The organism is Streptomyces sp. NPDC002206, assembly GCF_053593595.1.
This window is the reverse complement of the sequence record NZ_JBSFCW010000007.1, coordinates 112,765-227,223: the sequence shown is the minus strand read 5'-3', so window position 1 is coordinate 227,223 and position 114,459 is coordinate 112,765. Positions and strand designations below refer to the sequence as shown.

At 70.3% G+C, this 114,459-nt stretch carries 94 protein-coding genes, 1 other RNA gene and 2 pseudogenes; 44 read left to right on the top strand and 53 right to left on the bottom strand.

The window, feature by feature from the left end:
- Positions 1–114 precede the first annotated feature (114 nt).
- Both eda and yaaA read right to left on the bottom strand, forming a co-directional pair.
- A complete protein-coding gene (eda, locus tag ACWCP8_RS16590) occupies positions 115–738 on the bottom strand; it encodes a bifunctional 4-hydroxy-2-oxoglutarate aldolase/2-dehydro-3-deoxy-phosphogluconate aldolase (RefSeq protein WP_352266927.1) in 624 nt (207 codons plus the stop codon).
- Between the two features lie 67 nt (positions 739–805).
- Positions 806–1,606 carry a peroxide stress protein YaaA gene (yaaA, locus tag ACWCP8_RS16585; RefSeq protein ID WP_352266926.1) on the bottom strand — a complete coding sequence of 267 codons (801 nt, stop codon included), beginning with the start codon at positions 1,604–1,606 and terminating at the stop codon, positions 806–808.
- A 162-nt stretch (positions 1,607–1,768) separates the two neighbouring features.
- On the opposite strand from yaaA, the gene ACWCP8_RS16580 reads away from it, so the two are divergent.
- The 4 genes from ACWCP8_RS16580 to ACWCP8_RS16565 all read left to right on the top strand — a co-directional run bounded on the left by ACWCP8_RS16580 (position 1,769) and on the right by ACWCP8_RS16565 (position 7,573).
- Positions 1,769–3,211, top strand: a complete 1,443-nt coding sequence (locus ACWCP8_RS16580; RefSeq protein WP_451116533.1) for an RNB domain-containing ribonuclease — start codon at positions 1,769–1,771, stop codon at positions 3,209–3,211.
- A 331-nt stretch (positions 3,212–3,542) separates the two neighbouring features.
- A complete protein-coding gene (locus tag ACWCP8_RS16575; protein ID WP_352267013.1) occupies positions 3,543–4,061 on the top strand; it encodes a TetR/AcrR family transcriptional regulator in 519 nt (172 codons plus the stop codon).
- 67 nt (positions 4,062–4,128) lie between these two features.
- Positions 4,129–4,530: RNase P RNA component class A (rnpB, locus tag ACWCP8_RS16570), an RNA gene on the top strand.
- 1,009 nt (positions 4,531–5,539) lie between these two features.
- Entirely contained in the window at positions 5,540–7,573 is a 2,034-nt protein-coding gene (locus tag ACWCP8_RS16565; RefSeq protein WP_451116531.1) for a glycoside hydrolase domain-containing protein, read from the top strand.
- A 128-nt stretch (positions 7,574–7,701) separates the two neighbouring features.
- Here ACWCP8_RS16565 and ACWCP8_RS16560 read toward each other — a convergent pair whose 3' ends face one another.
- Genes ACWCP8_RS16560 through ACWCP8_RS16550 form a run of 3 tightly spaced genes read right to left on the bottom strand, consistent with a single transcriptional unit; the run spans position 7,702 to position 9,462 of the window.
- Entirely contained in the window at positions 7,702–8,601 is a 900-nt protein-coding gene (locus ACWCP8_RS16560; RefSeq protein WP_451116529.1) for a MauE/DoxX family redox-associated membrane protein, read from the bottom strand.
- Between the two features lie 31 nt (positions 8,602–8,632).
- On the bottom strand, positions 8,633–9,247 hold the full coding sequence (locus tag ACWCP8_RS16555; protein WP_352266921.1) for a cell wall protein: 615 nt from the start codon (positions 9,245–9,247) through the stop codon (positions 8,633–8,635).
- A gap of 11 nt (positions 9,248–9,258) precedes the next feature.
- A complete protein-coding gene (locus ACWCP8_RS16550; RefSeq protein ID WP_326603381.1) occupies positions 9,259–9,462 on the bottom strand; it encodes an RlpA-like double-psi beta-barrel domain-containing protein in 204 nt (67 codons plus the stop codon).
- Between ACWCP8_RS16550 and ACWCP8_RS16545 the strand changes: the two genes are divergently transcribed.
- Positions 9,452–9,751 carry a hypothetical protein gene (locus ACWCP8_RS16545; protein ID WP_352266920.1) on the top strand — a complete coding sequence of 100 codons (300 nt, stop codon included), beginning with the start codon at positions 9,452–9,454 and terminating at the stop codon, positions 9,749–9,751. The genes ACWCP8_RS16550 and ACWCP8_RS16545 overlap by 11 nt on opposite strands.
- A 137-nt stretch (positions 9,752–9,888) precedes the next feature.
- Here ACWCP8_RS16545 and ACWCP8_RS16540 read toward each other — a convergent pair.
- The 4 genes and pseudogenes from ACWCP8_RS16540 to ACWCP8_RS16525 all read right to left on the bottom strand — a co-directional run.
- Positions 9,889–10,581: pseudogene (locus ACWCP8_RS16540) on the bottom strand (dienelactone hydrolase family protein); the annotation flags it as partial.
- A gap of 246 nt (positions 10,582–10,827) precedes the next feature.
- Entirely contained in the window at positions 10,828–12,255 is a 1,428-nt protein-coding gene (locus ACWCP8_RS16535) for an RtcB family protein (protein WP_352266919.1), read from the bottom strand.
- A gap of 5 nt (positions 12,256–12,260) precedes the next feature.
- On the bottom strand, positions 12,261–13,244 hold the full coding sequence (locus ACWCP8_RS16530) for a CapA family protein (protein ID WP_451116526.1): 984 nt from the start codon (positions 13,242–13,244) through the stop codon (positions 12,261–12,263).
- A gap of 25 nt (positions 13,245–13,269) precedes the next feature.
- On the bottom strand, positions 13,270–13,677 hold the full coding sequence (locus tag ACWCP8_RS16525) for an archease (protein WP_451116524.1): 408 nt from the start codon (positions 13,675–13,677) through the stop codon (positions 13,270–13,272).
- A gap of 362 nt (positions 13,678–14,039) precedes the next feature.
- On the opposite strand from ACWCP8_RS16525, the gene ACWCP8_RS16520 reads away from it, so the two are divergent.
- Positions 14,040–14,969: an LLM class F420-dependent oxidoreductase gene (locus tag ACWCP8_RS16520; RefSeq protein WP_451116522.1), complete on the top strand. Its 930-nt coding sequence runs from the start codon at positions 14,040–14,042 to the stop codon at positions 14,967–14,969.
- Positions 14,970–15,164: 195 nt separating this feature from the next.
- Here ACWCP8_RS16520 and ACWCP8_RS16515 read toward each other — a convergent pair whose 3' ends face one another.
- Positions 15,165–16,265, bottom strand: a complete 1,101-nt coding sequence (locus tag ACWCP8_RS16515; RefSeq protein WP_451116520.1) for a winged helix DNA-binding domain-containing protein — start codon at positions 16,263–16,265, stop codon at positions 15,165–15,167.
- Between the two features lie 667 nt (positions 16,266–16,932).
- On the opposite strand from ACWCP8_RS16515, the pseudogene ACWCP8_RS16510 reads away from it, so the two are divergent.
- Together ACWCP8_RS16510 and ACWCP8_RS16505 are read left to right on the top strand one after the other, a co-directional pair.
- Positions 16,933–17,526 (top strand): annotated as a pseudogene (locus ACWCP8_RS16510) (cellulose binding domain-containing protein); the annotation flags it as partial.
- A gap of 610 nt (positions 17,527–18,136) precedes the next feature.
- On the top strand, positions 18,137–18,946 hold the full coding sequence (locus ACWCP8_RS16505) for a hypothetical protein (protein ID WP_352266914.1): 810 nt from the start codon (positions 18,137–18,139) through the stop codon (positions 18,944–18,946).
- Between the two features lie 132 nt (positions 18,947–19,078).
- Here ACWCP8_RS16505 and ACWCP8_RS16500 read toward each other — a convergent pair whose 3' ends face one another.
- From ACWCP8_RS16500 to ACWCP8_RS16490, 3 genes are all read right to left on the bottom strand, one after another.
- Positions 19,079–19,981: a glycosyltransferase family 2 protein gene (locus ACWCP8_RS16500; RefSeq protein ID WP_352266913.1), complete on the bottom strand. Its 903-nt coding sequence runs from the start codon at positions 19,979–19,981 to the stop codon at positions 19,079–19,081.
- A 194-nt stretch (positions 19,982–20,175) separates the two neighbouring features.
- The gene (locus tag ACWCP8_RS16495) at positions 20,176–21,324 is read right to left on the bottom strand and encodes a serine hydrolase domain-containing protein (RefSeq protein WP_352266912.1); all 1,149 of its coding nucleotides are present in this window, start codon (positions 21,322–21,324) and stop codon (positions 20,176–20,178) included.
- A gap of 196 nt (positions 21,325–21,520) precedes the next feature.
- Entirely contained in the window at positions 21,521–22,183 is a 663-nt protein-coding gene (locus tag ACWCP8_RS16490; protein ID WP_352266911.1) for a ScbR family autoregulator-binding transcription factor, read from the bottom strand.
- A gap of 130 nt (positions 22,184–22,313) precedes the next feature.
- Between ACWCP8_RS16490 and ACWCP8_RS16485 the strand changes: the two genes are divergently transcribed.
- Entirely contained in the window at positions 22,314–23,297 is a 984-nt protein-coding gene (locus tag ACWCP8_RS16485; RefSeq protein WP_451116516.1) for a ScbA/BarX family gamma-butyrolactone biosynthesis protein, read from the top strand.
- Entirely contained in the window at positions 23,294–24,244 is a 951-nt protein-coding gene (locus ACWCP8_RS16480; RefSeq protein ID WP_451116514.1) for an NAD-dependent epimerase/dehydratase family protein, read from the top strand. The genes ACWCP8_RS16485 and ACWCP8_RS16480 overlap by 4 nt, the downstream gene beginning before the upstream one ends.
- 12 nt (positions 24,245–24,256) lie before the next feature.
- On the opposite strand, the gene ACWCP8_RS16475 is transcribed toward ACWCP8_RS16480, so the two are convergent.
- Both ACWCP8_RS16475 and ACWCP8_RS16470 read right to left on the bottom strand, forming a co-directional pair.
- Positions 24,257–25,135, bottom strand: coding sequence for a PhzF family phenazine biosynthesis protein (locus ACWCP8_RS16475; RefSeq protein WP_352266908.1), 879 nt, complete (start codon positions 25,133–25,135; stop codon positions 24,257–24,259).
- Between the two features lie 221 nt (positions 25,136–25,356).
- Entirely contained in the window at positions 25,357–26,130 is a 774-nt protein-coding gene (locus tag ACWCP8_RS16470) for an SDR family oxidoreductase (protein ID WP_451116512.1), read from the bottom strand.
- A gap of 334 nt (positions 26,131–26,464) precedes the next feature.
- Between ACWCP8_RS16470 and ACWCP8_RS16465 the strand changes: the two genes are divergently transcribed.
- Positions 26,465–28,093 (top strand): alkaline phosphatase D family protein, encoded by a 1,629-nt coding sequence (locus tag ACWCP8_RS16465; protein WP_451116510.1) that lies wholly within the window; start codon positions 26,465–26,467, stop codon positions 28,091–28,093.
- Between the two features lie 19 nt (positions 28,094–28,112).
- Here ACWCP8_RS16465 and ACWCP8_RS16460 read toward each other — a convergent pair whose 3' ends face one another.
- On the bottom strand, positions 28,113–29,114 hold the full coding sequence (locus ACWCP8_RS16460) for a Gfo/Idh/MocA family protein (protein WP_451116508.1): 1,002 nt from the start codon (positions 29,112–29,114) through the stop codon (positions 28,113–28,115).
- Between the two features lie 78 nt (positions 29,115–29,192).
- On the opposite strand from ACWCP8_RS16460, the gene ACWCP8_RS16455 reads away from it, so the two are divergent.
- The gene (locus ACWCP8_RS16455; protein ID WP_352267012.1) at positions 29,193–30,497 is read left to right on the top strand and encodes a multidrug effflux MFS transporter; all 1,305 of its coding nucleotides are present in this window, start codon (positions 29,193–29,195) and stop codon (positions 30,495–30,497) included.
- 59 nt (positions 30,498–30,556) lie between these two features.
- Here the strand turns inward: ACWCP8_RS16455 and ACWCP8_RS16450 are convergent, their stop codons facing one another.
- A complete protein-coding gene (locus ACWCP8_RS16450) occupies positions 30,557–31,882 on the bottom strand; it encodes a hypothetical protein (RefSeq protein WP_451116506.1) in 1,326 nt (441 codons plus the stop codon).
- Positions 31,883–32,077: 195 nt separating this feature from the next.
- On the opposite strand from ACWCP8_RS16450, the gene ACWCP8_RS16445 reads away from it, so the two are divergent.
- Entirely contained in the window at positions 32,078–33,076 is a 999-nt protein-coding gene (locus tag ACWCP8_RS16445) for a small ribosomal subunit Rsm22 family protein (protein WP_352266903.1), read from the top strand.
- A 34-nt stretch (positions 33,077–33,110) separates the two neighbouring features.
- Here ACWCP8_RS16445 and ddaH read toward each other — a convergent pair whose 3' ends face one another.
- Complete coding sequence (gene ddaH / locus ACWCP8_RS16440; RefSeq protein ID WP_352266902.1) at positions 33,111–33,950, bottom strand: dimethylargininase; 840 nt, start codon at positions 33,948–33,950, stop codon at positions 33,111–33,113.
- A 341-nt stretch (positions 33,951–34,291) separates the two neighbouring features.
- Here ddaH and ACWCP8_RS16435 point away from each other — a divergent pair, with 341 nt between their 5' ends.
- Entirely contained in the window at positions 34,292–35,038 is a 747-nt protein-coding gene (locus ACWCP8_RS16435; RefSeq protein ID WP_352266901.1) for a bifunctional DNA primase/polymerase, read from the top strand.
- Positions 35,039–35,183: 145 nt separating this feature from the next.
- Here ACWCP8_RS16435 and ACWCP8_RS16430 read toward each other — a convergent pair whose 3' ends face one another.
- From ACWCP8_RS16430 to efeO, 4 genes are read right to left on the bottom strand one after another with little or no spacing between them, the layout of a single operon-like run.
- Complete coding sequence (locus ACWCP8_RS16430) at positions 35,184–36,119, bottom strand: hypothetical protein (RefSeq protein WP_451116503.1); 936 nt, start codon at positions 36,117–36,119, stop codon at positions 35,184–35,186.
- Positions 36,052–37,023, bottom strand: coding sequence for an iron uptake transporter permease EfeU (efeU, locus tag ACWCP8_RS16425; protein ID WP_356001511.1), 972 nt, complete (start codon positions 37,021–37,023; stop codon positions 36,052–36,054). Before efeU ends, ACWCP8_RS16430 begins: the two co-directional genes overlap by 68 nt.
- A gap of 33 nt (positions 37,024–37,056) precedes the next feature.
- Entirely contained in the window at positions 37,057–38,361 is a 1,305-nt protein-coding gene (efeB, locus tag ACWCP8_RS16420; protein ID WP_352266898.1) for an iron uptake transporter deferrochelatase/peroxidase subunit, read from the bottom strand.
- Positions 38,362–38,381: 20 nt separating this feature from the next.
- Positions 38,382–39,518 carry an iron uptake system protein EfeO gene (efeO, locus tag ACWCP8_RS16415; protein ID WP_451116500.1) on the bottom strand — a complete coding sequence of 379 codons (1,137 nt, stop codon included), beginning with the start codon at positions 39,516–39,518 and terminating at the stop codon, positions 38,382–38,384.
- Between the two features lie 312 nt (positions 39,519–39,830).
- Here efeO and ACWCP8_RS16410 point away from each other — a divergent pair, with 312 nt between their 5' ends.
- Complete coding sequence (locus tag ACWCP8_RS16410) at positions 39,831–40,541, top strand: PhzF family phenazine biosynthesis protein (protein WP_451116498.1); 711 nt, start codon at positions 39,831–39,833, stop codon at positions 40,539–40,541.
- Between the two features lie 148 nt (positions 40,542–40,689).
- Here ACWCP8_RS16410 and ACWCP8_RS16405 read toward each other — a convergent pair whose 3' ends face one another.
- Positions 40,690–41,355 carry a biliverdin-producing heme oxygenase gene (locus ACWCP8_RS16405; RefSeq protein ID WP_451116496.1) on the bottom strand — a complete coding sequence of 222 codons (666 nt, stop codon included), beginning with the start codon at positions 41,353–41,355 and terminating at the stop codon, positions 40,690–40,692.
- A 203-nt stretch (positions 41,356–41,558) separates the two neighbouring features.
- The gene (map, locus tag ACWCP8_RS16400) at positions 41,559–42,416 is read right to left on the bottom strand and encodes a type I methionyl aminopeptidase (RefSeq protein WP_313937012.1); all 858 of its coding nucleotides are present in this window, start codon (positions 42,414–42,416) and stop codon (positions 41,559–41,561) included.
- A gap of 58 nt (positions 42,417–42,474) precedes the next feature.
- On the opposite strand from map, the gene ACWCP8_RS16395 reads away from it, so the two are divergent.
- Positions 42,475–42,705, top strand: a complete 231-nt coding sequence (locus tag ACWCP8_RS16395) for a hypothetical protein (protein WP_267005462.1) — start codon at positions 42,475–42,477, stop codon at positions 42,703–42,705.
- Positions 42,706–42,758: 53 nt separating this feature from the next.
- On the opposite strand, the gene ACWCP8_RS16390 is transcribed toward ACWCP8_RS16395, so the two are convergent.
- Together ACWCP8_RS16390 and ACWCP8_RS16385 are read right to left on the bottom strand one after the other, a co-directional pair.
- Positions 42,759–44,051, bottom strand: a complete 1,293-nt coding sequence (locus ACWCP8_RS16390; protein ID WP_326630812.1) for an MFS transporter — start codon at positions 44,049–44,051, stop codon at positions 42,759–42,761.
- Between the two features lie 74 nt (positions 44,052–44,125).
- Entirely contained in the window at positions 44,126–44,728 is a 603-nt protein-coding gene (locus ACWCP8_RS16385; RefSeq protein WP_352266894.1) for a hypothetical protein, read from the bottom strand.
- A gap of 139 nt (positions 44,729–44,867) precedes the next feature.
- Between ACWCP8_RS16385 and npdG the strand changes: the two genes are divergently transcribed.
- Positions 44,868–45,578: an NADPH-dependent F420 reductase gene (gene npdG / locus ACWCP8_RS16380; protein WP_451116493.1), complete on the top strand. Its 711-nt coding sequence runs from the start codon at positions 44,868–44,870 to the stop codon at positions 45,576–45,578.
- A 98-nt stretch (positions 45,579–45,676) separates the two neighbouring features.
- Positions 45,677–45,853 carry a hypothetical protein gene (locus tag ACWCP8_RS16375; protein ID WP_352266892.1) on the top strand — a complete coding sequence of 59 codons (177 nt, stop codon included), beginning with the start codon at positions 45,677–45,679 and terminating at the stop codon, positions 45,851–45,853.
- A 16-nt stretch (positions 45,854–45,869) separates the two neighbouring features.
- Here the strand turns inward: ACWCP8_RS16375 and ACWCP8_RS16370 are convergent, their stop codons facing one another.
- Entirely contained in the window at positions 45,870–46,664 is a 795-nt protein-coding gene (locus ACWCP8_RS16370) for a site-2 protease family protein (RefSeq protein ID WP_352266891.1), read from the bottom strand.
- Positions 46,665–46,896: 232 nt separating this feature from the next.
- On the opposite strand from ACWCP8_RS16370, the gene ACWCP8_RS16365 reads away from it, so the two are divergent.
- The gene (locus ACWCP8_RS16365) at positions 46,897–50,430 is read left to right on the top strand and encodes an AfsR/SARP family transcriptional regulator (RefSeq protein ID WP_451116491.1); all 3,534 of its coding nucleotides are present in this window, start codon (positions 46,897–46,899) and stop codon (positions 50,428–50,430) included.
- A gap of 17 nt (positions 50,431–50,447) precedes the next feature.
- Here the strand turns inward: ACWCP8_RS16365 and ACWCP8_RS16360 are convergent, their stop codons facing one another.
- The 3 genes from ACWCP8_RS16360 to panB all read right to left on the bottom strand — a co-directional run bounded on the left by ACWCP8_RS16360 (position 50,448) and on the right by panB (position 53,366).
- Positions 50,448–51,299 carry an ABC transporter permease gene (locus tag ACWCP8_RS16360; protein WP_267005469.1) on the bottom strand — a complete coding sequence of 284 codons (852 nt, stop codon included), beginning with the start codon at positions 51,297–51,299 and terminating at the stop codon, positions 50,448–50,450.
- Entirely contained in the window at positions 51,296–52,312 is a 1,017-nt protein-coding gene (locus tag ACWCP8_RS16355; protein WP_352266889.1) for an ATP-binding cassette domain-containing protein, read from the bottom strand. Before ACWCP8_RS16355 ends, ACWCP8_RS16360 begins: the two co-directional genes overlap by 4 nt.
- 169 nt (positions 52,313–52,481) lie before the next feature.
- Positions 52,482–53,366: a 3-methyl-2-oxobutanoate hydroxymethyltransferase gene (panB, locus tag ACWCP8_RS16350; RefSeq protein WP_352266888.1), complete on the bottom strand. Its 885-nt coding sequence runs from the start codon at positions 53,364–53,366 to the stop codon at positions 52,482–52,484.
- Positions 53,367–53,522: 156 nt separating this feature from the next.
- Between panB and ACWCP8_RS16345 the strand changes: the two genes are divergently transcribed.
- The 4 genes from ACWCP8_RS16345 (at position 53,523) to ACWCP8_RS16330 (ending at position 58,495) form a co-directional block, all read left to right on the top strand.
- Positions 53,523–55,154 carry a DHA2 family efflux MFS transporter permease subunit gene (locus ACWCP8_RS16345; RefSeq protein ID WP_451116488.1) on the top strand — a complete coding sequence of 544 codons (1,632 nt, stop codon included), beginning with the start codon at positions 53,523–53,525 and terminating at the stop codon, positions 55,152–55,154.
- Positions 55,155–55,281: 127 nt separating this feature from the next.
- Complete coding sequence (locus ACWCP8_RS16340) at positions 55,282–55,944, top strand: TetR/AcrR family transcriptional regulator (protein WP_451116626.1); 663 nt, start codon at positions 55,282–55,284, stop codon at positions 55,942–55,944.
- Positions 55,945–56,239: 295 nt separating this feature from the next.
- Positions 56,240–57,157: an endonuclease/exonuclease/phosphatase family protein gene (locus ACWCP8_RS16335; protein WP_382830387.1), complete on the top strand. Its 918-nt coding sequence runs from the start codon at positions 56,240–56,242 to the stop codon at positions 57,155–57,157.
- A 120-nt stretch (positions 57,158–57,277) separates the two neighbouring features.
- Complete coding sequence (locus tag ACWCP8_RS16330; RefSeq protein ID WP_451116486.1) at positions 57,278–58,495, top strand: MFS transporter; 1,218 nt, start codon at positions 57,278–57,280, stop codon at positions 58,493–58,495.
- Positions 58,496–58,620: 125 nt separating this feature from the next.
- Here the strand turns inward: ACWCP8_RS16330 and ACWCP8_RS16325 are convergent, their stop codons facing one another.
- From ACWCP8_RS16325 to ACWCP8_RS16300, 6 genes are all read right to left on the bottom strand, one after another.
- A complete protein-coding gene (locus ACWCP8_RS16325) occupies positions 58,621–60,375 on the bottom strand; it encodes an NAD+ synthase (protein ID WP_451116484.1) in 1,755 nt (584 codons plus the stop codon).
- Positions 60,376–60,453: 78 nt separating this feature from the next.
- Positions 60,454–62,091 (bottom strand): multicopper oxidase family protein, encoded by a 1,638-nt coding sequence (locus ACWCP8_RS16320; protein ID WP_352266883.1) that lies wholly within the window; start codon positions 62,089–62,091, stop codon positions 60,454–60,456.
- Between the two features lie 62 nt (positions 62,092–62,153).
- The gene (locus ACWCP8_RS16315) at positions 62,154–62,558 is read right to left on the bottom strand and encodes a hypothetical protein (RefSeq protein WP_352266882.1); all 405 of its coding nucleotides are present in this window, start codon (positions 62,556–62,558) and stop codon (positions 62,154–62,156) included.
- Positions 62,559–62,640: 82 nt separating this feature from the next.
- Positions 62,641–63,066 (bottom strand): CBS domain-containing protein, encoded by a 426-nt coding sequence (locus ACWCP8_RS16310; RefSeq protein ID WP_352266881.1) that lies wholly within the window; start codon positions 63,064–63,066, stop codon positions 62,641–62,643.
- A 137-nt stretch (positions 63,067–63,203) separates the two neighbouring features.
- Positions 63,204–63,974 (bottom strand): DUF305 domain-containing protein, encoded by a 771-nt coding sequence (locus ACWCP8_RS16305; protein ID WP_451116481.1) that lies wholly within the window; start codon positions 63,972–63,974, stop codon positions 63,204–63,206.
- On the bottom strand, positions 63,971–64,648 hold the full coding sequence (locus tag ACWCP8_RS16300; protein WP_352266879.1) for a DUF3105 domain-containing protein: 678 nt from the start codon (positions 64,646–64,648) through the stop codon (positions 63,971–63,973). Before ACWCP8_RS16300 ends, ACWCP8_RS16305 begins: the two co-directional genes overlap by 4 nt.
- Before the next feature lie 240 nt (positions 64,649–64,888).
- On the opposite strand from ACWCP8_RS16300, the gene glnA reads away from it, so the two are divergent.
- The 3 genes from glnA (at position 64,889) to ACWCP8_RS16285 (ending at position 67,742) form a co-directional block, all read left to right on the top strand.
- A complete protein-coding gene (glnA, locus tag ACWCP8_RS16295; protein ID WP_352266878.1) occupies positions 64,889–66,250 on the top strand; it encodes a type I glutamate--ammonia ligase in 1,362 nt (453 codons plus the stop codon).
- A 262-nt stretch (positions 66,251–66,512) separates the two neighbouring features.
- Positions 66,513–66,728 carry a hypothetical protein gene (locus ACWCP8_RS16290; RefSeq protein ID WP_352266877.1) on the top strand — a complete coding sequence of 72 codons (216 nt, stop codon included), beginning with the start codon at positions 66,513–66,515 and terminating at the stop codon, positions 66,726–66,728.
- A gap of 201 nt (positions 66,729–66,929) precedes the next feature.
- Entirely contained in the window at positions 66,930–67,742 is an 813-nt protein-coding gene (locus ACWCP8_RS16285) for a putative protein N(5)-glutamine methyltransferase (protein WP_352266876.1), read from the top strand.
- Positions 67,743–67,856: 114 nt separating this feature from the next.
- Here ACWCP8_RS16285 and ACWCP8_RS16280 read toward each other — a convergent pair whose 3' ends face one another.
- Positions 67,857–68,372 carry a pyridoxamine 5'-phosphate oxidase family protein gene (locus ACWCP8_RS16280; protein WP_451116478.1) on the bottom strand — a complete coding sequence of 172 codons (516 nt, stop codon included), beginning with the start codon at positions 68,370–68,372 and terminating at the stop codon, positions 67,857–67,859.
- A 137-nt stretch (positions 68,373–68,509) separates the two neighbouring features.
- On the opposite strand from ACWCP8_RS16280, the gene ACWCP8_RS16275 reads away from it, so the two are divergent.
- On the top strand, positions 68,510–71,500 hold the full coding sequence (locus ACWCP8_RS16275; protein WP_352266874.1) for a bifunctional [glutamine synthetase] adenylyltransferase/[glutamine synthetase]-adenylyl-L-tyrosine phosphorylase: 2,991 nt from the start codon (positions 68,510–68,512) through the stop codon (positions 71,498–71,500).
- Positions 71,501–71,584: 84 nt separating this feature from the next.
- Here the strand turns inward: ACWCP8_RS16275 and ACWCP8_RS16270 are convergent, their stop codons facing one another.
- The gene (locus ACWCP8_RS16270; RefSeq protein WP_352266873.1) at positions 71,585–72,517 is read right to left on the bottom strand and encodes a phosphatase PAP2 family protein; all 933 of its coding nucleotides are present in this window, start codon (positions 72,515–72,517) and stop codon (positions 71,585–71,587) included.
- Between the two features lie 74 nt (positions 72,518–72,591).
- On the bottom strand, positions 72,592–73,659 hold the full coding sequence (locus tag ACWCP8_RS16265) for a LacI family DNA-binding transcriptional regulator (RefSeq protein WP_352266872.1): 1,068 nt from the start codon (positions 73,657–73,659) through the stop codon (positions 72,592–72,594).
- Between the two features lie 405 nt (positions 73,660–74,064).
- Here ACWCP8_RS16265 and ACWCP8_RS16260 point away from each other — a divergent pair, with 405 nt between their 5' ends.
- The 9 genes from ACWCP8_RS16260 (at position 74,065) to ACWCP8_RS16220 (ending at position 90,771) form a co-directional block, all read left to right on the top strand.
- Positions 74,065–75,339, top strand: a complete 1,275-nt coding sequence (locus ACWCP8_RS16260; RefSeq protein WP_352266871.1) for an extracellular solute-binding protein — start codon at positions 74,065–74,067, stop codon at positions 75,337–75,339.
- A gap of 22 nt (positions 75,340–75,361) precedes the next feature.
- Positions 75,362–76,375 carry a carbohydrate ABC transporter permease gene (locus ACWCP8_RS16255; protein ID WP_326603308.1) on the top strand — a complete coding sequence of 338 codons (1,014 nt, stop codon included), beginning with the start codon at positions 75,362–75,364 and terminating at the stop codon, positions 76,373–76,375.
- Positions 76,372–77,271 (top strand): sugar ABC transporter permease, encoded by a 900-nt coding sequence (locus ACWCP8_RS16250; protein ID WP_352266869.1) that lies wholly within the window; start codon positions 76,372–76,374, stop codon positions 77,269–77,271. Before ACWCP8_RS16255 ends, ACWCP8_RS16250 begins: the two co-directional genes overlap by 4 nt.
- Before the next feature lie 98 nt (positions 77,272–77,369).
- A complete protein-coding gene (locus tag ACWCP8_RS16245; RefSeq protein ID WP_352266868.1) occupies positions 77,370–79,046 on the top strand; it encodes a glycoside hydrolase family 13 protein in 1,677 nt (558 codons plus the stop codon).
- Entirely contained in the window at positions 79,031–80,089 is a 1,059-nt protein-coding gene (locus tag ACWCP8_RS16240) for a LacI family DNA-binding transcriptional regulator (protein WP_267005490.1), read from the top strand. Before ACWCP8_RS16245 ends, ACWCP8_RS16240 begins: the two co-directional genes overlap by 16 nt.
- Positions 80,090–80,520: 431 nt before the next feature.
- Positions 80,521–82,227, top strand: a complete 1,707-nt coding sequence (locus ACWCP8_RS16235) for a carbohydrate-binding module family 20 domain-containing protein (RefSeq protein WP_451116473.1) — start codon at positions 80,521–80,523, stop codon at positions 82,225–82,227.
- A 467-nt stretch (positions 82,228–82,694) separates the two neighbouring features.
- Positions 82,695–88,007 carry a pullulanase-type alpha-1,6-glucosidase gene (pulA, locus tag ACWCP8_RS16230; protein ID WP_451116471.1) on the top strand — a complete coding sequence of 1,771 codons (5,313 nt, stop codon included), beginning with the start codon at positions 82,695–82,697 and terminating at the stop codon, positions 88,005–88,007.
- 258 nt (positions 88,008–88,265) lie between these two features.
- Positions 88,266–90,305 carry an ATP-binding protein gene (locus tag ACWCP8_RS16225; RefSeq protein WP_451116469.1) on the top strand — a complete coding sequence of 680 codons (2,040 nt, stop codon included), beginning with the start codon at positions 88,266–88,268 and terminating at the stop codon, positions 90,303–90,305.
- Positions 90,306–90,420: 115 nt separating this feature from the next.
- A complete protein-coding gene (locus tag ACWCP8_RS16220; RefSeq protein WP_352267010.1) occupies positions 90,421–90,771 on the top strand; it encodes a 5-carboxymethyl-2-hydroxymuconate Delta-isomerase in 351 nt (116 codons plus the stop codon).
- A gap of 12 nt (positions 90,772–90,783) precedes the next feature.
- On the opposite strand, the gene ACWCP8_RS16215 is transcribed toward ACWCP8_RS16220, so the two are convergent.
- From ACWCP8_RS16215 to ACWCP8_RS16195, 5 genes are all read right to left on the bottom strand, one after another.
- Positions 90,784–91,506 (bottom strand): TetR/AcrR family transcriptional regulator, encoded by a 723-nt coding sequence (locus ACWCP8_RS16215; protein ID WP_352266864.1) that lies wholly within the window; start codon positions 91,504–91,506, stop codon positions 90,784–90,786.
- 68 nt (positions 91,507–91,574) lie between these two features.
- On the bottom strand, positions 91,575–92,654 hold the full coding sequence (locus tag ACWCP8_RS16210) for a PDR/VanB family oxidoreductase (protein ID WP_451116467.1): 1,080 nt from the start codon (positions 92,652–92,654) through the stop codon (positions 91,575–91,577).
- Positions 92,655–92,657: 3 nt separating this feature from the next.
- Positions 92,658–93,563, bottom strand: coding sequence for a metal-dependent hydrolase (locus ACWCP8_RS16205; RefSeq protein WP_382830268.1), 906 nt, complete (start codon positions 93,561–93,563; stop codon positions 92,658–92,660).
- 255 nt (positions 93,564–93,818) lie between these two features.
- Complete coding sequence (locus ACWCP8_RS16200; protein WP_352266861.1) at positions 93,819–94,136, bottom strand: hypothetical protein; 318 nt, start codon at positions 94,134–94,136, stop codon at positions 93,819–93,821.
- A gap of 378 nt (positions 94,137–94,514) precedes the next feature.
- Positions 94,515–96,485: a hypothetical protein gene (locus tag ACWCP8_RS16195; protein ID WP_451116464.1), complete on the bottom strand. Its 1,971-nt coding sequence runs from the start codon at positions 96,483–96,485 to the stop codon at positions 94,515–94,517.
- Between the two features lie 126 nt (positions 96,486–96,611).
- Here ACWCP8_RS16195 and ACWCP8_RS16190 point away from each other — a divergent pair, with 126 nt between their 5' ends.
- A complete protein-coding gene (locus ACWCP8_RS16190) occupies positions 96,612–97,106 on the top strand; it encodes a hypothetical protein (protein ID WP_451116624.1) in 495 nt (164 codons plus the stop codon).
- A 37-nt stretch (positions 97,107–97,143) separates the two neighbouring features.
- Here ACWCP8_RS16190 and ACWCP8_RS16185 read toward each other — a convergent pair whose 3' ends face one another.
- Positions 97,144–98,646: a DUF1996 domain-containing protein gene (locus ACWCP8_RS16185; RefSeq protein ID WP_451116462.1), complete on the bottom strand. Its 1,503-nt coding sequence runs from the start codon at positions 98,644–98,646 to the stop codon at positions 97,144–97,146.
- Positions 98,647–98,753: 107 nt separating this feature from the next.
- Positions 98,754–99,311, bottom strand: a complete 558-nt coding sequence (locus ACWCP8_RS16180; RefSeq protein ID WP_451116460.1) for a carboxymuconolactone decarboxylase family protein — start codon at positions 99,309–99,311, stop codon at positions 98,754–98,756.
- A gap of 70 nt (positions 99,312–99,381) precedes the next feature.
- On the opposite strand from ACWCP8_RS16180, the gene ACWCP8_RS16175 reads away from it, so the two are divergent.
- Positions 99,382–99,885, top strand: a complete 504-nt coding sequence (locus ACWCP8_RS16175; RefSeq protein WP_451116458.1) for a MarR family winged helix-turn-helix transcriptional regulator — start codon at positions 99,382–99,384, stop codon at positions 99,883–99,885.
- A gap of 135 nt (positions 99,886–100,020) precedes the next feature.
- Complete coding sequence (locus ACWCP8_RS16170) at positions 100,021–101,709, top strand: alpha-L-fucosidase (RefSeq protein ID WP_451116456.1); 1,689 nt, start codon at positions 100,021–100,023, stop codon at positions 101,707–101,709.
- A gap of 22 nt (positions 101,710–101,731) precedes the next feature.
- Here the strand turns inward: ACWCP8_RS16170 and ACWCP8_RS16165 are convergent, their stop codons facing one another.
- A complete protein-coding gene (locus tag ACWCP8_RS16165; RefSeq protein WP_326603290.1) occupies positions 101,732–102,379 on the bottom strand; it encodes a response regulator transcription factor in 648 nt (215 codons plus the stop codon).
- Positions 102,364–103,632 carry a sensor histidine kinase gene (locus tag ACWCP8_RS16160; protein WP_352266856.1) on the bottom strand — a complete coding sequence of 423 codons (1,269 nt, stop codon included), beginning with the start codon at positions 103,630–103,632 and terminating at the stop codon, positions 102,364–102,366. The genes ACWCP8_RS16165 and ACWCP8_RS16160 overlap by 16 nt, the downstream gene beginning before the upstream one ends.
- A gap of 238 nt (positions 103,633–103,870) precedes the next feature.
- Here ACWCP8_RS16160 and ACWCP8_RS16155 point away from each other — a divergent pair, with 238 nt between their 5' ends.
- The gene (locus ACWCP8_RS16155) at positions 103,871–106,018 is read left to right on the top strand and encodes an MMPL family transporter (protein WP_451116622.1); all 2,148 of its coding nucleotides are present in this window, start codon (positions 103,871–103,873) and stop codon (positions 106,016–106,018) included.
- A gap of 69 nt (positions 106,019–106,087) precedes the next feature.
- On the opposite strand, the gene ACWCP8_RS16150 is transcribed toward ACWCP8_RS16155, so the two are convergent.
- On the bottom strand, positions 106,088–106,711 hold the full coding sequence (locus ACWCP8_RS16150) for a winged helix-turn-helix domain-containing protein (protein ID WP_451116454.1): 624 nt from the start codon (positions 106,709–106,711) through the stop codon (positions 106,088–106,090).
- Positions 106,712–107,128: 417 nt separating this feature from the next.
- Complete coding sequence (glnII, locus tag ACWCP8_RS16145; protein ID WP_352266854.1) at positions 107,129–108,163, bottom strand: glutamine synthetase; 1,035 nt, start codon at positions 108,161–108,163, stop codon at positions 107,129–107,131.
- Between the two features lie 413 nt (positions 108,164–108,576).
- Between glnII and ACWCP8_RS16140 the strand changes: the two genes are divergently transcribed.
- Positions 108,577–109,488, top strand: a complete 912-nt coding sequence (locus ACWCP8_RS16140) for a Gfo/Idh/MocA family protein (RefSeq protein WP_451116451.1) — start codon at positions 108,577–108,579, stop codon at positions 109,486–109,488.
- Between the two features lie 180 nt (positions 109,489–109,668).
- Positions 109,669–111,336 carry an IS200/IS605 family accessory protein TnpB-related protein gene (locus ACWCP8_RS16135; protein WP_451116449.1) on the top strand — a complete coding sequence of 556 codons (1,668 nt, stop codon included), beginning with the start codon at positions 109,669–109,671 and terminating at the stop codon, positions 111,334–111,336.
- Between the two features lie 60 nt (positions 111,337–111,396).
- Here the strand turns inward: ACWCP8_RS16135 and ACWCP8_RS16130 are convergent, their stop codons facing one another.
- Together ACWCP8_RS16130 and ACWCP8_RS16125 are read right to left on the bottom strand one after the other, a co-directional pair.
- A complete protein-coding gene (locus tag ACWCP8_RS16130) occupies positions 111,397–112,065 on the bottom strand; it encodes a hypothetical protein (protein ID WP_451116447.1) in 669 nt (222 codons plus the stop codon).
- Between the two features lie 134 nt (positions 112,066–112,199).
- The gene (locus ACWCP8_RS16125) at positions 112,200–112,649 is read right to left on the bottom strand and encodes a MarR family transcriptional regulator (RefSeq protein ID WP_352266851.1); all 450 of its coding nucleotides are present in this window, start codon (positions 112,647–112,649) and stop codon (positions 112,200–112,202) included.
- A 69-nt stretch (positions 112,650–112,718) separates the two neighbouring features.
- On the opposite strand from ACWCP8_RS16125, the gene ACWCP8_RS16120 reads away from it, so the two are divergent.
- On the top strand, positions 112,719–113,606 hold the full coding sequence (locus ACWCP8_RS16120; RefSeq protein WP_352266850.1) for an alpha/beta fold hydrolase: 888 nt from the start codon (positions 112,719–112,721) through the stop codon (positions 113,604–113,606).
- Positions 113,607–113,621: 15 nt separating this feature from the next.
- On the opposite strand, the gene ACWCP8_RS16115 is transcribed toward ACWCP8_RS16120, so the two are convergent.
- Positions 113,622–113,981 carry an ArsC/Spx/MgsR family protein gene (locus ACWCP8_RS16115; protein WP_352266849.1) on the bottom strand — a complete coding sequence of 120 codons (360 nt, stop codon included), beginning with the start codon at positions 113,979–113,981 and terminating at the stop codon, positions 113,622–113,624.
- Positions 113,982–114,101: 120 nt separating this feature from the next.
- On the opposite strand from ACWCP8_RS16115, the gene ACWCP8_RS16110 reads away from it, so the two are divergent.
- Positions 114,102–114,371 (top strand): hypothetical protein, encoded by a 270-nt coding sequence (locus ACWCP8_RS16110; RefSeq protein WP_030926244.1) that lies wholly within the window; start codon positions 114,102–114,104, stop codon positions 114,369–114,371.
- The last annotated feature ends 88 nt before the right edge of the window (positions 114,372–114,459 follow it).

Sequence of the window (114,459 nt, the reverse complement as noted above, 5' to 3'; positions counted from 1 at the left end):
GGCAGCGGAGCGACTCCCCGGCGGCGTGCAGCTGCCGCTCCCCGGGGTGCGGGGGTACCCCCGCACCCCGGTCGGCACCCAGCGGGGTCCGGGGAAGGCCCGGGCAGGGGGAGATCAGCCGCGAAGCGCCGCAGCCTCGCTCGCCAACCTCTCCACCCGCGCCCAGTCCTTCGCCGCCACCGCATCTCCCGGCACCATCCAACTGCCGCCCACGCAGCCGACGTTCGGCAGCGCCAGGTACGACGGCGCCGACGCGAGCGAGATGCCGCCCGTCGGGCAGAACCGGGCCTGGGGGAGCGGTGCGGACAGCGCCTTGAGGTACGCCGTACCGCCCGCCGCCTCCGCCGGGAAGAACTTCATCTCGCTGACCCCGCGCTCCAGCAGCGCCACGACCTCGGATGTCGTCGAGACCCCCGGCAGGAACGGCACCTCCGACGCCTTCATCGCGTCCAGCAACGGATCCGTCCAGCCCGGGCTGACCAGGAACCGCGCCCCGGCCGCCACCGTGTCGGAGACGTTCCGCGCGGAGATCACCGTGCCCGCCCCCACCACCGCACCCGGCACCTCCGCCGCGATCGCCTCGATCGCATCCAGTGCGGCAGCCGTCCTCAGCGTCACCTCGATGGCCGGGAGCCCGCCCGCGACGAGGGCCCGGGCGAGCGGCACCGCGTCAGCGGCGTCCTCCAGGACGACAACGGGGACAACGGGGGCAAGGTCCAGCACGGAGGAGGAGGTCATGGCCTCATCTTGCCGCGCCCACCGCACCGTACGCAACGAGCGTTGCACATGTTGCAATCATCCTGCGTCAGTGGATCTCCGTCACGACCACATCGAGCGCCCACGGCCGTCCCGCCCGCCCCGGAGCCTCCGCCTCCACCACGTACCCCAGCCCCCGCAACGCGTCCACCAGCTCCGCGGGCCCGTTCGGCCGGGCCCCCGACTGCAGCAGGTCGCGGACCATCCGCCCCTTCGTCGCCTTGTTGAAGTGGCTGACCACTGACCGCTTCTCCACCCCGTCCACCATCCGGGAGTGCAGTACCCGCACACTCGCCGTGCGCTCCGCCACCGCACCCTTCGGCTTCCACGCCGCCGTGTACGCGGACGACCGCAGATCCAGTACCAGCCCGTCCCCGGCCGCCTCCGGCATGACCTCGGCCATCGGCGCACGCCAGTACGCGCCCAGCGCACCGAGACCCGGCAGCTTCACCCCCATCGAGCAGCGGTACGACGGAATCCGGTCGCCCACCCGCACCGCGCCCCACAGCCCGGAGAAGACCAGCAGCGACTTCCCGGCCCGCCGCCGGGCCGCCGTGTCCAGCGACGCCAGGTCCAGCGCGTCGTACAGCACCCCGGTGTAGATCTCCCCGGCGGGCCGCGTCCCCGCCGTCCGCAGCTCGACGTTCTTCGCGATCTCGCCGCGGAGCCCCTCGCTCAGACCGAGCGCCTCCCGGGCCTTCTCCTCGTCCGCCATGCACAGCTCGACCAGCTCGTCGAGGACCGCGGCCCGGGCCTCGGCAAGCCCCGGCAGCGACAGCGACTCCGGCTTCAGAGGTGCTCCGCGCCCCGAGGCGGCCTTTCCTTCGGAGGGCGGCAACAGCACGAGCACGGCGGTTCTCCTTCGTACGAACAGGGAAGCGGCCCCCACAACTGCCCAAGGCCCCGCCTGCCAGCGTACGGGGACGCCCGGACCGCCCAGGCCCGGCACCCGGTCCGCAGGGCCGCCCGCACCCGGGATGCCGGTCGCCCCGCCCCGCCATACGCTCGGTCCATGCCCCGCCGCCATCTCCACATGACCGGCGCAGCCGACACCCCGCTGCGGGCGGCCCTGCGCGATCTGCGCACCTCGCTCGGACTGCCCGCCCACTTCCCGCCCGAGGTCCTCGCGGAGGCGGCACAGGTGGCGAAGGCCCTCGTCCTGAGCGGACACCAGGACGCCACGGACCTCCCCTTCTTCACCATCGACCCGCCCACGTCCACCGACCTCGACCAGGCGATGCACCTCGAACGCCGCCCGCACGGCTTCCGAGTGCACTACGCCGTCGCCGACGTCGCCGCCTTCGTCCGCCCCGGCGGCGCACTCGACACCGAGGCCCACCGCCGGGTGACGACCCTCTACTTCCCCGACGGCAAGGTGCCGCTGCACCCCACCGTGCTCTCCGAAGACGCAGCGAGCCTCCTCCCCGGGCAGACCCGCCCCGCCCTGCTCTGGCGGATCGACCTCGACACGGAAGGCCGCACGGTCGCCACCGACGTACGCCGGGCCCTGGTCCGCAGCCGGGCCAAGCTGGACTACGCGGGCGTGCAGCGGCAGATCGACGCGGGCACCGCCGAGGAGCCCCTCGCCCTGCTGAGGGACATCGGCCGGCTCCGCGAGGAGCAGGAGGTCGCCCGCGGCGGGATCTCGCTCGACGTGCCCGAGCAGGAGATCGTCCGGCGTGACGGCGCATACGGCCTGGAGTACCGCGCCCCGCTGCCCGCCGACGGCTGGAACGCCCAGATCTCCCTCCTCACCGGCATGGCCGCGGCCCATCTGATGACCGAGGGGGGCACCGGCATCCTGCGTACGCTCCCGGTCGCCCCGGACGGCGCCGTCGCCCGTCTGCGCCGCTCGGCCGAGGCTCTGCACATCGACTGGCCGCACCATGTCCCGTACGCCCAGGTCGTCAGGTCGCTCGACCCGAAGAGGACGAGCGACGCCGCGTTCCTCCAGGAGTGCACCACCCTGCTGCGCGGCGCCGGCTACACGGTCTTCGACCACGGCGAACTTCCCACCCCCGCCGTCCACGCCGCCGTCGCCGACCTCTACACGCACTGCACCGCGCCGCTGCGCCGTCTCGTCGACCGGTACGCGGCGGAGCTGTGCCTCGCGACGGTCGCGGACCGGGAACCGCCCGAGTGGGTGATGGCCGCGATCCCCGGTCTCCCGAAGGAAATGGCCGAAGGAACCCGACGGGCCAACACGGTGGAGCGCGAGTGCGTCGACCTGGTCGAGGCGGCACTCCTCAGCGACCAGGTGGGCGAGGTCTTCGACGCGTACGTGGTCGACGTACAGGACCAGGAACCCACCATCGGCACGGTCCACATCGAGCACCCGGCCGTCGTCGCCCGCATCGACGGCGGCACGACGAAGCTCCCGCTGGGCCAACGGCTCCGGGTCCGCCTCACCCAGGCGGACCCGGGTGCGGCGAAGGTACTGTTCGCCCCCGCGTGAGCCCGACGGCGGCGGCGCGCGGGCCGCCGACCCGCGGCGCACAGCCGCCGCAGGACGACGGCCTCCAGAACGGGCGCGGCCGGAACCAGGGCCTCGGCGTTCCCCGGAACCGCGCCCGGCACCGTGGAAACCGTGACGCGGCGGCACGGCGAACACGCCCGGACCGGTTGCCGCGCCGGACCTCCCCATCTCGTAGGATCACGCCTTCGGCCACGGGCTCCGACGGGCCCCACGGACTTCCGGCGCACCCCGGCGGACTCCGTACGAAGGAAGGCTTTCCAGCGTGACTGAACGTGTCACCGCTCCCACGACGGACCGCGTCACGGGCCGTGTGACGGACCGGGCCCGGCAGATCATCGCCGCCGCCCGCGCCCTCCTGGAGACGGAAGGCCCGGAAGCCCTCACCATGCGCCGGCTCGCCGACAGCATCGGGATCACGGCACCGTCCCTCTACAAGCACTTTCCGGACAAGTCCTCCGTGCTGACGGCCCTGGCCGGCGAGGTGCTGCGGGAGACGGCCGAGACGCTGGAAGCGGCGGAGTCCGTGGCCCCCGGGTCGTTCCCGGCCCTCGCCACCGCGTACCGCGCCTACGCCCTGGCCCACCCCCATCTGTACCGCCTCACCACCGAGCACCCCGTGGACCGGACTTCCCTCCCGCCGGGCCTGGAGCAACGCGCCGCGGCCCCGCTCTTCCGGGCCGTCGCCGGGGACCAGGAGCGGGCCCGGGCCGCCTGGGCCTTTGCGCACGGGATGGTGGTCCTGGAACTCAACGGCCGCTTCCCTCCGGGCGCCGACCTGTCGGCTGCCTGGTCGGCCGGCATCGCCGCCTTCGGCACAGTCCGCCTCTGACCTGCCCGCCGGTCGGGCCTCGTCCGACCGGCCCCGTCCCGCCGGGTAGCATGGTCGACACGGCAGACGAGCCGGCCGGACGGCCGCGTGAGGATCTTCGGATCCTCCCGAGGAACGTCCGGGCTCCACAGGGCAGGGTGGTGGCTAACGGCCACCCGGGGTGACCCGCGGGACAGTGCCACAGAAAACAGACCGCCAGGGACTTCGGTCCTCGGTAAGGGTGAAACGGTGGTGTAAGAGACCACCAGCGCCTGAGGTGACTCAGGCGGCTAGGTAAACCCCACCCGGAGCAAGGTCAAGAGGGGCCGTCGCAAGACGGTCCTGCGCGAACGTTCGAGGGCTGCCCGCCCGAGTTCGCGGGTAGACCGCATGAGGCCGACAGCAATGCCGGTCCTAGATGGATGGCCGTCTCCCCGGCCGCCGCGAGGCGACCGGGTGACAGAACCCGGCGTACAGGCCGACTCGTCTGCCGTCTCTGTCTGCCGCAAGTCAGGACGTGTTTCTTCCGGGCATTGAGGGGCCGTCAGGCCAGGCCGAGTTGTGCGGCCTGGCCGGCCTCCAAGCGGCTGCCTGCGATGAGTCGTTCCCTGAGCGGGGGACATCCGGCGTCGGACGGTGCGCAGCGAGACTCCCGTCGGCGCTGTCGAGAGCCAGGACGGTGTCAGCCCCGCGGCCACGTACGGACGGCGCGCGTTCTGCCCCCTGGGCTGCTCGCCTTCGACCGCCGACGGCCGTTGACAACCCCCGCGCACAGGTGAAGGGCGCCGATCGGCGCGGACACCGACCTGACAGAGAGTCAGGACAGTTCTGTCGCGGGGCATGGCTTCCTCGTCGAGGGGGCTCGATCAGTCCTTCGGCGAGGATCTCCGGACGGGACTGAACGGTGTCGAGCCCGAGCAGCTGCCGCGTCGTTGTCGTGACCCTGGCGCCGGGCGCCATTCCGCAGGCGCGGTGATCGCGCCGGCGGCGGCCGGATTCACGGCTGCCAGGTCGTCCTGACGGCGGATCAGGTCCTTCTCCCTGGTCGGCGCATCATCACCTCGATACGCCTTCCTCACACCTTCGTCGTCGACTTCACGGGTGACGGTGGGGATCACCTCGGCGGTGTCGAGGCGTCGATCGGGATGCTTTACCTGTACAAGGGTCATGGCGGCGGCGCCATCGATGGCGGTTCCCCCGTGGGGAGATCGGTTCCGGTGGCTGGAACGGGATCTCGGACTGCGCCGGCGGTGACTTCACCGGTGACGGTACGGGTGACCGGCAGCTGTCGAGTCCCAGCCGGGCGCCACCGGAAAACCCCTACCTCTACAAGGTCGACGGCACAGGCGGCTTCAGCGTCCGCATCGAAATCGGCATCGGCGGCTGGTGGCGCCCCACCAGGCGGGTCCGAGTTCACTGCGGCCCTGCCCTGCCTCTGTGCGCTCCCGTGCCCCGACCGCGCCGGCCGTGCCACATCGGCCCAACTCCGAGAAGAGAGAATGAAGATCCGACATCTGCGCCGTTCAGCCTCTGCCTTCATTGCCGCCATCGGACTGACCGCCACGTTCCAGTCCTCCGCCACCGCTTCGGCGGCGGAATCGCTCACCCACGTCGAGTACGGGGGACTCTCCATCGACGTTCCGGCCGGGTGGGGGCTGGTGGATCTGGAGAAGGACCCGAACACCTGTGTACGACTCGATCAGCACACCGTGTACCTGGGGCATCCGGGAGCCCGGCAGTCCTGCCCCACCCACCTGATCGCGGCGAAGACCGAAGCGATTGTGCTGGAGCCGTTCACCGGAGCTGCGCCCCGAGAGGATGTGCCCACCGTGAACGTCCCGACGGGCTCCCCCGCTCCCAGAGTCCTCCCGGCCGGCGACTCCCGCGAAGTACGGCTGGCCTTCGAAGGCGCCGGCGTCTATGCAACTGTCAGTTACGGCTCGTCGACGGCAGCGATCGAGGAGATCCTGGGCTCCGCCACCACCAGCAGCACGGCCGAGCCGCAGACGGTTCCGGCGCCCCGGGCGCCGGCTTTCTCGGCCGCCGCTTCCGCGATCCCGAGCACCGGCTACACCGGCAAAGCCTTCGACGCCTGCTCGGCACCCTCCTCGGGCACCATGGCGGACTGGGCGTCCTCGCCCTACCGAGGGGTGGGCATTTACATGGGCGGACCGAGCCGGGCCTGCTCCCAGCCGAATCTCACCGCTTCATGGGTGGCCGAGCAGAGCAACCGTGGCTGGCATCTGCTCCCCATCTACGCGGGCCTCCAAGCGGGGAGCATCTCCTCCTCGAGCGCGACCAGCCAGGGCCGGTCGGCCGCCGATGCGGCTGTCGATCTGGCACAAGCGCTCGGATTCGTCCCCGGCACGGTGCTCTACATCGACATGGAGGCGTACTCCTCGGGCTACCGCACCAACGTCCTCAACTATCTCTCCGGCTGGTCCGCCCGTTTGCACGAATTGCGCTATCGGTCAGGCGTGTACAGCTCCTCCTCCAGTGGCATCAAGGACCTGGCCTCCGTCTATTCGTCCACGACGCTGGTACGTCCGGACGTGGTCTGGTCCGGCAACTGGAACGGTGTGGCCAACACCGCCGACGTGAACATCCCCGCCGGATACTGGTCCAACCATCAGCGTGTTCACCAGTACGCGGGCAATGTCACCGAGTCGTACAGCGGGGCGACGATCAACATCGACCGGAACTACGTCGACGTCGGCGCGGCTGCGACCACGGGCGACCCGGGTATGACAAATCTGACGGCCGGTGACTTCAACGGGGACGGCAAGAAGGACCTGGTGGCCGTCCAGGTGGCGACGGGCAACCTCTGGTTGTACCCCGGTACGGGCAAGGGAAGCCTGACTTCGCCGCTGCTGATCGGCACGGGTGGCTGGAACGGCATGGCGAATCTGGCCGTCGGTGACTTCAACTCGGACGGCAGGGACGATCTCGTCGGCACCGCGGTCGCGAGCGGAAAGCTTTACCTCTACCGCGGTACCGGCAGCGGGCTGAGCAGTCGTAAGGAGATCGGTTCCGGCGGCTGGAACGGGATCAGCAACATCTTCGTCGGTGACTTCACGGGTGACGGCAGGGATGACCTCGGTGGTGTCGAGAAGTCGACCGGGAAGCTCTACCTCTACCGGGGCCACGGCAACGGCACCATCGACTCCGGTCCCTCCCGGACGGAGATCGGCTCCCATGGCTGGAACGGCATGGACAAGATCGTCAGTCCCGGTGACATGAACAAGGACGGCAGGGACGACATCGTCGCCACCGAGAAGTCCACCGGGAAGCTCTACCTCTACAAGGGCCACGGCAACGGCACCATCGACTCCGGTCCCGCCCGCACGGAGATCGGCTCCCGTGGCTGGAACGGCATCTCGGACTACGCCGGCGCCGACTTCACCGGTGACGGTACGGGTGACCTGGTAGCCGTCAAGTCCGAGTCGGGTGCCACCGGAAAGCTCTACTTCTACAAGGGCACCGGCAAGGGCGGCCTCAACGCCCGCGTCGAGATCAGCTCCGGCGGCTGGTGAGGGACTAGCTTCTCGACGACGGCAACCGGGGGGCGAGCCCCCGGGCAGCGCCGGACCCGGCTTTCGGTCCGGCGCTGCTGCTGCGTTGTGTTCCGGAGGCCTGCGCGGGCGGCGATTCATCCGTGGCGTCAGCCCGCCATCGGCAGGATCCGTCGCGACGGCGCCGCGCGCAGTTCGTCCACGGCCACCGCCTCCCCGCTGTCCGCGTCGACATAGCTGACACGGACGATCGGGTCGTCACCGGTGTCGCGGCCGGCCGTGGCGTCGAGTGCGAACACCACCGCGACCGGGCGCGCGTTCTCCCGGTCCCCGTACACACCCGAGTACTGGAGAATGCGCCAGCCGTCATCCTCCCAGTGGTCCAGCAAGGCGGACCGGACCACTGGTGCGGCGGCCTGCCAGGCAAGGGAGTTCTCCAGGAGTTCGACGCTCGCCGCGACCGGCACCTGGCCGGTGGCGGTGCCGAGGAGCGGGTGTCCGAAGACACGCAGCCTCGTCCGGCGCAGTGGCAGCAGCCACCACCGGTCGAGGTCGGCCGAGAGGGCGACCAGAAGCGCCGCCGCCCCGGCCAGGAGGACAAAGGCACCGGCAGGCCGCTCGGAGACCGCCGGCCACCAGGTGTCCTGTGCCACCGCCACCGTGGCCCCGCCGATGAGCACGACCGCCGCCCGCGCGAACGCCCGCCATGTGATGGGGGTGCCCTCACTTGCCGAGCAGCCGCAGGAGGACTCCGGTGCCACGGCCCGGCCGTAGCCGAGGTAGCCGAGGAAGCCCGCCCCGAGGACCGCGGCGGCGGCCCCCGGCACCGGGTTCGCCGGGACCACCAGCAGACCTGCGGCGATCAGGAGTTCACCTGCGCCGGTCGCGCGCAGCACCGTGGTGGCCCGCTCACTGCTGCGCAGCATGCGGGCCAGCGCCGTCTTCGGCGCCTGCTGTGCGGTGCCCCGGCTGAACACCTTGACCGCTCCGGTCCACCCGAGCAGGCCCGCGAGGACCAGCGGGGCGAGGCCCGTTGTCAGTGACAGCATCTCTTCCTCTCTCTGTGTCCTTGGGCCTGTATCAGTGCCCGACGGAGATGCGGACGACGTCCACGGAGTTGTCGGACGGCCGCCAGGCACCGAGTACCTGGGCGCTCTGCCCGATGCGCAGCCGGGACAGGTCGGACGTCAGTGCGCGGCCCGCGTAGGAGGCGCTGGCATCCGGGGCGACGTAGCCGACCAGCTCATGCTGCCCGTGGGCGAGGTGCAGCCGGTTCTTCGCGATGCCGCGGATCTGCGTGTCCAGATTCACGATGTTCACCCACACCGCGTCGGCGGCCACGGTGCCATCGGGCATCTTGACGCCACGTGCGTAGAGCCCGTCGCCGACCTCGATCACTTCTGCTGTGGTGGCGCGCACCTTCCACACGCTGGTGACGTTGGTCATCTGCACCCGGGAGCGGCCGCCATTGGATCCGGCCACCTCCAGGATGCTGCCGGTGATGCCCGTGATGCGGCCCTCCACGAAGGTGGACTTGGCTATCGCGGGGTCGAGCGAGGGTTCCGCGGCGAAGGCGGCCTCGGCGTCGAGGCCGCCGAGCGCGGTGGCGCCGATGATGGTCGCGCCGCCGAGGGCGGCATTGGTGAGGAAGCGCCGGCGGCGCATCCCGTCGGCCCGGTCGTGTCGTACGGTCATCTCGGTCCCCCTCACTCGTAGATGTAGACCGGCAGCTTGCCCGAGCTCAGGTTGCCGATCGCCGAGAATGCGGCCGGCGTCAGGTCGAGGACGCGGTTGGTGCGACAGGTGCCGTTGCAGCAAGTCGCCTCGCCGCACCAGTCCTTGGTGCGCGGGCCGCAGTCGGTGATCGTGATGCACACCGTCGCGCCCGAGCACTGGTGCTTGACGTTCATCACCGCACCGCAGCCGCGTCTGGGGATGTTCTCGCCGCAGAGGTCGGGCCGGGTGATGTTCCAGCACGCCTGTGAGGCGTTGGGCCACGCGCCGTGGTGTGCGCTGGACTGGCAGTTCCCGCAGGCGCCGCCGCCGGCACTGGAGCATGGCCCCCAGGCGTTGCCGCAGCAGAACCAGCTGGTTTCACCGGCCCACAGGCTGGTTGATCCGCAAGCCATCGTGTTGCCCTTCCCAGGAAGTGACAAGTGCATGACAAATACTGGACCGGCCGTCGACAAGCACATGTGAAGCGGGGATGCCCGTGGTGCGACCGGGGGTGGTTGTGCGAGCGAAGCAACCCAATGATGCGCGTAGACAAGCGGGTTGCATAGATGGCCTCGTTCCGCATCGACGAGGGGCTCGTCGGCCGGGTGGCGAGCCGGTGGTCAGCCTTCCGGTCCTGCCCGACGACCCAGGTGTCCGGCGAACCACTCTCTGGCCAGCTCCGCCACCTTCCCGAGAGCACCGGGCTCCTCGAACAGGTGAGTGGCGCCAGGGACCACGGCGAGACGGTTCTCGCAGCGCAGCAGCGCCTGGGCCTGGCGGTTGAGGTCCAGCACCACCTCGTCATCACCTCCGACGATGAGCAGCGTGGGCGCGGTCACCGCCGGCAGGCGGGGCCCGGCCAGATCGGGCCTGCCGCCGCGCGAGACGACCGCCACGGCCGGGGAGTCCGGCTCCGCCGCCGCCCACAGCGCGGCGGCCGCACCGGTGCTGGCGCCGAAGTAGCCGACCGCGAGGGCCTGGGTCTCGGGCCGGTCGAGCAGCCAGCGGGTGGCGTCGGTCAGGCGGCCGGCCAGCAGGGCGGTGTCGAAGGTGTTGGCCCGGTCCAGCTCCTCCTCCGCCGTGAGGAGGTCGAACAGCAGCGTGGCCAGCCCGACCTTGTTCAGTGAGGTCGAGACGGAGCGGTTGCGCGGGCTGTGCCGGCTGCTGCCGCTGCCGTGGGCGAACACCACGATGCCCGTGGCCCCTTCGGGGACCGTCAGCTCTCCGCCGAGCCGGACCGGTCCAGCCTGCACGACGACACCCGCGGCCGCCATCCCCGCTCCTCCCGCAGCTCCCAAGGTTGCTGCGTTTTCGTGCCGCTGCTCGATTCCCCCGAGAAGGTGGGCTCTTCCGCCCGACGTTGTCCGTAGGCCAGGACATCCGTCTGTCGTCACTGCTTCCGGCTCACGACCGGACTCCTGGCCACCTTGCACCTGCACTCCACGCTACTCGCGTTCCGCCGAGGTGCGAGCGCCGGACGACTTCACCGCCGGATCCCACCGCGGCCGCCGTCCCGGCCTCCGGAGAAGCCGTGCCCCGCTCTCCCGCTCCGTACCGGCTCATCCCTTGACGACGCCCAGCGGCACCAGGCGGGCGACCAGCCGGGCGAGTCCGGCGCCCTCGGTGACCGCGGTGACCGCGTCGACGTCCTTGTACGCCTCCGGCGCCTCCTCGGCGAGACCACGCCACGAGGAGGGGCGTACGGCGATGCCCCGGGCCTCCAGCTCGCCGCGAAGCTGCTCCCCGCGGACCATGCGCAGCGCGTGATGACGGCTCCAGACCCGGCCGGCGCCGTGGCAGGCGGAGTGGAAGGCTTCGTTGCCGGGCAGGCCGACCATCACGTACGAGGCGGTGCCCATCGTCCCGGGGACCAGTACCGGCTGGCCCGCCCGGACGAGGTCCTCGGGCAGGCTCGGGTCGCCGGGTGGCAGCGCCCGCGTCGCGCCTTTGCGATGGACGCACAGTGGACGTGCCTCACCGTCCACTTCATGGGTCTCGAGTTTGGCCGTGTTGTGCGAGATGTCGTAGACCAGATCCAGACCGACTCCCGCAGCCGTCGCGAAGGCGCGGCGGGTGGCTTCGGACAGCAGCTGGCGGTTGGCCCGGCCGTAGTTGGCGGCTGCCGCCATCGCCCCCAGGTAGGCGTGGCCCCGCGGAGACTCGACGGGCGTGCAGGCCAGCTGCCGGTCCGGGACCTGGATGTGGTGCCGGTGCAGTTCCTGGTCCATCAGGCGGACGTGGTCGGTGCACACCTGGTGCCCCAGGCCGCGCGAGCCGCAATGGATCATGACGCACACCTGGCCCACCCGCAGCCCGAAGGCCGCCGCGGTGGCCGTGTCGAAGATCTGGTCGACCGCCTGGACCTCCAGGAAGTGGTTGCCCGAGCCGAGGCTTCCCACCTGGTGGAGGCCGCGTTCGACGGCGCGCCTGCTCACCTGCCCCGGGGCCGCGCCGTCCAGGACGCCGTAGTCCTCGCAGCGCGCGAGGTCGCGCGGCACACCGTGCCCGTGCTCGACCGCGTACCGAGCGCCGCCGACCAGCAGCTCGTCGATCTCCCCGGCGCCCGACAGCTTCCACAGGCCGCCGCGCCCCATGCCGCGCGGGATGGTGCCGTCGAGGATGTCCATCAGCCGCCGCAGCCGGTCGTGGCCGAGCGCCTCATGGTCGATGTCGGCGGCCAGCAGCCGTACGCCGCAGGAGATGTCGAACCCGACGCCGCCGGGCGAGATGACCCCGCCGTGGGAGATGTCGGTGGCGGCCACCCCGCCGATCGGGAAACCGTAGCCCCAGTGGACGTCGGGCATGGCGAAGGAGGCGCGGACGATGCCGGGCAGCGTCGCCACGTTCGCCACCTGCTCCAGCGCCTTGTCCCCGGCCGCCTGCGGCAGCAGCGCCCGCGAGGCGAACACAATCCCGGGTACGCGCATCGGCTCCTGCTGCTCGATACGGAAGCGGTACGGGCCCTTCTCCACCAGTGCGATGTCCACGTCCCTCACCTCCAGTCGACCGTCAGCCGACCGGTCCGATCGGCGACGGTGGTGCCGAACTCGGCGCAGGCGGTGGTGAGCCGCTCGCGGATCCACTCCCGGTCCTCGCCACGCGCCAGGCGGGTGTGGCAGTAGTCCAGGGCCAGCGGCACCGCCTCCACCCGGGCGGGAACCAGGTGCGCGGCATCCTGGCCGTCCAGGGTCACCAGGAAGAGGAGCCCCAGGTCGTTGCGGAGGACCGGGTCGACGGCGTAGTCGTCGACGAAGTCGCCCAGGTCGTACAGGATCCGGTCGGCGATCCCGTGGAACACATGGGCGGAGTGCCCGGCGACCAGCGTCGCTCCCGCCGCCAGCAGCTCCGGGGCCGCGGCCGAGACGTGACGCGGCGGCCGCGAGGTCATGTTGGGGCCCCAGTGCGGAGTGACCAGCACGACATCCGCCGCCGCGGCGGCCCGGCCCACCGACTCCGTCAGCCAGTCGGGCACCCACGCGTAGAGATCGGCCCAGGCCACACCGGGACTGTCCGCCCCGGCCGCGTAATCCTGCGGGTGGTCCGTGACGCCCACCACCGCAAGCCGCACACCGCCCGCCTCCAGCACCGTGAACTCCCGGGCCCCGCGCACGGTCGCCCCGGCGCCGACCGCGTGCACGCCCGCCCCGGCCAGCAGGGTGCGGGTGTCTGCCATGGCGTCGAACCCGTAGTCGAGAGCGTGGTTGTTGGCGAGCGTCACACAGTTCACGCCCAGTTCGGCCAGCACCTTCGCGGCGGCGGAGGGAGCGCGGAAGAAGAAGGCCTTTTGCGGGTCGGGCCAGCGGTGCCCGCGGTCGGAGACACAGCACTCCAGGTTGAGCACGAACAGGTCCGCCTCCGCGATCGCCTCCCTGACCCCTGCGGAGACCAGCGTCCCCGGCGTCGGCGAGCGGCGCAGCTCCTCGGCGACGCTGCGCCCGAGCATGGTGTCGCCGGCCAGTGCCACCGTGAGCGCCATGATCCGTCCCTTCCCCGTCCTGCACTCAGACGTCGAGGGTCACCCGGCAGGTCCAGCCGCCGGGGCCGCCGCGCAGGTGCAGGTCGTGCAGCGAAACGGCCTTCGGTACCGCACCGACCGGCACGGCGGTGCCCGCGTCGACCATCCGGAAGCGGACCGACAGGCCCCGGCCGGCTCCGGCCGGCCGGATGGACCCCACCTCCACATCGAGCGGGATCTCACCGTCGGCATCCATCCGGTAGACGACCTCCTCCAGGACGGACACCAGCAGATCCTCGTCGGACGCCGCCGTGACCACGTATGCGCGTTCACCGACAACCGCGGCCCCGGACGTGTCGGCGAAGCCCTCCACCATGGCGCGCACCGCCTCGCCGATGCACCCCTCGGCGGTCGGCGACCACGCCTCCACCCGCATGTCCGCGGTGTGTGGCACAGCCCCGTGTCCACTCGCGCCCGGCTGCTTCCCCACGGGTTCCCGACCGTCCACGGTCGGCGCCTCTCCGTCGTCTCCGGATGCACAGCCTGATGCCGGGTTTCCCGAGCCGCAGGCGATGCCTCCTCCAGAGTCGTCCCGTACACCGCTCCGGGGCAACCTGCACGAGGCGGTGCACGCTGTCACGGGTCGCGGGCCATCGGCGACGGTGTCCGTGTTCCGGCCGTCAAGCCTCGGGGCCACGCGTCGACCACGTGTCGGTGGCGCACACATTCACCTGCCGATGCCCGCCTCGTTGACCGCAGGCAATCGGAGGGTGACATACGGTAGTTGTCCTGTCGTCCTCGTGAAGGAGTGCACGCATGCCGGTCTCGCTCGGTCTCGGTCTTCCGCAGATGAAGCAGTACGACATCGGCCGCGACGTGGCCACGGTGGCACGCGCGGCGGAGGATGCCGGGTACGAGAGTCTGTGGGTCTTCGAGCGCGTGCTCTTTCCCGAGCCGGCCACCCAGGGGCTGTACGACGTACCGGGGCTGCCGTGGCCCGACGGGTACCGCAGCGTCGCCGACCCGCTGGTCACCCTCACACTGGCCGCCGCGGCCACCGGCCGGGCCCGGCTCGGCACCAGCGTCCTGATCGCCCCGCTCCACGTACCGTTCCAGCTGGCCCGTTCGCTCGCCTCGCTCGACGCCGCGAGCGGTGGCCGGGTGATCGCGGGCCTCGGAACCGGCTGGTCACTCGACGAGTACGCGGCCGCCTCGGTCGCACCCTTCGAGAAGCGCGGCGCGGTCCTGGACGAACTGCTCGACGTCTGCGCGGCCGTCTGGGGCCCGGACCCGGTCTCGTACCGGGGCGAGCTGACCACCATCGCGCCGGCTGAGGTCGGCCCCAAGCCCGTTCGCCCCATCCCGGTCTATCTGCCGGCCACCAGCCCGCGCGCCACCCGCCGGCTGGTGGACCGGGCGGACGGCTGGATGCCCGTCGCCATGGGCGCCACGACACTGGCCGAACAGTGGCGGAAGGTGCAGGACCTGGCTGCCGAGCGCGGCAGGGACCGGCCGATCGGCGTGTGCGCCCGCGCCAACGCGAGGTACAGCGCCAAGCCGTTCGAGGGCGCGGACCGACAGCCCTTCCGGGGCAGCGTGGCCCAGATCGTCGAGGACCTGGCGGCACATGCCGCAACGGGCGTACCCGAGATCCTGCTGGACCTCCAGGCAACGACGCGTGACGCCGTCGAACTCGTCGACGTGGCGGCCGAGGTGTATCAGGCAGCCCGAGCGGCGGGCGTCTGACGGTCGCACCGGGGGAGTACCGGTCCACCGTCCGGAGGGACGGATTGCGGCGGCCGACAGCACGCCACTGCATCCCCCTCATCGGGTGCTGGTCACCTTCGCCCGGTCGTCCCTGTCCGCCGCGGACCGTGGGGGCACCGGTGTGGACCGATGGTCCCGCGCCGGGTGAGCCCGGTGCATGTCCGGGGCACCGTCTCAGTCCCCGGGGAGCAGTCGGGCCTCGGTGCTCGGCAGCTTGCTCCACCAGTGGTCGTAACGGTGATAGACCTCCGGTTCGCGGTCGGCGAGGAAGGCTGTCAGTGACCGTGCCTCGGCGGCGAGCTGCTCCCAGACGTCGTCCGGCAGGCGGTGGAAGGTGGTCGCCTCGATCCCTCCCTCGGCCGGACGCCATATGCCGGCGACGTACCCGTCGACCAGCAGGGTCGGCAGCACGTCGCCGTTCCTGCGGGTGACGAGCGTGCGGTAGTCCGGTGGGATGACACGGCTGCGGTCGGAGTAGGCCAGCAGGATGCTGTCCCACATGGCCATCAGCCGGGGCGGTGCAGGCGTGTCCTCGTCCGGACGCGACGCGTCCGGGGTGTCGAACAGCTCCACGCCGTTCGGCCCTTCGAGCCGCTCGATGTCACCGTCACCGGCGAGAGCCTGCAGTGCCGCCCTGGCCCTGGCTCGCTGGACCAGCGAGAACTGGGCGACGTCCGCCACCGATGCCGGCCCGAACCCCTCGAGATAGCGCAGGACCAGCGTCTGCAGGGACGCGGCGGACATCTCCGGGTCTGCCGGCGCAGGCCGGGTCGGGGGTGCGACGTACGACGGACGGTGGCCGAACGACCACGGTGGTGTGGTGGGTGCGTGCAGCAGTGGCGTGTACTGCCGCAGCCCCCACCACGCGCCGGGCTTCGGCGGTGCGCCCAGCCGCTGTGTGAGCCAAGCCTCGCACTCCGCAGCCGTGCGGGGCCGGTCGGCGAACGCCAGCAGCTCCGGAACCAGTGTGTCGGCATCCTCGGCGGTCAGCCCGGACACCGTGAAGCGGTCGCCCAGCCTGGCGGCACGCAGTGACGGCTGCACGGCCTCATGGAAGGCCCGGAAATCGTCGATGTGGACCGCGTGCAACGTGATCCGCATGAGAGTCGACTTGACGACCTCATGGCCGGCGAAGGCAGTATCGAGGTCGGCGGCGTCGAAGTCGGTGAGCCGGTTCCACAGCGCGAGGTAGGGCGACGCCGCCTGCTGCGCCTGCAGTGCGACCACGCGCCGTACCGCATCCGCGACGCCGAGCGTCTCCCGCTCCAACAGCAACTACCGGGCGAGCGTGGAGCGGTTGAGCTCTCGCGCTGTGATTCTCATGCCGTGACCGTCTCATTCCCCATGTCGTGAACCCGGCACCGAGGATGCCCGCGGAGTACCCGGCTGTGCACCCTGACCTGTACGCCGACGCCTGATCGAGAGCTGCCCGTCATCGGGATTCTTCCACGCGAACCTCCGTGCGGAGGCGGGTCGTTGCTGGCCCGTCCGCAGCAGTCCGGCGTCGATCGGGCTCGACCGCGTCCGGCCCGGTGGCGCATTCCGGTCGGTGTGCGGATGTCGTGCGCGGTGGTCTTCGGCGGGCGATTTTCGGCCGGCGGGTTGCCACGGTCCCGGGCCGGGTGACGACCTCCGGAGGGAGGTGTTCCGGTAGTGGCGTTCCGGGGCGGGCGCATGGGTCCGGGCGGGTGGTCACCGGAGAGGGGAATCGTCCGGTCGGAATGCGGTGCAGGCGGCAGTCGCCGGGCGCGCGGTGGGTCCGCATGTGATTCCGGATCGCCGCCCCGGCCCGGACCTACTGTTGTGTGTCGCGAAGGGCCAGGCGGCATGCGTTCAAGTTAACGAGTACGTAAGGCAGTTGTGATTCAACACTTGACAGGTGCCTATCACCACGCCACCTTGGGAGCGCTCCCACCATCAAGACTTGCACGCTTCCTTACCCTCTGCTCCCCACACCTCGTTCACCGACACGGGGCTCACCGCCTCGACGGCGTACAGCTACACGGTCAAGGCCCGGGACGCGGCCGGGAACGTCTCGGCGGCCTCCGCTGCCGTCTCGGCGACCACGTCCGCGGGCGGCGGAACCGGCACCCTCAAGGTCCAGTACAAGAACAACGACTCCTCGGCCACCGACAACCAGATCCGGATGGGCCTGCAACTGGTCAACACCGGTAGCACCGCGGTGAACCTGTTCACGGTGAAGGTGCGCTACTGGTTCACCCCCGAGGCCGGCGCGAGCACCTTCGGCACCGCTTGCGACTACGCGGTGCTGGGCTGCGGCAGTGTGACCACCGGTGTGACGGCCTCCGGAAGTTCGGCCGCCGGGGCCAGCCACTACCTGGAGGTCGGCTTCGGCAGCGGCAGCCTGGCGGCGGGAGCCTCCGCCGGGGAGATCCAGCTGCGCCTGAACAAGAGCGACTGGTCGAACTTCGACGAGGCCGACGACTACAGCCGCACCACCAACACGGCCTACGCCGACGCGTCGAAGATCGGTGTCTACGTGGGCTCCACCCTCACCTGGGGCACCGCCCCCTGATCCTGCCCGTCACCCCTTGCGTCACCCGTTCCGTCGCTCCCGTTGCCGCTTCCGTTTCGCGGTGGCGGGAGCGACGGGCATTTGGCCGCATCGCACTTCATCTGCACAGCATGTCGGGGGCGCGGTGGGGGCGAAGGTCCCTGAGGACCGACTCGACCTCACGGAGAAAGGACTGGTAGGAGGTCAGGCGTTGCCATTCGGAGTCGGGGATGCCGGGTACCGTGGCGGCACTTGCCGTCCAGCTTGCGACCAGTTCGGCGTACAGCGGTGTCTCGCTCGCCGCCTCGGTGTACGTCTGACCCGCTACGAACGCGCCGGCAAGCTGCCCCCGTGATGTGTGTGCTCCGTGCGGCGCATCCAGCTGGGGCCGCGGACGCGGCCGGGCATGAGATGCGCGGGGGGCCTGTGAGGGGTGCGGAATGGATGTCGCGGTGCCTCTGCCGGTAGCGGTTGCGGTGGCGGATGTGGGTGCGTTCATGACGGTGGTAACGATCAGCACCCATATGGGTAACTAGAGTGCGACACAGAATGATTAGATGGCGTTTCACCTTTCTTGATGCCTTTAGGTCGAATATCGCTTCAAATCCGTAACAGAGACGTTGCTTTAGGCATGGAACCGAGGGAGATGTGGGAACGCCATGCCGTACTGGCGCGGGCCTATTTCGGGAATGACGAGGATGTACGCCGTGCGCAGGGGGACCTTGACGAACGAAATGCGGACCGCATGCGGACGCTGGCCGCGTTCGCGGTGACGCTGGGAAGCGACGGGACCGTCGCGGAACTCCTCGGGCTCCATGAACGCGAAGTACGCCTGGCCCGCCGCACCGTGGGAAAGGACGACGCCCGGGCCATCGCCAAGGCGCTCCTGGACCATCACGCTGCCGATGCGTACAAGCCCCCTCCCGAAGACGCGGACGGATGCCCGCCGTACCCGGAACCGGAGGAGAGACACGTGTCCCACGAGACTCCGGCCGCACCTCCGAGCCCCCCTCATGCTCCGGTAGCTGAGGAACCGGTCCACGTGACGGCGTCGTCGACGGCCGTGGACGCGGTCCTGGTAGGAGCGTGGAGCACCGGGACCGACCTCGCCGTGCTGGCGAGCGAGCTCGGTCTCGATCTCCCCCGCCTCGTCGCACGCACCCGGTATCTGGAGGCACAGGGCCGTCTCACACATGCATCGCCGTCGCTGGACCGTTCCGGCCGTCATCGGCGCGTCGACGGCGCCGAGGCGCCCGCCATGCCCCAGCCCCGGCAGTGGTACTACCCCAGCCAGCCTCGCCCGCCGTACCAGGAGGCGGTATGGGACCAGCAGTCTTCATCCACCACGTTCGGCTCCGCACCGATGCACGACTGGGACGGCATCCTCGACCAGTGGCAGGTTTCAACCGCCCCCACGGCCTCCTGGCAGGGATTCGCATGAGAGCGCCCGGCGGCCGCGAGTCCGTTACCGGCGTGGGGAGTCCGACGAGCAACTCGTAGTCGGTCCGGCGCGCGCGCCGGCACGTGCCGTAAGGCTCCGACCCACGGGGTGGGGGCGGGCCTGCGGCGCCCCTCAGATGACCGGCGGCCGCCCCAGCATCGTCATGCGCCACACCGTCCGCCACCGCATCGGCTGCCGTCGGCCGCACGGGGTTCGGACCCCCTCGGCGAAGCCGCCGGCCCAGGCGCGCAGACCCGTGGCCGAACGGGTGCGGGCCACGGTGAGGAGGGTCCAGGTGCCCAGGTAGGCCGGGACCAGGGGGAGAGGCAGGTTACGGCGGGCCAGCCAGACCCGGTTGCGGGCCGTCATCCGGTAGTAGACCGAGTGCCTGGCCGGGGATGTCTTGGGGTGCTGGAGCAGCAGGTCGGGTTCGTACAGGATCTTCCAGCCCGCATCGAGCGCCCGCCAGGACAGGTCCGTCTCCTCGTGCGTGAAGAAGAACTCCGCGGGCCACGGGCCGGTTTCGGCAAGCATCTTCATGGAGAGGGCGTGGCCGCCGCCCAGGAACGCCGTGACCGGGCCGCGGCGCATCGGGTCGGTGGCGCGCAGCCGGGGGACATGGCGGCGTTGCGTCTCGCCGTGCTCGTCGGCGATACGGAAGCCGACGATGCCGAGCTTCGGGTCGGCGGCGTACATCTCCTGGACCTTGCGCAGCACACCGTTGTCGACGAGGAGTCCGTCGTCGTCCAACTCGACGACGACGTCCACGTCACCGAGTTCCGAGAGTCGGCGGATGGCGACGTTACGGCCGCCGGGGCAGCCGAGGTTCTCGTCGAGCTCGATCGTGGTCACACCGCCGGCCAGGTCGGACAGGCCGGCGACGGCGGTGAAGTCCGGCAGCGAGGTGCCGTTGCCCACGATCACGAGACGGGTGGGCAGCACGTCCTGTATGGCGATCGAGGCCAACAGGGCTTCGACCTGCTGCGGGCGGTCGCCCATGGTCACGATGGATACGCCGATGCGCGGTTCGGACAAGGTCAGCACTCCTGGGCTCGCTGCGGTGCCCGTGATCGTAGTCGCTTGCTGTTCAGGTTCCGGATGCCACCCTGTCACGGCAGGTTGACCGGTGTCCGGTAGGTGACGTCGGGAGCCGGGCGCCGCGCCGGCTACTCGTGGGTGGCGAAACGCCGGCGCCCGGTCCGTCCGGAAGACGGCCGCGGCCGGCGGCCTCAGGCGTTCGCCGCGTACCGCCAGAAGTCCCGCATCAGCGCGGGCGGCGTCGGCCCCGTCATCTCCAGCTGGCTGAGCATGATCGTGACCGTTCCGGTGGACGGGACGAAGTGCCCCGTCGTGCCGGTGCCGCCGATCCAGCCGTAGCGGCCCGGTACGTTCCACGGCTCGGTCGTCTCGACATCGACCGAGCCACCGAAGCCCCACCCCTGGCCCTCGATGAACAGTTCGCCGGCCTCGCGCTGGGCCGGGGTCAGATGGTCGGTGGTCATCCGGCGCACCGATGCGGGTGACAGCAGCCGGCGGCCGTCGAACCTCCCGTCGGCGAGCATCATGCGGGCGAAGGCCAGCCAGTCGTCGAGGGTCGATACCAGACCGCCCGCGCCGGAGGGGAACGCGGGCACGCTGCTCCACTGGCCGCCGGGGGCATCCACCAGCTGGGGATCGCCGTTCGGATCGATGCGGTAGAGGCTGGTGAAGCGGTCGAGCTCGGCGGCCGGCACCGCGAAACCGGTGTCCACCATGCCCAGCGGCCCGAACAGCCGCTCGTCCAGGAACTCCGGCAGTGAACAGCCCGAGACCCGGGCGATCAGCACACCCTGGATGTCCGAGCAGGTGTTGTACAGCCAGGCTTCGCCCGGCTGGTTCAGCAGCGGGATACGGGACAGCGTCGCCATCCATTCGTCCGGCGCCGGGACGTCCGCCGGCTCCGGTCCCTGCTTCAACTCGCTGAACAGCGGGGCGACTCCCGGCAGCGTGAAATCGGACGGGAAGCCGTACCCGGCACGGAAGGTGAGCAGGTCCAACACGGTGATGGGCCGGGTCGCCGGGACCACGTCGCCGAGCGGACCTGACGGCGTGCGGAGCACCTTCGGCGAAGCCAGTTCCGGCAGCCATCGATCGACCGGCTCGTCCAGCGCGATCCGGCCCTCCTCGACCAGCATCATCACCGCGGCGGCGACGATCGGCTTGGTCATCGAGGCGATGCGGAAGATCGAGTCCCGGGCCATCGGGACTGTGCCTTCGACGTCGGCCGAGCCGGCCGCCTGCACCTCGGTCCGGTCGCCCCGGGCCACCAGGCCCACCGCGCCCGGCACCGCCCCCTTGCCGACGTGTGCATCCAGGATGTCGTGCAAGTCGGTCGTCATCGGTCCACCTTCTCGATTCGTGCGGTCGGAGCCAAGACTCCCGCCGCTGCCCCGAATCATCGGACCGTTGACATCGATTACGCCCGATCGGCCCAGTCGAGGTCGGTGCCGGGGGCCGTTCCACAGGCTCTGCTGCCAGGCCGTCATTGAAGACCGCTCGGTACGGTTCCGCACCGGACGGGCCAGTTCCCGATGGTCAGCCGGTGGCGGCGGCCTGGCTCGGTACGGTTTCGAGAGAGGTGAGCAGCCGTTCGCCGCGGTCTTCGGCCATGTCGAGGGTGGCCAGTACGGCGGGCGTCGAAATGCTCGGCAGGATGTAGTGCAGCAGTACGGAGATCCGGCGCCCCAAGTCCTCGCGGTTGCACAGGACCTGGGACATCACCTGAACGCCGGAGAAGGCGCCCGCCAGCAGTTCTGCGGTCTCGCCCGGCTGGACGTGCGGCAGGAGCTCGCCCTGGTTCTTCGCCGCGCTCAGCAGCTGTTCGAGCCGGTCTATCCAGGCCCGGAACGGGGTGCCCCGGTCGAGGCCCTCGACCGCCTGGTCCATCGCCAGTCCGACGCTGGCCCGCACCAGCGGTTCATGGCGGAGCCGGTGGGCGAGCAGCATGCCCTGGTCGACCAGTTCCTGGAGTTTCGTGAGCTGAGGCGGCAGCGGAACGGTGTCCAGCTGGAGGTCCATCACGCCGAGCGCCAGCTCTTCCTTCGAGTTGAAGTGGAAGTACAGCGCGCCCTTGGTCACCCCCGCCCGCGCGAGGATCTCGCTGATGGTGGCGCTGCTGTAGCCGCGCTCGTCGAAAACGGCGGCGGCCGCCACCAGGATCGACCGCCGAGTCTGGATCGCGCGCGCCTGCTGTGCCATCAGCTACGTGTCTCTCTAGTCGTGGCGTGGTCAGCGCCACAGGGTTCTGGCTGGAAAGGAAAACCGGGCTGTCAGTATCTTACTGCGGGGGTGGACGGCCTCTTGCATGGATCCTCTGGGGGGGAACTTCATGGTTCAGCTCATCTCACGCACCGCTTCGGTGTCACCCAAAGGCAGACAGGCCGAATTTCCACGGCAGTTGGTCCACCGGTCCGATCCGGAGGACGTCTTCCCCACCGGCTGGACCAGACAGACCGACACCCAGTTCTCGGTGTCGGCCCGCTGGCCGCGTGCGCACCGTTTCTTTGCCCCCGTGGCGGGCCGCTACCAGGACCCACTGCTGATCGCGGAGACGATGCGGCAGACGACGATGCTCCTCGCTCACGCGGAATTCGACGTTCTGGTCGGGGACCAGTTCGTGATGTGGGAGCTGGGATACACCTCCTCGCCCGAAAGCCTCGCCCTGGGCGCGCGCCCCGAGCACCCTGACCACCCCGACGGATCCTGGGACATCACCGTGGACGTCTCGTGCTCCCGGATCAAGCGGCGGGGCCGGGGCCTCGGCTCCATGAGCCTGGAACTGCTCCTGCATCGCAACGGCAGCCGGATCGCAACCGGCGGCGGACGGATCAGCTGTACGTCGGCCAAGGTGTACGAGCGGCTGCGGGGGGACCGCCACGCCTTGATCGGCGTACCCGTCCCCCTCCTTCCGGCCGTCGCTCCGCGCGAGGCGGGCCGGACCTCGGAGCGTGATGTCGTGCTGGCACCGACTCCGCATCAGGGTGTCTGGCAGCTGCGGCTCGACACCGGGCATCCGACTCTCTTCGGCCGGCCCAATGATCATGTGCCGGGGATCCTGTTGCTGGAGGCGGCCCGGCAGGCCGCCAATGTCGTCTGCTCCGGGCGCTCCTTCCTGCCGGTGTCGCTGGAGACCGCCTTCCTCCGCTACGTCGAACTGGACCGCCCCTGCTGGATCGAGGCCCGTATCGTCCCGGCGGACACCCCGTCGACGACCAGGGTGCAGGTCCGGGCCACCCAGGACGGCGAACCGGTCTTCACCAGCACGCTCGACTCCCCGGACCGCACCGAAGAGGCGCAGGGCACACGGTCATGACGGCGCCGCGCATCCTCATCACCGGAGCGACCGGATTCATCGGCAGCCATGTCGTGGCCGCCGCGCGCCGGGTCCCCGGGGCCCGGCTGCGCCTGATGACGCACCGGACCGCGCCCGACAGCGGCGGCGGCGTCGTGACCGGCATCGGTACCCGCGTCGAGACCGTGTACGGAGATCTCGCCGATCCCACCTCCCTGCACGGCAGTTGTGACGGGATCGACGCCGTGATCCACTGCGCCTCGCAGATCGGCGGCGACGCAAAGGCGGCCACGACCGTCAACGACCACGGCACCCGCGCCCTGATCGAGGAGGCTGCCCGCAGCCGCGTCGCCCGGATCGTCCACCTGAGCACTGCATCGGTCTACGGGCGAGGCCCGTTCGCGGAGTTGCTGCCGGGCCGGGCGGAGCCTGCCCCCGCCTCGGCCACCAGCCTGACCCGCGCCGCCGCCGAGCAGCATGTCCTCGCGGCGGGCGGTGCCGTACTGCGCCCGCACATCGTGCACGGGGTCGGGGATCGCTGGGCGGTGCCCGGACTCGTCGCCCTGCTGGGGCAGTTGAGGGCAGGACTGATCGGGTGCGAGGCGCGGCACTCGCTCATCGACGTCGAGACGCTGGGCAGGGTGCTGCTCGGCGCGGCGCTCTCCCCGAAGGAACCGACGGGGGTCTACCACGTCAACCACCCCGACCCGGTGGGCTGTTCGGAACTGCTGTCGACGGTCATCGGCGAACTCGGGCTGCCCTGGACGGGTACGGGCATCGGCGTCGACGCCGCCCGTACCCGGCTGGCCGAAGTCCCGTATGCCCTGCACCATCTCGACATGCTCGCGGTGGACCACTGGTTCGCCGACGAGCGCGTCTGGCAGGACGTCGACTGCGAGCCGGGCGCGGGCTTCGCCGCCACCTTCGCCCGGCACGCCCCTTGGTACCGGCAGTTCCTGGGGCGATAGCCGCCCGCTGCGTCACTCCGCCGCAGGGATCCGCGTCCCCGTCCCGCTCACCCGCACCCGTGCGTCGCCCGCACGCAGTTCGACCGTGAGCGTGCCGGGGCGGCCCATGTCCTCGCCCTGGTGGAGGGTGAGGACCGCGGCGTCCGGGACGAGGGCCTGCTCGCGCAGGTAGGCCCCGAAGGCGGCCGCCGCCGCGCCCGTCGCCGGGTCCTCGACCACGCCCCCGACCGGAAACGGGTCGCGGACGTGGAAGACGGCCGGCGACTCGCGCCACGCCAGCTGGACGGTCGTCAGGTCGAGTCGGTGCATCAGCGCTTCGAGGCGCGCGAAGTCGTAGTCGAGGTCGGCGAGCCGCTCGCGGCTTGCTGCGGCCAGCACCAGGTGGCGGGCGCCCGCATAGGCGATACGCGGCGGCAGGGCCGGGTCCAGGTCGGCGGCCGGCCAGTCCAGGGCGGCCAGCGCTTCGGCCAGGTCGTCCGGAGCGACATCCGTGACGTGGGGCTCCACGCTCGTGAGGGTGGCGCGGAGCTCGGCGCCCTCCTGGGCGACGGTGACCGGGACCGTGCCCGCCTGCGTGGTGAAGACCAGATCACCGGGGCCGTTGCGCTCGGCGAGGGCGATGGCCGTCGCAACGGTTGCGTGGCCGCAGAACGGGACCTCCGCCTTCGGGCTGAAGTAGCGGATCGTATAACCACGACCGGTCGATCCGCCCGACTCGCCCGGCCCGGTCAGGAACGCCGACTCGCTGTAGCCGAGCTCGGCCGCGACGGCGAGCATCGCCGCGCCGTCGAGACCGGATGCGTCGAGGACGACACCCGCCGGGTTGCCGCCCTCCGGATCGGCGGAGAACGCGGTGTAGCGCAGGACCTCGGTGCCTGAAATCTGAGTCATGACGCAGGTCAACCGCACTGCGGTTCAAGGCATTCCCGGCCGGGACGGCGGGCACCCCGAACCGCGGCCACGGCGTCGGCCCCGTGGCGGTTCTCGATGCCGTTGCCCGTCTCCGTCCAGGAGCAGGAGCAGGAGCAGGAGCCGGGGAAGCGCACACCCGCCCGTCCGGAAGGTGTCGAAAGCGGTCGGATGCGGCCCAGGGTTCGACAGCGCCTCGGCTGTCAGCCGCGGCCCACGTACGGCATCGTCGTCGCCAGGACCGTCGCGAACTGCACATTCGCCTCCAGCGGCAGCTCCGCCATGTGCAGCACCGTCCGGGCCACGTCGTCCGCCGCCATCACCGGCTCCACCGCCAGCTCGCCATTGGCCTGAAGGGTGCCCCTCTGCATCCGGTCGGTCATCTCGGTCGCCGCGTTGCCGATGTCGATCTGGCCGCAGGCGATCCGGTACGGGCGCCCGTCCAGAGACAACGACTTCGTCAGCCCCGTCATGGCGTGCTTGGTCGCCGTGTACGCCACCGAGTGCGGGCGCGGCGCATGGGCGGAGATCGAGCCGTTGTTGATGATCCGGCCGCCCTGCGGGTCCTGCTCCTTCATCTGCCGGTACGCCGCCTGCGCACACAGGAACGCCCCCGTCAGATTCACCTCGACCACGGTGCGCCAGTCGTCGTACGACAGGTCCTCCACCGGGACGGAGCGCGGGCCGAACGTGCCCGCGTTGTTGAACAGCAGGTCGACCCGGCCGACCCACTCCCGTACGGAGGAGAACAGCGCGGTCACGTCCTCGGGGCGGGAGACGTCGGCGGGGACGGTGATCACCCTGGCTTTCTCCCCGGCCAGTTCCGCGGTCTCGGCGAGAGGTCCGGGGCGGCGGCCCGCGAGCGCCACCGACCAGCCGGCGCCGGTCAGGGCAAGAGCCACCGCACGGCCGATCCCGGAGCCCGCGCCCGTGACGACGGCCGTCTTCGTATCGGAGTTCAACAGTTCGTTGCTCATGGCGCCGCAGCGTACGCCTCCCGGGTCAAAGGTCCCCGGCGGGCGGCCGGTTCGGGTTCGACGGAATGATTTCTTGATCATTCGTCGGCGATTCCGGTGCCGTCGGGGCCGCTTGACGGTGATCATGTTCCTGCGACTGCCTGCCTCTGCGACTGCGTACCTCTCTGTCTGCGTACCTCTGTGTCTGTGGTGCCCCAGCGCAATTCGTCCCCCGAGGGGCGATCCCGCCGCACTTCTCATCAGCGCGACGCCTGCGCGACGCGAACACGACAGCCACTCGATGTGCGGGACCGGTGGACTTCCCCGCGTACACCGCCAGTCAGGGGAGGGACAGATGACGTACTCATCGCACCCGCAGGAGATGCGCGACGCCGCACGCCACGGCGGCCGCCGCCGCTTCCTCACCGTCACCGGTGCCGCCGCCGCGCTCGCCTTCTCGGTCAACCTGCCGGCCGCGGGCGCCGCGAGCGCCGCCGAGCTGGACGCCAGGACGATCAGCGAGGACCCGTTCACCCTCGGAGTCGCCTCGGGTGACCCGCTGCCCGACTCGGTCCTGCTGTGGACGAGACTCGCACCCCGCCCGTACGAGCCGGACAGCGGACTGCCGAACGCCCGCGTCCAGGTGCGCTGGGAGCTCGCCCGCGACGAGAACTTCACCCGGGTCGTCCGGCGCGGAACCGCCACCGCCCACCCGGAGTTCGACCACAGCGTCCACGTCGAGATCAAGGGCCTCGACGCCGACCGCGTCCTCTACTACCGCTTCCGCGCCGGGAAGTGGATCAGTCAGGTCGGCCGGACCCGCACCGCCCCCGCCCCGCACGCCCGCAACAGCGCGCTGACCCTCGCCGCCGTCTCCTGCCAGGCCTACCACGACGGCTACTTCACCGCGTACAGCCACCTCGCGCAGGAGGACGTCGACGTCGTCTTCCACCTCGGCGACTACCTCTACGAGTACGCCGTGACCGCGACCGGCGGAGCCCGTAACTACACGGACCGTCCACTCCCCGCCCACTTCAACCGGGAGACGGTCACCCTGGAGGACTACCGGCTGCGGTACGCCCTCTACAAGTCCGACCCGGATCTGCGCGCCGCGCACGCCGCGCACCCCTTCGTCGTCACCTGGGACGACCACGAGACCGAGAACAACTACGCGGGCGGCACCCCGGAGAACGACGTCCCGCCGGAGGAGTTCCTGCTGCGCCGCGCCGCCGCGTACCGCGCGTACTGGGAGAACCAGCCACTGCGCACCCCGCAGCGGCCGACCGGCCCCGACATGAAGCTCTACCGGCGTCTGCAGTTCGGCCGGCTCGCCCAGTTCGACATCCTCGACACCCGTCAGTACCGCAGCGACCAGGCGTACGGGGACGGCTGGCAGAAGCCGGGACCGGAGTCCGAGGACCCGGCGCGCACCCTGACCGGCGCCACCCAGGAGCGCTGGCTGCTCGACGGCTGGCACGCCTCGCGGGCCACCTGGAACGTCGTACCGCAGCAGGTCACCTTCGCCCAGCGGCGCGACGTGCCGACCGACGCCTTCAAGCTGTCCATGGACGCGTGGGACGGCTACCCGGCCTCCCGGGACCGGATCCTGAAGGGTGCGGAGGCCGCCGGGATCGACAACCTGATGGTGCTGACCGGCGATGTGCACGTCGGCTACGGCTTCGACCTGAAGAAGGACTTCGACGACCCGTCGTCCCGCACGCTGGGCACGGAGATCGTCGCCACGTCCATCACCAGCGGCAAGGACGGCTCGGACAAGCCGGCCAGCTGGAACAACCAGATGCAGGCCAACCCGCACATGAAGTTCTTCAACGGACGGCGCGGGTACGCGGTCGTCACGCTGGGCCAGGAGCAGGCACGCGCCGACTTCCGCACGGTGTCGGCCGTCACCACGCCCGGTGCGCCCGTCGCGACGGCCGGATCGTTCGTCACGGAGGTGGGTAACCAGGGCCTCACGCCTGCGTGAAGCCCTGCCTACGTCCCGGTCAGCCGATGCCGTCCGCGGGGTAGCGGACGCCGATGCGGTCCCGTACCGCATCGAGCGTCCGCATCACCGCCAGCGAACCGTCCAGCGGCACCAGCGGCGACTCCGTCTCGCCCGCCCGCAGTGCCCGTACCACCTCGGCCTGCTCGAACTGCATCCCGCTGAGCCCCTCGCCCGACGACCCCGCGGTGAACTCCTCCGGGTCGTGTCCCGGCCGGTGCAGCACGAACCGGTCCGGGTGGAAGAAACCGCGCGGGAAGTCGATCCGCCCCCGGGTGCCCGTGATCGAGGCGGTCTGCGGGGTGTCCGCGACCAGCGAGCAGCTGAGCAGCGCGGTGGCGCCCGACTCCCAGCCCAGCAGCATGCCGGTGTTCAGATCGACGCCCTCCGGGGAGAGCAGCGCATCGGCCTGGATCCGGTCCGGCTCACCCAGCAGCAGCTGCGCGAGCGACACCGGGTACACGCCCAGGTCCAGCAGCGCACCGCCGCCCAGCGCCCGGTCCCGCAGCCGGTGGTCGGGGCCGAACGGGCCCGCGAGCCCGAAGTCGGCCTGCACGGTGCGGATGTCGCCGATGGCACCGTCGGCGATCAGCGCGGTCAGCAGCCTGACGACCGGGTTGCAGTACGTCCACATCGCCTCCATCAGGAAGAGGCCACGGTCCCGGGCGAGCGCCACGAGCTCTTCCGCCTCCCGGGAATTGAGCGTGAACGCCTTCTCGCACAGCACGTGCTTTCCGGCCTTCAGGCAGAGCGCGGTGGCCTCCCGGTGCGCGGAGTGCGGTGTGGCCACGTACACCACGTCGACCTCGTCGTCCGCGGCGAGCTCGGCCCAGCTGCCGTACGCCCTGGGTATCCCGAACCGCTCGGCGAAGGCCTTGGCCGACGTGTCCGTGCGCGAGGCCACGGCCACCACTTCCGTGCCGGGCACCGCCTGCAGGTCGGCGGTGAAGGCCGCGGCGATGCCACCCGTAGCCAGCACGCCCCAACGCACGGTCCTGCTCATGCCTGCTCCCAAAAAGGTCTCGACCACTCCGGCTGAGCTGAGAGCATAGAGTGCGGATTCAACTATTTGGAGATGAGAATGCCGGAGAGCGGCGTGAGCCGAGCCCAGCACACCCACATACCGACCGACGGGACCGGCATCCGGACCGCGTCCGGTCCGACCGCCACTGCCGCGGCCCGGCGCACCGGACTCCTCGTCACCCTCGTCCTCGGCGGTCTCACCGCACTTCCGCCGCTTTCCATGGACATGTACCTCCCGGCGCTCCCCGCGGTCACCGACGCCCTGCACGCCCCCGCCGCCACCGTCCAGCTCACCCTCACCGCGTGCCTCGGCGGCATGGCGCTCGGCCAGGTCGTCGTCGGACCGATGAGCGACCGCTGGGGTCGGCGCCGGCCGCTCCTGCTCGGCATGGTCGTCTATGTACTCGCCACCGCGCTCTGCGTCTTCGCACCCACCACGGAACTCCTCATCGGCTTCCGCCTCCTGCAGGGGCTGGCCGGTGCGGCCGGCATCGTCATCGCCCGGGCCGTGGTCCGTGACATGTACGACGGCGTGGAGATGGCCCGGTTCTTCTCCACCCTGATGCTGATCTCCGGCGTCGCACCGGTCGTCGCGCCACTGATCGGCGGACAGGTGCTGCGGTTCACCGACTGGCGGGGCATCTTCGCCGTCCTCACGGTCGTCGGCGTGCTGCTCACCCTGGTCGTCCGGAAGTGGCTGCACGAGACGCTGCCGCCGGAGGAACGGCACACCGGCGGCGTCGGCGACGCGCTGCGCACCATGCGCGGGCTCCTCGGCGACCGCACGTTCACCGGCTACATGGTCGCGGGCAGCCTCGCCTTCGCGGCCCTCTTCGCGTACGTGAGCGCCTCGCCGTTCGTCGTGCAGGAGATCTACGGTGCCTCGCCGCAGACGTTCAGCCTGCTCTTCGGCATCAACTCGATCGGCCTGATCGCCGTCGGCCAGATCAACGGCAAGGTACTGGTGGGCCGGATCAGCCTGGACAAGGCGCTCGGCTTCGGGCTCGGGGTCATCGTGCTGGCCGCGACCGCGCTGCTGCTGATGACGTCCGGAGTCTTCGGCGACGTCGGTCTGGTGCCGGTCGCCGCCGGTCTCTTCGTACTGATGTCGGCGATGGGGCTGGCGATGCCGAACACCAACGCCCTGGCTCTGATGCGTACCAAGCACGCCGCGGGTTCCGCCTCGGCACTGCTCGGTACGTCGGCGTTCCTGATCGGGGCCGTCGCCTCACCGCTCGTCGGTATCGCGGGGGACGCGACGGCCGTACCCATGGCGGTTGTCCAGCTGGTGTGCGCGGTCGGCGCCATGGCGTGCTTCCTGGGCCTGTGCCGGCCCTGGCAGCGCGGTGGCGCAAGGGTCTGAGCAAAGACCCTCGAGCCACTCGCCCAGGGGGTGTCCGGCCGTGATCCGTCCGGCACCCTCTAGCGGTCGGCGCGCGGGTAGCCGAGGAGATGCAGCCGGTCCAGCTCGTCCGTCCAGCGGAACACGCCGACCCCCGCCGCGGCCTCCGTGGCCGGCAGCCGCACATTCGCGGGCAGCGCCTCCGGCACCCCGCTGGTGACCTCGACCTGGGCCGGACGGCCGCGGCCGGCCAGCACGTCCGCCGCGTTGCGTCCGGGCGTCGCGCCGTACGCGATGCCCTCGTCCGTCACGGAGACCAGGGTCAGCGGCTTTGAGCCGTCCGTCGCTTCGAGACAGAACCCCTTCCTCGTCTCCAGGTCGAAGGCGAGGTTCCCGGCCACCAGGTACGTCCGCGAGGGCGACATGACGGCCTGCGGATACTGGCCCGGCTTGATCGCCACCTTGTGGCACTCCACCGTGGCCACCGGCTTCCCCGTCTCCGCGTCGTGCACCGCCCACAGGTCATGGGTCGTCGCCCGCTTCTGGCCCTTCGCGAGCTGCCACTTCGCCAGCACCCAGCCGGGGGCCACCGACGTCGGGATCCCGCTGGAACGGTCGGTGCCCTTCGGGGCGACGTTCCGGCTGAACCAGCCGCCCTGCACCCAGAACTCACGTGCCCCGCTGACCAGCAGGCCCTTCGTGGTCAGTCCGAACACCTCGGTGAGCTGCCTGCAGGACGGGCAGCCCTTCGGGTACTTCAGCGCCGTGGGGGCGATCTTCGTGATCCGGCCGCTCGCCGGGTCGACCAGCACGCTGTTGGTGCGGCCGTCGCTGATCAGGATGCCGGGTCCGCTGGTGTCGACGGTCGGTGCGGAGTTCCACGGCACCTCGATGCGCTGCCGGGAGCCGTCCGTCGCGTTGTACACATCGAGGGAGACGATCGTGTCGGCCGGGGTCAGCGCGTTCACACCGACCTTCCCGTACGCCCACGTGACGAAGTACTCCACGTCGTCCTTGGTGACCAGGAGCAGCTTCGGGAAGTGCTTCGAGGCCGGCGGCCGCCAGTTCTCGCCCTTCCAGCCGGCCTTCCCGGTCTCCGAGTCGATGGTCTCCAGCCGGTACTGGTTGTCGGAGACCCGCAGCAGATAGGCGAGGCGCCCCGTCGTTTGGGAGATCGCGTAGTCGGGCGAGGTGTTGATGAGCTCCCAGCCGCGTCGGGTCGTGTACGCGGGGGGAACGGTGAGCTGCGTCGCCGGGCCCGTACCCGTCCGGACCGGCTTCTTCGGCCCGCCGTCGCCCTTGCCCTTGTTCCCTCTCCCCCCGGCACCGCAGGTGGCCAGCAGAAGCAGCAGGGCAAGCACCAGCACCCCGGCGACCAGAGTCAGGCGCACGATCTTCTGTCGCATGGTCCCCTCGATGAGCATTTCCGACCTCACGTGAGCATTCCTGACCTCGCGCCGATCAGCGTAGCAACTGGCCCAAGTGCCCAGGGAGTTCAGCTCGGCGGCCGTGGTGCGGGGACCGACTGCGGGCGCCGGTGCGCCGGACGGGACGGGCACCGGCCGGAGAACGGCGCGTCGTATCCGCCTACAATTTTTTCGGTGAACGTCACCCTCTCCACCGCGGAAGCCCTGCGCGCGGCGCTGGCCGGACTCCTCGACGGACTGCCGCCCAAGCAGGCCGCGCAGGCTGTCGACCGACTCATCGCCAACTACCGGGGGACCACCCCGACCGATGCCCCGGTGCTCCGCGACCGCTCGGACGTCGCCGCGTACGCCGCGTACCGGATGCCCGCGACCTTCGAAGCGGTACGGTCCGCCCTCGCCGCCCTGCGCGAGGCCGCCCCGGAGTGGGCACCCGCCACCCACACCGACATCGGCGGCGGCACCGGCGCGGCGAGCTGGGCCGTGGCCGGGGCCTGGGAGGGGCACCGGACGACCGTCCTCGACTGGGCCGAGCCCGCCCTCGTCCTCGGCCGGGAACTGGCCGGGGCCTCAGGCATCGAGGCCCTGCGCACCGCAGACTGGCGGCGGGCCCGGATCGGTGCGGGCCTGGAGCTCGACCCCGCGGACCTGGTGACCGTCAGCTACGTACTGGGGGAGCTGACGGCGGCCGCCCGCACCGCCCTCGTCGACACGGCCGCGGCCGCCGCGCAGGCCGTCGTGATCGTCGAGCCCGGTACCCCCGACGGGTACGCCCGCATCATCGAGGCCCGCGACCGGCTGATCGCCGCCGGGCTGACGGTCGCCGCGCCGTGCCCGCACAGCGAGGCGTGCCCCATCGAGCCGGGCACCGACTGGTGCCACTTCTCGGCCCGGGTCAGCCGCTCCTCGCTGCACCGGCAGGTGAAGGGCGGATCGCTGCCGTACGAGGACGAGAAGTTCAGCTATGTCGTGGCGACCCGCTTCGCCACCGAGCCGGTACTCGCCCGGGTCACCCGCAAGCCGCAGATCCGCAAGGGGCAGGTGCTGCTGGACCTCTGCACCCGCGACGAGGCACTGAAGCGCTCCACGGTCACCAAGCGGCACGGCGAGCTGTACCGGGCCGCCCGGGACATCGCGTGGGGCGACGCCTGGCCGCCCCCCGGTGACGACGCCTAGAGCCTTCCTTCCGGATCAGGCCGGAAGAGGAACCCTAGCCACGCAGCTCCTGGGTGCAGCACTTCACGCTGCCGCCGCCCTTGAGAAGCTCGCTCAGGTCCATCGGGACCGGTTCGAAGCCGCGTGCCCGCAGCGGGTCGAAGAGACCCGCGGCGCCCTGGGGCACCAGCACATGGAGGCCGTCGCTGACCGCGTTCAGCCCGAGCGCCGCGGCGTCCGCCTCCTCGGCTGTCAACGCGTCGGGGAAGAGCCGCCTCAGCACGGAGCGGCTGCCCGGCGAGAAGGCGCCCGGGTAGTACATGATCTCGTCGCCCGCCTCGTCGAGCACACACAGTGCCGTGTCCAGGTGGTAGTAGCGCGGGTCCACCAGGTCGAGCCCGATCACCGGCCGTCCGAAGAACTCCTGCGCCTCGTCGTGCGAGAGCGGACTGGACCGGAAGCCGCGCCCGGCCAGCAGGTACGACGAGGTGACCGCGAAATCGCCCTCGCCCTCGTTGACGTGGGCCGGCTCATGGATCTCGGTGAAGCCGTGGTCCCGGAACCAGTCCCGGTGTGCCTCGGCCTCGGGGTACCGCTCCTGGTACGCGAACCGGGCGCCCAGCACCCGGCCGTCCACGACGGTGGCGCCATTGGCGGCGAAGACCATGTCGGGCAGGTCGGGACGCGGGGTGAGCAGCTCGACGGTGTGGCCGAGTGCCCGGTAGCGGTCGCGCAGGTCCTCCCACTGGGCCTGGGCCAGCTGCAGATCGACCGGCTTGCTCGGGTCCATCCACGGGTTGATGGAGTACGTGACCTCGAAATGGGTCGGGGCGCACATCAGGTAGCGGCGCGGGGTCGCTTCACGAAGCGATGAGGGTGTGGCTTCACGAGGCAATGGGGGCTCCTCACGGACAGCAGGGGTGGCCTGCGGACAGTCGGGGCTCGCACGGGTCTGTGCGTGAGCCCATGGTGCGCCGTGCGGGGCGACCGCGCAGTAAACCGATCGGGTGGTTGTACAGGCGGCTCGGTAACGATTACGCAGAGGCGCCGATGTGCTACGTCCCGTCCCGCTCCGCTGCCGGGTATCTCCTGAGCCACACCTGCCATTTCAGGCCAATTATTGGCATAGTGCCCAGCTCAGTGCGCCGGTCCTCGCACCCCGCTTGAGAACTCTGGCCACCCGAGGCGCAGGATGGTGGGACCATAGGCAGGGGCAACGCTGAGGTAAGGGGATTGATGGGCGCCGATTTCGGCCGTTCTCGCGGCACAGAGAGCAAGTTTTCCCAATGGCTTCGCCGACGACCCAAACCGCAGCACAGCGACGTCGACGACACCGCCCGGGAGGCGCTGCTCCTGGCTGTCGCCGAAGCCGGAATGCCCATTGCACCCGCCGCCCACCCGGTCGGCTACCGATGTTCATGCGAACGCATCGGCTGTCCCACCCCCGCCCGGCACCCCATCTCGTTCGCCTGGCAGACGCAGTCCACCACTGACAGCGCCCAGATCGAGCGCTGGGCCCGCAGTCAGCCACAGGCCAACTTCATCACCGCGACCGGCATGATCCATGACGTCCTCGACGTGCCGTTGACCGCGGGCAAGCAGGCTCTGGAGCGGCTCCTCGCCGCGGACATCGATGTCGGCCCGGTGGCCGTCTCCGGCGACGACCGGATGCTCTTCTTCACCGCCACCCGCGGCACTCCCGAGGACGAGGACGAGTGGTGGCCCTGCGAGCTGGACTGCCATCCCGAGACCATGGACGAGCATCCGGGGTTGCGCTGGCACTGCCGCGGAAGCTACGTACTCCTGCCGCCCGCCATGCTCCCCGGTGAGCTGGACGTGCACTGGGTCCGAGGCCCGGAGAACCCGCTGCCGGACCCGCTGACGCTGCTGGAGACGCTCACCGACGCCTGCGCCCAGTACGCGGACACGGCGGACCAGAGCGATCTCGACCACGACTCGGTGGCCTGGCCGCTCAGCCGCTGAGATTCCCCGCAGCGGAAGACGGGGGAGCCCGGGACGCGGGGCCTCACGAGCCCTGCGCCACGAGCAGCGCGAACCCATTATCACGGGTAGCGGGGGACGGCTCCCGGCAGAACAGGACGCCGCCCACGGCAGCGCGCGACCGCGCCTACGAGCCCTTTGCCGCCGTGAGTCCCGGCAGCCGGTTCAGCACGATCACCTTGGCGCCGTTCCCGGCGCCCTTCTTCGGGACGTACACCAGCTGGCTGGAGACCCGCTCCTTGGTGAGGGTGGTCTTCACCTCGCCGGTCAGCAGCGCCTGCACATCCGCGTTGACCGACGGACGCAGTCCCTTCGCCGCGGTCTGCTGCTCGAAGTGCTTGCTGCTGAAGAAGACCAGCGCCCCGCCGTCCTCCGTCTCCAGGCCGAGCGGACCGAACATACCGCTGTCCAGCGGCTGGTCGATGAACTGGAAGGAGAAGCCTGCCCGTCGGCTGTTTCTGCGCTCGATCCGCCAGGCCGAGGTGGCGACCCCGGGGGCGAACACGTCCGGCGTGCCCTTCTGCAGGTACTGCGTGTACTGCGTGCTCAAGTCCTTCGGAGCCACGGCCAGTTCCGTGCTGTCCGCGGTGACCGGCCGGGCCCGCCCGTCGCCGTCCTTCGCGAACGCGGGCAGCTCGGACGGCGTCACGACCGCGAGATACGACGCCTTCCAGACCGCGTCGGGACCGGTCCGGACGAAGAGGATCAGCCAGCTGGTGTCCTGCTTCCCGCTGTCCTGGTCGCGGTTGGAGTCGGTGTTCGCGAGAAACCAGCGCGGCCAGCCGGCCTTCTTCGGGATGAGATACGTGGCGTCGGTCAGCTCCAGCGGCCGGTGGTTCGCGTTGCCGTTGGGGTTGTTCTTCTGCCGCGCCCGCAGACCGGCCTGGTTGATCGCACCGAGCGATCCGGTGACCCGGTCCGCGTCCAACGCAGGGTCGTAGGCCTTGTCCGCCGCGTTGTACGCAGTGGTGAAGTCCGTAAGGGCCTTCGCGGCCTCAGACTTCGTCGCCCCCGGTACGACTTCCAGCTCGCCGTGCACCGTCACGCACCCGCTCGCCGTCATGCTCAGCACCGTCGCTGTCGCGAGCCCCGTCGCCAGCCGAATCGGCCTCAGACTTCTCATCCGTTGCTTTCTGCGCCTTCTGATCCGTCGCCCCCACTGACCGTCCGAACCCTACCGGGGCGAGGAACAGCGCGAGAGTGGGGATCAGGTACAGCGCCCACACCGTGACCTGAAGAACGGTCGGATCGGGCTGGAAGTTGAAGGTGCCCTTCAGCAGCGTGCCGTACCAGCTGTCCGGCGGGATCGTGGCGCTGATGTCGAACGCCCGGTTCTGCAGACCGCCGAGGAACTCGGCCTCCTGGAGATCGTGGACGCCGTACGCGAGCACGCCCGCCGCGACGACCACCAGCATGCCGCCGGTCCAGGTGAAGAACTTCGCCAGGTTGATCCGCAGCGCACCGCGGTAGAACAGCCAGCCCAGCACCACGGCCGTGGCGATCCCGAGCAGCGCACCGATCATCGGATGCCAGCCGTCGTCCGCGGCATGCACCGCACGCCAGACGAACAGCGAGGTCTCGAGCCCCTCCCGGCCGACGGCGAGGAGCGCCGTGGCGACCAGCGCGCCGGTGCCCATCGCGAGCGCCGCGTCGAGCTTGCCGTGCAGCTCCGCCTTCAGATGCCGCGCGGTGCGCCGCATCCAGAACACCATCCAGGTGACCAGGCCGACCGAGATGATCGACAGCGAACCGCCGAGCGCCTCCTGCGCCTTGAACGTCATCTCCTGCGAGCCGAATTCGAGACCCGCGCCGAACGCCAGGCTGACGACTACCGCGATGCTGACCCCGACCCAGATCGGCAGCAGCTTGCTCCGGTTGCCGGTCTTCACCAGATAGGCGATGAGGATGCAGACGACCAGGCTGGCCTCAAGGCCCTCGCGCAGGCCGATCAGAAAGTTGCTGAACACGTTTCGGTTCTCCTTTTTCCGCTTCGAGTCCCGTTACGAGAAGAGCGCCCGGCCCCACCAGTCGTCCTTGGAGCGGACGCCCGGCGGGACGGCGAAGTGCGCCGAACCCACGTGCTGGATGTACTCGTTGAGTGCGTCGTGTGCCGCGAGGCGGCGCTGCAACGGAATGAACGCCTTCCGGACATCGCGCTGGTAGGCCAGGAAGAACAGCCCGGCGTCCAGCCGACCCAGGCCGTCCGTGCCGTCCGTGAAGGAGTAGCCGCGGCGCAGGATCTTCGCACCGTCGTTGCTGTCCGGGTGGGCGAGCCGCACATGGGCGGTCGGCAGCATCGCCTTCAGGAACGGCTCGTCGCGCTCCTTCGCCTTGCCGACCGGGGCGCCTTCGCCCTTGTCCCGGCCGAAGACGTCCTCCTGCTCCTGGAGTCCGGTCCGGTCCCAGGTCTCGATGTGCATGCGGATGCGCCGGGCCACCAGGTACGAACCCCCGGTCATCCAGTCGGCCTTGTCCTTCTCAGCGACCCACACATGCTTGTCGAGGGCCGCGGTGTCGGTGCCGGAGATGTTCCGGGTGCCGTCCTTGAAGCCCATCATGTTGCGCGGGGTCTGGGCGTCGGGCGTCGTCGACGACGTCTTGCCGAAGCCCAGCTGCGACCAGCGGATCGCGGTGCGGCCCATGCCGATCCTGGCGAGGTTGCGGATGGCGTGCACCGCGACCTGCGGGTCGTCCGCGCACGCCTGGACGCACAGGTCGCCGCCGCTGCGGGCCGCGTCGAGATTGTCGCCGGGGAACTTCGGCAGATCGACGAGCGCCTCCGGGCGCCGGTCCTCAAGGCCGAACCTCCCCTTGGCGAACAGGGAGGGACCGAAGCCGATGGTCAGGGTGAGCCGGGACGGCTTGAGCCCCAGCGCCTCGCCGGTGTCGTCCGGCGGTGCTTCGGCGAGACCGCCGTACGCCCCGTCGCCGACCGCATGACCGGCCGTCATCCGCTCGGCCGCCCGCGTCCACTCCTTGAGCAGCGCGATCAGCTCGGCCCGGTCCTTCGTCGTCACGTCGAAGGCGGCGAAGTGCAGCCTGTCCTGGACGGCGGTCGCGATACCGGCCTGGTGCGCACCGTGGAACGGCACCGCGGCGCCGCTGTCCGCGGCCGGCACGGCGTCGTTCTCCGTACGCACCGCGGCGACCGCGCCACCGGCCGCGACCGCGCCGAGCGCCAGCCCGGCACCGCCCCAGCCGAGCAGCGCACGGCGCGACGGGGCGCGGCCGCCGGTGGCCTCCGCCTCGGCGGCGCCTGCGTCGGCGACGTCCGTTCCGGTGGTGTTCTGACTTTCCTCGGACATGACCGGTGCCTCCCCGCCCGTTACTTCGTCACCGCGGCGGCGAGCCGCGACAGCGGCTCGGCCAGCGCGTTGACGGCGTCCGACAGTTCCTTGCGGTCCGCCTTGCCGACCTTGTCGTACGAGGTGAACTCGTAGGAGTTCTTGTCCTCGCGATACTTGTCCAGCAGCGTGTTCAGCGCCGCGAACTGCTTGTCCAGGGTGGTGGTCAGCGCCGCGTCGTTCTTCGAGGCGATCGGCTTCAGGAGCTCGTACGACTTCTGCGCGCCCTCGACATTGGCCTTGAAGTCGATCAGGTCGGTGTGGCTGTAGCGCTCCTCCTCACCGGTGACCTTGCCGGTGGCGACCTCGTCGAGGAGCTCCTTGGCGCCGTTGGCCATCGAGGTCGGGGTGATCTCCGCCTTGCCGACCCGCTTCTGCCAGTCGACGAGGTCCTTGTAGAGGACCGGGGCGAGGGCCTTCTCCTCGGAGCCGAGCTTCTTGTCCTGCCACAGCGCCTTCTCCAGGCGGTGCCAGCCGGTCCATTTCTGGCCGTCCTCCAGGCCGTCCTCGCGGACGTCGACCTTGGGGTCGATGTCACCGAATGACTCGGCGACCGGCTCGGTGCGCTCCCAGCCGATGCGGGAGTCGGCGTACGCCTTCTTCGCGGCCTCGATGTCGCCCGCGGCAACGGCGTCCGTGAAGACCTTGACCTTCGGCAGCGTCTCGTCGGCCTGCGCCTGCACATAGGTGCGGTAGCCGGCGACGGCCTTGTCCATCTCGGGGCTGCGCTTGACCGCGGTGCCGCCGGTGACCTCGATCTTCTGCCGGAAGCCGGCGCCCTTCATGCCGGGCTTGCAGACGACGTCGTACGAACCGGCCTTGACCTCGGCGGTGATGGTGGCCTTGGTGCCGGGGCCGATGTTCTCGCGCTCGGCGACGATGCGGTCGTCCGGGAAGAGCACGTAGACCTCGGTGACCTTGGATCCCTTGTTCTCCACGGCGAGTGCGATGTGACCGGCCGGGAGCTTCTTCTTCGACACCGAGCAGGAGTCGTCCTTCGCGGTGACCTTCACCGCGCCGTCACCCTTGCCGTCGCTCTTCTCGGCGCAGCCCGTGACGGCGGTCAGAGCTGCCGCGGTGGCGACAGCGGTGACGACGGAGAAACGAACGGCTCGCATACGGGCTCCACAAAGGCTGAAGAGGATGAACAGGGCCGGAAACAGGCGGGTGAGGCGGACCTAACTTAACCGAGGCTTACCTCACCGGCACCCACCCGTGCAGTGATTCAGATCTCACCTGGGGTGCCGGAGAACGGGGCGATCACAGGCGCCCCATGGGCGCCCCATGGAAAGGCAAAGAAATGGTCAACCGGTTCTTGGTGGCGCGAATGAGGGGCGCCTCGGTGCCGGAGCCGTCGCCGCGGCCCCGCCGATGTCGCATCCGATCCGCTCCTGCGGCACCACCGGGCCGCACGATGCTTGAATGCGCACGTGAGTGACTACGACGTACCCGCAGGCATCGACGTACTGCACGTGTTCTGCGGTCCGGACGGACGACACGGCAACGCCCTCGGGGTGGTACGCGACGGGCGTACGTACCCCGACGAGGCGTCCCGGCAGGCGCTCGCCGGGCAACTCGGTTTCAGCGAGACGGTGTTCGTCGACGATCCCGAGCGCGGGCACGTCGACATCTACACGCCGGGACTCCGGCTGCCGTTCGCCGGGCATCCGCTCGTGGGCGCCGCCTGGCTGCTGGACCTGGAGATCCTGGAGCTGCCGGTCGGCGACATCTACGCCCGTCAGGACGGCGAGTTCAGCTGGATCGCGGCCCGCCCCGAATGGGTGCCGCCGCGCACGCTGGAGCAGTACGCATCCGTCGCCGAGGTCGAGGCGCTGACCGGGCCGCCCCCGGGGGAGGGCTGGCTGTACGTATGGGCGTGGGAGGACGAGGCAGCGGGACGGGTCAGGGCGCGGGCCTTCCCGCGGCGCATCCATGAGCGCGGTGTCAGCCGCCCCGGTGGAATCGTCGAGGACGAGGCGACGGGTGCGGCGGCGCTGCTGCTCAGCGCGCAACTGGGCCGCGCCCTCAACATCACACAAGGGCGCGGCTCGCAGATCCTCACCGCACCCGCACCGGACGGCACGGTGGAAATCGGGGGCCGCGTCCTGCTGGCGGATGCAAGCCTGTCGCCGGCGCTGTGACGTCGGCGTCGTGACGTCGGAGGGGCGACTTCAAGCGTGACGTCGGACGGGCGAATTCAAGCCCGTCCGGCGATTGAGGGCAGAGCGGCACGGGTGACCGGGCTCACCGTCAGAACCCGGCCACCCCGCCCTCCGCACCCCGTGGGGCCTACGCACTGCGGGGGAACACCTCACTCAGCTCCCGGAACACCGCCGTGTTCAGCGCAAACGCGCGCCTGCACTCGTCGACGATCCGCTTCTTCTCCAGTTCGTCCGCGTCCACCGCGTCCAGCAGTTCCCGGTAACCCCGCTTGAACGAGGCGGGGTTGGCTATCCCCTCGAAGACATAGAACCGGACACCGTCACCCTTGCGCGCGAAGCCCCAGGTCTTCTCCGCCCGGTCGCGGATGATCTGGCCGCCGGAGAGATCCCCGAGATAGCGGGCGTAGTGGTGCGCGATGTATCCGGCGGACCAGGTGCGTGCGCACTCGGTGACCCGGTCGGCGTACGTGGCCGTCGCGGTCAGTGGCTCCAGGCCCCTGCGCCAGTCCGCACCGCGAAGATGCGCCAGATCGCGCTCCAGCTCCGCGGTGCGCATCAGCTCCGGCTGTATGAACGGACCGGCGACCGGGTCGGTGCGGAGCGCCTCCGCGCCCTCCTCCAGCGCCCGGTAGACGAACCACAACTGCTCGGTGTAGCGCGTGTACGCAACCACTCCGAGCCGCCCGCCCAGCAGGTCGCTCATGAAGGCCGAGGTCTCCGCCTCGGTGTGCTGCTCGTGCGACGCCGTGCGGATCAGCGTCGAGAAGGGCGTGGTGGCGGCTGTTGCGTCCAAGGCGGGCCTCCGGGGACCGAGGAGGGAGGGAAGTCCGGAAGAAGACAGAAAAGCCGACAGCAACTGCGCTCGGCAGCCACTGTCGACATCTCCGATCTTCCAACTTAGGCTTACCTAAGTCGACAGCTTCCCGACGGTCCGTCGGTAAAAACGATACGCCCGGTTCCACCCGTTCGCCGGGGTTGCGGATCGCGTACGAAGTGTTAGGGAAGGGTCAGGATCTCGGCGCCCGTCTCCGTCACCACCAGTGTGTGCTCGAACTGGGCGGTGCGCTTGCGGTCCTTCGTCACCACGGTCCAGCCGTCGTCCCACATGTCGTACTGGTGCGTCCCGAGCGTCAGCATCGGCTCGATGGTGAATGTCATGCCGGGCTGCATCACGGTGGTCGCGTGCGGGCTGTCGTAGTGCGGAATGATCAGGCCGGAGTGGAACGAGGAATTGATCCCGTGCCCGGTGAAGTCCCGGACCACGCCGTACCCGAAGCGCTTGGCGTACGACTCGATGACCCGCCCGATCACATTGATCTGGCGCCCGGGGCGGACCGCCTTGATGGCGCGGTTCAGCGACTCCTCGGTGCGCTCCACGAGCAGCCGGGACTCCTCGTCCACATCGCCGCAGAGATAGGTGGCGTTGTTGTCGCCGTGCACACCGTTGATGTACGCGGTGACGTCGAGGTTCACGATGTCGCCGTCGCGCAGCACCGTGGAGTCCGGGATGCCGTGGCAGATGACCTCGTTGAGCGACGAGCAGAGCGACTTGGGGAAGCCGCGATAGCCGAGCGTCGACGGATAGGCGCCGTGATCGCACATGAACTCGTGGGCGACGCGGTCGAGTTCGTCCGTCGTCACGCCCGGAGCGATGTGCTTCGCGGCCTCGGCCATCGCCTGTGCGGCGATCCGGCCGGCGATGCGCATGCGCTCGACGGTGTCGGCGTCCTGGATTTCCGGGCCGGTGTACGGCGCAGGAGCCGGCTTACCCACGTACTCGGGGCGCCGGATATTTCCCGGTACGGAACGGATGGGAGTGATCTCCCCTGGTGCGAGCAGCGACTGGCCAGACATGTCAGCGAGTCTAACCAGCGAGCTTGGGGCAGCATGGCTCCGAGGAAAGGAGCCGATGATGGCCCTGTTCAAGAAGCGCACGGTCGGCAAGCCGGGCGAGTGGTACTACTGCCTGGTGCACCAGAAGGTCGAGGAAGGCCCCGAGTGCCCCGCGAAGGACCGGTTCGGCCCCTACACCTCCCGTGAGGAGGCACAGCACGCGATGGACACGGCGCGCGAGCGGAATCTGGAGTGGGAGAACGACCCCAAGTGGCACGACAAGGCCACGCCTCCGGAGGCCGACGCGTAGGGTTCCGGCCCGTCCGGCAGCTGCCCCGGGGCTCCGGCCCCGGACCCTGCTCCTCACACGCCGGAGGGGCTGGACTGCCGGCGCCGCACCGCGTCCGCGTCCGTCTCGGAGTCGTACGTGAGGAGCTTCGGCAGCGCCGCAGCCAGCAGCGCGACCGAGGCCACGCACGCCACCCCGCCCGTCCAGATCGCGGACCGCGTGCCCGTCCAGCCCGCCATCGCGCCCGCCCGCACCTGTCCCAGCTGCGGCCCGACGCTGTACGAGAGCACCTCGATGCCCGCCAGCCGGCCGCGCAGCTCCTCCGGGATGGTCTGGTTCCAGATCGTGGAGCGGCCCAGACCGCTGAGCATGTCGCCCGCGCCCGCCACCGCGAGGCAGACCAGCACCAGCCACACATTGCTGAACCACCCGGCCGCGGCGATCGCCAGCCCCCAGGCCGCCGCCCCGAACACCACGAACAGCCCGTGCCGCCGTACCCGTGACGTCCAGCCGCTGGTCAGGCCCAGTACCAGCGAGCCGACCGACCCCGCCGCGTACATCAACCCCAGTGACCACTCGGCGTCCAGCTCGTCCGCCAGGAACGGGAAGATCGTGTTCGGGAAGGCGAAGAACATCGCGGCCAGGTCGATCGCGTACGTCCCCAGCAGCACCGGCCGGCTCCAGGCGTACCTCGCCCCCTCGGCGATGCCGCGCAGCGACGGCTTCCGTGCGTGCTCGGCGGGCGGTGCGGGCGCCAGCCGCAGACAGAGGAGCACGGAGACGGTGAACGTGACCACGGTGACCGTGTACGCCGTGGCGTGCCCCGCATAGGCCACCACCAGACCCGCCACCGCCGGGCCGGTGATCGCACCGAACTGCCAGCGCAGCGAGTTCAGGGCGGCGGCAGCGGTGAGCTGGTCGTGCGGCACGATCCGGGCGATCAGGGAGTCCAGCGCGGGCCGCTGGAGACCGGCGAGCGCGGAGACGCCGCCCGCGACGAGATAGAGAGGCCAGAGCATCGGGTCGGGCAGCGCGGCATTCACCAGGAGGACGAGCGCGAGCAGCCCCAGCCCCGCCTCGGTGCCCAGGATCACCTTGCGGCGGTCCGCGGAGTCGGCGAGCGCCCCGCCGTACAGACCGAAGACGACCAGCGGCACCAGCTCGACCGCACCCATCGCGCCGACGGCGAGCGGCGAACCGGTGAGTTCCTTGATCTGGAGCGGCAACGCGATCAGCGCCATGAAGCTGCCGAAGTAGGTGACCAGGCCCTGGACCCACAGCAGCCGGAAGTCGGCCGAGGAACGCCAGGGCGAGAGGTCGGGCAGGAGCGCGGAGAGCCTGGCGGGCAGGGCGGTGGCAGAGGTCACGAAGGGTCATGGTCCGGCGCCGTACGTGCCCTGTGCAACCGGTTTTGCCCGGGCCTGCGGCGGCCTCGTCCCCGTCACCATCGCGCGGGCGGAGGCGCGGTCAGCTGGTCGGCGAGCCGGGACAGCCGGTCCCGGAAGCGATGGCGGCCGCGCGGTGCGGGGACGCTGTTCTCCCCGGCCGCCGCGCTCACCAGATGCTGCACGGTGTCCAGGTCCACATCGTCGCGGCAGGTCACCGCGAGCGTCTCATGGGCGAGCCCCCGCACCTCCGGGTCGCCGTTGTCCAGCGACAGCACCGTCGCCCCCGCCCGGCGCGCGTCGTGCACCCGCTCCAGCAGCCCGTCCCCGGGCCGCTCCGGAGCCACCAGGAACAGCGTCTCGCCCCGCCCGGCCGCCTCGATCCGGCCCAGACCGACGGCCAGATGCGCCGGATCGCCCGGCTCCACCCGGTGGCGTACGAGCGTGGGCGCCAGCTCCGGCAGTCCGGACCAGGTGGACTCGTCGACCAGATGGGCCGCCAGGTGCCACGGCTCGTACGCCGCCGTCCCCACCAGCAGCAGCCCGCCGCCGTGCGGAACGACGGACGACCGGAGGGTCCCCGCGAACCGGCGGGCCGCCGCGGGCCACTCGGTCCCGGCGAGCACTTCACGGAGCAGGGCGACGCGTACGGCATCCATGGCCCGGCATCATGCCGCAGGACCCGTCCCCCGCACCGGCGAACGGCACCGAACCAGCCGAACGGGGCAGGTGCAGTGATGGATGTCGCTGGGGTGACACGCTGCGTTCCCCTCCATGGCGCGCAGTAGTGTCGGGACCATGACTACGAATGACAGCGGCAGCGCGCCCAAGCCCCCCGCCAAGGACCCCTGGGACCTTCCCGACGTATCCGGGCTGACTGTCGGCGTGCTCGGCGGCACCGGCCCGCAGGGCCGCGGTCTCGCCTACCGGCTCGCGCGCGCCGGGCAGAAGGTGATCATCGGCTCCCGCGTCGCCGACCGCGCCCGGACCGCCGCCGACGGGCTGGGTCTCGGTGTCGAGGGCGCCGACAACGCCGAGTGCGCCCGCCGCAGCGACGTCGTGATCGTCGCAGTGCCGTGGGACGGGCACGCCAAGACCCTGGAGTCGCTGCGCGACGAGCTCGCCGGGAAGCTTGTCATCGACTGCGTCAACCCGCTCGGCTTCGACAAGCAGGGCGCGTACGCCCTGAAGCCCGAGGAGGGCAGTGCCGCCGAGCAGGCCGCCGCCCTGCTGCCCGAGTCCCGGGTCACCGCCGCCTTCCACCACCTCTCGGCGGTGCTGCTCCAGGACCAGGCGATCGAGGAGATCGACACCGATGTGCTCGTGCTGGGCGACGCCCGCGCCGACACCGATCTCGTGCAGGCGCTCGCCGGCCGGATCCCCGGCATGCGCGGCATCTTCGCGGGCCGGCTGCGCAACGCCCACCAGGTCGAGTCGCTGGTCGCCAACCTGATCTCGGTCAACCGCCGCTACAAGGCGCACGCCGGGCTGCGTACCACGGACGTCTGAGCCCGAGGGCGCCCACGGCCGCACCCTGCGGAGAGCGGAATGGGGCATGAGGGACACTGGACGGGACCATGCGCCACCCCGGACAGGAGCTGCCCCCCATGCCCCGCCTCGCTCTCTACGCCCTCGCCGTCTGCGTCCTGGCCGTCGGTGCGGCCGTGATCTCCTTCGTCCAGGGCACCTGGCTCGGGATCATCTGGGTGCTGCTGGCCGGACTCTCCTCCAACATGGCGTGGTACTACCTGCGCAAGCACCGCGCAGAGACCGCCGCCCGCTGACCGCGGCCGGACACCCCTAACCGGCGACGCAGGACGGATTCGACTTCTGCCAGAACTGGTAGGCGTCGAAGCCGCAGTACGTGTCGGACTCGCTGACGCCCAGCGACTGCAACAGGCTGTGGATCGTGTCGAAGAAGACGATGTTGACCTCGGGGATCCACAGCAGCCCGAACACCGCGAACAGGCCGAACGCCGCGAACGGCTCCACCTGGCGGCGGATCCGGTGCGACAGCCACGGCTCGATCACCCCGTACCCGTCCAGCCCCGGGACCGGCAGGAAGTTCAGGATCGACGCGGTGACCTGGAGCAGCGCCAGGAACGCCAGCGCGTACCGGAACCCCAACGGGACACCGTCCAGCGCGTGCAGCCAGAACGGCGCCGTGCAGACGACCGCGAACAGTACGTTCGTCAGGGGGCCCGCCGCCGAGATCAGGCTGTGCTTCCAGCGGCCGCTGATCCGGCCCCGCTCGATGAAGACCGCGCCACCGGGCAGCCCGATCCCGCCCAGGATCACGAACAGCACCGGCAGCACGATGCTCAGCAGCGCATGCGTGTACTTGAGCGGGTTCAGCGTCAGATAGCCCTTCGCCCCGATCGAGACGTCCCCGCTGTGCAGTGCGGTGCGCGCGTGCGCGTACTCGTGCAGACAGAGCGAGACGACCCAGGCCGCCGTGACGAAGAGGAAGATCGCAAGCCCCGGCAGCTCGGCGAAGTCCGTCCACACCGCCCAGCCGGAGACCGCCATGACGGCGGCGATCCCGAGGAAGATGGGACTGATTCGCCGGTCGCTGCGGGCAACTGCGGTGGTCATCAGTGGACTCCAAGTGGCTCGGGGGCAGGGGGTGGAGCGCGTCACGGGCAGGGTGAGTCCCGACCGTACAGTCGACACGGCGGAAACGACTCGCATCCGGGTGGTGGTTCCGGACAGGGTGGACACATGACGAGCAACACCGGGGAACCGTTGGGCAACGCCGAGCACCGGAATGGACCGCCGCTGCCGGGCGCCTGTCCGATTCCCGATTCCGGTCACGGAGAATAGGCGCGTGCGCTACAGCATCCTCGGCACCACGCAGGCACTCCACGACGACGGCACGGCCGTCGCCATCGGTGGGGCGCGACTGCGCGCCCTGCTGACCGTTCTGGCGCTGAGCCCCGGCCGCGCGGTCCCTGCCGCGGTGCTTGTCGACGAGGTGTGGGACGGCGAGCCGCCCGCCGACGCGGTGGGCGCCCTGCAGGCGCTCGTCGGCCGGCTCCGGCGGGTTCTCGGCCATGAGGCCATCACCTCCGCCGAGAGCGGCTACCGGCTTGCCGCCGATCCCGACGCGGTCGACCTGCACCGCTTCGACCGGCTCACGGGGGAGGGGGTGCGGGCCCTGGACTCGGGCGATCCGGCCAAGGCCGTCACCGTCCTCGACGATGCGCTCGCCCTGTGGCGGGGCCCGGTCCTCGCCGATCTGCCCGACCGCGGCGCCGTCGCCGCCCGCTGGACGGCCCGCCGACTGGACGCCCGGCGCACCCGGCTCGCCGCGGCGCTGGCGCTGGGCCGCGCCGACGAGGTCCTGCCGGAACTGGTCGCGCTCTGCGCCGACCACCCGATAGACGAACCGCTCCAGACGCTGCGCCTGCGGGCGCTGCGGGACGCCGGACGTGCGGCGCAGGCGCTGGCGGCGTACGAGGAGGTACGTACCGTACTCGCCGACCGCCTCGGCACCGACCCGGGCCCCGAACTGCGTTCTCTGCACGCTGAATTGCTCCACCAGGAACCGGCGCTGGCGCCGTCGAACCGAGGGGCCGGACACGGCCGGGCGCCCGCGCCGGGGCGCACGCCCGGACTCGACCGGGCGCACGGACAGGGCCCGGCCGCCGCGTCGCGCCATGCGCCTGCGCCGAACCGGCCGCCGCTGGCGGACCCGGCCGCCGTGCCGGCCCGTATCCCCGCGCCCGCCCCTGCCCTCACCCTCGACGGCCCCCCGGCCCCGTACGCCCCCGCCGCCCCCCACGGCAACCTGCGCGCCAGGCTCACCAGCTTTGTCGGGCGCGAGGCCGATATCGAGGCGCTCCGGGACGACCTCGCGCAGGCCCGGCTCGTCACCCTTCTCGGGCCCGGGGGCGCGGGCAAGACCCGGCTGTCCCAGGAGGCCGCCGAGTCCGCCGCGTCCGCCTGGCCGGACGGCATCTGGCTGGCCGAGCTCGCCCCCGTGGACGACCCCGAGGCCGTGCCCGAAGCGGTACTGACCGCACTCGGTGCGCGCGAGACCGTGCTGCGCGGCGCCGGCGCCGAGGAACTGCGGGCCGCCGAGCGGGGCACCGGCGATCCGCTCGTCCGGCTGACCGAGCACTGCTCGCGGCGCCGGATGCTGCTCCTCCTCGACAACTGCGAGCACGTCATCGAGGCCGCCGCGGCGCTCGCCGACCATCTGCTCGTCCAATGCCCGGACCTCACCGTCCTGGCGACCAGCCGTGAACCCCTCGGTGTACCGGGCGAGTTCGTCCGCCCCGTCGACCCGCTGCCCGACCCGATGGCGCTGCGCCTGCTCGCCGACCGCGGCGCCGCCGCGCAGCCCGGCTTCCGGACGGACAGCGACGAGGAGACGGCGGCTGCCGCCGCCGAGATCTGCCGTCGACTCGACGGCCTGCCGCTCGCCATCGAACTCGCCGCCGCCCGGCTGCGGATGCTCAGCCCGCGCCAGATCGCGGACCGGCTCGACGACCGGTTCCGGCTGCTGACCAGCGGCAGCCGTACCGTTCTGCCGCGCCAGCAGACCCTGCGTGCCGTCGTCGACTGGTCCTGGGACCTCCTCGACGCGCCCGAACGCGCTGTCCTGCGCCGCCTGTCCGTGTTCGCCGGCGGCTGCACCCTCGCCGCGGCGGAGTCGGTCTGCGCCCACCCCGCCCCGGACGCCCCGGTCGTCCCCGACGATCCGGTCGAGCCCGTCGATCCGCGTGACGTCGCCGTCCTGCTCGGCTCGCTCGTCGACAAGTCTCTTGTCGTCGCCGCGCCCGCCGACGACGGCGAGATGCGCTACCGGCTCCTGGAGACCGTGGGCGAGTACGCCGCAGGGCGGCTCGACGAGGCAGCGGAGCGGACCGCCGTCGAGCGGCAACACCTGGTCTTCTACCGGGAGTTGGCACGTACCACCGACCCCGAGCTCCGGGGTTCGGGACAGCGGGCCGCCATCGAGCTCCTGGAGCGCGAGTACGAGAACCTGCGCACGGCCCTGCGGCGCGCCGTCGCCGCCCGTGACGAGCAGGAGGTGCTCTGCCTGGTCCTCTCCCTCGCCTGGTACTGGCAGATGCGTGACCTGCGGACCGATGCACTCCAGTGGTCCGACGCGGCTGCCGAGCTCGGCCCCGACCCGTTCGCCCCGCCCGCCCGGCCCGCGCCCTCGCTCCATGAGCGGTGCACCGACGCGCCACCGCCCATGTCGCCCGAGCTGCTCGAAGAGGCGCGGCGCGGGGCGCGGCTGATCCAGCTGGTCAGCATGGACCATGCGATGGACGAGTGGACCACCGAGAAGAGCATGGAGCGGCTGCGCGTCATCGCGGGCACCTACCGGGCGGGTCAGCCGCAGACCTGCCGCGCCCCGGCGTCGCTCTGGTTCTTCGCAGTCCTGCTCACCGGGGACGTGGGCCGGCTGCGCGAACTGCTGGACGAAACGGTCCGTTCCTGCCGGGAGTTCGGCTATGAATGGGAGCTCGCCGCCGCTCTTCAGATGCGCGCCAATGTGCTGGCCAATCGCCCCGACTGGGCGGGCGAGGCCCGGGGGGACGCCGACGAGAGCCTGGAGATCTTCAATCGGCTCGGGGATGCCTGGGGTGCCGCGGAAGCGCTCTCCTGCCGGGGCGAGGCCTATGAGAAGAAGGGCGCTTACACCAGCGCGGCGGACGACTTCCTCGCTGCGATCGGCTGGGCCGAGCAACTGGGGGCCCGCTCCCAGGTGTCGCTCCTGCGTACCCGGTACGCCTCCGTGCTGACCGAGCTCGACCGTGGCGCCGAGGCCGAGACGATCCTCCGTGAGGTGCTCACCGAGGGCCGTCAGGCGGGGCACGAGGCGATGCCGGCCGCCCGGCTCCATCTCGCCATGTGGCTGGGCCGCTCCGGGCGTACGGCCGAGGCGCGGGAGCAACTCATCGAGTTGCGCGAGGAGTTCCGGTCCGAGACGGTGGCGATCTTCGACGGGTTCGTGCTGGGCGGCATGGCGTGGCTGGACAACGAGGACGGCCTGTACGCCGACGCCCTCGACCGGGGCCGGCAGGCTCTGGTCAGGTCCCAGGACCCGCTGTCGCAGATGGTGGCACCCCAGATGTCCGCCCTTCATCTCGTCACCGTGGCCTGGGCCCTCGGCGGACTCGGCGGCGAGCGCCGGGCGGCGGACGCGGCTCGGCTGCTGGGTGCCCGGGAGGGTCTGCTGCCGTCCGGTCATGTCGAGGCGTCGCTGGAGCGTGACAACCACGCGCGGGCGGTGGAACTGGTCCGCGGCGTCCTCGGGGAGGCCGCCTACGCCGCCGCGTACGCCGAGGGCGGCGGCCTCACACTGGAGGAGGCCGCCGCCCTCGTGGACGCGTATCGGGACTGACCCCGGAGGTCCCGTCCTCAGGTCTTCTTGCGGAACTTGGAGACCGCGAGCGGCGCCGTCACCAGGGTGATGGCCGCGGCCCAGCCGAGCGTCAGCCACACCGAGTGCGCCACCGGACCGCCGAGCATCAGTCCACGCGCCGCGTCCGCGAGATTGGACAGCGGGTTGTAGTCGGTGAACGACCGGAGCCAGCCGGGCATCGTCGTCGGCGGCGCGAAGATCGAGGAACCGAACTGCAGGGGCATCATCACCAGGAACCCCATTCCCTGAACCGCCTGGGCCGTCTTCAGTGACAGCCCCAGCAGCATGAAGATCCACATGATGGCGACGCCGAACGCCGCCGAGAGACCGACAGCCGCGAGCAGACCGAACACCGAGGTCTTGAGCTGCATGCCGATCAGGAAGCCCATGCCCAGCAGGATCACCGTGGCGACCATCATCCGGCCGAGCTCGACCACGATCTTCGCGATGAGGACCGAGGAACGGGCGATCGGCATCGTCCGGAACCGGTCCATGACCCCCTTGCGGAAGTCGTCGTTGACACCGGTGCCGACCGCCATGGCGATGTTCATGCCCATCATCGCCATCAGCCCGGGGATCACGTAGTTGATGTACGTCTGCCGGTCCCCGCCCAGGCTCGCGCCGACGGAGCCGCCGAAGACGTACACGAACAGCAGCGTGAAGACGATCGGCATCAGGAGCGCGTCGAACATCGACTCCGGGTCCTGCTTGATCTGGAGCAGATTGCGCCGCACCAGCGCGCCGATGTGCCGCAGATTGCTGCGCAGCCCGATCCGGCCCTCGTCGTGGAGGACCTTCGCCGGTGCGGAGCCGGTCGGGGCGTCGGGGGTCAGAGTCGCCGTGCTCATGCCGGGACCTCCTCGGGGATCGTGTCGGTCACGGACAGCGAGGTCTTCTCACCGGTGATGGCAAGGAACACCTCGTCCAGGCTGGGCAGCGCGGTGGCGATGTGCGCGACGGAGAGACCCCGACCCGCGAACAAGCCGATGACGGCGGTCAGTTGTTCGTCGCTGAGGATCGGTACGTACAGCATTCCCTCGTCCGGGACGGCCTGCGAACCGGCGACCCCGTCGAGACCGGCCTCCGCGAGTGCCTGGACCATGGCGGGCAGCTGGGCCGGGTCCGTGGGCCGGATCTGCAGGGTGCGGCCGCCGACCTTCGCCTTGAGCTCGTCGACCCCGCCGTTGGCGATGATCCGGCCCTTGTCGATGACGGTGAGCTCGTTTGCGAGCTGCTCGGCCTCTTCCATGTACTGGGTGGTGAGCAGCACGGTCGCCCCCTCCGCGACCATCCGCTGCACCTCGTCCCAGACCTCGTTACGGGTCCGGGGGTCGAGTCCCGTCGTCGGCTCGTCCAGATACAGCACGGCCGGGCTGCCGATCATCGAGGCGGCCAGGTCGAGCCGGCGCCGCATGCCGCCGGAGTAGTTCATCGCGGGCCGCTTGGCGGCTTCGGTGAGCGAGAACCGCTCCAGCAGCTCGTCGGCGCGGGCCCGCGCGGTCTTGCGGGGCAGGTCGAGGAGGCGCCCGATCATATAGAGGTTCTCCCAGCCGGAGAGCTTCTCGTCGACCGAGGCGTACTGGCCGGTCAGGCCGATGATGCGGCGCAGCTGCCGGGGCTGCTTCAGCACGTCGTAGCCCGCGACGGTGGCGTGGCCGGCGTCCGGCACGATGAGGGTGGAGAGGCAGCGTACGAGGGTGGTCTTGCCGGCGCCGTTGGGGCCGAGCACACCGAGGACGGTGCCCTCGCGCACGTCGAGGTCCACGCCGTCCAGTGCCTTGGTCTCGCCGTAGTGCTTGACCAGCCCCCGCACCTCGACGGCGTTGCCGCCGGTCCTGGGGTTCTTGTCGATTCGCGTCATGCCCACTATGGGAACATCCGCCACCGACAGTCCACCGACATTCTGCCGACAGGGGGCCTGCGGTGGCACCTGCAGGCCACCGATACGCGCCGACAGCCCGCCGATGGGGGAAGTCGGCGGGCTGTCGTGGTGCGGGCAGTGGTCAGTGATCCCCCGGAGGGGACAGGCCCTAGTGGAAGGTGTGTTCCGGCGCCGGGAACGTGCCGCCGACGACCTCGTCCGCGAACTCCTTCGCCGCGTCGCCGAGCACCTTGCGCATGTTCGCGTACTGCTTGGTGAAGCGCGGTACCTTGCCGCCGGTCAGCCCGACCATGTCGGTGTAGACCAGCACCTGGGCGTCGGTGTCCGGACCGGCGCCGATGCCGACGGTCGGGATCTGCAGACTGCGGGTGATCTCGGCGGCCACCTCGGCCGGTACGAGCTCCAGGACGACGGCGAACGCCCCCGCGTCCTGTGCCGCCTTGGCGTCCCGGATCAGTCGGTGCGCGGCCTCGTCGCTGCGGCCCTGCACCCGGTAGCCCATGGTGTTCACGGACTGCGGGGTCAGCCCGAGGTGCGACATGACCGGGATGCCGGCCGACACCAGCAGCTCGGTCTGCGCGAGCGAACGCTCGCCGCCCTCCAGCTTCACCGCACCCACGCCGGCCTCCTTGACCAGCCGGGTGGCGTTGCGCAGGGCCTGGACGGGCCCTTCCTGGTACGCCCCGAAGGGCAGGTCGCCGACGATGAGGGCGCGCTTGGTGCCCCGTACGACCGCGGCGGAGAGGATGGCGATCTCGTCCATCGTGACGGGCACGGTGGTCTCGTAGCCGAGATGGCAGTTGCCCATGGAGTCGCCGACGAGCATGACCGGGATGCCGGCCTCGTCGAAGACGGACGCGGTCATCGCGTCGTAGGCGGTCAGCATGGGCCACTTCTCGCCACGCTCGGTGGCGGCGGCGATGTCATGGACGGTGATGCGGCGGGTGCTCTTGCCTCCGTACAGCGCCTTGCTGCTGTCGGTGAGGGCCCCCGCGGGGGTTGCGGGCTGGTTCTGCGCAGCCTGAAGCGTCATTGCCAACGGCTCCTTCGTCATCTCGAGGCGCCCTGACGGCGTCCCCGGACCGGTTCCATGGTGGCATCCCGGGCCGTCCTCGGGAAGTGGGCCCTCTCGGCAAAGACTTTCCAATACGAGACGGTCTCGTATCGAAAAAGGGCTAGGCTCCCTGCCATGTCGATACCGTCCGGCCCTCCCGCGGCCGCGTCCCAAGTTCCCGAAGCGATCCACCGTCGCCGCTGGGCGATCCTCGTCGTTCTGATGTTCAGCCTGCTCATCGTGGTGCTGGACAACTCGATCCTGAACGTCGCGGTCAAGACCATCGCATCCCCGGCGCCCACCGGGCTCGGAGCCACCCAGAGCGAGCTGGAGTGGGCGATCAACTCCTACACGCTCGTCTTCGCCGGACTGCTCTTCACCGCCGGTCTGCTCGGCGACCGCATCGGACGCAAGAAGGTCCTGCTCTTCGGCATCCTGCTGTTCGGTATCGGCTCGGCCCTCGCCGCGATGTCCGGCTCGCCCGGCGAACTCATCACCTGGCGCGCCGTGATGGGCTTCGGCGCCGCGTTCGTGATGCCCGCCACCCTCGCCATCCTGATGAACGTCTTCGAGCGCGACGAGCAGCCCAAGGCGATCGGAATCTGGGCCGGCAGCGTCGGCCTGGCCATCGCCATCGGCCCGATCACCGGCGGACTGCTGCTCGAACACTTCTGGTGGGGCTCGATCTTCCTGGTCAATGTGCCCGTGGTGATCGTCGCGCTGATCGCGATGGTGGTGCTGGTGCCGGACTCCCGGGACCCGAAGCCGGGCCGGATCGACCCGCTCGGCGTCGTACTCTCCATCGTCGGCCTGGTCCTGTTGGTGTTCGGCATCATCCGCGGCGGCGAACTCGCCGACTTCGCCGACCCCGTCGTGCTTCTGTCGATCATCGGCGGCCTGGTCGTCCTGGCCGGCTTCGTCTGGCACGAGAAGCGCAGCAGCCACCCGGCCATCGATGTCTCGTACTTCAGGAACGGGGCGTTCTCCGCCGCCGTCGCCGCTGTGGCGCTGGTCTTCTTCGCGCTGATGGGGGTGACCTTCTTCTCCGCCTTCTACCTGCAGAGCGTGCGTGGCTACAGCGCCCTGCAGTCCGGGCTGCTGATCGTGCCACTGGCCGCCGCACAGATGATCTTCGCGCCGCGCGCCCGGCTGGTCGTCCAGCGGTTCGGCGCCCGTGCGGTGTGTACGGTCGGGATGCTGCTGGTCGCGGCCGGACTGCTGGCCTTCACACTGTTCGACGCCGATACCCCCGTCTGGGTGCTGTGCGTGGTCTTCTTCGTCCAGGGCACCGGCATGGCGCACGTCATGCCTCCCGTCACCGTCGCCGTGATGCAGGCGCTGCCGCGCGAGAAGGCCGGCTCCGGCTCGGCCATCAACAACACGTTCCGGCAGGTCGGCGGGGCGCTCGGGATCGCCGTCCTGGGCTCGGTGCTGTCCACCGTCTACCGCGGTGACATCGAGGGCCACCTCGGTACGCTGCCGGCCCCGGCCAGGGACGCGGCGGGGGAGTCGATCGAGGCGACGCTCGCCGTCGCGGAGAAGCTCGGCCCGGCGGGCCGCCCGCTGGTCGCCGCGGCGAACGACGCGTTCCTCGGCGCCATGCACGTCACCGCCGTCGGCTCGGCCTCCGTCGCCCTGCTCGGCGCCCTGGTGGTCGGCCTGTTCCTGCCGGGCCGGCCGCCCGCCGGGCAGCCGGCCGGCGAGGGCGAGGGCGACCGGACCGTGCCCGCGGGCGGGCCGATGACGACCACGGCCGCCGACAACTGAGAACGGACGCCGCGGGCGGCCCAGGACACTCCCGGGCGCCCGGGGCGTCGAGCAGGACACCTCCCGCGTCGGCGAGAATCGGGGTGGGGGGGCGGACGGGTGCGGCGAGAGGTGGAACCACGTGCAGATGCAGGACGAGGAGCTGGAACCGCGGCGCGGCCGACCGCGCAGCGTGGCTGCCGAACGGGCCATCCTGGACGCCGTCGTCGAACTGCTGGAGGCCGGTGAACCGCTGGCCGGTCTGTCCATCGAGCGCATCGCCCGGACCGCGAAGGTCGGCAAGGCCACCATCTACCGGCGCTGGAGCGGCAAGGAAGAGCTCTTCGTCGACGTACTGCGCGACATCGAACCCCCGGAACCGACCGTCTCCGGCACTGCCGGGCTCACCGATCTGCGGCTGATGCTGGAGTCGCTGCGCAGGCGCGGACTCGCCCAGCGCTCATCGGTCTTCCTCCACAACGTCTTCGTGCAGATGAAGAGCCACCCCAAGCTGTGGACCGAGTACCACTCCACGGTGATCGAACCCCGCCGCGTAGCGATGCGGGCCGCCGTGCAGCGGGCGGTCGACGCGGGGGAGCTCCGCGCGGACCTGGATGTGGAGCTGATGGACGACCTGTTCGTCGGCCCCATGCTGGTACGGACCATTCACCGACCCGATGCGCCACTGCCGGAGGATCTCGCCGACCGCATCATCGGGGCCCTGGTGGAGGGCCTGGCACCGCGGGCCGCCGCTGCCCCCGAACCCGCACGGGCCCCCGCCACATCCGGCAAAAGCGCAGGCCACGGCTGACTCGCCCGGATCCGCCCGAGTGTGCGCGTTCTGTCACAAGGCCCCGCAGAGTCCTTCCGGCCGGAACTTGCCGGTCCATGTCCTTCGTCCTCGTGGCAGTACAGCCGTCGTCGACGGCAGGAAAGACATCGCTCATCCCCTAGGGTCAGGGGCGCGGCGATGTGCACGGCAAGGCAGTGAGGACAGCGCGATGGTGCAGGCGTACAGGGCGGACACCGAGATCGGCAGCGCGGAACCGCAGCGCACCGGATCCCGGTTCCAGGGCCTGCGCGACAGATGGACCGACGGCAAGGGCATGTGGTGGCGCGGCATCGTCCTCGCCGTCTGCGCGGTCCTGCTGACCCTCGTGATGATCTTCCACGCGGAGATCCCGAACACCATCGGCAACCTGGGCAGCCTCTCCGAGACGTTCCTGCCGTGGTTCGGCCTGTTCATTCCCCTGCTGCTGATCCTGGGCCTGGTGCGCCGCTCCGCGACCGCGCTGATCGCCCTGCTGCTGCCGGTCGTGGTCTGGCTCAATATCTTCGGCGGGCTGCTCACCGACAAGTCGGGCGGCGGTGGCGACCTCACCGTCGCCACCCACAACGTCAACGCGGACAACCCCGACCCCGCGGGCACCGCCCGGCAGGTCGCGGGCTCCGGTGCGGACGTCATCGCCCTGCAGGAGCTGCCGCCCGGCCAGGTTCCGGCGTACGAGTCGGCGCTCGCCGCCCGCTATCCGTACCACGCGGTCGAGGGGACGGTCGGCCTGTGGAGCAAGTACCCGATGAGCAGCACCCGGCCCGTCGACATCAGGATGGGCTGGACCCGGGCGATGCGTTCCACGGTGGCCACACCCGACGGCGAGGTCGCGGTCTATGTGGCCCATATGCCGTCCGTGCGGGTCAAGCTGAACGCCGGATTCACCGCCAGCCAGCGGGACGAGAGCGCGGACGCGCTCGGTGAGGCCATCGCCGACGAACGGCTCGGCAGGGTGATCCTGCTCGGCGACCTCAACGGCACGATGAACGACCGCTCGCTGAACGCGGTCACCTCCCAGTTGCGGTCCACCCAGGGCGCGGCAGGCGACGGCTTCGGCTTCAGCTGGCCGGCGTCGTTCCCGATGGCCCGGATCGACCAGATCATGGTCAAGGGCGTCGAGCCGATGTCGTCCTGGACGCTTCCGGCGACGGACAGTGACCACCTGCCGATCGCCGCCCGCGTCGCACTCTGACGAAACGGTCCGTTCACCTCGTGGCACAAACCGTCTGAGAGTATTTGTTCCAATCGGGAACAAGGAGCGGCCGGCGAGAGCGCCGGCGGGCCGGGATCTCCTGCGGAAAGGTCTCTCCTCATGCCGCTGGCTCTTCTAGCGCTGGCCATAAGCGCCTTTGGCATCGGCACCACGGAGTTCGTGATGATGGGCCTGCTGCCCAATGTCGCGGACGACCTGGGCACATCCGTGCCCACCGCGGGCTACCTCGTATCGGCGTACGCGCTCGGTGTCGTCCTCGGCGCCCCCCTGCTCACCGCCATCGGCTCCCGGGTCCCGCGCAAGCGGATGCTCCTGCTGCTGATGGCCCTGTTCACCCTCGGCAACCTCGCCTCCGCGCTCGCCCCCGGCTTCGGCTGGCTGGTCGCCGGCCGGTTCCTCGCCGGGCTGCCGCACGGCGCGTTCTTCGGCGTCGGCGCGGTCGTCGCCGCGCGGCTGGTCGGCGAGGGGCGGCAGGCGAGGGCCGTCGCGACGATGTTCCTCGGCCTCACCGTCGCCAACATCGTCGGCGTACCGGCGGCCACGCTGCTCGGCCAGCACCTCGGCTGGCGCGCGACCTTCCTGGTCGTCGGGGTGATCGGGCTCGGCTCGATGGCCGCGCTCGCCCGGCTCGTTCCGCACATACCGGTCGGCGCGCACCAGGGTCTCGGCCACGAACTGCGCGCCCTCGGCAACCGGCAGGTGCTGCTCGGCCTGCTCACCGCCGTCCTCGGCTTCGCCGGGGTCTTCGCCGTCTATTCGTACCTGTCGGCCATGACGACCGAGGCGATGGGCTTCGGCGAGTCCTCGGTGACGCTGGTGCTGGCGCTGTTCGGTATCGGCATGACACTCGGCGCACTCGCCGCCGGACCCCTGACCGACCGCGCGCTGCGGCCCACGCTGTACGGCTCCCTGGCCGCGCTTGCGGTGGTCCTGGCGGTCTTCCCGTTCGCCGTGCAGGTGAAGTGGGCGGCGCTGGTGATGGTCGTCCTGCTCGGCGGGGTCGGGTTCATGACCACGACGCCGCTGCAGATGCTCGTCATGAACAAGGCGAAGGACGCCCCGACGCTGGCCTCCGCCTCCAACCACTCGGCGTTCAACCTCGCCAACGCGGGCGGCGCCTGGCTGGGCGGCGCGGCGATCGCGGCGGGCTGGGGCTGGACGTCCCCGGCGCTGGTGGGCGCGGTCCTGACGGTGGCGGGCCTGGCAGTGGCGGTCACGGCGGGCGTGCTGGACCGTGGCGGGCCGGGCGAGTCCCGGGTGGTGGCGGGCGCGGGTACGCGGGGTGCGCGGGACGGAAGCCACGCGGACGTGGTCTGAGGGCGGCGCTCGGCCCGGATCAAGCCCGTCGAGGGGGCCCGTGCCCTTCGGGCCATGGGGGCTTGAGGACGAAACGGCTGCCGGAGCGGCCCGGCTCTCATCGAAACCGGCCCGCCCCGCACCGTTCAGCCCGACTCGCGCCACCGATTCGTGATCGGCAGCCGCCGGTCCTTGCCGAACCCCTTGGCCGAGATCTTCGTACCCGGCGGGTACTGCCGCCGCTTGTACTCCGCCGTGTCCACCAGCCGCAGCGTCTTCGTCACCAGCGCCTCGTCGAACCCGGCTGCCACGATCGTGTCCAGCCCCAGGTCCCGGTCGACGTACATCTCCAGGATCCGGTCCAGTACGTCGTAGTCGGGCAGCGAGTCCGTGTCGACCTGGTCCGGCCGCAGCTCGGCGCTGGGCGGCTTGGTGATGGAGGCCTCCGGGATCGGCGGCGTCCGGCCGCGTTCCTCCGCGGCCCGGTTGCGCCACTTCGCCAGGCGGAAGATCGACGTCTTGTAGACGTCCTTGATCGGCCCGTACGCGCCGACGGAGTCCCCGTACAGCGTCGAGTAGCCGACCGCCAGCTCCGACTTGTTGCCCGGCGCCAGGACGATCTGGCCCTCCTGGTTGGAGACGGCCATCAGCATCGTGCCGCGCAGCCGCGACTGCAGGTTCTCCTCGGCGAGACCGGTGAGCCCCAGCGACTCCATGTAAGCGTCGAACATCGGCTCGATCGGTACGGTGCGGAAGTTCAGCCCGGTGCGCCGCGCCAGTTCCGCCGCGTCGCCCTTGGAGTGGTCCGAGGAGTACTTCGACGGCATCGAGATCCCGTACACGTTCTGCGCACCCAGCGCATCGCACGCGATGGCGGCGACGAGCGCCGAGTCGATCCCGCCGGAGAGCCCGATCAGCACACTGCTGAAACCGTTCTTCGCGGCGTACGCGCGCAATCCCACGACGAGTGCCGAGTACAGCTCCTCGTCGTCGTCGAGCCGCTCCGCGTAGCCGCCGGTCAGTTCCGCCTCGTAGGCCGGGACGGGCTTGTCGGAGAGGACCACGTGGTCGATCCGCAGGCCGTCGTTGACCACCCCGGACGGCGCCTCGGGCGAGGCGGCCGGCAGGTCCAGGTCGAGGACGACGCTGCCCTCGGCGAACTGCGGGGCCCGGGCGATCACCTCGCCGTCCTTGTCGACGACGATCGAGTCGCCGTCGAAGACGAGCTCGTCCTGGCCGCCGATCATCGCCAGATAGGCGGTGGTGCAGCCGGCCTCCTGGGCCCGCTTGCGGACCAGTGCCAGCCGGGTGTCGTCCTTGTCCCGCTCGTACGGCGAGGCGTTGATCGACAGCAGCAGCCCGGCCCCGGCGGCCCGGGCGGCCGGCACGCGGCCGCCGTCCTGCCAGAGGTCCTCGCAGATCGCGAGTGCCACATCGACACCGTGGACCCGCACGACGGGCATCGAGTCGCCCGGCACGAAGTACCGGAACTCGTCGAAGACGCCGTAGTTGGGCAGGTGGTGCTTGGCGAAGCTCAGGGCGATCTGCCCGCGGTGCAGCACCGCGGCGGCGTTCTGCGGCGCCCCGGCGGGCTGGCCGTAGCGGGGCTGGGCCTTCTCGGAACGGTCGAGATATCCGACCACGACCGGCAGCTCCCCGAAGCCCTCCGCGTCGAGACGGGCGGCGAGCGCACGCAGCGCTTCCCGCGACGCCTCGACGAATGACGGCCGCAGGGCCAGGTCCTCGACGGGGTAACCGGTCAGCACCATCTCGGGGAATGCCACCAGATGGGCGCCCTGTTCGGCGGAGTGCCGGGTCCAGTGGACGATCGCCTCGGCATTGCCGGCGAGGTCACCGACGGTCGAGTCGATCTGATTCAGTGCGAGGCGTAGTTGAGGCACGCGGCTCAGTCTAATCGTCTTTCTGACGCGATGTCCCGGCGGGCCGCGCCACCGCAGCCGCGGCCCGCCGGGGCCGGGTCACCGGCGGTAGCCGAGGACCGTCATCATGTTCGCGTTCGAGTGGTAGACGTTGTGGCAGTGGAGCATCCACAGCCCCGGGTTGTCCGCGTCGAACTCCACGGCCACCGAGCTGTTGGGCAGGACGACCGCCGTGTCCTTGCGCGCCCCGGGAGCCCTGTCGAGCACCGAACGCGGTCCCGCGGATCCCGCGAGTGCGAACGTGTGCCCGTGCAGGTGGACCGGGTGCCACATCTCCGTGATGTTGTAGAACTCCAGCCGGACCCGCTCGCCCGCCTTGACCGGATGGCGCCAATCGGGGTCGTACCTCCTGTGGTCGAAGCCCCAGTCGAACGACCTCATGCTGCCGGTCAGCTTGATCCGGATCGTCCGGTCGGGCTCCCGGGCGGCCAGTGCCACGGACTTGTCCGCCTTCAGCTCGGGGGCCGACACCAGCTGCCCGTTCAGCTCCTTCGGCCGTACGGAGGCCTTCGGCGCCGCGCCACCGCCGGTACGGAGCACGGCCAGCGCCGACATGTCCCTCCCTTCGGCGACCGCCGTCAGCGGGAACACCCCGTCCCCGGCGGTGACCAGCACGTCGTACCGCTCGCCCATGCCCAGCAGCAGAGCGTCCGTCGTGGTGTGCCGGACCGGGAAGCCGTCGGCGTGCGTGATGGTCATCCGGTGGCCGCCGAGCGCGACGCGGAAGGGGGTGTCGCCGCCCGCGTTGATGATGCGCACCCGGATCCGGTCGCCGGGCTTCGCGGTGAATGTGGTCGGGTCCTTCGGAATGCGGCCGTTGATCAGGTAGTGCGGGTAGGCGACATCGCTCGCTGCGCCGCGGAGCAGTTCGCTCCTGGCGTCCATCAGCACCCGCGAGGGCCCGGACCCGGAACCGGACTTGTCATCGGACCCGGAGGCCCCGTGATCCATCCCCTCCATGCTGCCCATACCGTGGGAGAGCTCGTTGAGCACCGCGTCCGGCGTGGAACCGTCCACCCCGTCGACCCAGTCGTCGAGCATGACGACCCACTCCTTGTCGTACGACAGGGGCTCCTTCGGGTCCTCGACGATCAGCGGAGCGTACAGGCCACGGTCCTGCTGCACGCCCACGTGCGGGTGGAACCAGTACGTCCCCGTCTGTCGCACCGCGAAGCGGTAGGCGAACTCCGCGCCCGCCTTGATGCCCGGCTGTGTCAGACCGGGGACGCCGTCCATGTCGTTGCGCACATGGAGGCCGTGCCAGTGCAGCGTGGTCGACGTCGGCAGATGGTTGGCGAGAGTGACTGCCAGAGTGTCGCCCGCGGTGATCCGGAGCTCCTTGCCGGGCAGCCGGTCCCCGTACGCCCAGGAGGGGACGGTGAGACCGCCGCCCAGATCGAGGCGGGCCGGGGTGGCGGTGAGGTGGAACTTCCGTACCGGACCGGAGCCCCGCTTGGCCTCGACTGCCGCGACCTCCTCGCCGTTGGGCGCAACGTACTCGCCGTGGCTCTTCACCGGGGACGACGGCTTCCGGGTCATGTCGTTGTGGTTCATGCCGCCGGGGTTCGCGACGGGCTTGGCCACGTCCTTGCCGCTGGAACAGGCGGCCAGAACTCCCGTTCCGGCCAAGGCGATTCCGGCGCCGAGCACGGCGCGTCGAGTGTGCTGAGTGCGCATGACTGGGTACACCTCATGGTGTCGTTGGGGTGCAGGGGGAGGGATGCGGAGCGCGCCGCTCCTTATATCCGCAGCACCGACGACCTGCCGTGCGCAGCCATTTCGGGTGGGGAAAGGGACCGCAAGAAGCGCAACAGCGGCGCCCCGGCGGCCCGGAGGAGATGATCCGCGGGCCGCAGCGCCATCAGCCAGACGGCCAGCAGGGTGACACCCCAGGCGCCCAGCACCGCTGGACAGACCCCCATGGGGTCCATGCCGTCGCCCCTCGGCGCGGGCAGGACAGAGGCGTGCCCGGGCGAGGGTTCAGCCACTGAGCCTGCCCCGTGAGCCCCGCTGTCCGTCGTCACCACGGTGTCCCGGCCGTGGTGTCCTGTCGGATGCCCGACGGTATGCATGATGAAAATCCCGAACAGCAGCGCAGCGAACAGCAACAACTGTCCGTACGTCGCACTCATCTTCGGGCCCATGTCGAGCACACTACCCCCGCCGGGTATACCCCGCACGGCGGCCCGACACCCCCGTCGTCCCGGGCGCCGGGCCGCCGTTCGGTCAGCTGGGGGCGTAGACCTTCTCGACCCAGAGCGCGATCTGTTCCTCGGAGAGGTGCTGTGCCAGATCCGCCTCGCTGATCATGCCTATCAGCTTCTTGTTCTCGACCACGGGAAGGCGACGGATTCGATTGCTCTGCATTTCCTCCAGGACCTGGTCCACGCCTGCGTCGGCTTCGATCCAGCGGGGAGTGCCCTGGGCGAGGTCACCTGCCGTCACCTTCGACGGATCGTGGCCCATCGCCACGCAGTCGAGCACGATGTCGCGGTCCGTGAGGATGCCGATCATCCGGTCCTGCTCGCCGCTGGCCGAGATGGGCAGCGCGCCGACGTTGTGTTCGCGCATCAGCTGGGCGGCCCGGTCGAGCGTTTCGTGCGCCGGGATCCACTGGGCCCCGGTGTGCATGATGTCCTTGGCGGTGGTCATGGGGATTCCTCCTGGTGCCGGTGGGCATGCCGTTGCGACCCCGAGAGAACCATCGTCATGCGGCCGTTCGGGTTACGCGACCGGGGTCACCCATTCGGGTGCATCCCCCGGCGCCACGGGCGCCGGGGGACCGGTGACTACCTGGGCTCGGCCCCGCGCGCCGACAGCATCTGCGCCATTGCGTCCAGCTCGGACTGCTGGGCCTCGACCATGCCCTGGGCGAGCCGTCTCTCCGCTTTCACCGTACAGAGCTCGGCGCAGCCGCGCGCCATGGCGACGCCGCCCTTGTGGTGGTCGGTCATCAGCTGGAGGTAGAGGATCTCGGCCTGCTTGCCGTCGGCCTTCCTCAGCCGGTCGAGCTCGGTCCGGGTGGCCATGCCGGGCATCAGAGCCCCGTCGTGCGCCGTGAACCCACTGCCCGACCCGGCCGTCATGTCACCCATGCCGGCCATGCCATCCATACCGGCCATGTCGTGGCCGTCGCCCGCGCTGCGGCCACCGTGATCACCGTGGGTGGCCATCCACGCCATCGACTCCTGCCCGGCGACGGCCACCTTCGGCAGCTCCCACAGATCCAGCCAGCCGAGCAGCATGCCCCGCTGGTTGGCCTGTGTGTTGGCGATGTCGTACGCGAAGCGGCGTACATCCTCGTCCTGCGTACGGTCACGCACGATGAAGGACATCTCCACGGCCTGCTGATGGTGGACCGCCATGTCGCGCGCGAACCCGGCGTCGGCCGAATCGGTGGCGGGCGCCCGGACCGCCGCCGAGGCGGCCTGCGGCTGCTTCCCGTCCGCCGTGTCGCCCCGTGCCGCGGCGACCGTCGCCGCGCCCGCGAAGAGCAGCGCGAGCGCGACGGCGGAGCCCGCCGCCCACTGGGTGCGGCGGGTACCTCGCGCAGCGCTCACTGGGCCCCTACTCCGCCCGTGCACGCGGCACCCGGCTCAGGTGTCTGTGCCCCCTGCACGAACTTGGCGAAGAACTGGTCCACCCGCCGGTCGTCGGCGCTGTCCACGGTGACCTGGTTGCCCCAGGCGCTCAGTGTGATCGTGCCGGCCTGGTCCTGATACGGACTCATCAGCGAGTACGGCGTCTTCCCGACCCGCTCCGCGAGCGCGGCGACGTCGGCGTCCGACGCCTTGTCCGTGTACGTCACCCACACCGAACCGTGCTCCAACGAGTGCACGGCGTTCATGTCGGGGATCGCCTTTTTGTATACCTCGCCGTCGCAGTTCATCCAAACGGGGCTGTGGTCACCGCCGACCGGAGGCTTCATCGGGTACGTCACGGTCGTGGTGACGTGGTTACGGGTCAGCTTCTTCGCATTCCACGTCTTCAGCCCCTTGATCGGCTCGGAGGCCAGCTTCTTCTTCTCCGTCGCGTCCGCCTTCGCGTCCTGCGCCGTGTCCGCGTGCTTCTTCTCCGCGGCCTCGGACTTGTCCAGCAGCACGGACGTACCGAAGCCGACCAGACCTGCGACGACGACGACGCTCAGCCCTATGGCCAGGACACGGTTGCGACGGTCACGCGCCCGGTCGGCGTTGCGCATCTGCTCTATGCGGGTCCTGCGGTCGAAGCTCATGTCGTCAGGTCCTTCTGCGAAGGGGAGGGGGCAGGAACAGGTCAGGAATCCGGTACACACGGGGCAGTTGCGAGGCCGCTCCACCCCTCGGGTTCCATGGGCGCAGATCGTAGTGGGTGGCCGAGTGCTCCATCTCACGTCGAGTGCGTAATCTGGGTGAAATCCCGGGTCGTGATACTGGAGTCTGTCCCCTACCCCGGGCGGTGGTGCACAGACCGTCTGAACTGCAAGGATGTGGCTATGGACAAGCAGCAGGAATTCGTCCTCAGGACACTCGAGGAGCGCGACATCCGCTTCGTGCGCCTGTGGTTCACCGATGTGCTCGGCTACCTCAAGTCCGTTGCCGTGGCGCCCGCCGAGCTGGAGCAGGCGTTCGACGAGGGCATCGGCTTCGACGGATCGGCCATCGAGGGCTTTGCCCGGGTCTACGAGTCCGACATGATCGCCAAGCCGGACCCCAGCACCTTCCAGATCCTGCCCTGGCGCGCGGAGGCCCCCGGCACCGCGCGGATGTTCTGCGACATTCTGATGCCCGACGGCTCGCCGTCCTTCGCCGACCCGCGCTATGTACTCAAACGCATTCTCGCCAAGACCTCCGACCTGGGCTTCACCTTCTACACCCACCCGGAGATCGAGTTCTTCCTGCTCAAGAACAAGCCGGTCGACGGCAGCCGGCCCACCCCGGCCGACAGCTCCGGCTACTTCGACCACACCCCGCAGAACGTCGGCATGGACTTCCGCCGCCAGGCGATCACCATGCTCGAATCCATGGGCATCTCGGTCGAGTTCAGCCACCACGAGGGCGCTCCCGGCCAGCAGGAGATCGACCTGCGGTACGCGGACGCGCTCTCCACAGCCGACAACATCATGACTTTCCGTCTGGTCATGAAGCAGGTCGCGCTGGAGCAGGGCGTGCAGGCGACCTTCATGCCGAAGCCGTTCTCGGAGTTCCCCGGCTCCGGTATGCACACCCACCTCTCCCTCTTCGAGGGCGACCGCAACGCGTTCTACGAGTCGGGCGCCGAGTACCAGCTGTCCAAGGTCGGCCGCTCCTTCATCGCGGGCCTGCTCAAGCACGCCGCGGAGATCTCCGCCGTGACGAACCAGTGGGTCAACTCGTACAAGCGCATCTGGGGCGGCTCGGCCCGCGCCGCGGGCGCCGGCGGCGAGGCCCCCTCGTACATCTGCTGGGGCCACAACAACCGCTCCGCCCTGATCCGCGTCCCGATGTACAAGCCCGGGAAGACCGGTTCGGCCCGCGTCGAGGTCCGCTCCATCGACTCCGGCGCCAACCCCTACCTGACCTACGCGGTACTGCTCGCCGCGGGCCTCAAGGGCATCGAGGAGGGGTACGAACTCCCGGCCGGCGCCGACGACGACGTCTGGGCGCTGTCCGACGCCGAGCGCCGCGCGATGGGCATCGAGCCGCTGCCGCAGAACCTGGGCGAGGCGATCGCGCTGATGGAGAAGAGCGAACTGGTCGCCGAGACGCTCGGTGAGCACGTCTTCGACTTCTTCCTCCGCAACAAGAAGCAGGAGTGGGAGGAGTACCGCAGCGAGGTCACCGCCTTCGAGCTGAAGGCCCTGCTGCCGGTGCTGTAGGACCAGGTCAGCGTTGGTTCGAAAACGTATGTGGCTTCGGGCCGACGGTCTCGTACCGTCGGCCCGAAGTCGTCTCACTCGCCCTGGGCCGTCTGCAGGACGACCGCTGCGAAGCAGGTGGAACGGGCGGAGGCAGACCGGTTGCCGGTCCTGACGGCTGTCGCGGGAACGCGCAGGTTCGGCCCGGGACTCTGGACGAGGTGTGTCCTGCGGGCGACAATGCGGCCAGGGCAGGGGTGTGGGCCCGGACCCGGGGGGATTCATGGCACACGTGTTGGTGCTGCTCGGTGGGCTGCTGGCGCTGATCGTCGCGCTCGTCGTCAAGCTGCAGCTGAAGGCGCGGCGCAGGACCGAGAACTTCGACGGGCAGGAGATCGAGCGGCAGGCCCGCGAAGCGATCCGGCACACCCGCGCGAACAACACCTCGGCGTCGGTCCACAACCGGTTCTTCGACGGCGGTGGCGGCCGCCGCTCGTGACCGGCCGTCCAGGCGTCCGGCCCGTGGCGGGCACCGGGACTCGATTCCGGTAGTGTTGCCGACCCCAGCACGGGGACATACCGAGGAGGTGAGACCCATTACCGCTGTATCAGGCTGGGTGCTCACCTCTCGCGATTGCGTGGTCGGACCGGTATAGGCGGACCGCGGAGCACTCATCGGCATTCCGAAAGGCTCCGCTCCATGTCGCTTTCCTCGACACCGCTCCCTTACTCCGTCATCGTCAACAGACTTCGCGCCGCCGGCTGTGTATTCGCCGAGGACGAGGCGGAGTTGATCCTCTCCACGGCCGCGGACCCGGCCGAGCTCGCCGCCATGGTGGACCGGCGGGCAGCCGGACTTCCCCTCGAACACGTCCTCGGCTGGGCCGAGTTCCGCGGTCTGCGGATCGCTGTGGACCCTGGTGTCTTCGTTCCCCGGCGCCGTACCGAATTCCTCGTCGACCAGGCCGTCGACCTCACCCGCCCCGCGGACGGACCCGCTGTCGTCGTCGATCTGTGCTGCGGTTCGGGTGCGCTGGGCGCCGCACTCGCCGCCGCCCTGGACCGGGTCGAACTGCACTCCAGCGATGTCGAACCCGCCGCGGTGCGGTGCGCGCGCCGCAATGTCGCCGGTGCGGGAGAGGTGTACGAGGGCGACCTCTTCGAACCGCTTCCCGCCTCGCTGCGCGGCCGCGTCGGGATTCTGCTCGCCAATGTGCCGTACGTCCCCAGCGAGGACGTCGAACTCCTGCCGGCTGAGGCCCGGGTCCATGAACCGAGGGTGGCGCTCGACGGTGGGGGCGACGGGCTCGATGTGCTGCGCCGAGTGACCGCCGAAGCGCCTCAGTGGCTGGCGCCGGGCGGACATCTGCTGGTCGAGACGAGCGAACGGCAGGCGGCACGGGCCGAGGAGACCGTCGCCCGGAGCGGACTGATTGCGCGGGTGGTCACCTCCGACGAGCTGTACGCGACCGTCGTCATCGGCACCAGGCCCGGTACCGGGGACGTCAGGTAGCCCGCCCCGGGGCGGCTGAGCGGCCCCCCACTCAGCCGCAGTGCGGATCCGCCTCGGCAGGCTTCGCGGGGGGACGGCGGTGGTGCGGGCCCGGCACACCGCACTGGACACCGTTCAGCCGAAGCGCCAGCGGGTCTGGCTGTACGGTTCGCCCTTGCCGAAGCCGAACGCCGTGCGCGGGACCACCTCGAACACCTCCGCGCGGCCCCCCGCAGCGTTGGCGAACGCGCCCGCGCGGACCTCGAAGTGCCAGTCCGCGTCGTACTTCGCCTCCCAGAGTTCCGCCAGCCGGGTCAGCCGCGCCTCGTCCGTCACCCGGTCCGCCCGGCCCTCGACCACCACGTCGAAGCCCTGGTGCAGCGTGTTGGTGCCGGTCGTCACCACGACCTCCGGGTTCGTCGCCAGATTCCGTGCCTTGCGCTCGGCCGGGCCCGTGCAGAAGTGCAGCGCGTCGTCCGACCAGAGCCCGATCAGCGGGGTGACGTGCGGGCGGTCGTCCGGCCGGACCGTGGACAGCCAGAACACCTCCGCCCGCGTCAGCACGGCAACCGCCTCCGACCACGGTCGGGCCGTCGCGCCCTTGTCGCTGTAGCCGGGATGCAGCTCGGCGATGGGCTGGTGTCCGGACACGGTGACCTCCTCCTGAGCGGGTCCTGAAAGCGATCGTGCCTGCGAAGTGTGGACCGCGCACCCGCTCCGAATTCATGGGCGCGGGGCTAGGCTCGGAGAGCTGGAAAGTGATCGGGCGGCGAGCAGGAGAGCACGGAATGACGACGGTGCCGGGGCGCAGGAGCAGTATGTTCACCAGACTGCTGCGGCACGGTTTCACCGACCCGTCCGCCGCCGAGCGGCTGCTGGACCTGCCGGCTCTGTCGACGGTACGTACCGACTCGGTCCTGCTCGACGCGCTCGGGGCGACCGCCGACCCCGATCTGGCGCTGAAGGGGCTCGTCCGGCTGGTGGAGGCCGTGGACGCCGACGAGCGGCGGGTCCTGCTGGACACACTCATCACCGCCAAGCCGCTGCGGGACCGGCTGCTCGGGGTGCTCGGGGCGTCCGAGGCGCTCGGCGACCATCTGGCGCGCCATCCCCGCGACTGGCACGCGCTCGTCACGTACGAGGCCACCGATCTGCACCCCGGAGTGGCCGAGTTCGAGCACGAGCTCGCCCGGGCCGGCGATCCGGACTCGCTGCGCGTCGCCTACCGCCGGTGCCTGCTGGCCATAGCGGCCCGTGATGTGTGCGGTACGACGGATGTCGCCGAGACCGCCGCCGAACTCGCCGACCTGGCGACCGCGACGCTGCGCGCGGCGCTCGCCATCGCCCGCACGGCCGCCCCGGAGGACGCCGCTGTGTGCCGCCTCGCGGTCATCGCGATGGGCAAGTGCGGCGGCCACGAACTGAACTACGTCTCCGACGTCGACGTGATCTTCGTGGCGGAACCGTTCGACGGCGCCGAGGAGAGCAGGGCCGTGCAGGGCGCCACCCGACTGGCGGCGCACATGATGCGGATCTGTTCGGACACGACCGTCGAGGGCACCATCTGGCCGGTCGACGCCAACCTCCGCCCGGAGGGCCGCAACGGGCCGCTCGTACGGACACTGTCCTCGCATCTCGCCTACTACCAGCGCTGGGCCAAGACGTGGGAGTTCCAGGCGCTGCTCAAGGCCCGGCCGGTGGCCGGCGACCCCGAGCTGGGCGCCGAGTACGTCGACGCCGTCTCGCCGCTGGTGTGGCAGGCCGCGGACCGGGAGAACTTCGTCGGTGACGTACAGAAGATGCGCCGCCGCGTCGTCGACAACATCCCCGCCGACCGTGTCGACCGGGAGATCAAGCTGGGACCCGGTGGACTGCGGGATGTCGAGTTCGCCGTACAGCTGCTCCAGCTCGTGCACGGCCGCAGCGACGCCTCCCTGCACAGCGGCTCGACCCTGGAGGCCCTGCGGGCGCTCGCCGGGGGCGGTTACGTCGGGCGGGTGGACGCCGCGCAGCTCGACGACGCGTACCGGTTCCTGCGCGCCATGGAGCACCGCATCCAGCTGTACCGGCTGCGCCGGACCCACCTCGTCCCCGAGGACGAGGCGGATCTGCGCCGGCTCGGGCGCTCCCTCGGGATGCGTACGGACCCCCTCACCGAGCTCAACCAGGAGTGGAAGCGGCACGCGTCCGTGGTGCGGCGACTGCACGAGAAGCTGTTCTACCGGCCGCTGCTGGACGCGGTCGCCCAGCTCGCGCCCGGCGAGACCCGGCTCAGCGCGAAGGCCGCCGGACACCGGCTCGAAGCGCTCGGGTACGCCGATCCGGCCGCCGCGCTCCGGCACCTGGAGGCGCTGTCGTCCGGGGTTTCCCGCAAGGCCGCCATCCAGCGCACTCTGCTGCCGGTGCTGCTCGGCTGGTTCGCGGACTCCGCCGACCCGGACGCCGGGCTCCTCGGCTTCCGCAAGGTGTCCGACGCGCTCGGCAAGACCCCCTGGTACCTGCGGCTGCTGCGCGACGAGGGCGCGGCCGCGGAGAACCTCGCCCGCGTCCTGTCGGCCGGCCGGCTCGCCCCCGACCTGCTGCTGCGGGCCCCCGAGGCGGTGGCGATCCTCGGCGACCCGCAGGGGCTGAAGCCGCGCAGCCGCACCCATCTGGAGCAGGAGGTCCTCGCCGCGGTGGGGCGGGCGGACGGCGCCGAGTCCGCAGTCGCGGTGGTCCGCGGGGTGCGACGGCGCGAACTGTTCCGTACGACGGCCGCGGACCTCATCGGCTCGTACGGCACGGAGGAGAACCCCGCCGAACCCGACCCCGGCGCACTGGTCGACCGGGTCGGCAACGCGGTCACCGATCTGAACGCCGTCACGCTCGCGGGCGCGCTGCGTGCCGCCGTACGCGAACAGTGGGGCGACACCCTCCCCACCCGGTTCGCGGTCATCGGCATGGGCCGGTTCGGCGGCCACGAGCTCGGTTACGGCTCCGACGCCGACGTCCTGTTCGTGCACGCGCCGCGCGAGGGCGTCGACGAACAGGAGGCCGCCAGGGCCGCCAGCACCGTCGTCGGCGAGATGCGCAGGCTGCTGCAGCTGCCCACCGCCGATCCGCCGCTGATGATCGACGCGGATCTGCGGCCGGAGGGCAAGAGCGGCCCGCTGGTCCGGACGCTGAAGTCGTACGAGGCGTACTACCGGCGGTGGTCGCTGGTCTGGGAGAGCCAGGCCCTGCTGCGCGCCGAACCGATGGCGGGCGACGAGGACCTCGGCCGCGAATTCATCGAGCTGATCGCTCCGCTGCGCTACCCGATGGAAGGGCTGGGGGAGGACGCGGTCCGCGAGATCCGTCGCCTCAAGGCCCGGATGGAGTCCGAACGGATGCCACGCGGCGCCGACCCGACGCTCCACACGAAGCTGGGGCGCGGCGGGCTGAGCGACGTCGAGTGGACGGTCCAGCTGATGCAGATGCAGCACGGCTGGGTGGAACCGGGCCTGCGCACGACCCGCACCCGCGAGGCGCTGGCAGCCGCGTGTGCGGCCGAACTGATCTCGGCTGAGGACGCGCAGACCCTGGACGAGGCCTGGGTGCTCGCCACACGGGTCCGCAACGCGGTGATGCTGGTACGCGGCCGCCCCGGGGACACCTTCCCGTCCGGCCCGCGCGAGCTGACGGCCGTGGGGCGCTATCTCGGATACGAACCGGGTCATGTCGGCGACATGCTCGACGACTACCGGCGGATCACCCGGCGGGCGCGGGCGGTGGTGGAGGAGCTGTTCTACGGGGCGTGAGGGCGTCGACGAACCACGGCAGCCGGCGATGTCGAGGCCGGGCGGCCATGTCGGCCCGTCCGGCGATTCGGGGGAGAAATCCGGTTACCGGCGCACCGGTGCCTCCGCGGCCGGCTGCCCGACCCTGATCGGCGCTCCCGGGCCGAGCGCCGAGAGTCTGGCCCCGGCAGGGCGCGTGACCCGCTTCTGAAGGTGGTGCGGCAGCGCCCCGTACCAGGCGAACGACACCGCGTAACCGAACGCCAGGCAGGTCATGCCGCCCACCGCGTCCAGCCAGAAGTGGTTGGCGGTCGACACGATCACGATCAGTGTGGTCGCCGGGTACAGCAGGCCCGCGATGCGTGCCCACGGCGCCGACGCCAATGCGTAGATGGTCAGGCCGCACCACAGCGACCAGCCGATATGCATCGACGGCATCGCCGCGTACTGGTTCGACATGTTCTTGAAGTTGCCCGAGGCCATCGAACCCCAGGTGTGGTGCACCAGCACGGTGTCGATGAAGTGGCCACCGTTCATCAGGCGCGGTGGCGCCAGCGGATACAGGTAGTACCCGAGCAGCGCGACGCCCGTGGTCGCGAACAGCACCAGGCGCGCTGCCGCGTAACGTCCGGGATGGCGACGGAACATCCACATCAGCACACCGATGGTGACGACGAAGTGCAGTGTCGCGTAGTAGTAGTTCATCGAGACGATCAGCCATGTCACGGAGTTCACCGCATGGTTGACCGACTGTTCGACGGCGATGCCCAGGTACTTCTCCACCGACCAGAGCCAGTCGGCGTTGCTGAGTGCCGCGGCCTTCTGCTCGGGGACGGCGTTGCGCACCAGCGAGTAGACCCAGTAACTCACCGCGATCAGCAGAACCTCGAAATAGATGCGCGGCCGGCGAGGGTTCCGCAGCGAACGGAGGCGCGCCAGCCTGTCGTTCCGCGTCGCCTCGGGAGCCGCCTCGTCCGCGATGGGTGACGGGGTGGCCGCCGGTCGGCCGTCCTGTGACTTCACGCTCACTTCACCCATAGGCGTCGATTCTTTCAGTTGCGTCCCACTTCCCGATCATCCTCCGGTCGGGTTCCGGTTGCACATCATGCCCCCTAAAGGCGCGCGTGCGACCCTGATTCCGTTCCGGAAGCAGAGGCCGGATCGGGGCCGGGGCCCGCGGCCGTTGAACCGCGGACGACCAACTCCGGCATGAAGACGAACTCGCTGTGCGGGGCCGGTGTGCCGCCGATCTCCTCGAGCAGGGTGCGCACGGCGGCCTGGCCCATCGCCGTCACCGGCTGACGGATCGTGGTCAGCGGCGGATCGGTGAACGCTATGAGCGGCGAATCGTCGTAGCCGACGACCGACAGGTCGCGCGGCACCTCCATCGACAGCCGGCGCGCGGCCCGGATCGCACCCAGCGCCATCATGTCGCTCGCGCACACCACCGCCGTGCACCCGCGCTCTATCAGCGCCGAGGCGGCCGCCTGGCCGCCCTCCAGCGTGAACAGCGAGTGCTGGATCAGCGCCTCCACCTCGTCCGAGGTGAGGTTCAACTGCTCCTGCACGGTGGAACGGAACCCCTCGATCTTGCGGAGCACCGGAACGAAACGCTTGGGCCCGACGGCAAGACCGATCCGCTGATGGCCGAGCGAGACCAGATGCGTCACCGCGAGCCGCATCGCCGCCCGGTCGTCGGGCGAGATGAACGGCGCCTGCACCTTCGGCGAGAAGCCGTTGACCAGCACGAAGGGCACACCCTGGGCACGCAGTTGCTCATACCGCTGCATATCGGCCGACGTGTCGGCATGCAGCCCGGAGACGAAGATGATGCCGGAGACGCCACGGTCGACGAGCATCTCGGTGAGTTCGTCCTCGGTGGAACCGCCGGGGGTCTGAGTCGCCAGCACCGGTGTATAGCCCTGCCGCGTCAGCGCCTGGCCGATGACCTGGGCGAGCGCCGGGAAGATGGGGTTCTCCAGCTCGGGCGTGATCAGCCCGACCAGTCCCGCGCTGCGCCTGCGCAGCCGTACCGGCCGTTCGTAGCCGAGGACGTCGAGCGCGGCGAGGACGGATTCGCGGGTGGCTGCAGCAACACCTGGCTTGCCGTTCAGTACACGGCTGACCGTAGCCTCGCTGACCCCCGCCTGAATTGCGATATCGGCAAGCCGTGCGGTCATGGGAGTGGACTGTACCGGGCGCGTGTCGGATTGCCCACCATGCGCGGGAATCGGGCGACTGCGGTGCTGTCCGGAGGGTGGCGGTGACCGACGGTACCGCGGCGGTACGTACCGCCGCGGGCTGATCGGCAGTGCCGCCGCAACATCTTGCAAGGTCTTGCGAAGCCGGCACTGCGGGCTGCAATCGGATCATCGCACGGAGAATTCACGACCGGCCCCTTCTCCTGTCAGGGGTGAGACGCTCCCGTCAAGAGGCTTGACGGCAACCGTGAGGACACGCGAATGTAACGATCGTCGAAGCTTGCAGAAATCTTCCGCAAACTCTTTCGGCCATCTTTCATCCTTGTTACGTTCCTCGTCGACCCGGCGCCGCGATGGAGCGGTACGGCAGTTGAAGGAGTTCAGATGCGACGTGGCATAACGGCCACCGCCCTGGTCGCGGCCCTGGCGCTTGCGGCGACCGCCTGCGGCAGCGATGACAAGTCCGACGGCTCGAGCAAGAGCTCCGGCGAGCTCTCCGGGACCGTTACATGGTGGGACACCTCCACCGTGGGCAGCGAGGACAAGGTCTTCAAGAAGATTGCCGAAGACTTTGAGAAGCAGCACCCGAAGGTCGACGTCAAGTACGTCAACGTGCCCTTCGGTGAGGCGCAGAACAAGTTCAAGAACGCTGCCCAGTCCGGCTCCGGCGCTCCCGACGTGATCCGCTCCGAGGTCGCCTGGACCCCCGAGTTCGCGGACCTCGGCTACCTCGCCCCGCTGGACGGCACCCCCGCCCTGCAGAAGGCGGACGACTTCCTCAAGCAGGCCGCCGCCTCCACCAAGTACAACGGAAAGACGTACGCGGTGCCGCAGGTCATCGACTCCATGGGCATCTTCTACAACAAGAAGATCTTCAAGGAGGCCGGCGTCGAGGTTCCCACCACCGTCGACCAGCTGAAGACCGTCTCCAAGAAGATCAAGGAAAAGACCGGCAAGACCGGCCTCTACCTGCGCGGCGACGACGCGTACTGGTTCCTGTCCTTCCTGTACGGCGAGGGCGGCGACCTCGTCGACGCGTCCACCAAGTCCGTCACCGTCGACAACCCCGAGGGCGTCAAGGCGATGAAGGTCGTCAAGGACCTCGTCGACTCCGGTGCGGCCAAGACCGACGCGACGGACGGCTGGGAGAACATGCAGTCGTCCTTCAAGGACGGCAAGGTCGCCATGATCATCAACGGCCCGTGGGCCGTCGCCGACACCTACGCCGGTGCGGAGTTCAAGGACAAGGCCAACCTGGGCGTCGCCCCGGTCCCGGCCGGCTCCGCAGCGCAGGGTGCCCCGCAGGGCGGTCACAACCTGGCCGTCTACGCGGGCTCCAAGAACCTCGACGCCTCCTACGCCTTCGTCGACTACATGACGTCCACGAAGACCCAGGCCCAGGTCACCAAGGAGCTGAACCTCCTGCCGACCCGTACCTCCGCCTACTCGGAGGAAGCCGTCGTCGACAACGAGATCGTCGGCTTCTTCAAGCCGGTCGTCGAGACCGCCGTCGAGCGCCCCTGGATCCCGGAGACCGGCAGCCTCTTCGCCCCGCTCGTCACCGAGTACACCAAGGTCCTGACCGGCCAGACCACGCCGGAGAAGGCCGCCAAGGCCACCGGCGACTCCTACCGCAAGCTCCTCAAGGGCTGGAAGTAGCCAGAGAAAGGCAGGCCGACTGATGGCTGTCCACACCAGCCAGTCGGTGGCAACGGCCGCGGGCGACAATGTCGCCCGCGGCCGGAGCCGCGGTACTGGTACCCCACCACCGAGCAGGCTCCGGCGGACTCTGTCGACCCACTGGTACGCCTGGACGATGGTCGCCCCGGTCGTCGCCGTGATCGGCGTGATCATCGGCTACCCGCTGGTCCGCGGCATCTACCTGTCGCTGACCGACGCCAATGAGCGCAACGTCGAACGGTCCATCGGCGTCAACCACATGCCCGCGACCTACAAGTTCGTCGGCCTGGACAACTACGCCGACGCGCTCACGGGCAACCAGTTCCTCGGCACGCTCGGGTGGACCCTGGTGTGGACGGTCTCCTGCGTGAGCATCACGTTCGTCCTCGGCATGGCCCTGGCCAACATCCTCAACCGCCGGATCGCCGGCCGCTCCGCCTACCGGATGGCGCTGATCCTGCCCTGGGCCATCCCCGGCTTCGTCTCCGTCTTCGCCTGGCGCTTCCTCTACAACGAGGACCGCGGGCTGCTCAACAAGATCCTCTCCGGTGCCGGCGTCGACGGCATTCCGTGGCTCAACGACCCCACCTGGGCGAAGTTCTCCGTCATCGCCGTCAATGTGTGGCTCGGCGTGCCGTTCATGATGGTCGCCCTGCTCGGCGGTCTGCAGTCCATCCCCAGCGAGCAGTACGAGGCCGCCGAGATGGACGGTGCCACCGCCTGGCAGCGGTTCCGCCACATCACCCTGCCGGGGCTCCGGCCGGTGTCGACCACCGTGATCCTGCTGTCGACCATCTGGACGTTCAACATGTTCCCGGTGATCTTCCTGCTGACCCGCGGCGGACCGGGCGAGGCCACCCAGATCCTGGTCACCCAGGCGTACAAGTTCTCCTTCGAGATCAGCCCGCGCGACTTCGCACAGTCCTCCACCTGGGGCGTGCTGATCCTCGTCCTCCTGATGCTCTTCGCCGCGGTCTACCGGCGAGTCCTCCGCACGCAGGGAGATAACTGGTGACCACCGCCCCCGCACCCACCGCCCGCCGCGCCGCCCCCGCCGCGCGCCACTCGGCCCGCAAGGTCCGGCCGCGCGGCGAGCGCTCGCCGCTCGCCTCCGCCGGACTGCACCTCACGCTGATCGTGGCGTCCGTGATCGCCGTGTTCCCCGTGCTGTGGGTCCTGCTGACCTCGCTGAAGCCCGCCGCCTACGCGACGACGACGGACTTCTTCAAGGACACGACCTTCGAGAACTACACCGGCCTGATCAAGGACACCGAGTTCCTGACCTGGTTCGGCAACTCGCTGGTCATCGCCGGGCTCACCACCGTCCTCGGCGTCTTCGTCTCCGCCACCACCGGCTACGCCGTCAGCCGCTTCCGGTTCCCCGGCAAGCGCGGGCTGATGTGGACGCTGCTGATCACCCAGATGTTCCCGGTCGCCGTCCTCATCGTGCCGATCTACAACATCATGTCGAGCCTGGGCCTGCTCAACCAGCCCGCCGGCCTCGTCATCACGTACCTCACCATCGCGGTGCCGTTCTGCGCCTGGATGATGAAGGGCTTCTTCGACACCATCCCGCGCGAGATCGACGAGTCGGGGCAGGTCGACGGCCTCACCCCGTTCGGCACGTTCTGGCGGCTGATCCTGCCGCTCGCCAAGCCCGGCCTCGCCGTCACCGCGTTCTACTCCTTCATCACCGCCTGGGGCGAAGTTGCGTACGCCTCCGCCTTCATGGTCGGCGACGAGAACCTCACGCTCGCCGGCGGACTGCAGAAGTTCGTCAACCAGTACGGAGCCCAGTGGGGGCCGATGACCGCCGCGTCCGTGCTCATCGCGATACCCGCGGCCCTGGTCTTCCTCTTCGCCCAGCGCCACCTGGTGACCGGCATGTCCGCCGGGGCCGTCAAGGGCTGACGCACCCAGCAGCACGACCCGCACGCACCAAGGAACGGCGGCGCCGGATCCCCGACCCGGTCCCGGCGCCGCCCCCACCCAGACACCTCAGGGACGACATGACCCAGCACCTCGCTGCCCCCTCCACCGGCACGTCCGACGCTGCTCCGGGCCACCGCACCGGCTGGTGGCAGGACGCGGTGATCTACCAGGTCTATCCGCGGAGCTTCGCCGACGGCAACGGCGACGGCATGGGCGATCTCGCAGGCGTACGGGACAGACTTCCGTACCTCAAGGACCTCGGCGTGGACGCGGTCTGGCTCAGCCCGTTCTACGCGTCGCCGCAGGCCGACGCGGGCTACGACGTCTCCGACTACCGCGCCATCGACCCGATGTTCGGCACGCTGCTGGACGCCGACGCGCTGATCCGGGACGCCCACGACCTCGGCCTGCGGATCATTGTCGACCTGGTGCCCAACCACTCCTCCGACCAGCACGAGTGGTTCAAGCGCGCCCTCGCCGAGGGCCCCGGCTCCGCACTGCGCGAGCGCTACCACTTCCGCCCGGGCAAGGGCACGGACGGCGAACTGCCGCCCAACGACTGGGAGTCCATCTTCGGCGGTCCCGCCTGGACCCGGACCACCGACCCGGACGGCACCCCCGGCGACTGGTACCTCCACCTGTTCGCGCCCGAGCAGCCCGACTTCAACTGGGAACACCCGGCCGTCGCCGACGAGTTCCGTTCGATCCTGCGGTTCTGGCTCGACATGGGCGTCGACGGCTTCCGCGTCGATGTCGCCCACGGCCTGGTCAAGGCCGAGGGCCTGCCCGACCTCGGCGCCCACGACCAGCTCAAGCTGCTCGGAAACGATGTCATGCCGTTCTTCGACCAGGATGGGGTGCACGAGATCTACCGCTCCTGGCGCACCATCCTCGACGAGTACCCCGGCGACCGCATCGCCGTTGCCGAGGCCTGGACCCCGACCGTGGAGCGCACCGCCAACTATGTGCGCCACGACGAGATGCACCAGGCGTTCAACTTCCAGTACCTGTCCACCGACTGGGACGCCGCCGAGCTGCGCAAGGTCATCGACGTCTCGCTCGACGCGATGCGCCCGGTCGGCGCCCCCACCACCTGGGTGCTCTCCAACCACGACGTCACCCGGCACGCCACCCGGTTCGCCAACCCGCCCGGCCTCGGCACCCAGATCCGCACCGCGGGCGACCGCGAGATGGGCCTGCGCCGGGCCCGCGCCGCCAGCCTGCTGATGCTGGCGCTGCCCGGCTCCGCGTACGTCTACCAGGGAGAGGAACTCGGCCTGCCCGACGTCACCGACCTGCCCGACGAGGCCCGCCAGGACCCGTCGTTCTTCCGCGCCGACGGCCAGGACGGCTTCCGCGACGGCTGCCGGGTGCCGATCCCGTGGACCCGCGAAGGCAGCTCCTACGGCTTCGGCAACGGCGGCAGCTGGCTGCCCCAGCCCGACAGCTGGGGTGAGCTGAGCATCGAGGCCCAGACCGGCAGGGCGGGCTCGACACTGGAGCTGTACCGGGCCGCGCTCGCCGCCCGCCGGGTGCACCCGGGGCTCGGCGCCGGGACCGCCGTGGAGTGGCTGGACGCCCCCGAAGGGCTGCTGGCCTTCGCCCGCCCCGGCTTCGTCTGCACCGTCAACACGACCGGCCGGCCCGTCCGAATCCCGGTCCGCGGCCAGGTGCTGCTGTCCAGCAGCCCCGTCGTCACCGACGGCGCCGAGATCGAGCTGCCCGCGGACACCACGGTGTGGTGGACGGTGTGACCGTCCCTCTGCCCAGGACCGGCGGTGCGCTGAGGCTCTCGGACATCGCCGGTCAGGCCTCGGTCAGCGAGGCGACCGTCAGCCGGGTCCTCAACGGCAAGCCGGGCGTCGCCGACACCACGCGTCAGCGGGTGCTCGCGGCGCTCGACATCCTGGGCTACGAGCGTCCTGTACGGCTGCGGCAGCGCAGTGCCGGGCTGATCGGCCTGGTGACCCCCGAGCTCACCAATCCGATCTTCCCGGCGTTCGCGCAGTCCGTCGAGCAGGTCCTGGCCGGGCACGGCTACACCCCGGTGCTCTGCACCCAACTGCCCGGCGGCGCCACCGAGGACGAGCTCGTCGAGCAGCTCGTCGAGCGCGGCGTCGGCGGCATCGTCTTCCTCTCCGGGCTGCACGCCGACCTGTCGGCAGACCCGTCCCGGTACGCCGCGCTCACCGACCGCGGCGTGCCGTTCGTCCTGATCAACGGCTACAACGAGCGGATCAGCGCCCCCTTCGTCTCGCCCGACGACTCCGCCGCCGTGCGGATGGCCGTCGGACATCTCGCCGAACTCGGCCACCGCAAGGTCGGCCTGGCCATCGGGCCGCAGCGCTATGTGCCGTCCCGCCGCAAACGGGACGGCTTCGTCGACGCCGCCGTCAAGCTGCTGGGCCTGCCCCGCGCCGAGGCGGAACTCCTCGTCTGCTCCACGTTGTTCAGCGTCGAGGGCGGTCAGGTCGCGGCCGGGGCACTGCTCGACCAGGGGTGCACGGGCATCGTCTGCGGCAGCGACCTGATGGCCCTGGGCGTGGTGCGTGCCGCCCGGGACCGCGGGCTCGACGTGCCGCGCGACGTGTCGGTGGTCGGCTTCGACGACTCGCAGCTCATCGCGTTCACCGATCCGCCGCTGACGACGGTGCGGCAGCCCGTGCAGGCGATGGCGGCGGCTGCGGTCGGCGCGCTGCTGGAGGAGATCGGCGGCAGCCCCGTGCAGCGCACGGAGTACGTGTTCCAGCCGGAGCTGGTGGTACGGGGGTCCACCGCCGCGGTCCGTCCCGCGTGACGGCCTGACCGAGCGCACAGCGGCACGCACAGGAGAGGCACCGGGAGTCGGCCCTGGACAGGGCCGGCGGGGAGTGAGCGACTCCGGGTGCCTCTCTTGCCGTGACCGGCCCGGCCGGCCGGGCGCGTGGGACCCCTGGGGTGCCGGGGCCCCCGGCCGACCGGGCCGGAGTCGGGATGAACTTAACAGTGCCGCAATATTTTGCGTAAGTCCTTGCAGGAAGAAAAATGCAAGATTTCGTCGATGTGAGCGGGATGTGAGCGGGTCGTGTCCAGGGGGTTGACCCGGATGGGGCGGGCTCGTACGGTCGGCTCCGCGGCAAGCTTTGCATTCTTGCAGCAAGAACCTTCAGGAGCCTTGAGGGCAGGGCGCGTTGCCACGTGAGGCTGCACCGTCATCCCCGCATTTCCCCCCACCGCAGGAGGAAAGACATGGCACGCAGACCACTGTCTGCAGCGCTCGCACTGGTAGCCGGCGCCGCCGCCCTCATCCCCACCGCCACCCCCGCCCAGGCGTCCGCACCCGGCAACAAGGACGTCACCGCCGTGATGTTCGAGTGGAAATTCGACTCCGTCGCCAAGGCCTGCACGGACTCCCTCGGCCCGGCCGGCTACGGCTACGTCCAGGTCTCGCCGCCCCAGGAGCACATCCAGGGGAGCCAGTGGTGGACCTCGTACCAGCCGGTCAGCTACAAGATCGCCGGACGGCTCGGCGACCGCACCGCCTTCGCCGCCATGGTCAGCACCTGCCACGGCGCGGGCGTCAAGGTCGTCGCCGACTCCGTCATCAACCACATGTCGGCCGGCTCGGGCACCGGCACCGGTGGCTCCTCGTACACGAAGTACAACTATCCCGGTCTGTACTCCTCGTTCGACATGGACGACTGCACCGCACAGATCAGCAACTACCAGGACCGGGCCAACGTCCAGAACTGCGAACTCGTCGGGCTCGCCGACCTCGACACCGGTGAGGACTACGTCCGCGGCAAGATCGCCGGATACCTCAACGACCTGCGCTCGCTCGGCGTCGACGGCTTCCGCATCGACGCCGCCAAGCACATGCCCGCGAGCGACCTCGCCAACATCAAGTCGCGGCTGACCGACCCCGGCGTCTACTGGAAGCAGGAGGCGATCTACGGGGCGGGCGAAGCCGTCTCGCCCGACGAGTACGCCGGCACCGGGGACGTCCAGGAGTTCCGTTACGCCCGCAGCCTCAAGCAGGTCTTCAACAACGAGAATCTCGCCGAACTGAAGAACTTCGGCGAGGGCTGGGGCTTCATGCCGTCCTCGAAGGCCGGGGTCTTCGTCGACAACCACGACACCGAGCGCGGCGGCGACACCCTGAACTACAAGGACGGCGCCAACTACACCCTCGCCAACGTCTTCATGCTGGCCTGGCCGTACGGCTCGCCCGACGTCCACTCCGGCTACGAGTGGTCCGACAAGGACGCGGGACCGCCCAACGGCGGTACGGTGAACGCCTGTTACAGCGACGGCTGGAAGTGCCAGCACGCCTGGCCGCAGATCTCCTCCATGGTCGGCTTCCGCAACACCGCGCGAGGTGAGACCGTCACCGACTGGTGGGACAACGGCGGGGACCAGATCGCGTTCGGCCGCGGGTCGAAGGCGTACGTCGCCATCAACCACGAGGGCTCGTCGCTGACCCGTATGTTCCAGACGTCGCTGCCCGCCGGTGACTACTGCGACGTCCAGTCCGGCAACGGGGTGACCGTCAACGGCTCCGGACAGTTCACCGCGACGCTCGGCGCGAACACCGCTGTCGCACTGCAGGTGAACGCGCGCACCTGCACCGGCAGCGGCACCACCGACCCAGGTACGGGTACCTCCGGCGCCTCCTTCGGTGTCAACGCGACCACCCAGCTCGGCCAGAACATCTACGTCACCGGGAACCAGTCCGCGCTCGGCAACTGGAACACGGACAGCGCGCTCAAGCTCGACCCGGCGACGTACCCGGTCTGGAAGCTGGACGTGAGCATGCCCGCCGGTACGTCGTTCGAGTACAAGTACGTCCGCAAGGACGCGAGCGGCGCGGTCACGTGGGAGAGCGGCGCCAACCGCACGGCGACGGTGCCGTCGTCGGGCAAGGTGTCGCTGACGAGCGACGTCTGGCGAAGCTGAACCCGGCGTCCGGGCCGGGGCGGCTGACCACGTCGTCCCGGTCCGGGGGCTGAACCGGGGGTCGGTGCGCCTGGGGCGGGGCGCTGACCCTGTCGCCCCGGTCCGGACGGTGGTCCGGGGGTCGGTGCCGCATCGGGGCGTCTCCTCGGGTGCCGCAGACTCCCCGACACCGTGCGCGAACCGTCCACTTACTGCGTCACCCTGCGGGGATCGCCCCGATACGTCCCCTCCCGGCGCGCCGCCGCCGACTCGGGGCGTCCAGTGCCGGAGGCACCTGGTTCCCCGGGGCGGGGGTGTACCAGGGCGATCCCCGCAGGACGACGCAGTAAGGGCGCGGTTTCCCCGCGGTGTCGGGGAGTCTGCGGCGTCCGAGGAGACGCCCTGGTGGACCCCCGACCCCCCGGCCCACCCCACGAGTCCGTCCACCCCCGAGAACCCCTGCAACACCGATCAAGGAGACCTCACCCGTGTCCCGTACCTCCCTCAGACGGGGAGCCGTCGCCGCTCTGTGCGCGGCGCTCATACCCGTCGTCCCGGCGGCAGCCACCTCCGCTGCGCCGAGGCCCCCGGCCCCGCCGTCGGACGCGGCGCTCGCCGCCGAGTCCGCCCGGCACGATCTGACCCGCGAGCAGTTCTACTTCGTCATGCCCGACCGGTTCGCGAACGGAGACACCTCCAACGACCGCGGCGGGCTCACCGGTTCACGGCTGGAGACCGGCTACGACCCCACGGACAAGGGGTTCTACCAGGGCGGCGATCTCAAGGGCCTGACGGACAGGCTCGACTACATCAAGGGCCTCGGCACCACTGCCATCTGGCTCGCCCCGATCTTCAAGAACCGCCCCGTGCAGGGCACCGGCAAGGACGCGTCAGCCGGTTACCACGGCTACTGGATCACCGACTTCACCCAGGTCGACCCGCACTTCGGCACCAACGCCGACCTGTCGAAACTGATCGACAGGGCCCACGGCAAGGGCATGAAGGTCTTCTTCGACGTCATCACCAACCACACCGCGGACACCGTCGACTACGCCGAGAAGAAGTACGGGTACAGGCCGAAGGGCGCCTACCCGTACCTCGACCGGGACGGCCGCCCGTTCGACGACAGCAAGGGCCTGGCGAAGGTCGACGCGGACTCCTTCCCGTACACGCCGAAGAACACCGGGGAGAAGGTCCCGGCCTGGCTCAACGACCCGACGATGTACCACAACCGCGGTGACTCGACCTACGCCGGCGAGTCCACCACGTACGGCGATTTCTCCGGCCTCGACGACCTGTGGACCGAGCGCCCCGAGGTCGTCTCCGGTATGGAGAAGATCTACGAGAAGTGGGTCCGCGACTTCGATATCGACGGGTTCCGGATCGACACGGTCAAACACGTCGACCTGGACTTCTGGACCCAGTGGGCGACCGCCCTCGACACCTACGCCGCGCGGCACGGCCGCGACGACTTCTTCATGTTCGGCGAGGTCTACTCCGCCGACACCGCCCTCACCTCCCCGTATGTCACCCAGGGGCGGCTCGACGCGACGCTCGACTTCCCGTTCCAGGAGGCGGCCCGGCAGTACGCCTCGCAGGGTGCCCCGGCCTCGAAGCTCGCCGCCGTCTTCGGCGACGACTACCGGTACACCACCGACAAGGCCAACGCCTATGAGCAGGTGACCTTCCTCGGCAACCACGACATGGGCCGCATCGGCGCGTTCCTGAAGCAGGACAACCCGAAGGCCGATGACGCCGAGCTGGTCGACCGGGCCCGCCTCGCCAACGAGGTGATGTTCCTCAGCCGCGGCAACCCCGTCGTCTACTACGGCGACGAGCAGGGCTTCACCGGCGCGGGCGGTGACAAGGACGCCCGCCAGACGATGTTCGCCTCGAAGACCGCCGACTACCTCGACGACGACCAGCTGGGCACCGACCGTACGCACGCCTCCGACGCGTACGACACCGGCCACCCGCTGTACCGGAACATCGCCGCGCTCTCCGAGCTGACCAGGAGGAACCCGGCCCTGCGCGACGGCGTCCAGACCGAGCGCTACGCGGAAGGATCCGTCTACGCCTTCTCCCGTACGGACCCCGAGCGGTCGAACGAGTACGTCGTCGCCACCAACAACGGCACCGCTGCGAAGACCGTCGAGCTGCCCACCGCGTCGGCCGCCATGAACTTCCGTACGCTGTACGGCGGTTCCGGAGCGGTCCGCAGCGGCGCCGACAAGAAGATCACCGTCACCGTGCCCGCCCTCTCCAGCATCGTGCTGCGCGCCGAGAAGCCCCTGGGCGCCCCGGCCGCCAAGCCCTCGATCACGCTGACGGCACCCGCCGCCGGAGCCACCGGCACCGTGGAGGTCTCCGCGGATGTCGACGGCGGATCCCTCAACCGGGTCGTCTTCGCCGCCCGGACCGGCAACGGCACATGGGTCACTCTCGGCTCCGCCGACCACGCACCGTACAAGGTCACCCAGCACCTGGACAGCAAGGTGGCGGCGGGAACACCCCTGCGCTACAAGGCCGTTGTCGTCGACCGCACCGGACGCACCGCGAGCGCCCTGGCCTCGACGACCGCGGGACAGGCCCCGGCGGACGGAAAGCCCGTCGCCGTCGAGCGCGACTACGCCGTCGTCCACTACAAGCGCGCGGACGGCGACTACGACGGCTGGCAGATCGAGTCGGGCGACAGGTCCGCCCAGTTCACCGGACGCGACGCCTACGGTGCGTTCGCCTGGATCAAGCTCGACGAGGGCGTGTCCTCCGTCCCGTACACCGTCGAGAAGGACGGCACCGCCGACGGGCCGCAGCGCACCGTCGACCTCGCGAGGACCGGGCAGGTCTGGATCGAGCAGGGCAAGGACGGCCAGGCCGACGAGGCCCCCGAGGGCGCCTACCCGGCGCAGGACCCGACGAAGGCCGTCCTGCACTACCACCGGGCCGACGGCGACTACGACGGCTGGGGACTGCACACCTGGACCGGCGCCAAGGAGCCCACGGACTGGTCCAAGCCACTCCAGCCGGTGAAGAAGGACGCCTACGGCGTGACCTTCGAGGTGCCGCTCACCGACGGCGCCACCTCGCTCAGCTACATCCTTCACAAGGGCGACGAGAAGGACCTCCCCAGCGACCAGTCGCTCGACATCGCCACGTACGACCACGAGGTGTGGATGATCGCCGGACAGCCCGGCTATCTGCTGCCGCAGACCGGCGGTGTGCCCACCCCCGACCTCACCGAGGCCGAGGCACAGTGGATCGACTCCGACACCGTCGTGTGGAAGGTGAAGGCCGGCGACGCCACCAGCCAGCAGCTCGTCTACGCGAAGGACGGCGGGATCTCCGTCGTCGACGGGGCGCTCTCCGACGAGGGCCGGTGGCTGCGGCTCACCCCGTCCGCGCTGACCGACGCCCAGAAGGCGAAGTACCCGCACCTCAAGGACTATCCGGCGTTCACCGTCGACCCGCGTGACCGGGACAGGGTCCGCGAGGCGCTGCGCGGCCAGCTGATCGCCACCCAGCGCGCCGCCAACGGTGCTCTGCTCGCCGCCACCGGCGTACAGAGCGCAGGGGTGCTCGACGACCTGTACGGGAAGAACGCGAGCACCGCGGCGCTCGGCCCGGTCTTCGGCCATGGCCGTCCCACCCTCTCCGTCTGGGCTCCCACCGCGCAGACCGTCGCCCTGGAACTCGACGGGAAGAGCATCCCGATGCGGCGCGACGACCGCACCGGTGTCTGGTCTGTCACCGGCACCGCGCAGTGGACCGGCAAGCCGTACCGCTACGCGGTGAAGGTGTGGGCGCCCACCGTCCAGAAGATCGTCACCAACAAGGTCACCGACCCGTACTCCACCGCCCTGACCACCGACTCCGCCCGCAGCCTCGTCGTCGACCTCGATGCCCCGGGTCTCGCGCCGAAGGGCTGGACCGGACTGAAGAAGCCCGCCGCCGTCCCGCTGCGGGACGCCCAGATTCAGGAGCTGCAGATCCGCGACTTCTCGATCGCGGACCCCACGTCCAAGCACCCGGGCGAGTATCTCGCCTTCACCGACACCCGCTCGGACGGGATGAAGCACCTCAAGGAGCTCGCCGACTCCGGCACGAGCTACGTCCATCTGCTGCCCGCCTTCGACATCGGCACCATCCCCGAGAAGAAGTCGGCCCAGCAGAAGCCGGCCTGTGACCTGTCCGTGTACGCCCCCGACTCCGAGGAGCAGCAGGCGTGCGTGGCGAAGGCCGCCGCGAACGACGGGTTCAACTGGGGCTACGACCCGCTGCACTACACGGTCCCCGAGGGCTCGTACGCCTCCGACCCCAACGGCACCGGGCGCACCGTCGAGTTCCGGCAGATGGTGCAGGGACTGAACGGTGCCGGGCTGCGGACCGTCATGGACGTCGTCTACAACCACACCGTCGCCTCCGGTCAGGACGACAAGTCCGTCCTCGACCGGATCGTGCCCGGCTACTACCAGCGGCTCCTGGACGACGGCACCGTCGCCACCTCCACCTGCTGCGCCAACACCGCGCCCGAGAACACCATGATGGGCAAGCTCGTCGTGGACTCGATCGTCACCTGGGCCAAGGAGTACAAGGTCGACGGCTTCCGCTTCGACCTGATGGGCCACCACCCGAAGGCGAACATCCTCGCCGTCCGCAAGGCGCTCGACGCGCTGACCGTGGCCAAGGACGGCGTCGACGGGAAGAAGATCATCCTGTACGGGGAGGGCTGGAACTTCGGTGAGATCGCCGACGACGCCCGTTTCGTCCAGGCCACCCAGAAGAACATGGCCGGCACCGGCGTCGCCACCTTCTCCGACCGGGCCCGCGACGCCGTCCGCGGCGGCGGCCCGTTCGACGAGGATCCCGGCGTCCAGGGCTTCGCCAGCGGCCTCTACACCGACCCCAACACCTCGACCGCCAACGGCACCCGCGCCGAACAGAAGGCCCGGCTGCTCCACTACCAGGACCTGATCAAGGTGGGCCTGACCGGCAACCTCGCCGACTACACCTTCACCGACTCCTCGGGCCGTACGGTCAAGGGTTCGGGTGTCGACTACAACGGGGCCCCCGCCGGATACGCCGCGGTCCCCGGCGACGCCCTCGCCTACGCCGACGCCCACGACAACGAGTCGCTGTACGACGCGCTCGCCTTCAAGCTCCCGGCGGGCACCTCGGCGGCCGACCGGGCCAGGATGCAGGTCCTGGCGATGGCGACCGCCACCCTCTCACAGGGCCCGTCGCTCTCCCAGGCGGGTTCGGACCTGCTGCGCTCCAAGTCCCTGGACCGCAACTCGTACGACAGCGGTGACTGGTTCAACGCACTGCACTGGGACTGCCGGGACGGCAACGGCTTCGGCCGCGGACTGCCCCCGGCAGCCGACAACAAGTCCAAGTGGTCGTATGCCAAGCCGCTGCTGACCGCCGCCGCGCTCAGCCCCGGCTGCGCGCAGATCAACGGTGCGTCCGCCGCGTACCAGGACCTGCTCACCATCCGCACGACGGAGAAGGAGTTCGACCTCTCCACCACGGAGCAGGTGCAGTCCGCCCTGTCGTTCCCGCTCTCCGGGAAGGACGAGGCGCCCGGCGTGATCACGATGCGGCTCGGAAAACTGGTGATCGTCCTCAACGCGACGCCCGGCACCGAGCACCAGCAGATCGCGGAGCTGGCCGGGAAGGACTACGCCCTGCACCCCGTCCAGGCCGCGGGGGCGGATTCTACTGTCAAGAAGGCTTCGTACGAGAGGAGTTCGGGAAGCTTCACCGTCCCGGGACGCACGGTGGCCGTGTTCTCCCTGCGGTGACCTGGACAGGACTACGTTGAGGGCAGCCGCCGGGGAGTGAGCCACATCCCACACTTCCGGGCGCGCCCCTCCCCCCACATGGACCGGTCACGGCCCGCTGTCCCGTACGCACAGGCGATGGGCGTATGCCCGCGCCGTACGGGCCGGCGGGCCGGTTCAGCCCGCCCCGGCCGTCCGGGGAGAAGGAGCAGGGCGCCCCGGCACTCCACCGGCGGAGCAGGTTTCGATCGTGCCGCGTGCCGGACAGTGACGGTGACCATGGCGGGAAACATTCCCGAGGAGACAACGAGCTTTGTCGGACGAAAGGCGGAACTCGCCCGGCTCGCACGCATGCTTGGTGCCTGCCGGCTGACCACACTCGTCGGTGCCGGAGGCGTCGGCAAGACCAGACTCGCGGTCCGCGCCGCCCGGCAGGCCGCACCCGCCCATCGCGACGGAGTCTGGTGGGCGGATCTCTCCCCGCTCCAGGGCGACGGACCACTCGTCGCGACCGTGTCCGACGCCGTCGGGCTCTCCGACCACACCCTGCGCATGCCCATCGACGCCCTGTGTGAATGGCTCACCGACAAACAGCTGTTGCTCATCCTCGACTCCTGCGAACATCTGCGCCCCTCCTGCGGCCATCTGCTCGGCGAGATCCTCACCACGTCGCCCGGCCTCACCGTGCTCGCCACCAGCAGACAGCCCCTCGACATCAAGGGCGAGCAGCTCATCGAGGTGGCACCGCTGCCGGTCGACGGGGCGGCCGACGCACTCACCCTGTTCCAGGACCGGGCCCGCGCCGCGGACCCCGACGTCACCTTCGACACACCGGGCGACGCCGAGGCCGCCGCCGAGATCTGCCGCCGCCTCGAAGGCATTCCACTCGCCATCGAACTGGCCGCCGGAGGCATCGGCCGGCACACCGTCGAGCAGGTCGCCGCACGGATCGGCTCCCGCTTCGACGTACTCACCGACTCCTCGCTGTGGCCACCGCGCCACCGCACCCTGCGCACCACGATCGGCTGGAGCCACGAACTCTGCACCCCGCTGGAACGGCTGCTCTGGGCCCGGCTGACCGTCCTGCGCGGCGACTTCGACGAAGCGGCCGCCCGTGAGGTCTGCGCCGAAGGACCACTCACCGACGACGGCGTGGTCACCGCGCTGAGGGGACTGGTCGCCAAGTCCGTCGTCAAACGGGACGGGGGACGGCACCGGATGCTCGACACCATCCGTGAGTACGGCCGGATGTGGCTCGCCGAGCTCGGCGAGGAACGCGCCGCCGCCGACCGGCACGCCGCCTGCTTCCTCGGTCTGGCCCGCAGCGCCCACGCCGGCTGGACCGGCAGCCACCAGATCTTCTGGTACCACCGCATCGCCGAGACACACGCCGACCTGTGCGCCGCACTCGAGCACCTGCTGGTCCACGACGCCGCCGCCGCCCAGGAGATGGCGGGCCGGATCGGCTTCTTCTGGTGCTGCTGCTGCGGCCACCTGCCCGAGACCCGCAAGTACGCCCAGCGGGCGCTCGACGCCGGACCCGCCGAAGGCCCGCACCGCACCCGCCTGCTGTGGGTGCTCGGCGTCTCCGCCATGCTCCAGGGCGACTACCCGACCGCCCGGCGCCTCGGCGACGAATGCTCCGGCGCGGCGGCCCACGACGGAACCGACGAGAGCATCCTCGCCGCCGTCTATCTGCGTGGTCTCACCGACCTGCTGACCGGCCACCCCGAGACGAGCCTTCGCGAAGTCGCCCGCGTGCTGCGGACCACCGAGGCCACCACCCCCGTCGACTCGGCATACCGGCTGCGCTGCCACCTCATCACCGTCTTCGCGCTGACCGGCCTCGGCCGGCTCGACGAGGCCGCGGAGGCGGCCACCGCCCTGCGGTCGGCCTGCGAAGCACAGGACGAATGCTGGACCCTGTCGTACGCCGACTACCAACTGGCGCTGATCGCCCTGCTGCAGGGCCGCCCCGAGGTGTCCGCGGCCCACGCCCGGTCGATGCTCGTCGGCAAGTACCGGCTCCGCGACCGCTTCGGGATCGCCCTCGGCCTGGACATCCTCGCCGCGGCGATCGCCGCCACGGGCGCGGGCGCCCGCGCTGCCCGGGTGTACGGCACGGGACAGTCGTACTGGCGCATGGTCGGCCACCCGCTGCGCGGCACCCCCGAACTCGGCCCGGTCCGCGAGACCTGCGAACGCCAGGCCCGCGCGGCGGTCGGCGACGCCGCCTACCAGCGCGCCTTCGAGCAGGGCCGGGCCGACAACGCGGAAGAGGGCCTCGCCGCAGCGCTCCGGAGCGAACTGCGCACCTAAGGGCTTTCCGGGCTGCCACGCAGATCACGGCCGGGCCGAATCCCCTTGTGCGGTCGTGCTGATCACCGTAAGGGTGAGATCCGACAACGGCCCGTACCGCATCCTGGAGCACTTGATGCCGCAGATCACCGTCGACTACTCCGCCGAACTCGACGACGCCTTCGACCGCCGCGGCTTCGCACAAGCCCTGCACCCGCTGGTCGCCGAGACGGTCACCACGAAGATTGCCGCCTGCAAGACCCGCTTCCGCCGGGTCGACGAGTCCGTCGTGGCCGACGCCGCCACGGGCGACGCGATCCTGCACATCTCGATCGGCCTGCTGCCCGGCCGCACCGACGAGATCAAGGCACAGCTCACCGAGTCCGTACTGGAGCTGCTGACCGCCCACCTCAAGGCCACCGACGGCCTCACGGTCCACGCCTCGGCCGAGACCCGCGACCTGGACCCGTCCTACCGCAAGCGCTGACCCGTACGGTCGTCAGGACAACCGCTGCGAGGGCACAGCCGGTACGGCGGGTGCGAAGGCGGAGAGCCGCGCCAGCAGATCTCCGAACGGCCCGTCGACCGGCTCCTCGGCGAGGACCCGCAGCACGATGGCCGCCATCTCCGTGTCGTACGCCGCACTCACCGCGGCCAGCGCCGCGAAGTCGTGCACCAGCTGCATCTCCAGCTCCGCGCGGGGAATCCGCCGCCCGTCCAGCCAGATCAACGCCGTCGACTCGGCGAGCGACACCCACGACCGCACGATCAACTCCAGTCGCGCCGGGGGATCCGTCACCCCCAGGTGGGCGATGATCTGCTCGTACGCCGCCTGCCGTACCCCGTCGATCATCGCGTTCGCCGTCGACGACCCGACCGCGGGCCCACCCCGCATCAGTGCGGAGAATCCGGGTCCGTGCTCGTCCACGAAGTCGAAGAACCGCCCCATGACCCGCAACAGCCGTGCCCCCAGGGGCCCTTCGCGCGGCTCCAGGAATCGCCCCGCCAACTCATCGGCCGCCCGCCGCAGCGCCGCCTCGTACAGGCTCTGCTTCCCCGGGAAGTAGTGGTAGACGAGCGGCCGGGAGATCCCGGCGGCGGCAGCGATCTCATCGATGGACACCTCGTCGGGGGCGCGGTGGCTGAACAACTCCAGCGCGACGCCGATCAGCTGCTGCCTGCGCTCATCGACGCCCATCCTGCGCCGCACCCCGGTCGTCATGCCACCAGCGTACCGACCGGGCCGGGAAGGGGGGCGGTGGTGTCCGGGCGGCCCGCGTCCGCACCTCTCTACAGATCCAGCACCAGCCGCTCCCCCCGGCACCGCGACACGCAGATCAGCATCGAGTCGTCGCGTTCCGTGTCCGTCAGCAGTTCGTCGCGATGGTCTATCTCGCCCTCCAGCACACGCTGTTGACATGTTCCGCAGAAGCCCTGTTCGCAGGAGTACGAGACATACGGGAGTTCCTCGCGGACCGCGGCCAGGATCGACTGGCCGGCCGCGACCCGGACCGTACGGCCGGTGCGGTGCAGTTCCACGTCGAAGGCGCCGGAGTCGGCCGGTGATGTCGCCGCTGCCGTGAAGCGTTCCAGGTGCAGGGTGCAGTCCGCCGGGAGTGCGGCCGTGACCGCATCCATCAGGGGTTCCGGGCCGCAGCAGTAGACCGCCGTGCCGGGCCCGAGGTCCACGAGGGCTGCCGCCGCGTCCGGGTGACCGGATTCGTCCTCCGGTACGACCGTGACGCGGTTGCCTTCCGCGCCGAGCTTCTCGATCTCGTCCAGGAACGGCATCGAGGCGCGCGTACGGCCTCCGTACAGCAGTCGCCAGTCGGCGCCGGAGGCGGCAACCGCCCGCAGCATCGGGAGGATCGGGGTGATGCCGATGCCGCCCGCGACGAAGACGTACGCGGGGGCTTCGGCGACGAGCGGGAAGCGGTTGCGGGGGCCGCGGATCTCGATCTCCACGCCCTCGTGCAGCCGGGCGTGGACCTCGCGCGAACCGCCGCGGCCGTCCTCGGCCAGTCGGGTCGCGACCGTGTACGTGTCAGGCGCGGCCGGGTCGCCACAGAGCGAGTACTGACGTACCAGGCCCGAGGGGAGGACGAGGTCCAGATGGGCGCCGGGCTGCCAGGCGGGGAGATCCGGGCCCTCCAGGCGGAGTTGGACCACGCCGTCAGCGGGCGTGGTCCGCTCGGTGATCAGCAGGCGGCGGATGGTGGTGGAACGGCGGCCGGAGTGACCCGAGACCGGTTCCTCCAGGGCAGGCAGCGGCCACAGCGGGGACTTCTCGATGCGGCGGTGCAGGGCGCGCTTGGCGAGCAGCGCGGCGCCGGTGACGAGGAGGACGGTGCGCAGGCGGGGCAGGGCCATGGGTCAGTGGGTTCCCGTCATTCGGGCCTCCGCGGCCAGGGCCGCGGGCGAGTGGGCGAGATAGTCGATGGCCTGCGCCGTACTGCCTTCCTGGGAGGGGTGGTAGGAGTGGCTCAGATAGCGCGGGATGGAGCGCAGCAGGGCAGGCGTGGAGGGCAGGGTGCCGCGCTTGCCGCTGTCGTAGAACGCCTTGAACGACGCCTTGCCGTCCAGCAGGCTGGGGTCGTTCTCCATGAAGAAGCGGACACCGCGCTGCCAGAGGAAGACCAGGGCGGAGAAGGCCAGTCCCCAAGTGCGCACCCGGCGCCGGTAGCCGCCGTCGACATGCATGAAGACCTCGAAGGCCACCGAGCGGTGTTCGACCTCCTCCGCGCCGTGCCAGCGCAGCAGGTCCAGCATGGTGGGGTCGGCTCCCTTGCGGTCCAGGGCCTCGGAGTTCAGGATCCAGTCGCCGAGAAACGCCGTGTAGTGCTCGATCGCCGCGATGATCGCCACCCGCTCCATCAGCCACCACCTGCGGGCGCGGCCCGGCGGCAGTGTCCGGTCGCCGAGCAGCTTCTCGAAGAACCAGTCGACCTGTGCGGTGTACGGGGTCGGGTCGAGCCCGAGCTTCTTGAGGTGGGGGAGTACGTCGTCGTGGGCCTGGGAATGCACGGCCTCCTGGCCGATGAACCCGATCACGTCGCGTCGCAGCTTCTCGTCATGGATGTACGGAAGCACCTGCCGGTACACGTGGATGAACCAGCGCTCCCCGGCCGGGAGCAGCAGATGGAGCACATTCATCGTGTGCGTGCTGAAGGGGTCGCCCGGCACCCAGTGGAGGGGAGTCTTCTCCCAGGCGAACGAGACCTTGCGGGCCTTCAGCTCGGTTCGCTCCGACGCGACCGCCGCTGGCTGCGTGTTAGACATGTTGTCAATGTACTGACGGGTACGCGGGGGGAACAGGGGCGTGCAGCGAATTCCTGCAGTCGCTGATCGGTGGGTGACAAGGGCGGTGTCCCTTGCGTTCGTCCCAGCGACTGCCGGCAGTTCGCCCCCAGACCGTGCCCGCTCGGCGACGCGGCCGAGCCGGGGCGCGCGTCGGACCCGTGGCGGTCCTCCTCGGCGGAGGGCGCCACGGGCCCAGTTCAAACTACGGTTCGGATCGGATCAGCGCGAACGGTACTACCAGCGGTCGTAGTCGTGGCCCCAGCGTCCGCGGTCGTAGTCGTGGTCCCAGCGTCCGTGGTCGCGGTGACCCCAGCCCCAGCGTCCGTGGTTGCGGTGGTGGCCCCAGCGTCCGTGGTTCCGGTGGTTGTGGCCCCAGCGTCCGTCGTCGTCCCGACGGTCGTGGCCCCAGCGTCCGTCGTCCCGACCGTCCTTGACCTGCACGGAGTGGGCAACGCCGACGGCGCCGGGGGCGGCGGCCTGAGCTGCGCCGGCACCGCCCAGCACGACGACGGCGGCCACACAGACGGCGGCAGCGAAGCGTGGAACATGCATAGAGATCTCCTGTCGCAGCAGGCGGCGAAGCGCCTGCTCGGATTTGACCTCGCAACCGTCGCCCCCCGACGACCGTTGATGATCGCGCCACGCGCTCCAAGACACCCGATCTGCTGCAATGCCGCCGATGGTGGAACAGAGTCCTGTGGGCAATCCGTGGAGCTCCGTCCGTCCCCTCCGTCCCCTCCCGTGTGCGTCGCCATCCGCCCTTCGCACCCCGTCCCACCTGCTGGTTCTCACCGACGGTTCAGGGGCACGCCGGTCCGTCAGCGACTCCGCGTCCCACTCCGCGGGCACGCCGGACGGTCCGCCGCCGGGCGCCATTCGGCCGAGCAGAGGATCGCGGCGTGCAACCCGGGAAGGGTCACGGCGGCATGGTCAGCGCAGGGCGCCCACCCGCCTCCCGTCCGCCAGCAGCCCGCTCAGCTGCGCCCGGTCGCCCGCCCGTGCCGGTACCGCGAGCAGATGCCCCCGCGCCCGGCCCCACACCCCGCCGGACGTCGTCAGCGACGCGAACTCCTCGCTGCCCGCCGCCAGTACGTACCACCGGCCGCCACGCGACTTCCACAGCACCCCCGCCAGCACCCTCGGATCCTGCACCCCGCAGGCCGGCGAATCCTCGGCGCGCGCCGCGACGGCTCCCGGCGGCACCACACCGCCTGCGGCGGGCGGTGTGAATGGGGCCTGGAACTGGGCGAGCACCCTGCTCCCCGTGCCCCGCCAGGTCTCCGCCCGGGTGCACAGCCACTGCGCGTAGCCGTTGCCCTCGGGCAGCCATTGCCGGGCGTACGGCCAGGAGTTCACCGACCGTACGCCGCGTGACCGGACCGCCGTCAGCAGACAGGCGGTCCGCGCCCAGCTCTCCCGCTCCGCCCGCCCGGACACGTCGTGCGGCGCCGACGGCGATCCCGAGGTCAGCCGGGCCGGGGCGAGTTCGCCGAGGTCCGTCAGCAGCCGGGTCGAGGTACCGGCGTGCATCTCGACGGCGGACCAGGAGCGGCAGCGCGCGGCCGTTGCCGGGCTCGGCAGGGCATCGGTGACGCCGTTGCGGTCGCGGTGCAGCGCCCGTGCGGCCCGGCCGGGGGCGAGCAGATCCCGTACGGACACCCCGCGCACCCATGGCGCCGTCAGATAGCGGACCGTGCCGGTCCCACGGCTCACGATCAGGGCGTCGGCGGACGTCGAGTCCGCGCTGTCCACCCGCGCGAAGTCGAGCGCCGCGCCCTGTGCCGGATCGGCGTTGCGCGCCTCCGCGTACCGCACGATGCGCAGCCCGTCGTAGAACAGCACGACCGCGGCCGTCCCCACCTCGCCCGCGTACAGCAGCTGCGGGGAGCCCATCGGCGGCCCGACCGGCGTCCCCGGCGTCGTCGACGACCGCACCGCTGCGCCGGGGCGCGCCCAGACGGCGAGTGCGCGCCGCAGCAGCCGGGCGTCGTCGGTGCGGTCTCCGCGGGTGGGCCAGGCGGTGAAGTCGGTACGGGGCGAGCGCTGCCAGAAGGCCGGCTTCACGCGTCGTAACGCCGCTGGTTCCAGGGCCTGTTCGGCCGCAGGGTTACGGGCGTACAGGGGCGCGGACGTCAGGTCCCGGCCCCAGCCGTTGCCGGGCAGCCCCAGCAGCGCCCCGCACACCAGCAGTGCGGCGACCGCCGCCAGCGCAGCCTTCGCGTGCTGGCGGCGGCGCAGCAGATCCGGCGGGCGGGCCTGCAGGGAACAGGGGTCGAACTCCGTGGACGCCAGAAGCGCGTACGGCGCCGCCACCGCGTCGGCCTCCATCAGCGCCGCATGCGGGTCCGCCACCCCGGCGGCGGCGAGCACCCGCCGTACCTCGCCGTCCGCGAGACCCTCCAGGCCGCGCAGGACGTGCGCCGCGCGCGCCGGGCCGGACAGCGTCGACAGGGCCTGATCCAGGGCGAGTTCGTCCGCGCCGCCGGAGTGCGGGAGCAGTCGCAGCCCCCAGACCAGCGGGAGCAGCGGCGGCAGTTGGGCCCGTCGCGGCCACGCCGGCCGACGCAGGGGAAGGCCCGCCTGCAGTGCGGTACGCAGCACCCGCTGCCGGATGAGCGCATAGCCCGGGTCGACCCCGGTCGCACCGAAGGGCCGGCGGGGGAGCGGGACGCCGTCCCCGGCGGCGAACGCCGCCCGGCGTCCCAGTGGCAGGGACCGCTGGGCGAGGGAGTGGGCGGTCAGCACACGGCGATTGCGGCCGAGGGAGGGCGGCAGTACGAGATAGCCGAGCCGGACCAGCCGCGGATAATGCTCGACGAGCGCCGCTTCGGCCTGCTCCACATCGACCTGCTCCCCATCCACCGGAGCGGCGGCGGAAGATACTTCTGGCAGTGGGCGCACGTTCAGCAGAACGAGCGAATCGTGCGATGGTCACTCCGGCGTGCGGTCGCTGCTGTCCGATCCGGCCGTTCGGCCGCGCCGATGGGGGCGAAGGGGCACGATGGCCGAATGGTGACGCAGTTGGAGATGCGACGAGGACGTAGTTCCGGGGCCGGTGGGTTCAAGGCCGGCAGGCCCGGGGTGCGGGCAGCCGCAGCCGCCCTCGCAGGCCTGACCCTCCTCACGGGCTGTTCAGCCGGCGGGGGCGGCGACAACAAGCCGGACGTCCCGCCGACCGCGACCGGCAGCCTGGAGCAACTGGCCACGAAGGCGCAGTGCAAGCCGAACATCCAGACCGACGCGCAGGAACTGCGCCAGGCCAGCTGCACGACGGACGATGGGCGTTATGTGCTGGCCACCTTCGCGACCGACCGCGGGCAGCGCGAGTGGATCAACGAGGCGAACGATTACGGCGGCTCGTATCTCGTCGGCCGGAAGTGGGTTGCCGTCGGCGAGCCCAACGTGGTCGCAGCGCTGCGCGGCCGGCTCGGGGGGACGGTGGAGACCGCCTCGCCGCACCACTCGGGGAGTAGTGGCAGTGGGGGGAGCGAGGGAGGGCACTCCGGTCACCACGGGAGCTGACCGCGCAGGTAGGGGGTGGGGTGCTGCGGAGGGGGGATCAGCGGCACTTGCGCCCGCCGTTGATGCAGCTCACCACCTTCTTCATCAGGTTGTCGTCGAAGACATTGATGAAGTCACCGTGATCGGTGACGGGTTTGTGCAGCTGCTCCGGGAACGAGTCGACGGCGAAGCCGGGGCCCGGCGGCACGTCGTACACAATGCGCTGGACCAGCTGCGGAACGGCTCTGAAGCCGTTCGGGCACCGCCCGTTGTCCTGGGCGAAGGCGACATGCGTGCGGTGATTGGCGGAGTCGGTGTTCTGCCCGTCCCAGCAGCTCTGGAATGCGAACGAGCGGACCACCTGACTGCCGTCCGGGCAGATCGGGTATTTGTCCTTGAGCTGCCGATCCTCGAATCCGGTGCAGCTCCATGAGGCATTGGCGTTGGCGTCGCCGTTGGTGAATGCCTTGGCATCCCCGGTGATGATCCGCAGGAAGCGCGGCATCGCCGTGACCTTCCCGGTGGGATTGCCGACGAATTTCAGCGTGACCTGGGACGGGGTCTGGATCTCTCCGATGTTCTGGTCCTTGCCACCGCCATCCGCGCCCGCGTCGTTCTCCGCCGTCCCGTTCTGCAGACGCAGGACAGGCCAGTAGTACGTGGACTTGTCACCCTGGTTCCGGCAACTGGTATCACCATTGGCCAGATCATCATCGCTGGCGAAGGCGTCGTTGGCCTGATTGCCGACGTAATCGTGCATATGGTGAGCGCCGTTGCTCACGCCCGGCGCGACGATGACATTGTCCGGGTTGAATTTGCCGTTCTCGTTACGCCCGCAGTCGGTGGTGAACGTACCGCGCGAGGCGCCGCGGCGTTGGCGTGGCCTGTCGACATTGGGCTGCACGGACTGGATGTCGACGAAGTCGGACGCCTCGGGGCCGTTGCCCTGCTGACCCTGGTCCTGGCCTTGATCCTGGCCGTTGTCGCCGCCCTGGTCCGCGCCGTCGTCCTGACCGCCGTCCTGACCGTTGTTCTGGCCGTCGTCCTGACCCTGGCCCTGGTCGGAGCCCTGATCGCCCATGTCATTGCTGTCGTCGGCGCGCAGACTGCACGGGGCCAGCCCGTCCAGCCCGCCCGGACGGTTCGCTTTGCGCCCGACGGCGGTGGCGATACGGTCGATGCTCGCCGTCCGCCTGGCTTTCAGTGGACCGAGTACGGCATTCTCGGCAAGGCCGGGATCACGGGAGATCTCGTCCTTCCGGTCGGCGAATTGCCGATAGGCATCGGTGATCTGGGTATCCATGGCTGCCAGTTCGCGGTCGACCTCCCAGCGCGCCTGATCGGGCACGTCGGGAAGTTCGTTACCCACGTCGGGGCAGTCGATGGTGGACATCTGGGTGCCCGCATTCCAAGTCCGGCCGGGCGGCGAGCCGGAAGATCCTTCTCCCGCCGATGCGTAGACATTGACCGCGATCAAGCCACCTCCGCCCAGAATCAATGCGGCCGAGGCGACAATCGCCCGGTTGGCCAGCGTCGAACGTTTGCGTGATGTGCGTCCCATGGAACTCCTCATGCTTCGAGGGAGAAGCGTGACGTTCCATACGGGTGTGGTTCGGGGTGCGTTCAGTGAAAGGGGAAGTTCGTAGAAATCTCCATTCGCAAAACGGGTCACATGGGGGTGGGAGCGAACTCGGCGACCTGTGGGTCGACGGGTGCCCCGGTCATCCGGTTCGCCAGCGTCGACATCGTGTACGCGCCGATGCCCAGGACCACTTCGAGGGCGTTCTGCGGGGTGTGGCCGTGCGCCAGGAAGTCCTGCAGTGCGTCGTCGCCGACCGCGCCCGCCGTCGCGATGACGGCAAGGGTGAACTGCCGTACCGCTTCGAGCCGTTCGTCCGGCAGCGGCCTCTCCGTGCGCAGTGCGGCGATCAGGTCGGCGTCCGCGCCGAGTGCGGTGAGCTTCGCGGTGTGCATCGCGACGCAGACGTGGCAGTCGTTGCGAGTGGCGATCGTCATGATCAGGACCTCGCGGGAGAGCGGGTCCAGGGTGGTCGACTCGAAGATCGCACTGATCCTCAGGAAGCCGTCGAGCAGCTGCGGCGACGTGGCCAACCGGCCGACGGCGGCGGGCAGATGGCCCTGCTTGTTCACCACGGCCTCCATGGAGCGACGGGCGGCGCCAGGGGCGGATTCGAGGGTGTGGTCGGGAAACGCGGGCGCGGGCATGGGAGGACCTCTCGCGATAAACTCGACAACGTGATTGACGAAAACGTAAATCAGGTTGTCGAGTTTTGCAATGGCTGAGCCGGCAGGGCGAGTTGAAAGTGTGGCGCCCGACGGTGACGGCGCGGGCTTCGAGCTGCCCCTGCTCCTGTTCGCCGGGTTCCGGTCGATCGTCGACGAGCTCCATCGCGAACTGGCCGAGTGCGGGCATCCCGACGTCCGTCCCGCGTACGGCTTCGCGCTCCAGGCCATCGGCCGCGAGGGCGCTACCGCCAGTGAGATCGGCCGACGGCTGGGCGTCTCCAAACAGGCCGCCGGCAAGACCGTCGACAGGCTGGAGAGCCTCGGCTACGTCGAGCGGGTCGACGATCCGCAGGACGGTCGCCGCAAGCTGGTCCGGGTGACCCCACGCGGTGTCGACGTGCTGGTCCGCTCCGCCGAAGGGTTCGACCGGCTGCGTGCCGAATGGGCCCGGGTGCTCGGCGCCGAGCGGCTGCGGGCGCTGGAGTCCGATCTGCGCGCGATGGCGCCCGCCGACGGGTTCCGGCTCGACGCTGCGGCGTGGTTCAACGGCTGAGACGCTCCCGGATGTCCGTGGCAATAGATGGGACGTATTTCGTAGACACCCTTCCCGTAGGTCTCATTGTGCGGCAGCATGCGCAGGTCGACACCCTAGAGATCCGACCAATGAGGTCGAGAATGAGAGGGAACCATGGCACGACGCACCCGTGTGCTCAGTGCGCTCGCACTGGCTGCCGCGGCCGCGCTCGTTCCCGTGCAGGCCACTGCTCAGCAAGCCGCGCAGGCGGCCGGGCAGCCCGGACACCGGGCCGCAGCACCACCGGGCACCCCGTGCGCCGCGCCTGTGCAGCCCGCTTCGCAGATGGCCGTCGAGTCCTGCGACAGCCCCGAGCGGATCATCGAGAAGGCCGCGAACATCGTCCCCACCTCCGGCCAACTCGCCTGGCAGCAGCGGGAGGTCACCGCCTTCACCCACTTCGGCATGAACACCTTCACGGGTCGCGAATGGGGATCGGGCACCGAGGACGAAAAGCTCTTCGCCCCGAAGAGCATCGACGCCGACCAGTGGATGCGTGCCTACAAGGCGGCCGGTGCCGAGCAGGTCATGCTCACCGCCAAGCACCACGACGGGTTCGTCCTGTACCCGTCCCGCTACACCGACCACTCCGTCGAACTCAGCCCCGGCAGCCCCGATGTCGTCGGCGCCTACGTGAAGGCCGCCCGCAAGGCGGGCCTGAAGGTCGGCCTCTATCTCTCGCCCTCCGACGGCGCCGAACTCCCGCACGCCTGGCATGCCCAGTGGGTCGAGTCAATCCGCAAGAAGCAGGCGGAGGGCAAGCCGCTGAGCCTGCCCGAACGGATGGCGCTGGAGGACGGCGACCGGGCACCCGCGGGCGAGGGCAGGTTCGGCAACGGCAGTGCCGTCACCGAGCGCACCATCCCCACCCTCGTCCCGGGCGACGACCGCGCCGCCGCAGTCAAGCGTCACAAGCTCCCCACCTTCACGGTGATGGCCGACGACTACGACGCGTACTACCTCAACCAGCTCTACGAAATCTTCACCCAGTACGGGCCGATCGAGGAGCTCTGGCTGGACGGCGCCAACCCCTGGTCCGGCTCCGGCATCACCCAGAAGTACAACGTCAAGCAGTGGTTCGACATGGTCAAGGCGCTGTCGCCGAACACCGTCGTCTTCCAGGGCCCGCAAGGCGTGCGCTGGGTCGGGAACGAGGGCGGCACCGCCCGTGAGACCGAGTGGAGCGTCACCCCGCACGCCACCGACCCGTGGACCGGACTCGGCAGCCTGCCCAACGACTCGACCGACGCCGACATCGGCTCCCGCGCCAGGATCCTCGACCCGACGACCAAGTACCTGCAGTGGTACCCGGCCGAGGCGGACGTCTCCATCCGGCCCGGCTGGTTCTACCACCCGGAACAACAGCCCAAGACTGCCACGCAGTTGATGAACCTGTACGAGAAGAGCGTCGGCCGGAACGCCGCACTGCTGCTGAACGTGCCGCCCAACCGGGACGGCCGGATCGCCGACGCGGACGTCGCGTCACTGACCGCCTTCGGCAAGGCGGTACGCAGCACCTACGGCACCGATGTGCGGCGCACGCAGGCTCCGGGGCCGTACACCTTCGACCGGGTCGCCGTCCGCGAGGACATCCGGCACGGACAGCGGGTCGAGAAGTTCGCCGTGGAGGCCAGGATCGACGGCAGCTGGCAGCGGATCGCCGAGGGCACCACCATCGGCAACCGGCGCATCCTGCCGCTCGCCTCGCCCGTCACCGCGACGGCGGTACGGGTCAAGGTCCTGGAGTCCCGGGCCGCACCGCACCTCGGGGCGACCACGCTGCACCTGAGTTCGACCGGATGAGCCGTCGGCCGGGGGTGTGGGGTCACCCCCGGTCGAGATAGGCCAGCACGGCAAGAACGCGGCGGTTGTCGTCGTCGGACGGCGGCAGGCCGAGCTTTCCGAAGATATTCGAGGTGTGCTTGGCCACCGCCCGCTCCGTGATCACCATCTTCGAGGCGATCGCCGCGTTCGAACGGCCCTGGGCCATCAGCTCCATGACCTCCAGCTCGCGCGGCGTCAGCCCGCCCATCGGCTTGTCCTGCGCCCGCCGCGACAGCAGCTGCGAGATCACCTGCGGGTCCATGGCCGTGCCGCCCGCCGCGACCCTGCGTACCGCGTCGATGAACTGGTCGGCGTCGAAGACCCGGTCCTTGAGCAGATATCCGATGGCCCCGTTGCCGTCCGCCAGCAGCTCGCGTGCGTACAACTGCTCCACATGCTGCGAGAGCACGAGCACCGGCAGCCCCGGCCGGGCCTTTCTGGCCGCCAGTGCGCACTGCAGGCCCTCGTCCGTGTGGGACGGCGGGAGCCGGACGTCGACCACGGCGACGTCCGGCTCCAACTCGGCGAGCGCTCTGGTCAGTTCGGGCCCGGTCTCGACGGCTGCCGCAATCTCGAAGTCGTACGCCTGCAGCATCCGGACCAGACCGTCACGCAACAGGAAGAGATCTTCGGCTAGGACAACTCGCAAGGGATCTCCATGGTCACCATGGTGGGGCCGCCCGCTGGGCTGCTGACGGCCATGATGCCGTCGAATGTACCGAGTCGGCGTTCGATTCCGCTCAGCCCCGAGCCCGGTCCGATCGTCGCGCCGCCCCTCCCGTTGTCCGTGACGGAGATCCGCAGCATCGAGTCGGCGTGGTGGATGTCCACCCAGAGACGGTCCGCCCCCGAGTGCTTGGCGGCGTTCGTCAGGGTCTCGCTGACCGCGAAGTACGCGGCCGACTCGACCGGCGCCCCGGCGCGGCCGGCCAGCTCCACCTCGACCTCGGCCGCGATGGGCAGCCGCAGCGCCAACGCCTTGACGGCGTCCCCGAGTCCGCGTTCGGCCAGGACCGGCGGGTGGATGCCCCGTACGAGATCGCGCAGCTCGGTGAGGGCTTCCGCGGAGGACTCGCGGGCCGTCGCGAGCAGCTTCTTGGCCTGCGCCGGGTCCTTCTCGATCAGCGCCTCGATCGTGCCCAGGTTCATGCCCATGGCGACCAACCGGGCCTGTGCGCCGTCGTGCAGATCGCGCTCGATACGGCGCAGTTCGCCCGCGGCGGTGTCCACGGCCTCGTGCCGGGTCTCGGTGAGCCGGTCGATCCGCCGGGCCAGCTCCTGCTCATGGGTGGGCGCCAGCAGCGAGCGGGCGATCACGAAGTGCAGCCGCAACAGCGGATTGCCGACCTTCAGACCCGTCAGGAAGAACACCACACCGAGCGCTGCGGCGGCCAGCGCCGTCGCCTGGCTGTCGACCGGCACGAACGCGTACCAGTACCGGTCGTCGGTGAAGACCCGCCACAGGCCCGCCGCCAGGACGAACCCCTCCACCGGGTAGAGCAGCAGCGCCGAGGCGAGGACCGACACGCAGTAGCCGGCCGTCATGTCGACCAGCAGCCACTGGATGTCCCGCCAGGTCGCCGGATCCTTCAGCATCAGCGTCGTCCGCTCGACCTGTCCCGTGAGCCCGCCGCGCAGATCCTTCGGGAAGGGCCGATAGGGGACCGGGATGCGGATGTCCGACCAGGTCGCCGCCAGCAGCCGGCGCTGGTTGGCGTGCCTGCGGACCGCGTCCAGCACCTGTGGGGTGGTGAACAGGCCCAGACCCAGTGGAATGAAGGCGATCGAGAGCACCGCCAGGACGAACAGGGTGATCGACCCGGCGAGACTGGCGATCGACAGTACGATCCCGCGCCCGGCGGCCAGCAGCGCGGACCGTATCCGGTTCTGCATCGCGTTCATGATGGTCCCTCTCCCCTCGCCGGGCCCCTCCTGGCAGGCCGCGGTCCGAGGACAGTCTCACCCGGCGGCCAGGCGTGAGGTCAGCCGTTTGCCACCCGGGAGGGGTGTACCCAGCACCACCATCGGGACCTCGCCCTACGCCTCGGGGAGAGGGGGTTCCGGCGGCTGGGGCGGCAGGCGCCCCGTCTCTAGGTTCGTGAGCGACTCATTCGACGTCAACTTCTGGGGGCGAAACGCCATGAGGCGCAACCTGGCGGCACGCATCGGCGTATGGAGCGCACACCATCGCAGGACGGCCATCCTCGGCTGGCTGCTCTTCGTCGTGCTCGCCACGGGCATCGGCGGGGCATCCGGCATGGTCGAGATGACGGACGCCGAGAACGCCACGGGCGACTCGGCACGGGCCGAGCAGATCCTCGACGACGCCGGCCTCGCCCATCCCGCAGGTGAGCTGGTCATGGTGTCCGCCGCGAAGGCGGGCGACTGGCAGGACGCGGCCCGTGAGGTCTCCGCCGCCGTGGAGCGGACCGGCGAGGTCCGGAACCTCGCGGCGCCCGTCCCCTCCAAGGACGGCAAGGACGCCCTGATCACCTTTGACATGAAGGGAGACGCGGCGACGTCCGCCGACCGGGTGCAGCCGGTGCTCGACGCCGTGTCCGGGGTCCGGGAGAAGCGGCCGGACATCACGATCCATCAGTTCGGCGAGGCCAGCGCCGGGAAGTGGCTCGGCGACCTGCTCTCCGAGGACTTCAAGAAGGCCGAGTTCACCGCCGTACCCCTGGCCCTGGGCATCCTGCTGGTCGCCTTCGGCGCCGTGGTCGCGGCCCTGTTGCCGGTCGGGCTCGCACTCACCGCCTGCATGGCCGCCTTCGGTCTGCTGTCGCTGGCCAGTCACCAGCTGCACCTCTTCCAGACCACGTACTCCGTGATGTTCCTGATGGGCTTCGCCGTCGGCGTCGACTACTGCCTCTTCTACCTGCGGCGCGAGCGCGACGAGCGGGCCGCGGGGCGCGACGCCGAAACGGCGCTGCGGATCGCGGCGGCGACCAGCGGCCGGGCCGTTCTGGTCTCCGGGCTCACCGTCATGGTCGCGATGGCCGGCATGTTCCTGTCCGGACTGATGCTGTTCAAGGGCTTCGCCCTGGCCACGATCACCGTCGTCCTCATCGCCGTGCTCGGCTCGGTGACAGTGCTTCCCGCGCTGCTGTCGTGGCTCGGCGACCGGATCGACGCGGGGCGGGTGCCGCTGCTGAACCGGCGCTCCCGGCGGGGCGTGCGGGCCAGTGGCTCCTTCGCAGGCACGATCCTCGGTCCTGTTCTGGCCCGGCCCAAGGTCTTTGCGGTCTCCTCGGTCGTCGTCCTGCTGGCCCTGGCCGCGCCCGCCCTCGGCATGAAGACCGAGTCGCTCGGCCTGGAGAAGCAGTTCGGCTCGGACTCGGAGCTCTCCGTGGCGTACCGGAACATCGAGGAGACGTTCCCGGGCGGCCCCGCCCCCGCCCTCCTCGTGATCGAGGCGGATGACATCGACTCGCCCGAACTGCGCAAGGCACTGGCGGAGTTCGGCCCCGACAAGGTGACCGTGCACCGGGCGCAGAACGTCGCGGAGGTCGAGGTGCCGCTGCCGGACGGCAGGGCCGGCCTGGCCGAGCTGCGCGACAAGCGGGTGCCCGCCGCCTTCGACGGGACGGGTGCGCAGGCGTACGTCACCGGGGAGCCGGCCGGGTCCGTCGACTTCAACGATCAGCTGAAGCGCGGCATCGTCCCGGTCTTCGCGTTCATCACGGCGGTGACCTTCCTGCTGATGCTGTTCTGCTTCCGCTCGTACGTCATCGCGGTGACGTCGATCCTTCTCAACCTGCTCTCCGTGGGCGCCGCGTACGGAGTGATGGTCGCCGTCTTCCAGCACGGCTGGGGCGCTTCGCTGATCGGCTCGGAGGGGGTAGGGGCGATCGAGGCATGGATGCCGTTGTTCGTCCTGGTGGTGCTCTTCGGCCTCTCGATGGACTACCACGTGTTCGTGGTCTCCCGGATCCGCGAGGCCCGGCAGAGCGGTCTGGACACCCGGGCGGCCATCGACACGGGCATCCGGCGGACGGCGGGCGCGGTGACCGGCGCGGCCGTGATCATGGTGGCGGTGTTCGCCGTCTTCGGGACGCTCTCCATGCAGGACATGCAGCAGATGGGCGTCGGCCTCGCCGTTGCGGTGCTGCTGGACGCCACGATCGTACGGATGGTCCTGTTGCCCTCCGTCATGGCGCTGCTCGGCGAGCGGAACTGGCGGACCCCGCGCGGACTCTCCCGGCTGCCGAGCCTGGACCACGGCGAGGCGCAGGCAGCGGGCGCGGTGGCCGAACCGGTTCTGCCCGGGTCGGGTCTCCGCGGCTGACGCCCCTACGAAGAAGCCCTGGCCCACCGGGTACGACCGGTCGGCCAGGGCTTGTCGTGTGCGGCTCGCTCAGGGGGCGTACTTGTAACCGACGCGTCGCACCGTCTGGATCGACCGGCGGTGCTCGGCGCCCAGCTTGCGGCGCAGCCGGGCGATGTGGACGTCGACGGTGCGCCCGTCGCCCACATGCCCGTAACCCCAGACGGTCGTCACCAACTGGTCGCGGGTGTGCACCCGGTGCGGGTGCGCCACCAAATGGGCGAGCAGTTCGAACTCGAGGAACGTGAGGTCGAGCGTGTCCCCGTCCACCGCCGCGGTGCGCTGCACCGTGTCGATGCGCACCGGACCGGCCGAGGCCGGGGTCTCCACCGGCTGCGGCACGATCCGCTGGGCGGCGGCCGCGGCCGCCGCTGCAACGGCGGGCTGCTGATCGGCCGGTACGAGCACCAGGTAGCCGATCATCGGCGGCCGGCCCGGCAGTGCCGGAAGGGTGTGCTGGGGTGCGGGCAGCCAGGTGGCGCCCGGCGGGAGGAAGTCGGCCACATCGGCCGGCTGGACGACCTCGTCGGGGTCGACGGCGCGCAGCCGGTGGCGGCTGGGGGAGACGGAGCGGGCGGAGGGCGGGGCCGCAGCGGTCGCCGACGATGCTGCGGTGACAGCGGTGGCGGCGGAGAGGGCACGAGTGTTCGCCATGAGGGTCAGCTCTTTCGCGCGAAGGAGTCGTCGAGGGACGGACTTGCGTCGTGCGCGCGGACCGAAGACCGGGGTGAGCGGCTTTAGAGGGCCTGCGCGTTCCACGCGCGACAACACACCCGGTCGAAGTCATGATGCTGACGGGAAGGCCAGAACGGCTCGAGGTCGCTGCGACCCGGCGCGGTGTACTGGAAGCTGGCCATGCCCCTATTAGACCAGACAAGGCGGCGCCGCTGCAGGCCTCTCTCACCCGTCGATACGGAACCCTTTGCGTTACGTTCCTCACCTCGTGGGCCACCCCCTGTGCTGCCTCGACCGCCCCAGCAGCAGGTGACACGCTCCGGGTACGGGTAGGGCACGCCGAAGGGGCACCCACCGTTTCCGGCGGGTGCCCCTTCGTACGGAATCAGATGCGGATCAGACCTGGTCGGCCTTCTCCAGCGCCGTGCAGCAGGTGTCGACGATCAGCCGCGTGACGACGTACGGGTCGACGTTGGCGTTCGGGCGACGGTCCTCGATGTAGCCCTTCTGGTCCTGCTCGACCTGCCACGGGATACGGACCGAGGCGCCGCGGTTGGAGACGCCGTAGCTGTACTCGTTCCACGGGGCGGTCTCGTGCAGACCGGTCAGGCGGTCGTCGATACCCGCGCCGTAGTTCTTGACGTGGTCCATCGGCTTCGAGCCCTCGCCCAGCGACTCGCACGCGGTGATGATCGCGTCGTAACCCTCGCGCATCGCCTTGGTGGAGAAGTTGGTGTGCGCACCCGCGCCGTTCCAGTCGCCCTTGACCGGCTTCGGGTCCAGGGTCGCGGAGACGTTGAAGTCCTCGGCGGTGCGGTACAGCAGCCAGCGGGCGATCCACAGCTGGTCGGAGACCTCCAGGGGGGAGAGCGGACCCACCTGGAACTCCCACTGACCGGGCATGACCTCGGCGTTGATGCCGGAGATGCCCAGACCCGCCGTCAGGCAGTTCTCGAGGTGCTTCTCGACGATCTCGCGGCCGAAGATCTCGTCGGCGCCGACACCGCAGTAGTAGCCGCCCTGCGCGGCCGGGAAGCCGCCCACGGGGAAGCCGAGCGGCCGGTGGCCGTCGAAGAAGGTGTACTCCTGCTCGATGCCGAAGATCGGCTCCTGGCCGGCGAACTGCTCGGCGATCGGACGCAGGGCCGACCGCGTGTTGGACTCGTGCGGAGTCATGTCGATGTTGAAGACCTCGCACAGCACGAGCACGTCGTTGCCGCCGCGGATCGGGTCCGGACAGGAGAAGACCGGCTTCAGTACGCGGTCGGAGGCGTGACCCTCGGCCTGGTTGGTGCTGGACCCGTCGAAGCCCCAGATGGGCAGCTCCGCGACACCCTGGGAGGCGTCCCCTGCCATGATCTTCGTCTTCGAACGAAGCTTGGCGGTCGGCTCGGTGCCGTCGATCCAGATGTACTCAGCCTTGAACGTCACGGAAGCCATCCTTTGCGGGTGCTGCGGTGCTGCGGTCTGCGGTCCGGTCTCTGCAGCGCAGCTTCGCAAGACGCGATTTCCCGTCCGTTGCCCGAATGTGAACCCCGTGTTACCGAGGTTTCCTGCGTTGTACGCGGGAGTCGACGAGGCTGTGCGCGGGGGTGTACCCGGGTCTTGAGGAGCGCTTCGTATACGGGAGTCACCTGCACCGCAGCAGCGCGCCGACGCGGATCGATCCCGGCCCGCCACGCCTGCAGCACTTCAGCCGCAGGTCCGCGCGGCGAATTGTCCCAGCAGCCCAACACGTTGACCGGTCCAGGGCTCGTGGTCCGGAGCGTCCAGGATCCGGGCGCCGGCGTGACCGTCGGCCGTCGCACGCCACCACCCGGTGAGCGACCGGGCAGACTGGCCCCATGACGACACCACCCGCTGCCCCCATGCGTATCGGTCTTCTCGGTACGGGCCCCTGGGCCCGCAACACCCAGGCCCCGGCTCTCGCCACCCACCCCGGAGTCGAACTCAGCGGTGTGTGGGGCCGCAGGCCCGAGGCGGCGAACGCCCTCGCCGCCGCCCACGACACCAAGGCGTACACCGGTGACACGGGCGTCGACGAACTCTTCGCCGCGAGCGACGCCGTCGCGTTCGCGCTGCCGCCGGACGTCCAGGCCCCGCTCGCCGCCCGCGCCGCGGCCGCCGGATGCCACCTGCTGATGGACAAGCCCGTCGCGACGACGGTGGCCGGGGCCCGCGAGGTCGCCGAGGCAGCCGACCGGGCGCAGGTCGCGTCCGTCGTCTTCTGCACGATGCGGTTCGCCGAGCCGACCGCGGCGTGGGTCGCCGAGCAGGCCGCGCGGGGCGGCTGGTTCACTGCCCGCGCCCAGTGGATCGGCGCACTGTACGCCCCCGGGGCGGAAAGCGAGTTCGCACAATCGCTGTGGCGCCGCGAGAAGGGCGGCCTGTGGGATGTGGGCCCGCATGCGCTGTCGGTGCTGCTCCCGGTGCTCGGCGATGTGACGGAACTGACCGCCGCCCGCGGACCCGCCGACACCACCCATCTGATCCTCCGCCACGCCTCGGGCGCGTCCAGCACGGTGACGCTGGCGCTGGACGCACCGCTCGGAGCGGCGGGCACGGAGGTCGAGTTCAGGGGCGAATCCGGGATCGCCACGCTGCCGGGTGGGGGCGACGCGGTGGGTTCGTTCCGCGCGGCGGTGGACGCGCTGCTCGAAGCGGTGCGTACAGGGGTTCCGCATCCCTGCGACGTACGGTTCGGGCTGCGGCTGACCGAGTTGCTGGCCCAGGCGGAGGCCGTCGTGCGTTCCTGAACCGCGAGGGGTTGCGAGGCTGTCGGTTGCTGCATTGAAGTGAGCGGTGGTGAGCGGGAGTGAGTCCTGTGGGTGGGTTGGTGGGGGTGAGAACGGGAGTTCTGGGGTCGAATGGGTGACCTTGGCGGCCGTGGCTCGTTGGGCTGGGGGCAGCGGTGCGGCCTGGGTGGGGGTGATGTGTTGGGTGGTGTGCGGGAGCTGGCCGTGTCCTTCGTGGTGCCCGGGCCGTGCGGGGTGGCGGTCCGGGACCGTCTCAAGCACCTGACCGCCCAGGACGAGAGGGTGCTGCGTGCGGTCGGTGCGCATCAGGGTGCGCTGGCGTCCCGTGATCTCAGGGCTCGCTGTGCGGATGGTCTGGAGCACGGTGCGCAGACCTGGGCGGCGCGTAAGCGGGAGCTGACCGGGGTGTCGTCGTCGCGGATCGCGGGTGCGATCACCAAGGCCACGCACGATCAGTGGGCGCTGGCGCGGCGTTGCCAGGCGGCGTATATCCGGAAGCTGGATGCCGGGATCAGGACCCTGCGGCACCGCCTGTCCCTCCCGGTCGGGGAGAAGGGCGCCAAGCGCGTGGCGGGTGGCTACCGGTCGAAGAGCGAGTGGTTCCGCAAGTCCCGCCGCCTCGCGGCGCTGGAGGCGCGGCACACGGCGGCTGTCGCCGACCGGCGGGCCGGACGGGTGCGGGTGGTCCGGGGCGGCAAGCGTCTCCTCAACACCCGCCACCACCTCGCCCAGGCCGGTCTCACCGAGGCGCAGTGGCGGGAACGCTGGCAAGCGGAACGCTGGTTCATCGCTGCCGACGGTGAGTCGGGGAAGCGGTTCGGGAACGAGACGATCCGCGTCACTCCGGACGGCGAAGTGTCCATCAGACTGCCTGCCCCGCTCGCGCACCTGGCCAACGCCCGGCACGGCCGGTACACCCTCACCTCCACCGCGGCGTTCGCGCACCGGGGCCAGGAGTGGGCCGACCGCATCACCGCGAACCGGGCCGTCGCCTACCGCATCCACCTCGACACGGAGCGCGGCCGCTGGTACCCCACCGCATCCTGGCAGCGCCCCCTCGTGCAGACCATCCCGTTCGAGACTGCCCGCGCCCGGGGGATGATCGGCGTCGACACCAACGCCGACCACTTCGCCGCCTACCTTCTCGACCGGCACGGCAACCCGGTCGGCGATCCGCACCGCTTCGGCTACGACCTGTCCGGTTCGGCCGGTCACCGAGACGCCCAGATCCGCCACGCCCTGACCCGCCTCATCAACTGGGCGGTGCGTGCCGGTGTCGCCGCGATCGGCATCGAAGACCTCGACTTCACCACCGAGAAGACCAGGGAGAAGCACGGCCGCCGCAAGCGGTTCAGGCAGCTCATCTCCGGCATCCCCACCGGGAAGCTCAAGGCCCGGCTGGTGTCGATGGCCGCCGAGCACGGCCTGAGCGTTGTCGCGGTCGACCCGGCCTACACCTCCCTGTGGGGTGCCCAGCACTGGCAGAAACCACTGGCCACCCCACGCCGAAAGATGTCTCGTCACGATGCCGCGGGCATCGCGATCGGGAGACGCGCCCTCGGACACCCGGTCCGGGATGGGGTATCCCCTGCTCGAACGGAGTTGAGAGCTTGGGGAAGGACGGCACCGCCCCCGCACGACCGGAGTGATCGTGCGGGGCATCGGACCGCCCAGGCCGGACCAGGTGACCGGGGGCGTGAGGGAACCCGCCCACCCACCACGGACCGGCCCCCTGGAGGGCCGTTGCCGAGCGGGAAGCGAAAGCGGGAACCCAGCGCATCCAATACCGTTCGGGATGCGCCCGGTACGCAGCGGTGGGTCCAGGACTCACTCATGCGCACTGGCTAGGAACGGTGCCGGGCGTTGCCGTGTCTTGTACCGGTCCGCCGACCGCCCGGCCCGGGCTCGTCAACCCACGCGCTCGATGCGAGCGCGACGGATCAGGAACTTGCCCGGTTCGCGCACCTGCTCGAACGCGGCGTTGTTCAGCAGGGCGCAGCTTCCGGAGGGTGAAGTGACCTGCACCGTGGTGGACTTGTTGTTGTCGAGATTGGTCACCTTGAGCCGGGTGCCGACGGGGAACTGATTGCTGGACGCTGCGGGGGCACCTCCCTCGCCGGACAGCGTCACGGTGGATCCGGCACAGACGACCTCACCGGTGGTCTGCTCCGCTCCGCCGGGCGGCGCCGGCGCCGCGGTCCCTGGCGCGGATGCGGATGCGGATGCCGGTGTGGAAGCGGCTGCGGACGTGGCGGGATCCACGGGCGCCGATGCCTCCCCACCGCACCCCGAGGCGGCCTGTTGGCGCCGGATCTCCGCGATCACGGCTTCCCGGTTGGCGATCCGCGCAGCCGACTGGGCATCCGGATTGGCTCGCTGACCGGCGATGAACCGCTCGTTGTTGCCGAGCGCCGTGGTGAGTCCGGTGCAGACGACCGACGAGGCCCGGTCAGCCGGTGGCGACTGCGCGGCCTGGCTGGTTCCGGCCAGCACGGCAGCCGTCCCACCGGCGAGTGCGGCGGCCCCGACCAGCAGGGCGAGCTTCTTCTTGCGGCTGAGGGTCTTCTTGCGTGACACGTAGGGCTCCTGTCCCCGGCCGGAACACCTGATGCGCTCGGGCCGGATGTGGTGCGTGTGTCCCTACGTACGAGTAACAGGCGCGTTCGTTTCAGCCGTCAGGCGGACGTAACCCTCTGTCGCCGCCCTGCCGGTCAGGGAATGGAGGTGGCCGCCCGGTGCGCGGCGGACAGGAAGCGCCGCACGGCAGCCGTCTCACTCTCGTCGAAGTCGTGCAGCACCGCGACCGTGTTGTCGATCAGCGGCCCGAAGAAGGACCGGCCCAGCTCGACCGCCCGCGGGTCCACCGTCAGCAGCACCCGCCGCCGGTCGCGCGGGTCACGGGTGCGGGTGAGGTGGCCGAGCCGTTCCAGTCGGTCGATGACGGCGGTGGTGCCCGCGGAGTTGAGCCCGAGCTGCGCACCGAGCCATCCGGCGGTCGCGTCCGTGCCCGCCCGTTCGGCGTCGAGCAGGCAGATCAGGGCGCGTACGTCGGTGGGGTGCATGCCATGGCGGCTCGCGAACTCGGCCTGGCGCAGCCCGAATTCGACAGTCACCTTGCGCAGCAGATGGACGATCTCCATTTCGGGACTCTGCTCGCTCATCGGTCCTCCTCCCTTTATTATCTCGTCGAGCGAGATAATATCCAAGGGCACCCATCTGGGAGGCACCCCATGACGCGTACGTCATCCGGATCATCCGCGGTGGCCGCCACCGAGTCGTTCCTCGCCGCGTACGACGAGGTCCTGGCGGTCAAGTGGCCCGCTGGAACGACCCACTCCGAGGCCTTCACCCCGTACGGCACCACCCGTGTCAACAGTTACGGCCCCGAGGGTGGCCCGCCCCTGATGCTGCTGGCAGGCGGCGGCTCCACCTCCACCGTCTGGTACGCCCAGGCCGCCCACCTGGGCCGCAGCCACCGCGTCCACGCCGTCGACCTCATGGGCGACCCGGGCCGCAGCGTGGTGGGGGAGCGCCCGATCCGTACGGTGCCGGACCTGACGGCCTGGCTGGACGCAGTGCTGGACGCCCTGAACATCGCATCGGCAGCACTCTGCGGCCATTCCTACGGAGCCTGGATCGCGCTCCACTACGCCCTGCACGCCCCCGACCGCGTCGGGAAGCTGATCCTTGTGGACCCGACCCAGTGCTTCGCCGGTTACCGCCCCGGCTACCTGCTGCACGCGCTACCGATGCTGCTCCGCCCCAACGCGCGACGCACGCGCGCTTTCATGAACTGGGAGACCTCCGATGCACCGCTCGACCCGGTCTGGCTGCACCTGCGCGACACGGCTGCCGGCTTCCCGTCCGCCCGGCCGGTCACCGGCCCCCGCCCCGCCCCCGAGGCGCTGGGCGCCCTGGACGTACCGACCCTGATCCTGCTGGCCGAGAACAGCCGGGCGCACAACATCGCAGCGGTCGCCGCCACCGCGGCCCGGCTGCTCCCCCACGCGCGGACGGCGACGATCCCCGGCGCCACGCACCACACACTGCCGCTGCACGCCCCGGACGCCGCCGAACTCAACTGCAGAATCGAGGAGTTCCTGTCGGCTGGGTGCTGAGCGACTCCGCCGGGCTCAGCGCCCCAAGGCGTCCCGCACCGCTTCCTCCGTACGCGCCACGACAGCCGTGCCGTCCTCCGCGGTGATGATCGGCCGCTGGATCAGCTTCGGATGCTCGGCGAGCGCCGTGATCCACCGCTCCCGCGAACCGGCCTCGCGCGGCCACTCCTTGAGCCCGAGCTCCTTCGCGTCCGCCTCCTGCGTCCGCGTGATGTCCCACGGCTCCAGCCGGAGCCGGTCGAGCACGGCCCGGATCTCGTCCGGCGACGGCACATCCTCCAGATAGCGGCGGACGGTGTATTCGGCTCCCTCCGCATCGAGCAACTGCACCGCGCTGCGGCACTTGGAACACGCGGGATTGATCCAGATCTCCATGGGTCCGACGATACGCGACGAAGGCCACGAAGACCCCTCTGGCCAGGGGCGATTGTCAGTGGTGGGCCGTAAAATAGAGGTAGTTCGTGAGGGTTTCACGACCGTGCCAGGAGGTTGCCCATGGCCGTTGCCGCAGTCACGACCAAGCCGCTCCACAAGCCCCTGCAGAAGAAGCCGCTCCCCGCGGGCCGGCCCCGCGAATGGTACATCTCGCACAACCGCCGCCTGAAGGCCATGCGCCTGGCGATCGCCCTGCTCGACACGGGCGTCTACTACCCGTCCAGCGCAGACAACGACAAGATACGCACGACTGCCGAGCGCATCGGCATCCACCCGCCGTCCGACACGACCTGCCGCATGGTCCGCGCCCTGATCCGCTACGGGCGCTGACGACCCACAGCCGGCGGAGCCGAAGTCTGTGCCCCCGGACCTCGCCCGGGGGCACAGGCACGTACTCCCCACGCCGGCGCAGCCATCG

Coding starts and splice junctions, on each gene's coding strand:
- eda (WP_352266927.1), bottom strand. CDS start 738: ATGACCTCCTCCTCCGTGCTGGACCTTGCCCCCGTTGTCCCCGTTGTC.
- ACWCP8_RS16580 (WP_451116533.1), top strand. CDS start 1,769: ATGCCCCGCCGCCATCTCCACATGACCGGCGCAGCCGACACCCCGCTG.
- ACWCP8_RS16565 (WP_451116531.1), top strand. CDS start 5,540: ATGAAGATCCGACATCTGCGCCGTTCAGCCTCTGCCTTCATTGCCGCC.
- ACWCP8_RS16560 (WP_451116529.1), bottom strand. CDS start 8,601: ATGCTGTCACTGACAACGGGCCTCGCCCCGCTGGTCCTCGCGGGCCTG.
- ACWCP8_RS16555 (WP_352266921.1), bottom strand. CDS start 9,247: ATGACCGTACGACACGACCGGGCCGACGGGATGCGCCGCCGGCGCTTC.
- ACWCP8_RS16550 (WP_326603381.1), bottom strand. CDS start 9,462: ATGAACGTCAAGCACCAGTGCTCGGGCGCGACGGTGTGCATCACGATC.
- ACWCP8_RS16530 (WP_451116526.1), bottom strand. CDS start 13,244: ATGGCGCTCACGGTGGCACTGGCCGGCGACACCATGCTCGGGCGCAGC.
- ACWCP8_RS16520 (WP_451116522.1), top strand. CDS start 14,040: ATGCCGGTCTCGCTCGGTCTCGGTCTTCCGCAGATGAAGCAGTACGAC.
- ACWCP8_RS16505 (WP_352266914.1), top strand. CDS start 18,137: ATGGAACCGAGGGAGATGTGGGAACGCCATGCCGTACTGGCGCGGGCC.
- ACWCP8_RS16495 (WP_352266912.1), bottom strand. CDS start 21,324: ATGACGACCGACTTGCACGACATCCTGGATGCACACGTCGGCAAGGGG.
- ACWCP8_RS16490 (WP_352266911.1), bottom strand. CDS start 22,183: ATGGCACAGCAGGCGCGCGCGATCCAGACTCGGCGGTCGATCCTGGTG.
- ACWCP8_RS16485 (WP_451116516.1), top strand. CDS start 22,314: ATGGTTCAGCTCATCTCACGCACCGCTTCGGTGTCACCCAAAGGCAGA.
- ACWCP8_RS16480 (WP_451116514.1), top strand. CDS start 23,294: ATGACGGCGCCGCGCATCCTCATCACCGGAGCGACCGGATTCATCGGC.
- ACWCP8_RS16475 (WP_352266908.1), bottom strand. CDS start 25,135: ATGACTCAGATTTCAGGCACCGAGGTCCTGCGCTACACCGCGTTCTCC.
- ACWCP8_RS16470 (WP_451116512.1), bottom strand. CDS start 26,130: ATGAGCAACGAACTGTTGAACTCCGATACGAAGACGGCCGTCGTCACG.
- ACWCP8_RS16465 (WP_451116510.1), top strand. CDS start 26,465: ATGACGTACTCATCGCACCCGCAGGAGATGCGCGACGCCGCACGCCAC.
- ACWCP8_RS16460 (WP_451116508.1), bottom strand. CDS start 29,114: ATGAGCAGGACCGTGCGTTGGGGCGTGCTGGCTACGGGTGGCATCGCC.
- ACWCP8_RS16455 (WP_352267012.1), top strand. CDS start 29,193: ATGCCGGAGAGCGGCGTGAGCCGAGCCCAGCACACCCACATACCGACC.
- ACWCP8_RS16450 (WP_451116506.1), bottom strand. CDS start 31,882: ATGCGACAGAAGATCGTGCGCCTGACTCTGGTCGCCGGGGTGCTGGTG.
- ACWCP8_RS16435 (WP_352266901.1), top strand. CDS start 34,292: ATGGGCGCCGATTTCGGCCGTTCTCGCGGCACAGAGAGCAAGTTTTCC.
- ACWCP8_RS16430 (WP_451116503.1), bottom strand. CDS start 36,119: ATGACGGCGAGCGGGTGCGTGACGGTGCACGGCGAGCTGGAAGTCGTA.
- efeB (WP_352266898.1), bottom strand. CDS start 38,361: ATGTCCGAGGAAAGTCAGAACACCACCGGAACGGACGTCGCCGACGCA.
- efeO (WP_451116500.1), bottom strand. CDS start 39,518: ATGCGAGCCGTTCGTTTCTCCGTCGTCACCGCTGTCGCCACCGCGGCA.
- map (WP_313937012.1), bottom strand. CDS start 42,416: ATGTCTGGCCAGTCGCTGCTCGCACCAGGGGAGATCACTCCCATCCGT.
- ACWCP8_RS16395 (WP_267005462.1), top strand. CDS start 42,475: ATGGCCCTGTTCAAGAAGCGCACGGTCGGCAAGCCGGGCGAGTGGTAC.
- ACWCP8_RS16385 (WP_352266894.1), bottom strand. CDS start 44,728: ATGGATGCCGTACGCGTCGCCCTGCTCCGTGAAGTGCTCGCCGGGACC.
- npdG (WP_451116493.1), top strand. CDS start 44,868: ATGACTACGAATGACAGCGGCAGCGCGCCCAAGCCCCCCGCCAAGGAC.
- ACWCP8_RS16375 (WP_352266892.1), top strand. CDS start 45,677: ATGCCCCGCCTCGCTCTCTACGCCCTCGCCGTCTGCGTCCTGGCCGTC.
- ACWCP8_RS16370 (WP_352266891.1), bottom strand. CDS start 46,664: ATGACCACCGCAGTTGCCCGCAGCGACCGGCGAATCAGTCCCATCTTC.
- ACWCP8_RS16360 (WP_267005469.1), bottom strand. CDS start 51,299: ATGAGCACGGCGACTCTGACCCCCGACGCCCCGACCGGCTCCGCACCG.
- ACWCP8_RS16355 (WP_352266889.1), bottom strand. CDS start 52,312: ATGACGCGAATCGACAAGAACCCCAGGACCGGCGGCAACGCCGTCGAG.
- panB (WP_352266888.1), bottom strand. CDS start 53,366: ATGACGCTTCAGGCTGCGCAGAACCAGCCCGCAACCCCCGCGGGGGCC.
- ACWCP8_RS16345 (WP_451116488.1), top strand. CDS start 53,523: ATGTCGATACCGTCCGGCCCTCCCGCGGCCGCGTCCCAAGTTCCCGAA.
- ACWCP8_RS16340 (WP_451116626.1), top strand. CDS start 55,282: ATGCAGGACGAGGAGCTGGAACCGCGGCGCGGCCGACCGCGCAGCGTG.
- ACWCP8_RS16335 (WP_382830387.1), top strand. CDS start 56,240: ATGTGGTGGCGCGGCATCGTCCTCGCCGTCTGCGCGGTCCTGCTGACC.
- ACWCP8_RS16330 (WP_451116486.1), top strand. CDS start 57,278: ATGCCGCTGGCTCTTCTAGCGCTGGCCATAAGCGCCTTTGGCATCGGC.
- ACWCP8_RS16320 (WP_352266883.1), bottom strand. CDS start 62,091: ATGCGCACTCAGCACACTCGACGCGCCGTGCTCGGCGCCGGAATCGCC.
- ACWCP8_RS16315 (WP_352266882.1), bottom strand. CDS start 62,558: ATGGGCCCGAAGATGAGTGCGACGTACGGACAGTTGTTGCTGTTCGCT.
- ACWCP8_RS16310 (WP_352266881.1), bottom strand. CDS start 63,066: ATGACCACCGCCAAGGACATCATGCACACCGGGGCCCAGTGGATCCCG.
- ACWCP8_RS16300 (WP_352266879.1), bottom strand. CDS start 64,648: ATGAGCTTCGACCGCAGGACCCGCATAGAGCAGATGCGCAACGCCGAC.
- glnA (WP_352266878.1), top strand. CDS start 64,889: ATGGACAAGCAGCAGGAATTCGTCCTCAGGACACTCGAGGAGCGCGAC.
- ACWCP8_RS16290 (WP_352266877.1), top strand. CDS start 66,513: ATGGCACACGTGTTGGTGCTGCTCGGTGGGCTGCTGGCGCTGATCGTC.
- ACWCP8_RS16285 (WP_352266876.1), top strand. CDS start 66,930: ATGTCGCTTTCCTCGACACCGCTCCCTTACTCCGTCATCGTCAACAGA.
- ACWCP8_RS16275 (WP_352266874.1), top strand. CDS start 68,510: ATGACGACGGTGCCGGGGCGCAGGAGCAGTATGTTCACCAGACTGCTG.
- ACWCP8_RS16270 (WP_352266873.1), bottom strand. CDS start 72,517: ATGGGTGAAGTGAGCGTGAAGTCACAGGACGGCCGACCGGCGGCCACC.
- ACWCP8_RS16265 (WP_352266872.1), bottom strand. CDS start 73,659: ATGACCGCACGGCTTGCCGATATCGCAATTCAGGCGGGGGTCAGCGAG.
- ACWCP8_RS16260 (WP_352266871.1), top strand. CDS start 74,065: ATGCGACGTGGCATAACGGCCACCGCCCTGGTCGCGGCCCTGGCGCTT.
- ACWCP8_RS16255 (WP_326603308.1), top strand. CDS start 75,362: ATGGCTGTCCACACCAGCCAGTCGGTGGCAACGGCCGCGGGCGACAAT.
- ACWCP8_RS16245 (WP_352266868.1), top strand. CDS start 77,370: ATGACCCAGCACCTCGCTGCCCCCTCCACCGGCACGTCCGACGCTGCT.
- ACWCP8_RS16235 (WP_451116473.1), top strand. CDS start 80,521: ATGGCACGCAGACCACTGTCTGCAGCGCTCGCACTGGTAGCCGGCGCC.
- ACWCP8_RS16225 (WP_451116469.1), top strand. CDS start 88,266: ATGGCGGGAAACATTCCCGAGGAGACAACGAGCTTTGTCGGACGAAAG.
- ACWCP8_RS16220 (WP_352267010.1), top strand. CDS start 90,421: ATGCCGCAGATCACCGTCGACTACTCCGCCGAACTCGACGACGCCTTC.
- ACWCP8_RS16215 (WP_352266864.1), bottom strand. CDS start 91,506: ATGACGACCGGGGTGCGGCGCAGGATGGGCGTCGATGAGCGCAGGCAG.
- ACWCP8_RS16210 (WP_451116467.1), bottom strand. CDS start 92,654: ATGGCCCTGCCCCGCCTGCGCACCGTCCTCCTCGTCACCGGCGCCGCG.
- ACWCP8_RS16205 (WP_382830268.1), bottom strand. CDS start 93,563: ATGTCTAACACGCAGCCAGCGGCGGTCGCGTCGGAGCGAACCGAGCTG.
- ACWCP8_RS16200 (WP_352266861.1), bottom strand. CDS start 94,136: ATGCATGTTCCACGCTTCGCTGCCGCCGTCTGTGTGGCCGCCGTCGTC.
- ACWCP8_RS16190 (WP_451116624.1), top strand. CDS start 96,612: ATGCGACGAGGACGTAGTTCCGGGGCCGGTGGGTTCAAGGCCGGCAGG.
- ACWCP8_RS16185 (WP_451116462.1), bottom strand. CDS start 98,646: ATGGGACGCACATCACGCAAACGTTCGACGCTGGCCAACCGGGCGATT.
- ACWCP8_RS16180 (WP_451116460.1), bottom strand. CDS start 99,311: ATGCCCGCGCCCGCGTTTCCCGACCACACCCTCGAATCCGCCCCTGGC.
- ACWCP8_RS16175 (WP_451116458.1), top strand. CDS start 99,382: ATGGCTGAGCCGGCAGGGCGAGTTGAAAGTGTGGCGCCCGACGGTGAC.
- ACWCP8_RS16170 (WP_451116456.1), top strand. CDS start 100,021: ATGGCACGACGCACCCGTGTGCTCAGTGCGCTCGCACTGGCTGCCGCG.
- ACWCP8_RS16160 (WP_352266856.1), bottom strand. CDS start 103,632: ATGAACGCGATGCAGAACCGGATACGGTCCGCGCTGCTGGCCGCCGGG.
- ACWCP8_RS16155 (WP_451116622.1), top strand. CDS start 103,871: ATGAGGCGCAACCTGGCGGCACGCATCGGCGTATGGAGCGCACACCAT.
- ACWCP8_RS16150 (WP_451116454.1), bottom strand. CDS start 106,711: ATGGCGAACACTCGTGCCCTCTCCGCCGCCACCGCTGTCACCGCAGCA.
- ACWCP8_RS16140 (WP_451116451.1), top strand. CDS start 108,577: ATGACGACACCACCCGCTGCCCCCATGCGTATCGGTCTTCTCGGTACG.
- ACWCP8_RS16125 (WP_352266851.1), bottom strand. CDS start 112,649: ATGAGCGAGCAGAGTCCCGAAATGGAGATCGTCCATCTGCTGCGCAAG.
- ACWCP8_RS16120 (WP_352266850.1), top strand. CDS start 112,719: ATGACGCGTACGTCATCCGGATCATCCGCGGTGGCCGCCACCGAGTCG.
- ACWCP8_RS16115 (WP_352266849.1), bottom strand. CDS start 113,981: ATGGAGATCTGGATCAATCCCGCGTGTTCCAAGTGCCGCAGCGCGGTG.
- ACWCP8_RS16110 (WP_030926244.1), top strand. CDS start 114,102: ATGGCCGTTGCCGCAGTCACGACCAAGCCGCTCCACAAGCCCCTGCAG.